This window comes from Luteibacter sp. 22Crub2.1, from assembly GCF_900167995.1.
Taxonomy (GTDB): Bacteria; Pseudomonadota; Gammaproteobacteria; order Xanthomonadales; family Rhodanobacteraceae; genus Luteibacter; species Luteibacter mycovicinus.
In genome coordinates, this window is record NZ_FUYT01000003.1 from 1 (window position 1) to 115,343 (window position 115,343).

The following is a 115,343-nucleotide window of genomic DNA, read 5'->3' on the forward strand; positions in this document are numbered from 1 at the left end:
TTCGCTTTCGGCGTCAGGACGTTTCGTCCTAGTGAGCCGCCCATTCTATATCGTTTTTCGTTTCCGTCAACACCCTCGTGAAACTTTTTTTCGAGATTGTTGGTGAAGCAGAAGAACTTAGGAACTGTCGCGTGGGCTGCTTTGTTCGCGACCAGAAGAGAAGTATAGGGTCGTATCGACGATCTGTGAAGGGGTTTTCGACATCTTTCTGAAAAAAAGTCACACGCTAGACTTAATCCATCTCCTCATACTTATAAGGTGTCTTTTGATGTTACGTCGCGCTGCCTTTATCGCATTGCTTTTCGTTACTCACGGCGCTTACGCCGTGACCGCCCCGTCGGTCACGCTCCATGGCAAGACGTTCTCCACCGAATTCGCCACCGACGACGCGTCGCGCGAGCTCGGATTGATGAATCGCACCGAGCTCGCGGCCGATCACAGCATGCTCTTCGTCTTCGTCGATGACGAACCACGCGCGTTCTGGATGAAGAACACCCTCATCCCGCTGGACATCCTCTACTTCAACAAGGATCGCCAGCTGGTCTCCATGCAGCTCAACGCGCAGCCCTGCAAGGCCGATCCCTGTGCGATCTATCCCAGCGGCGGTCAGTACGCGCGATACGTGCTTGAGCTCAAGGCGGGCACCGCGGGCAAGCTTGGGCTGAAGCTGGGCGAGACACTGACCATCGAGGGCGATCCCGGTACGGTGCGCTGATCGGACGACAGCCCGCGCTCACAGGGTACGTCGACGTGGTACGGCAACAGCCGCGATGGATCCAGAGCGGCCAGCTCGTCCCACTGATCTTCGAAAGGTATGAATCGCTGCATGAGTGCTTCCTCCACGTATAGGCACGCGTTGCGCGGCCGTGGAGCTATGGAAGCAGGGTTTCCTGCGTTATCGCAGGCGGAATGGGGCGAAACGATGTCAGCCCCATCGCCGGACGCTATCCGTCAAGCACGGCGGCGTCTGTCAGTCCAGCTCGACCATCTCGAAATCGTCCTTGGTCACGCCGCAGTCGGGGCAGGTCCAGGTATCCGGGATATCCTCCCAGCGCGTACCCGGCTCGATGCCTTCATCCGGCAGGCCCAGGGCTTCGTCGTAGATGAAGCCGCAAACGACGCACATCCATTTGCGAAGGGTGGTTTCAGTGCTCTGGCTCATGGCTTGCGTACTGTCGTCAAACGGGAAAGTCCCCCATTCTGTCACCCCCGGCGCGGCGACGGTAGCGCGCCGCCGTCACATTCCGAAGGACCTGTATGAGCACCCTCCTCCGACACCGCCCGCATGGCAAGGGCGTTTACGTGATTACCGACGGCCCTCGCGACGATCTTTTCGCCGCCGTCGAGGCCGCGCTGGCCGGCGGCGCCCGCATGCTTCAGTACCGCGACAAGTCCACCGACGCGGACCGCCGACGCAGAGAGGCCGACGAGATCTCCCGTCTGTGCGCCCTCCACGACGTGCCCTTTATCGTGAATGACGACGTCCCGCTCGCCCTGGCCACCGGCGGCGGGGTGCACCTGGGCCGCGAGGATGTGTCGATCGCCGAAGCCCGCGCGGAACTGGGCCCGGACGCCATCATCGGTGTCTCCTGTTACGGATCCCTCGAGCGGGCGAAGCAACTGGCGGGAGAGGGGGCGGACTACCTGGCTTTCGGCGCCATGTACCCGTCGACCACCAAGCCGCATGCCCCGGTCGCCCCGCACGACGTTTTGACGCAGGTCGCCCTCCTGGGCCTGCCGGTCGTGGCGATTGGCGGGATCACCCCCGACAATGGACGGGTCCTTATCGAAGCGGGTGCCGACTACCTTGCCGTGGTCTCCGCCGTTTTCGCCGCGACCGATATCCAGGCCGCGACGCGCCGCTTCGCCGATCTTTTCGACTCACGTCCCGGAATCATTCAATGACCAGCAACCAGGAACTCTTCGCCCGCGCCCGCAAACTGCTGCCCGGCGGCGTCAATTCGCCCGTGCGCGCCTTCCGGTCGGTCGGGGGCGAGCCGTTCTTCACCGCCCGGGCTGACGGTCCCTTCCTCTGGGACGTCGAGGGCAAGCGCTACATCGATTACGTCGGCTCCTGGGGTCCCATGGTCGTCGGCCATAACCATCCGGCCGTGCGCGAGGCTGTCGAGCGCGCCGTGAAGAACGGACTGTCGTTCGGCACGCCCTGCCCCGCCGAGGTCACCATGGCCGAGACCATCGTTGGCCTGGTGCCGTCGATCGACATGGTGCGCATGGTCAACTCGGGTACGGAAGCCACGATGTCCGCGATCCGCCTGGCGCGTGGTGCGACCGGCCGCTCGAAGATCGTCAAATTCGAAGGCTGCTACCACGGTCACGGCGACAGCTTTCTGGTGAAAGCCGGTTCGGGCGCACTGACCTTCGGCGTGCCGACCTCGCCGGGCGTGCCCAAGGCGTCGGCCGACCTGACGCTCACCCTCCCCTATAACGACATCGATGCCGCCCGCCTGCTCTTTACACAGGAAGGCAAGGAAATCGCCGCCCTGATCATCGAGCCGGTCGCCGGCAACATGAATTGCATTCCGCCGAAGGAAGGCTACCTCCAGGCCTTGCGCGACCTGTGCACCGAGCATGGCGTGCTGCTCATTTTCGACGAAGTCATGACCGGCTTTCGCGTGGCTCTCGGCGGCGCGCAAGCGCACTACGGCATCACGCCGGACCTGACCTGCTTCGGCAAGATCATCGGGGGCGGCATGCCGGTCGGTGCCTATGGTGGCCGCCGCGACCTGATGGAGCAGATCGCTCCGGCCGGCCCGATCTATCAGGCGGGCACCTTGTCGGGTAATCCGGTGGCGATGGCTGCCGGCCTGGCAATGCTTGAACTGATCCAGGCGCCGGGCTTCCATGACGATCTGGCGGCGCGCACCGTGAAGCTGACCGACGGCATCCTGGGCGCGGCGAAACGTGCCGGTGTGCCTTTCAGCGTCAATCGCGTGGGTGGGATGTTCGGGTTGTTCTTTACGGACGAAACCGTCGAGAGCTATGCGCAGGCGACCAAGGCGGATGTCGACGCATTCAACCGCTTCTTCCACGGGATGCTGGAGCGTGGGGTGTATCTGGCGCCGTCGGCGTTCGAGGCGGGGTTTGTGTCCAGCGCGCACGATGACGATGTCATCGCGGGGACGGTGGCGGTGGCAGGTGAGGTGTTTGCTTCGCTGTGATATCTGCGGAGCAACGCATGAGGAGGCCGTGTCTGGCGTTAAATGCGGGGCACGGCTTCACTCGTTTTTTGCCGGGGTGAGGGTTCGCCAGCGGGCTGGCTCCTGCCGGAGCAGAGCATCGTCGATCCGGGCGGCAAGGCCGGCCGGATCGACAGGATCGCTCACGCGACCTGCGCTTCTTTGGTGAAGGCGTGCAGTGCCGCGCTGAGGCGTTCGAGGCCTTCCGCGGTTTCTTCGTCGGTGATGGTCAACGGCGGGACGATGCGCAGCACATCCGGGCCGGCTTGCAGAATCAGCAAACCATGCGCGGCGGCAAGGTCGAGGATTTCACCCGCCCGGCCCTTATAGGCATCACCGAGCACCGCACCGATCATCAGGCCACGCCCACGGACTTCCGAGAAGAGGTGCAGGTCGTGGTTGAGCTTGTTGAGTCCGGCGCGGATGTCGTTGGCCTGGCGTTCGACGTTGAGCAGCACGGCGGGCGACGAGATCTTCTTCAGCGCGACGCGGGCCACCGCGGCGGCCATCGGATTGCCGCCGAACGTGGTGCCATGCGCACCGAACTGCATGATGTCGGCGACCTTGGGGCCGACCAGCATCGCACCGATCGGGAAGCCCGCGCCCAGCGCCTTGGCCAGCGTGACGATGTCGGGCGTGACATGGTCGTGCGCGTGGGCGAACAGCGTGCCCGTCCGACCCATGCCGGACTGGATTTCATCCAGCACCAGCAAGGCGTCGTGCTTGTCGCAGAGCTCGCGTACGGCCTTGAGGAAACCGGGTTCGGCCGGCATCACACCGCCCTCGCCCTGAATCGGCTCCAGCATCACCGCCGACACGCCACCCTGCGCAAACGCTTCTTCCAGTGCGGGCACGTCGTTGAAGGCCACATAGCGGAAACCACCGGGCAACGGCTCGTAACCTTCCTGGTATTTCGGCTGCGCCGTAGCCGTCACCGACGCGAGCGTGCGCCCGTGAAACGAGCCCTTGAAGGTGATGATGACGCGCTCTTCCGGCGGGCGGCCCTTCGACGTGGCCCACTTGCGCACCAGCTTGATGGCGGCCTCGTTGGCCTCCGTACCGGAGTTGCAGAGAAAGACCCGCTCGGCGAACGGGGCGTGCTCGATCAGTTCTTCGGCCAGGCGCAGCGGCGGCTCGGTCCAGAAGACATTGCTGGCGTGCCAGAGCTTGCCGGCCTGCGTAGTCAGCGCGGCGACGAGGTCCGGGTCCTGATGACCCAGCGCATTGACGGCGATGCCCGCACCGAAATCGAGGTAATCGCGGCCTTCGGTATCCCAGACGCGGGAGCCCTTCCCATGGTCGAGGACGACGTCGCGTGGACGATAAACGGACAGCCAGTAGCGCTTGCCGAGGCCGATGAGATCGGAGGAATCGACAGGATGCGAGGACATGGAACGAACTCCCGGGCCCGGCCGCAGCGCCGGAACCCTTACAGATACGGATGGAATCGCACGGTACGCTCTGCGGTCCGACATCGAACCCGCATCGTATGATCGGCTGTACCGCGCGTGCAACGACTCTGTGACACGGCGCTTCAGCGGCTGAACGGCCACGCGCCGCAGCTCGATGGGAAAGTCCTTGCGAATCAAAGCACCTGCCACGTGGCACGGCGTTTGCTGCCTGTGGGACAAGGCCCTGTGAAGCCCGCGATGTTCGTTCGCCCGACGACCCTGCCAAGCCGAGCGACGAATGGGAACTCCCGGTCCCCCAGAGGACCGGGAGTTTTCTTCACTCCGCTGACGGATCAACGCAGCTGGTCGAGCGCCAGCTGGTGCTTCTTGCACAGGCGATAGACGGTGACGCGGGAGACACGCAGACGGCGTGCGCATTCGCTGATGTTGAACGCACTGGCGCGCAGACAATCGACGATCGCCTCGCGCTCGGCCGAGGTCCGGGCGCTGCCGAGGCTGTCCCGGTCGCCGCCGGGCGCGTCCGGCGTCAGCTCGAGATCCTCGGGCGTAATGAGGGCGTCGTCGGCGATGACGGCGGCGCGCTGCACGCGGTTCATCAGCTCACGGACATTGCCCGGCCACGGGAAGCCGTTCATCGCCTTGCGCGCGGCGGTACTGAAGGCGCGTGCGCGCGTGCCATAGGTTTCGCGGAACGCGTCGAGGAAATGCTGGGCGAGCAGCTCGATATCGCCGGCGCGCTCCCGCAGGGGCGGCATTCGCAGCCGGAGCACGTTGAGCCGGTAGAACAGGTCCTCGCGGAAACGGCCCTGGGCGACGGCCTTTTCCAGGTCCACATGAGTGGCGGCCAGCACACGGACGTCGACATGCACGGACTGACAGCTGCCGACGCGATCGATCGTTCCTTCCTGAAGCACACGCAGCAGATTGGTCTGGGCATCCAGCGGAAGGTCGCCGATCTCATCGAGAAATACGGTGCCGCCGTCCGCCGCCTCGAAATGGCCGATACGCCGTGCCGTCGCGCCGGTGAAGGCACCGCGCTCGTGCCCGAACAATTCCGACTGGACCAGGTTGGCCGGCAGCGCACCGCAATTGATCGCGGCGAACGGCTTTCCGTGACGGCCGGAGAGTTGATGCAGGGCGCGGGCGGCCATTTCCTTGCCGGTGCCTGTCTCGCCCGTAATGAGGAGCGGGAGTTCGACCGGCGCGAATTTTCGAATGTTCTGTGACAGTGCGCGAATGGCCGGGCTGTCGCCGGTCATTACGGTGGGGCGCTCGTCCGGCGGATCGAGACCACCCTCATACGGCACCCTGAGCAGCGCCTGGCGCAGGGCGGCGAACGACGACGCACCGTCGATGAGTTCGAGCGCGCAGGGCAAGGCGAGCCGGACGGCAGGGTCGCTGGAGGGCGTGTGTGGACCGGTGAGCCCGATCCAGGGCATGCCGGGATGCGACCGCTGCAGTTCGCGCAGGAGTTTCAGGGCTTCAGGAGCCACCGAACGCAGGTCGACCACGGCGACGGCCGTCTCGCCGCATTCGGGCAGGTCGCCGCCCACACGACCGGGATCGGCCACCAACGTACGCCATCCCGCCCGGATCAGACCAAAGTGTTCCTCGACGCTCGGCCTGCCCACCCAGACGACACAGCGACCCGTCATTTCCCCGCGCGACATGCCTGCTCCTCACACGATACGTGGCCTGCTGCCGGCTCTCGCGGATTCATGACCGGACCCGCCGCCGGCACCCCCTGCTGGCCGACAAGCCCCACATCGCCACTCGGTTGTCAGCCGGCGGCGACAGGGAGAGACGGTACCGCCGCCTGCCGGAAGCGGCCATACGCCAAACGGGCTAGCTCTCGTGACGCCGCGGAATAGCTGTCGCGGTAGCTACAGAAACAAATCGGGCAGCAGCGGTTCGCCGGGCACCACGGCGTAGCGGTCGAAGTCGGTGACACCCTGCTCGCGAAGGATGTCTTCATCGATGACGAAGTGCCCGGTGTAATCACGGGAAGGCTGCGTCAGGATGGCATGCGCCGCATCTGCCACGATCGCGGGCGTGCGGCAGTTCTGCGGGCGGACGCCATCGATCATGGCGATGGCCGCCGTGGCGATCACCGTCCGGGGCCACAAGGCATTGACGGCGATACCCATCGGCGCGAACTCGGGCGCCATACCCAGGACACAAAGGCTCATGCCGAACTTGGCGATCGTGTAGGCCACATGCGGCGCGTACCACGTCGGGTCGATGCTAGGCGGAGGCGACAGCATCAGCACGTGCGGATTCGCGGCTTCTTTCAGGTACGGCAGGCAGGCCTGCGTCACCAGGAACGTGCCGCGGGTGTTCACCTCGTGCATCAGGTCGAAGCGTTTCATCGGCGTGTCTTCGACACCCTTGAGCCATATCGCGCTGGCGTTGTTCACCACGATGTCGATGCCGCCAAAGCGCTCGGCTGCCGTAGCCGCCGCCATGCGCACCTCGGATTCCTCACGGATGTCCACTTTCAGCGGCAGCGCCACGCCACCTTCCGCTTCGATCTCGGCGGCTGCGCTGTGGATGGTTCCCGGCAGCTTCGGATTGGCCACGCTGCTCTTGGCCGCGATGACGATGTTGGCGCCGTCACGGGCCGCGCGCTTCGCGATCGCCAGCCCGATACCGCGCGACGCGCCGGTGATGAACAGCGTCTTGCCCTTCAGCGATGTCATGGTGGTAACCCTTAGGGGCGCTGGAAGCGCGGGAGGATGTCACGCAATTCGGCCAGGCGTTGCAGCGGATCGTCGAGTTCGAGCATGTGCTGGCATTCGTTCGGATCCAGCGGCAACAGTTCGGAAAGGCGAAAACCGACCCAACTCGCGTCGTCGGCGCGCTCGGCCATGTCATGACGCCACGGCGGCATCATCTGATCGGCGAGCCGCTCCAGGATCGTCGCGAGCAAGCCGAATTCCGCCGGCAGTTCCATCTTCGGTTCGTCGACCCACGGGGCGATGTCCCCGCGCACCTGGCCATCCGAACGCACGCGCGTGCGGGTGACGCGAAAGCGCTGACCGCCCTGGGCGACGATGCCGAGCAGGCCGTCCTCACTGGTATGAAAGTCGGTGATGGTGGCCAGCGTGCCGACGGCGGCGGGCACCGCGGGCTGTCCCGCCTCACGGCCCTCGAGAATCATGCAGACGCCGAACGCGCGACCGGTCCGCGAGCATTCGCGTACGAGGTCGATGTAGCGCGGTTCGAAGATGCGCAGCTGCAGGTGACCGCCCGGAAAGAGGACGTTCGACAGAGGAAACAACGGCAGATCGGGTGCGGGCGTGGTGGCAGCCATGCCCCTGAGTCTAACCTGCGTCCAGCGCGTTGAAGAAGCGCCGGGGCGCTCCTTCGAAACCACCGTTGGACATGAAGACGACCTGGTCGCCGTCCGCCGCTTCGGCCACCAGTGCGTCGATCAGGGCATCCACGGTGGAGGCGGTGGTTCCGCGGCCACCGAGTGCGCCGGTCACCTTGCCCGCGTCCCAGGCCAGCTCGGGACGATGCAGGAACACCACACGATCCGCATCGGCGAGCGAGGGCGCCAGCGCATCGGCATGCGCGCCGAGACGCATCGAATTGGAGCGCGGTTCGAGTGCCACGACGATGCGACCCTTGCCGACTTTGGCACGAAGGCCGGCCAGCGTCGTGGCAATGGCGGTCGGGTGATGGGCGAAGTCGTCGTAAACGGTGACGCCCTTTGCCTGGCCGATCAGCTCCATCCGCCGCCGGGCACTGGCGAAATCGGCGAAGGCCGGCAGCAACGCCACGGGATCGGCACCGGCGGCGGTGGCTGCCGCCAGCGCGGCCAGCGCGTTCATCACGTTGTGACGCCCGAGCGAACCCCAGCGAATCTCGCCGAGCACGGTGTCACCACGGCGCACACGGAAGTGCGAGCCATCGGCGGCGATCAGCTGGGCGCGCCAGTCGCCCGCGTCGATACCGAAGGTTTCCACCGGCGTCCACGCACCCATGGCCAGCACCTCGGCCAGATACGGATCCTCGGCGTTGACGATCAGCCGGCCATTGCCGGGCACCGTCCGCACGAGATGGTGGAACTGGCGCTGGATGGCGGCCACGTCCGGGAAGATATCCGCGTGGTCGTATTCGAGGTTGTTGAGAATGGCGATGCGCGGGCGGTAATGGACGAACTTGGAGCGCTTGTCGAAGAACGCCGAGTCGTACTCGTCGGCTTCGATCACGAAGGGCTTACCGGTGCCACGCCGCGCGGACACGTCGAAGTTACCCGGTACACCGCCGATCAGGAACCCGGGCGACTGGCCCGCGGCTTCGAGCAGATGCGCCAGCAAGCTGGTGGTCGTGGTCTTGCCGTGGGTGCCGGCGACCGCCAGCACCTCACGTCCGCCCAGCAGCGTCTCGCCCAGCCATTGGGGGCCGGAGATGTAGCGCATACCCGTGTCGAGCATGTACTCGACGGCCGGGTTGCCGCGCGTCATCGCGTTGCCCACCACCACCAGATCGGGCGCGGGCTGCAGATGCTCCGCCCTGTAACCCTGCATCAGACCGATGCCGAGCTGCTCGAGCTGGGTGCTCATGGGCGGGTAGACGTTGGCGTCCGAACCCTCGACCGTCAGGCCGAGCTCACGCGCCAGCGCGGCGACCCCTCCCATGAAGGTGCCGCAGATACCGAGGATATGGACGCGCACGGGGGTCAGGCGCTGGCGGCCTTGACGCCACCGGGCAGCACATCCAGCACGCGCTGGGTGACCTCGTCGAGTTCGCCGACGCCGTCGACGACCTGCAGCTTGCCGCGCTGCTTGTAGAAGTCGGCTACCGGAGCGGTCTGGTCGGCATAGATGCCGAGACGCTTCTTGACCGTGTCCGGATTGTCGTCGGGACGGCCTTCCTTCTCGAAACGGACTTCGCAGCGGCCGATGATGGCCGCGTCGGGCACCTCGAGCTTGACCACCACGTCCAGCGGCTGGCCGATACGGGCCAGCACGGTGTCCAGCGCGTCGGCCTGGGCCAGGTTGCGCGGGTAGCCGTCGAGGATGAAGCCCGGCCCGGCGTCCGGCTCGCCCAGACGGTGCTCGATGATGCCGAGCATGATGTCGTCGGGCAGCAGCTGACCGGCGTCCATCAGGCCTTTGGCCTTGAGGCCGAGCTCGGTGCCTGCCTTGATCTCACCGCGCAGAAGATCGCCGGTGGAGATGTGCGGCACGCCGAGGCGCTCCTTGAGGCGGGTGGCCTGAGTACCTTTACCGGAGCCGGGGGCGCCGAATAGCACGAGTCGCATTGATACTCCGTTCGTCGGACATGCGGGGTAACCCCGCCGCCGGACACAAGAAAATGGGTCTCAAGGTAACGGGCGGGGCGCCACGCCGTCAAACAGGCGACATGTCGCAGGTGTAGGGCGGTTTGACGCGCATCGCGTTACCCTCCCTGCTCCGCTCCCGCAGAAGGACCCGAAGCATGGCCGCCGGCAAAATCCTCTACGCCCAGTCGGGCGGCGTCTCCGCCGTCATCAATGCCACCGCCGCCGGCGTCATCGAGACCGCCCGGGACAAGGGCATCCCCGTCTATGCCGCGCGCAACGGGATTCTCGGCGCGCTGCGCGAGGAGCTGATCGACACCACGAAGGAAGCCAAGGCGAACATCGCCGCCCTGAAGCACACCCCCGGTGGTGCCTTCGGCTCCTGCCGCTACAAGCTCAAGTCGCTGGAAGAGAACCGTGCCGAGTACGAGCGCCTGATCGAAGTGTTCAAGGCGCACGACATCCGCACCTTTCTCTATAACGGCGGCAACGACTCGGCCGACACGGCCAACAAGGTGTCGAAGATCGGCCAGGCGCTGGGCTACGAGGTCAACTGCATCGGCGTTCCGAAAACGATCGACAACGACCTGGTGGTGACCGATACCTGCCCCGGCTTCGGTTCCGTGGCCAAGTACACGGCCATCGCGGTACGCGAGGCGAGCCTGGACGTCGCCTCCATGGCCGACACCTCGACCAAGGTATTCATCATCGAGGTGATGGGCCGTCACGCGGGCTGGATCGCCGCCGCGGCGGGCCTTGCGGGATCGGGTCCCAACGATGCGCCGCACGTCATCCTGTTTCCGGAGAACGTGTTCGACCCCGAAGCGTTTCTGGCCAAGGTGCAGGCCACGGTCGAGAAAGTCGGCTACTGCACGGTCGTGGTATCCGAGGGGGTGAAGAACACGGAGGGCACATTCCTGGCCGAGTCCGGCGCGCGCGATGCGTTCGGCCATGCGCAGCTCGGCGGTGCGGCACCGGTGCTGGCGACTCTCGTTCGCGAGAAGCTGGGCTACAAGTATCACTGGGCGTTGCCCGACTACCTGCAGCGCTCGGCACGGCATGTCGCGTCCAAGACCGACGTCGATCAGGCGTACGCGGTGGGCAAGAAGGCGGTGGAGTACGCCGCCGAGGGGCTCAACGCGATCATGCCGGTGATCGTGCGTGTGTCCGATGAGCCGTATAAGTGGAAGATCGAAGCGGCACCGCTGGACAAGATCGCCAATCACGAGAAGAAGATGCCGAAGAACTTCATGTCGAAGGATGGCTTCGGGATCACCGCGGCGGCGCGACGGTATCTGGCGCCGCTGATCGTGGGCGAGGTGCCCCCGCCCTATGGCGACGATGGGCTGCCGATGTATGTGACGCTGAAGAATGCTTCGGTGCCGAAGAAGCTGAGGAAGTTCAAGCCTGGGTGACGTGTCGCGTCGGGCCGGCGGCGCGCGGGGCGCGCCGGCGGTCGTCGCGGTGTGGGTCGCGCGCAGGCGCGCTCCTACAAGATCACCGTGCACATGTAGGAGCGCGCCTGCGCGCGATGCTCCGACCGCGGGCATGCAGGTCACCGCGGGCATGTGGGTCACCGTGCACATGTAGGAGCGCGCCTGCGCGCGATGCTCGGACCTCAGCCCAACACCCCCCGCATCAACCCCAGATCCCGCACGAACTCCGCATACCCCGCCTCTCTCGCCTCGGCATCCGGCAAGCGCAGCAGATACGACGGGTGCACCGTGGCCATCGCCTTCCGTCCATCGGGCAGGTCGATCCACTCGCCACGTTGCGCCATCAGGCGGAACGACGAACCGAACACCGCCTGAGCCGCCATGGCGCCTAGGCAGACCAGGGCCTCGGGCTGGACACGATCAATCTCGGCCGCGAGCCAGGGCCGGCACGCGGCCTGCTCCTCCGCGTTGGCGCGCTTGTGCAGCCGCACCTTCCCGCGCGGCTCGAACTTGAAGTGCTTCACCGTATTGGTGACATACAGCAGGTCGCGCTCGATCCCCGCCTCTTCCAGCGCGCGGTCGAACAGCTTGCCCGCCGGCCCGACGAATGGCTTCCCGGCGAGATCTTCCTGATCGCCCGGCTGCTCGCCGATCACCACCACCTTCGCGTGCACCGGGCCTTCGCCGAAGACCGTCTGCGTCGCAGGCTTCCACAGGTCACAGGCGCGGCATTCGCGGGCCTGCGCGCGCAACGCCGTGATACTGCCTTCGGGCGCCGCCGCGACCGCTTTCTGCAGCGGCGTGATTTTCTTCTTCGGAATCGTCGGCTGTTTGTCGACCATCGCCTGCATCCTCGGTAACGCGTCGCGGACCAGGCCCGGAATGAGCTTCGCTTCCGGCAGATTCTTCCAGTACTTCACCGGCATCTCGCGACGCATCGCATCCACTTTCAAGCGGGCCGGATTGAAGATGCTCGCGTAGTACGTACGCCAGAGATCTTCGAGCGCATCGTCGGTGGGTGCATCCGCCCTGCTCGCACCCGGCCCGAACGACAGCGTCTCGCCATTCCAGTGCGCCGTGCGTGACGGCGTCAGCAGGGACCAGTGCATGCCGGTGAAGCGGCGCACGAAAAATGGCGCGACGCGTTTGACGATGTCGAACGACGGCTCGAACCAGGCGACGTAGACCGTGTCCTCCCCATGCCGGACTTCACGAAAGCGCACGAACGCCTTCATCTTGTGCATGTCGCGGCTGACCTGCTTCACGCAGGTGTGAGCCCAGGCGACATCGTCATCGGTCGCGATGCGCAGCAAGGCTTTCTCACCGTGCGCCAGCCGCCACAGCATGCGATAGAGCGTGGCGTGGCGACGCCTGTCGGTATGCGCCAGCACGGCGCTGGCGACATTCAGAAAGTCGCGGGGGACGGCGGGAACGCTCGTGCGCACCGGCGCGGGAATCGAATCGTCGCCGGCAAACAATCCGCCGGCGCCGCCGCCTTCCCAGTCCACTTCGGACGGTTCGATGTCGGCCAGCAACAGCGCCCGCGCCTTGGCGCGCCACTCGTCGAAGTCCGACGGATCGTCCAGCGTAACGACGCGCATGATCAGCCGAAAAGATCCGGCTGCGAGGGCTCGCGCAGATCGCGGCGAAGCGCGACGCTCTCGTGATCCCCGCGCGGGCGGTGATCGACCGTCTCGACGAAGGGTGCCACTTTCTTCACCGGCACGCGCAGGCGAATGAGATCGTCGTAGCGGATACGCCGGTGCCCGCGCATCGCGATCATCTTGTCGACCGTCTTGACGCCAAGGCCAGGCACGCGCAGCAAGGTCTCGCGTGGCGCGCGGTTCACATCGACGGGGAACTGATCGCGGTGGCGAAGCGCCCAGGCCAGCTTCGGATCGACGTCGAGCGACAGCATGCCGTCGTCGCCCGGCGGCGCGATCTCATCGGCGCCGAAGCCGTAGAAGCGCATCAGCCAGTCCGCCTGGTAGAGGCGATGCTCGCGTACCAGCGGCGGTGGCTTCAGCGGCAGGATCTTCGACGCGTCGGGGATCGGGCTGAAGGCCGAATAGTAGACGCGACGCAGCCGGTAATTCGTATACAGGTTGGTGCTGGCCGAGAGCACGTCGCGGTCGCTGGCATCGTCGGCACCGACGATCATCTGCGTGCTCTGCCCGGCGGGCGCGAAGCGAGGCGCCTTCTTCTCCGCCTTGGCTTCGTCGATGGACAGGCGCAGGCGACCCATCGCGCTGCGGATGTCACCCAGGTGTTTCTCCGGCGCCAGCGACTTCAAGCCGCCTTCGGTCGGCATCTCGACGTTGATGCTCAGGCGGTCCGCCCAGCGACCGGCGGCGTCGATGAGTTCAGGTGACGCGTCGGGAATGGTCTTGAGGTGGATGTAGCCGCCGAACTTGTGCTCGGTGCGCAGCGTACGTGCCACGCGGACCAGCTGCTCCATCGTGTAGTCGGGCGACTGGATGATGCCTGACGAGAGAAACAGGCCTTCGATGTAATTGCGCCGGTAGAACTCGAGGGTGAGATTGACCACTTCCTCGGCCGTGAAGCGCGCTCGGGGCACATTGCTGCTGCGCCGGTTGACGCAGTACACGCAGTCGTAGACGCAGAAATTGGTGAGCAGGATCTTCAGCAGCGATATACAGCGGCCGTCCGGCGCGTACGCATGACAGATGCCCATACCTTCGGTCGAGCCGATACCCCCGCTTTTCAGCGAGTTGCGGCCTTTGCCACCGCTGGATGAGCAGGACGCGTCGTACTTCGCGGCGTCGGCGAGGATGGCGAGTTTGTCGGAAAGCTTCATGGGGGAAGTGATGGTGCCAAAACCGGGCCGGGCCTGCGTGAAGGCGGCCGATCGAGCGATTACCCCGCCAGCGACCCGCCCGTTATCATCCCTGCTTTAAACACCGGCACCCACCATGGACCTCATCATCCGTCACGCCACGCTTCCCGACGGCCGCAAGGACGTCGACATCGGCATCGAGGGCGGACGATTCGCAGCGATCCAGCCGGCGCTTCCGGCAAAAGGCGTCGAAGAGATCGACGCGCAGGGCCGTCTGGTCAGCCCGCCGTTCGTCGACGCGCATTTCCACATGGATGCGACGCTGTCGCTGGGCCTGCCGCGCCTCAACGCCTCCGGCACCCTGCTCGAAGGCATCGCACTGTGGGGCGAACTCAAGCCCGACCTCACGCAGCAGGCGCTGGTCGACCGCGCCATGGCCTACTGCGACATGGCGGTGGCCCAGGGCCTGCTCGCCATCCGCAGCCACGTCGACATCTGTGACGACCGCCTGCTGGCGACCGAGGCCCTGCTGGAGGTGAAGCGCCGCGTCGCTCCCTACCTGCATCTCGAACTGGTCGCTTTCCCACAGGACGGGCTACTCCGTTCACCGACCGCGAAAGCCAACCTGGTCCGCGCCCTCGACATGGGTGTGGACGTGGTCGGCGGCATTCCGCACTTCGAACGCACGATGGCCGACGGCGCGGCATCCGTCCGCTGGCTGTGCGAACTCGCCGCCGAACGTGGCCTGCGGGTGGACATGCATTGCGACGAATCCGACGACCCGCTGTCACGGCATATCGAGACGCTTGCGGCGGAAACGGTGCGCACGGGCCTGCAGGATCGCGTCACCGGTTCGCATCTCACCTCGATGCATTCGATGGACAACTACTACGTGTCCAAGCTGCTGCCGCTGATCGCCGAGGCGGGCGTGCATGCCATCGCCAATCCGCTCATCAACATCACCCTGCAAGGCAGGCACGACACCTACCCGAAGCGTCGCGGCATGACGCGCGTCCCCGAGTTGCTCGATGCGGGCGTCAATGTCGCGTTCGGCCACGACTGCGTGATGGATCCCTGGTACGGCATGGGCTCCGGCGACATGCTGGAAGTGGCACACATGGGCCTGCATGTGGCGCAGATGACCTCGACCCGGGGCGTCGCCCATTGCTTCGACGCGGTGACGGTCAACGCCGCGCGCGTCCTCGGGCTGGAAGGCTACGGGATTCAGCCGGGCCACCGTGCGGACTTCGTTTTACTGCAGGCGGGGGACGCCTTCGAGGCCATCCGGCTGAAAGCGGCCCGTCTTCTGGTCGTTCGGGGCGGAAAAATCCTTGCCCGCGCACCTGAACGGCGTTCGTCGCTCTTCCTGACGGAACGCCCGTCAAATCTGACACTTGAGTTCCGGCCGGGATCGATTTCCTGAACCGACCGGTTCAATAGCTGTCGCGACAGTGAACGCTTTCGTGAACCTTTCAAAATGTAAGACTTTGCGTTCAGCTTTCCCTTCATAGCATCCGAATCGTCGATCGGCCGTAGCAAGTTACGGCGAGACGATCGTCCAGGAGACAGGCTATGAAAATGATGCTTCGTACCGCTTTTGCCGCGCTCGCCATGGTCGCCACGACTGCGGCGTTCGCCGACGACCACCGCGATCACGATCGCCACGGTGACTACCGTGGGCACGATCGCGGCCATGACCGTGGCGACTGGCATCATGACAACGGCTGGCACGGTCACCGTCCGCCGCCCCCGCCGCCGCCGCGCTACTACGGCGGGTATCACCACGGGCCGGATCACTACTACCGTCCGCCCCCGCCGCGGTACTACGGCCACTGGGAGCGCGGGCACCGCTACGCCGGTCGCAACGTCGTCGTGTACGACTACGGCAGCTACCGCCTGCGCCCGCCGCCGCGAGGCTACCACTGGGTCCGCGAGAACAACGATTTTCTGCTCGTCGCTGTGGCGACCGGCATCATCCTCGACATCGCCACTCGCTAAAGCGCGCTTACCGGAGACTCGCTCATGAAGATGCTCACCAGAATGGTGTTCTGCATCGCCGCTGCTGGCGCGATCGCACCGGCTTTCGCCTTTGCACCGGCACCGCAGGACTGGCACCGCGACGATCACGACAATCGCAACGATCATCATGACGACCACCGCGACGACCACCGCGACGATCATCGCGACCATCGGGACGACCGCCACGACGATCGTCGTGCCGACTGGCACCCGCGCCCGGGCGGTCACTGGGAGCGCGGTCACCGCTATGACGGTCGTGTGGTCGTCGTGAACGATTATCGCGAACGTCACCTGCGTGAGCCGCCACGTGGGTATCACTGGGTGCGCGCCGATAACAACGACCTGCTGCTGGTCGCCATCACGACGGGTGTGATCGCGGAGATTCTGTCGCAGTAAAGGGTGCACGCGTTGCTCACGGTTCGATAACGATCCAGGCGCGACACTGTCCCTGGGCCACGATGGCCCGGGGGTTTTCACATGGACGTCGGCAACTATCAGACAGATCCGTATGCCTGCCTGACTACCCCTGTAGTCGGGGGTGTGGATACGCCGCCGGAGGGCATTGACTGGTCCGTCTCGAGCACTGGGTCCTCGGTACTGAGGCTGCCTCTTCCTCTGTCGCGCTGGCGCGATGCCTCGCCCTCACTGGCCCTCTTTTACGGCAGCGATGCGGGCAACGGTGTGTTCGGTCTGGGCTTCCACGTCCCCGTTCCCTCCATTCGACGAGACACCACCGAGGGCGTGCCCCGGTTTGACGATTCGGATGGCTACGTCGGTCCGGATGGCGAGCGACTGGTCGCCACAGACTCGCGCACCGTCGACCAAATCGGCGGCATCGCGCTGCCGCATACCTGGAAAGCGGTCCGGTATCGACCGCAAGTCGACTCACGGTCGGACCGGATAGAACAGTGGAGTGCCGAAGGAAAGACACCGCTCTGGGTCGTACATGCCGCTGACGGCTCGATAGCCGTCTACGGCCACGACGACACGACAACACTCCGTAAGGCCGCCAGGCCGTCCGACATCGCCGTCTGGTTCCTTTGCGAGAGCGTCACGGCCCGCGGCGAGCATGCGGTCTACAGCTATCGCGCGGAGGACGGCCACGGCGTCGCCGACACTCGCGACACATGTGCCGCCCGATACCTCTCCCACATCCGCTACGGGCATCGGCGAGGCAGCCTCGCGCCATTCGCGTTCGTACCCCCCGTACAGCCGCTGACCTTCTATTTTGAAGCGATTTTCGATTACGGCCAACGCACGCTCGACCCGGACATCGGGCCACCCTATGCCGAGGACCGTCCATGGTCCACACGCCGGGATCCCTTTTGCGATGTCGACTATGGCTTCGAGCATCGCACTCTTCGTCTCTGCCGGCAGCTCCTGATATACCACCGACTGCCCGCCCTCGGCCCCGACCCCGTCCTGGTACGGCGCGTCCTGTTCGAATACGACGAACAGCCGTGGTTGACCCGTATGACTTCGCTGCAAACGCTGGCTTACGGCGCGCAGGGTGACGTCGAACGATCGCCCCGGGTGGATATCGCCTGGACGGATTTCGATTCTGCCGATGCGAGCGCACATCCCCTGGACAGTGCGTCCGGCGTCGACGATGGATACCGCGCAACACTGATCGACCTCTACGGCGACGGCATTCCCGGCATTCTCAACCGCGAGTGCGAGACATGGACCTACCGCGAGCCGGTTCGCGCAACAGGTGGCGAGGATGCCATCACCTACGGCACGCCGGTGGCACTGGCAATCCAGCCATCGATCAGAGGCTTCGATGCGAGTGTTCACCCAAGCCAGGGGGCTGTCTTCGTCGGTGCGCCGCCGGCCGTGCCCGCGCGGCGGATGCTGGCGGACGTGACCGCCGACGGGGCCTTGTCATGGATCGTCGCCGATCCCGCACTGCGCGGCTATTTCACACTGCGCTCCGATCGGACCTGGTCGGCCTTCCAACCGTTCCCATCGATTCCGATGGACTTCCGGCATCACGACGTTCAGTGGGCCGATCTTACCGGTGCGGGCCAGATGGACATGCTTCTGATCTCCAGCCATGCCGTCATCTGGTGGCCGCGGAATCGACATGGGTATGGCCGGGCAAGGAAAGTCGCACACGAGAGCGACGGGCTGCCACTCGCGGCCTCCCCGAATACCTACGTCGGCTTTGCACCGGTCCTTTGCAAAGGGACGGCTCAGCTCGTCCGCGTCAATGAAGATGGCATCGTGGAGTGCTGGCCTGGCCTGGGCTACGGCCATTTCGGGCAAGCCGTCCATGTCGGAACGATCAATCTGCCCGGCATTGCACTGGAGCGATCACGCCTGCATTTCGCGGACATCGAGGGCAAGGGCGTAGCCGACATCCTCTACTGCGACAGCAAGGCGCTTCTTTGGTATCGCAATCTTTCGGGACACGGTTTTGCACCCGCCATCGCGTACGCGTGGCCCGACGGCCAACGCTACGAGCGCACGTGGACCGTATCGTTCGCGCCTGCGCGCGGCGACGGCATCAGCGCGATCATCTCCCTGCCGCACGTCGGTAACCGCCTCAAGCCACGGCATTGGCGCATGGACTTCTTCCACGTGCCACCCCATCGCATCTGCGGCACCGACAATCATCGGGGGGCGTCCACCGCTGTCACTTACCGGGCGTCGGGACACACCACACTGGATGACAAGGCAGCGGGCAGGTGCGTGACGTCACACCTGCCGTTCCCGTTGCTCACCACAAGCATGATCGAAACGTTCGATGCCACGTTTCAAACCTCGCACCGCATCTCTTTCGAATGGAGGGACGGCTACTACGATCCGATCGATCGCCGCATGCGCGGCTTCGCCTTTCGCCAGGAGCGCCGTGAACAGCGTACCGCGATGCCGGGCCTAACATCCGACGTCCTGACGCGTCGCTGGAACTACGTCGGGAACGCGGATATCGACAGCCGTCGAGATGGCTTCGATGTATCGGATGCTCAAGCCATCGGTGTGGGACCGGACCTCTTCAGCCGCTGGACGGGAAACGGCGACGTGATCATGGATCCTGCGGACCCTTTCCCCGATGGGGATCGATGGCGCTCACTGGCAGGTCTCGAACGACGTTACGAAGTGTTTACCGTAAGCGACACCTCGGTGCGGAGCACGCCCCTGAAGGTAGTGGAATGGCGCTATCTCGTCAGGCAACTACGTCAGGAAGACGATGGATCCCCCGCCACCTCGTCGTGCCTGCCGATCGAAATACTGACCTACGACTATGAGGACAGCCCTGTCGACCCCCGTCGCCTGCACAGCTTCGCCCTCGACAACGACGTACACGGCTGCCCTGGCCTCGTTATCGAGATCGCGTGTTCACGACGCAACGCAGCTTCACCGTATAGCCAGCCGGAAAAACAGAGGCTTTGGGAAGACTCACACGACAGGAGCCAGGAGCGTCATCACGTCACCCTTACACGACGAACCTGGTGGCACCTCACCGATCCCGACGCGTACTGCCTCAGGGTGCCATCCGAAACGCGGGTGCATGCCTCGTTCGTCGCAAATGACAACCTGAGCGAACATGACATGCGTTACGAGACGTTCGCGCGGGACCCGACATTCGCGCCCAACGATGACGTCCGGCTGGTCACACTTACCCGGGTAGTTTACGCATCGGATCCGGCGGTACCGCCGGCCTTTCCCCCGCTTCCACGATCGATGCTTATCGCCGGCATGGATGAGGAGGCTCTGGCCGAATGCCGCCTGGTACTGGACCCGACTGCGCTGGACGAACATCTCGCGCGCGGTGGTTGGCGCCCCCTCGTCGCATCACTGCTCGGCGACAACGAGTCATTGCAGGCGACTGAGCACGACCTGTGCGACTACGCTTCAGAGGACGACTGCTTCGCCGTTATCCGCCATGCGGCCTGCGCGACGACAGATGCCGTCACATTCGTACGCGATGAGGCCGGCTTATTCGTAACGGGCTGGACCTGTCCCGGCGATTTGCACATGGAGGCAAGCTACGACTACCGGGCACTCCTGCCCCGGCGGGTCGTGGACGCGAATGACAACGTGCATGAGACGGCGTTCGATGCATCGGGTCGAGTGCTGGCCACCAGTTTTCACGGTAGCGAGCACGACAGCGGCGGGCGCAGCGTCGAGGTCGGATTTGAATCGCTCGAAGACTGGTCCGTCCCCTTGGACAGACGACCGTCTGCCGCACTCGCCGCGGCGAAAAGCACACTGGGGAACGTCGCGGAAGTGTTCCGTTACGCATCGGAAGCGCCGGCGCATGTCGTGAGACTTACCGCGGACCGTTATCCCGGGGATCCCGCCTCGCAGGTACAACAGACCGTCTGGCACCGGGACGGGCTGGGCCGGGTCGTCTGCACGGCGCAGCGCAGCGCGACGGACACCGCGGCTGACTGGGTGAAGCACACCCGCATACCGGCGCCGGGCTCCGGAGAAGCGCTGCAGATCTGCCGTGCGCACACATCCGCGGATTGGCGCTTCACGGCCGGAAACACCGGACCGGCTACCCACATCGGATACGACGCGCTCGATCGCATCATTCACGTAACCGATGGTGTCGGGCGAATCCGTCGGGTCAGCTATCACGCGTGGTACACCGTTGACGAAGACGAAAACGCCACCGCCGAAAGCGATATGTCGGTGCATCCGGGCTCCCCGTCACTGATCGCCATCGGCACAAACGGGCGGCCGATGAGGGAGTGTCGATATCTTCGCCGCAGCGTCACCGACGCGCCCGTTCTTCAGCTGACGAGGCGTGACGCGGACGCCGCCGGCCGCACCTTGCGTCACTACGACGCCCGCTCGGTGGGGCGCGACGAAGCTGTGCGCCGTGAGTCCGCACATCTCGGCGGCACGCGTTCGTGGAGCGCGGATGCCGGGGAATGGTGGCGGGTTGGCGCCGACACCGGTGATGATCTCTGGATCCGCGACGCTCTGGGCCACGAGCATGTCTTTCTTCGCGACCGGGCAGGCCGTCTCACGGACGTGCACTCGCGCAGCGGCGAAACCGGGGAGGTTCGCCGGGTGATGCGCGTCGATTACACGACGCCCTCCATCGCACGGCGCGAGGCCAATCTGGCGGGTTTTCCCGCCGCCACGTTCGATGCGGGAGGAAGCGAGGTGGTTTCGCGTGCGGCACTCACCGGTGAAGTCCAGGCGACGGAGCGCCGGATCATCGTTAGCGACGAGGCCGACTGGCCCGCAAGCGGAGACGGCGGCCAACTCGAAAGCACCGCCTATCTGACCACGGCGCAGTACGATGCCCTGGGGCAGCCTCTTGCGCTGATCGACGCGCAAGGCAACGCGAGGCAATTCGCGTACGACGTCGCAGGGCGGCTGGCTGCCGCATCCTTCGTCGCCAACGCGGCAGGTGGTGGCGATTACGACGTGGCGACGAGTCTCCGCTACGAAGCCGATGGCCTGCTCGCGTCCCGCGTCGGGCCGGGAGAAATCCTGTGCACACAAGACCACGATGCCAGAGATGGTCGCCTCACGAGAACTCGCGCGGTCATGCCCGACGGCCGGATCGTCGTGGACCGTACGTTTCGTTACGATCCTGCCGGGACGGTGATCCGCATCGACGACGCGAGCGCTCCTTTCGCCGGAAGTGAAACGACTCACCGGTCGTTCCGCTATGACAGCACGGGTCAACTTGTCGAAGCCACCGGCCGCGAGCAGGACGCTGCCGGACGCGGGCCCGATCTCCCACCTCCGCTGACACTGCCTCCCGATGCCGGCGAAACTCTTCCGCGCGCTTACTCGCGAGCCTTCGACTACGACGCCAACGGCAATATCACGAGCATCATGCATTCGGTGGAGGGAGACGAGAGTGCCAGCTATACGCAACGCATGACCATCGCCCCCCTTTCCAATCGCTCGGTGCCGGCTGAGCCCGGGCTATGTCCGGAGGATGTCGATGCGCGCTTCGACGGCGCGGGGCATATGCTGGCGCTCGCGCCCACTGGCCCAGCGTTGCTCTGGAACGTGCAGGGCCGTCTCCAGGAGGTCGTCGCACCGACGCCGGAACATTACACCTACGCAGCTGACGGCCGCAGGCTCCGAAAGCGGGAGGGGTCGGCGCGCGTGGTTTACCTGCCGGGTCTGGAGCTGCATTCGGGCGGCGGCAGCACGCGATCGGTGGCTACGATGTATGCGGCTGACAGCGTTGCCCGCTTCGCCTACCGCATCGGCGACGCATCTTCGCTGGAGATGCGATTTCATCTGGAGGCGCATCCCCTGCACGCATCGACCGTGCTCGATCAGGCCGGTGGCGTCACACTCTTCGAGGAATACTATCCCTTCGGCGGAACGTCGATCCATGCAGCACGCACGGCAAACGACGCGCAGCCGGACGACTGCCGGTATTCCGGTGAAACACGGGATTCCACCGGCCTCTACGACTACGGTGCGCGCTATTACATGCCCTGGCAGCACCGGTGGACCAGCCCTGACCCCGCCGGCGATATCGATGGCAGCAACCGCTATCGCATGGTTCGCAATGCGCCGCTCTCCCTCCGTGATGCCGACGGCCGGGTGCCGGTTCCGACGGGGCATGGTCGCGAAAACACCAGGCGGCCGGCGGAGACCCGCCCGGCGCGCGGACGAGTCGGGCGAGTCGGGCGGCCACCGAGGATGCTCAGACAGGTACCCACAGAAAGAGGCGAGCGTAACCCGGTCAGAGGCGTAGCGATCGACGGCACCTCACCCATTCAACAGGTCACCGGCGCCGCGACAATGTCATGGCCAGCAGCGCGGTCCACTTTTTCGTTCCGCAGCTGGAACGCGACTCCGCTGTCCAACATTGAGATGTTGCCATCTGGCGGTCGGCCGAGGATCCTGCACGCCTCGGGCGACGCTGGTATAGACAACTTCGTCATGGTGCAATCGACCGTCACGCGCGCGCCCGTCCCCCCCGAAATCACCGACCCGTCCACGCGCGCAGGCCTGGCCGAGACGAGTGTGCTGACAATCGCTCGATCGAGCGAGGTATTCGGATCCAATCCTCAACTCCAGAGCGGCGATCACTTACGGCTGGACCCTCGGCACAGCTTCCAGGCGTATTTCGTCGCACAGGGCGGCAGCACCGTTATACCCGCTCATCCGGACGGCACCCAGCCACGCGTGCTTCTCACCCCGGATTTCAGTGGCTGCTCACTCGTGGCATGGCAAACCGATGAGAGCACGTACCGGATCTTCCATGTGTCAGGCGGTCACGAATACGAGGAATTCAACCGGCACGTCCAGCCCGACGCGACGGAGCCGCTGCCAGGGTTCGGTGTCGCGGGCATGATGAGCTACGCGCACTATGCTTTCGAAGCAAGGCCCGACTACCGCGGAGGGGGTCGCCTCGCCCGGAACAATCTGGGCACGGAATATATTTCAGGCTTTGCGTTCATGGAATATACGGATCGCTGGCGCATCCACTACCAGCAGCATATGACCATGACGCGCGTGCCGCACCCGCATATTCGAGGACACATCGCCACCATCGGCAACACTAACCTGCGTGCAGCGAGAGAGGTCGAGCTACACGATCCCCGTGGCCGTCCGCCGACATCGACGGGGTCGGACGTCGATCCCATGTCTCCCAGCCTGATCATCGCGTCGACTCCGGCATCGAGGTATTCGCTTCGCAGTTCCCGATCGTCGCTGGGATCGATCGGCAGCGGCGGGAGCCCGATGTCACCGACGGACTCTGCCCGAACACGTCGAAGTTCATCACGCTTGTCATCCGCCAGCTCTGTATGGATGGCACCGGGCGATTCATGAGGAGCACGACATGACCCAGGGATGGGGAGTAGTGCGAGACCAGCCGCTTGGCGGCCCCATTGTCGAACCGCCTGTCGTGCTCGATTGGGCGGGCCCGGATAACAGCGGAACCGCAAGCATGACGCTGCCGCTGCCCGTCACCGATGCCCGAGGCGCGCCGGGCCTTTCCCTTGTCTATGGGGGCAGCCGGAGAAATGGCCTGTTCGGCGTGGGCTGGAACCTGGCGCTTTCGTGTTTCCGTATCGACCCCTCACACGGGTTGCCTCGCTTCGACGGATCCGACATCTGTCTTGGTCCCGACAACGAGCCGCTGTGTCCGGCCGGCATTCGCACGACCGGAACATTCAGGGGTCAGCCCCTGCCGACGACCTACACGGTGCGTCGCTACGTACCTCGTGTTGATCGAAGCCTCTGCCGGTTCGAACGCTGGTCGAGCGGCGACGACCCCGGTTTCTGGCTGCTGTTCGAGCCCGATGGCAGCGTCCATGTCTACGGCAAGCGGCCCGATGCGCGACTTTGCGACCCTGCCGCGCCCGATCACGTAGCCGAGTGGCACATTCAGGAATCACTCACGGCGCTCGGTGCGCGTACCACGTATGAGTATGCGCCTGAAGACGGCTTCGGCGTACCTGAGGACGACCGGGACCGCCATGCTGCCCGCTACCTTTCCCGCGTCCGTTACGGCAACCCGTCGGGAAGCGAGACGCTTCTTGCGTGGCGTGAAACCGGACCATCCGTGGAGCCGTCCTTCTTTGAACTGCTGTTCGACTATGGATCGAGATCCTTCGACGAAGCCTCGGTCCCATCGTACGAGGCGACGAAGCCGTGGCCCGTGCGTGACGACCCGGTCAGCGATACGACCTATGGCTTCGAGTGCCGGACGCATCGCCTCTGTCGTCAGGTATTGATGTTTCACCATATCCCCGAGCTGGGCCCCGCCCCCGTGCTCGTGCGGCGACTGCTGCTGACGTACGACGTATCGAAGCGTTTCTCGCTGCTCGTGCGATGTGGATGGACAGCGTACGCCAGGGGAGCCGCGCCTCAGTCGATCCCACCGGTCACGTTCAGCTGGACCGACTTCGATCCTGCACAGGGCTGCGTAGGCAACGTGGTTCTGCCGCCGATGGCGATCGCGGACGGCATGGCATACGTCGATATGGATGGTGGCGGTATCCCTGGCCTCCTCTGGCGGGCGACGACCGGATGGATTTACAGCGCTGCTCGCCGCGAGGCGGGTAGCGACGACGGCGTGGCGTACGACGCACCGAAGCCCCTCACCGTCCCGTCGACCAACCGCCCAGGCACCTCCGGCATCCGGTTTCACGGAGCCAGCCCCTGGCAGTTCGTCGACAGGGAGGACCCGCGATATCCCGCGTGGGGCCTGAACTTCGGACCGGTCATCGGCCGCTACGCGCTGACCAGCGGCGTACGTTGGTCGCCCTTTCAGCCCGCCCAGGCTTCACATACGGAGGTCCGGGGGCATCAGGGGCACTGGGTGGACATCGATCGCAACGGATACGCTGCCCTCGTTACGCTTCAACGGCACGGCGTCTACGTGTATCCCGACGCCGCGAGTCCCCGGCCGGGACGAGCCCGGTTCGTGGCCCATGGTGAAGACGCGCTTCCGCTGGACGGCGATCCCACGACATGGCTCGGCCTGGGCAGCGTCCTCGCCGTCGGGTCGAACGATGTGCTGACCGTCTCGTCGGGGGGCGAACTCACCGTGTGGGCCGACAGGGGAGCCGGTCGATTCGCTCGCGCCCTGTCACTGGGGCAGATAGACGTAGGCGAGCGAGTGGATCCGGATCGGTTGTTCGTCGTCGATATCGACGGGGACGGCCTTGTCGACATGCTGTATGCGGGTCGGTCGTCGCTACTGATCTTTCTCAACCGCTCGGGGCACGGCTTCGACGCTGCCATCGCTCGTTCGTGGCCGGACGGACGACGCCTGGATCCGCGCTGGCGCTTTCACGTCGGGGACATTCAGGGTCGTGGCAATACGACGCTCATCGTCGACCAGGGCGCTTCGCGACGTGCCTCCGCGCATTGGGCGATACAGCTGGGCGAGCCACATGCCTTGCGCATCCATGCGACTGACAATCATCGTGGCAGCCGAACCCGCATCGCCTGGCGTCAGGCCGCGCAGGAGTGGCTCGACGCGCCGCATTCGCCCGATACTGCCAACGACGCCCCGCCGCCAGGACTGACCGTCGCCAAACGGATTACGCGCATCGACGACATCGCAGGAAGCGAGGCGTGGCGCGAGATGTCCTACCGGCATTGGCACTATGACGCTGGTGAAGCCCGGCAACGTGGATTCCAGCAGGTCGAAACGACAGTCGACGCAACGGTGCGCGACGGCGAACTGCCCGCGCGGCGCCAGTGCGCATGGTTCGCCGTAGGCGATGCGGCCGTCGATGAAGCGGCCATCGTCAACGTCGGCACAAGGACCACCCGGTGGCTGGCCGATAGCGACCGCGATGAAATACTGGCACCCGACCATCCAGCCCGTACCACGATGCAGCGTGCACTGGCCGGTTCGCTTCTGCGGACGGACACCTACGTCATGGATGGACCGTCATTTCGACTGGATTCGCGGCGGGCGTTCCGCTACCTCATACGCGTTACCGACGCCGACACCGCCGACGGATCGGAAGGCAGCGCGAACGTCGGATCGATGGCTGTCATCCTCCTCGAACATGTCGATGAGAGCTTCGGCGATTCGCCTGCCGATCCGCGAAGGATGCAAGCGATCTTTCTGAATCACGATGCCTTCGGCTTCCCGCGTCGCTCGATAGCGATCGGCTGCGCCCGCGCCGATGGCGTCGCGCCCGACGATCCGGACGATGCGGCCTTTTGGCACGCCTCGCGAGATGAGCAACAGGCACACCATGCGGTGGACGAATCGCTCGACATGCGATGGCACCTGACGGGAAACGACATATGGTGCCTGAACATTCCCGGCGAGCACCGGTCGCAGCATTATGTCCTCGCCCGCGACGAACTTTCCTGCCAGGACATGCACGCCGAGTGGTTCGAAGCACCGGATCATGCGGAAACGGGATCGCCGCGGCGGCTGTTGTCACTCTCGTGCGCGCATTACGACGACTACGCTCACATCACCGAACCTCGCTTTCCACCGCTGCTTGCCTCCGCGACGCGCGCCGCCATGGAGACCGCGGCACTTGATGAGTTCGGGCAGGTTCTTTCCCTGGAGACACGTGATGCGATTCTGCAGGAAGGAGGATATGTACCGATGCACAGTCGGCTTCTTTCCGAGGGTGAATCCCTGCTGGCCTTTGTCACGTCCCGGACCGAATACGACGGCATCGAGCACTTCCACCGCGTCCTCCGGACGTCGCCAGGGCTCAGCGCAGGGTGGACGCAATACGACTACGACGCGCACGATCTCTTTGCGGTGGGCGAAACGGATGCGCTCGGCTGGCACGCTTCGGTCGAGATCGATTATCGCCGCATGCGCCCCTGGAAATCCGTCGATGCCAATGGCATCACCCGGAGTGTCGTGATGGACGCCTTCGGCGCGGTACGCGCCGACAGCATTCAGGGCAAGGAACGCGATGGGGCCGATGGCATCGTCGAACGTTCATTTGCTGCCATATCGCTCGATGACGCACCGCGGACGATGGACAGCGAAGCCTGCCTTGCCGACCCCGCCGCCGCGCTGGGTGGCATGGCGAACGTGTGGGTCGTGGACGACTCCGCATGGGACCGGCAAGAAACTATGCGCAGCCCGGTACCTATCGTGCACCTGATGGCTGACCGTTATCCCGCCGACCCCGACCAGCAAATTCTTCGCAAGGTGACGCATATCGACGGTCAGGGACGCATTCTGCAGGTAGCGGCCGCTACCGAGGCGATCGACGGTGCATCGTGGTGTATCACATCAACCGCATCGTGGCATCCCGATGGCGCGTTGCTCCGCATGTGGCGTCCCTGCGCCGCGGCAGACTGGCGCTTTTCCGCGCCGTCAGCGGGCCGGTCATTCGACAGGTACGTCTGGGATGGCCGGGGCCGACTGACGGAAACGATTACCGCTGCGAACACGTGCCACAGGACGCACTATCGCAACTGGTACCTGACAGAGGACGATGCCAACCGGACAGCCTCCGCAGGGGACACTCCCGCACTGGTGCCCTCGACACCCTGGATGCTGGCCGTGGCACCGGGCGGCGGCCTCATCCGCCGAGGGCGCTATCTCCGGGACGAAAGCACCGGAACATCCACTTTGCTGATGGATCGCGCCATCGTAGACGACAGCGGGCGGATCGCATCGGTGTGCGATGCCCGTTCCATGCCGGATGGCACGCCCGTCAGAATCTATCCGACGCGCCTGGGTGGCGGACGAAGCTGGAGCGCAGACGCGGGGGAGACCTGGCGCCTGCACGGCGACTGCGGGCAGATGCTCTGGCAGCGGGATGCGCGCGCGATATCGTACCGGACGACTTACGACAGCGGGCTTCGTCCCATCCGATGCGCGACAGGGGATGCCGCCCAGGGACGTGTCGTCGCCCGGGTCTTCTACACGACACCGGCGACATCGCGGGAAGGCGATAACCTCGCCATGGCGACACAGCGCGTGTATCAGACGGCGGGGCGTGAGGACACCGAGCATGTGTCCCTGCAGGGCGTAGCAACCCGACAGACGTCGCGGCTTATCGCCGCCGACATCGTGGACTGGCATGACGGTGGCAACTGGGACGCCCTGCTGGAACCGGAGGTGTCGACGGTATCGACCGAGGTCGATGCCCTGGGCTCGGTCACGTCGATTACCGATGCGTCCGGCCATTGCCGATCCTATCGGTACGGTCTCGACGGGAGGCTCACGACGGCGACCCTGCGGTGCTCGACGGGACCCGAGCAGCCCATCATTTCGTCGATCATGCGCGATGCATGGGGCAGAATGGTACGTGCTCGCCTGGGAGCGGACATGACGAAGTCATGGGCCTATGATGAGGCGTCCGGCGAATTGCTTTCGACGAGGACCGAGCGTGAAGCGGGAATCGTCGTCCATCAACGTCAGCGTGTCGTCGACCGGGTCGGCAATGTGCTTGCCTGCTCCAGCACACTGGGAGAGACGACCTTCGCCTACGACAGCCTGTATCGGCTGAGCCGCGCCACAGGTGACGCATACCCACTCGCCGTTAATGACGGCACGCTGCCGCCGCTGGGCACCTCAGGAGACCTGACGGACGGCCGCCCTTACGAACGCACGTACACCTACGACGCCAATGACAATCTCGTCGTTGTGCGACATACCGCGCAAGGGGCCAGCAGCGACGTGCTTCGCATGACGATCGCGAGGGTTTCGAACCGTGCCGTGGTGGACACGCTGACCGTCGATCCCGATCTCGTCGACATGTACTTCGACGAGGCCGGCCATCAGCAAGTCTCCGGTAGCGGCGGCCTCACGCTGACCTGGAATGACGAAGGGCGTCTTCACACGGCCGACGCCGCGGATGCACGCAACCGACATGAAGTGCACCTCTATGGCGGTAACGGCAGACGACGACGGACAAGATGGTCACAGGGGGACGCTTCAGGGGAAATCAGACGCGACGGCGCCCTCGAACGGCGACGTGGAAGTGGCGCGTCACGAGATATCGTCGATTGCTCGGTCGGTTCAATCGGTATCCACGCGATAGCGACACCGACGGGCGCGGCGATAAGCTGGGAACTGGATGACGAGCAGCTTGCCGAATCATTCATCGTCGACACGCACGGCACGCTGATTACGGCAGAACGCTACTACCCGTATGGAACCACCGCACAACGGTGGGCCGCCAGCAAAGAAGACGACGACCTCAAGCCACGACGTTACGCGGGCAATCCACGCGACGATACGGGTCTCTATGACTATGGCGCGCGCTCCCTCCTGCCCTGGCTCGGACGCTGGGCAAGTTCCGACCCCGCCGGCGACACCGGCGGCATGAATCGCTACACGCTGGTGCGCGGAAATCCTTCGACCCATACCGATCTCGACGGCATGGCTGGCGATGACGAACCCATGGATGTGGATCCAGCGTCGGGCGTCATTCCCCTGTTCGAACCGGTCATGAGCGATGCATCAAGAACGCTGCGGGACGACGCCGAGCAGAAAATCAACGCGCGTCCCGACGTGCGTGCCGCATATGAGGCGTTTTTGACCGCGTCAACCGGGTTCGTCAGCCCATTCACCTCGAAGGGAGGGCGGAAAGCGCTCAGTGGTCACGTCGCTTTGTCCGGATATTACGTACCCGGGGGACAGGCAGAGTTGCCCAGCAAGTCGCCCATCAAAAACCAGGTGGCGCCCAGTTCGCATTCGGGCAAACCATACACTTTCACCGTCCCGGCGATGGAACAGCCGCACCCGAGAAAGGCGGGCACAACCGCAGGCTACGGAGCGGGCTTCGGCCGCACCGGGTACGTCAATCTCCAGGCGCCCGTTTATTACAGGAACACCGCCTCGGCATTTCCCGGTTTGTCGCCGCTGATCCATGGCAGCGTCGAGAACGGATATACGCGGTTCGATCCCGAACACCAGACAAACCCGAATGTGGACATTTCGCTGGCTCGCCAGTTTTACGTCTCGGATCCGGAAGCGCTGAAGCGTGGCGTAGACGGCCGGGCAGCGGAAGCGCCGTCGATAAAGCCCTACGGCGATACGCCTCGCCCCGCCACGCCGCCCAGGATGCACGAGGATTTCGCTCAGCATATGGACAGACATCTTGCAGTACATGCGATACAACAGTCGGGAGACGTGACCTACGTACGGCCACTGATGAAACAGGATGGCGTGCCGGGAGCCCATGCGGAAACTCTCGCACACAGCGCTGCTCTGGCAGCGCTGGATGAAGCGGGTGGAGACGCCGACCACATCGTCCTCTTCACCAGTCAGCTCAGCAAAGTCAGCGAGCGGCTCAGCGGCCTCGACAAGCTGACTCCCGACGAACGTACGGCGCGCATCCGGTCCGCCATCGACGAGAACAAATTTGTCGCCTGCTACAACTGCGACGGGCTGCTGAGCGGCGACATGACTGCGGGTCCCGGCGCGATCATCCACACCGGGCGCATTTCGTCGGCAGCGGACGCGCCCCATACGGCGCCCCTGCGCGCACCCCAGGACGATTTCATGGCGGTTCGCACGCCGAGCAACAGCTCGCGAAGCAGCTTCAGCAGCCAGGGGAGTCTGAGCAGCGCGTCGTCGTGGCAGGGAAGTCAAGCTTCCTTGCATGATTCCCCGGGTTCGTTCTCGGATACCAGCCCGCGCAAGCTGTCTCACACAGGATCACGTCAGGGGCTGGATGTATTCACCAGCGCGGATCTTCCATTAGGTCGCGGTGCCGGCGGCACACCACCCGCATCAGGGTGGGATCTGACACCGCCTCGTCCATCATCCGCACAGCAGGCGCCTGGCCGGCCGACGAAGCCGGTACGCCCGTCGTCCCCCCGATCCGCCGCGAGAAAGCTGGACTTCGGACCGACATGACGTGGCGCAGCGCACAACACCTTCCGCCACCTCCCCTGCCTATACTCGGCCCGGGCCCTTGGCGGGCTCCTACAATTCGGGGAGGCTTCGATGCTGCAGCAGTACGGTTTATGGATCGCGCTGGCATGTGCGGTCGTTGCGATTCTGTATGGCGCATTTTCGGTCAGCTGGGTTCTGGCCAGATCGCCGGGCAACGAACGAATGCAGGAGATCGCCGCGGCGATCCAGGAAGGCGCCCGCGCCTACCTCAACCGCCAGTACGCCACCATCGGTGTCGTCGGCATCGTCCTTTTCCTGCTCATCGGCATCTTCCTCGACTGGGGAACCGCGATCGGCTTCGCGTTGGGGGCGCTTCTCTCGGGGGCGACCGGTTATATCGGCATGAACGTGTCCGTTCGGGCCAACGTGCGAACCGCCGAGGCCGCCAGAAGCGGCCTTTCTTCCGCCCTCGCAGTGGCTTTCCGGGGCGGCGCGGTCACCGGCATGCTGGTGGTGGGCCTCGGCCTGCTCGGGGTCGCTGGCTACTACGGCGTATTGCTGCACATGGGCTACGAGCGCACGCACGCGCTGCATGCTCTGGTCGGCTTCGCTTTCGGGTCCTCGCTGATCTCGATCTTCGCGCGTCTGGGCGGCGGCATCTTTACCAAGGGTGCCGACGTGGGCGCGGACCTGGTCGGCAAGGTCGAGGCCGGCATCCCCGAGGACGATCCGCGAAACCCCGCGGTCATCGCGGACAACGTCGGTGACAACGTCGGCGACTGCGCGGGCATGGCCGCCGACCTGTTCGAAACCTATGCGGTCACGCTGATCGCCACGATGCTGCTGGGCGGCGTCATGGCTACCGAGGTCGGACCATCCGGCGTGCTGTATCCGCTGGTGCTCGGCGGTGCGTCGATCGTCGCCTCGGTCATCGGCACGTTCTTCGTCAAGACCCGCGGTGGCAAGATCATGAATGCGCTGTACGCCGGCGTGTTCGTCTCGGCGCTGCTCGCGGCGATCGCGTTCTGGCCGATCACGCAGTCGCTGATGGCCGACTCCTCCTACGGTGCCAACCGGATCTTCGGCTGCGCGGTGATCGGGCTGGTGCTGACGGGCGCGATGGTAGTTATCACCGAGTACTACACGGCGACCGAATATCGCCCGGTGCGCCACGTGGCACAGTCGTCGACCACCGGCCATGCCACCAACATCATCGCCGGCCTGGGCGTGTCGATGAAATCGACGGCCTTGCCCGTGCTGGCGGTATGTGCGGCGATCTGGGGAGCGCACACACTGGCCGGTCTGTACGGCATCGCCATCGCGGCCACCGCGATGCTAAGCATGACCGGCATGATCGTGGCGCTGGATGCCTATGGCCCGATCACCGATAACGCCGGTGGCATCGCGGAGATGGCCGAACTGCCCGCCGAAGTACGCGGTGTCACCGACCCGCTGGACGCCGTGGGCAACACGACCAAGGCGGTGACCAAGGGTTACGCGATCGGCTCGGCCGGCCTCGCCGCGCTGGTGCTGTTCGCGGATTACACGCACAACCTCAACCTGCACTTCGGCGGTACAGAGGTGCGTTTCGACCTGTCCAACCACTACGTGATCATCGGCCTGCTCATTGGCGGCCTGATCCCTTACCTGTTCGCCGCCATGGCGATGGAGGCCGTGGGCCGGGCAGCGGGAGCGGTCGTCGAAGAAGTGCGGCGGCAGTTCCGCGAGATCGCGGGGATCATGGAAGGTACGACACGGCCCGACTATTCCCGGGCGGTGGACATGCTGACCCGTTCGGCCATCCGCGAGATGCTGGTGCCGTCGCTGTTGCCGGTACTGGTGCCGGTGGTGGTGATCTTTGGCTTCAAGTGGCTGGGCGGTCCCGAAGCCGGCGCACAGGCGCTGGGCGGTGTGCTGATCGGCACCATCGTGACCGGCCTGTTCGTCGCGATCTCGATGACGACGGGTGGCGGCGCCTGGGACAACGCGAAGAAGTACATCGAGGACGGGCACTTCGGCGGTAAGGGCTCCGATGCGCATAAAGCGGCGGTCACGGGGGACACCGTGGGCGATCCCTACAAGGACACGGCCGGGCCGGCGGTGAATCCGCTGATCAAGATCATCAATATCGTGGCTTTGTTGTTGATTCCCCTGTTGTAGGGCTTCCGGGCGAGGAGCATCGCCAGCAGGGCTGGCTCCTACCCGAGCAGGGATACCCAGCTCGCGTGGGGGCCAGAGCCAGGGGTACCCAGCTCCGGGGGGAGCCAGCCATGCTGGCGAAAGCCCGGCTGCCTCAGCGTCGGACTGGCACCCGCTAGCCCACAAGTCATGCCCCGGACCCCGCCTTCCGTAAGCTAATGTCAGGGAACCGCTAGCAAACGGACCCGACCCCATGCACCGACGCTGGATTGCGCTGGCCATCGCCCTTACTTTCAGTGGCATGACCCACGCCCACGACACTCCCAAGACTTCCTCCGCCGCCGCCACTCAGGCCGCCGGCGACGACGAAAACCTCTGGCTCGACGACATCGACGGCGCGAAGCCGCTCGCATGGGTCAGGCAGGAAAACGCGAAGACCGTCAGCCGCTACGCGGAAGGCGCGGACTTCAAGACGCTGGAGGCACGCATCCTCGAGGTGCTGGACTCCGATGCGAAGATCCCGATGGTCAGCAAGATCGGCGATCATTTCTACAATTTCTGGCGCGACAAGCAGCATCCCAAGGGCTTCTGGCGCCGCACCACCCTGGCGGAATACCGCAAGGACAAGCCGGCCTGGGAGACCGTGATCGATCTGGACGCCTTGTCGGCGGCCGAGAAGGAAAACTGGGTCTGGCACGGCGCGCAATGCCTGCGTCCGGCGAACCGCCGCTGCCTGGTGTCGCTGTCGCGCGGCGGTGCCGATGCCGACGTCGTCCGCGAATTCGACCTGTCGACCCGGACGTTCATCAAGGACGGCTTCACCCTTCCGGAGGCGAAGACGCTGGTCAGCTGGGTCGACGACGACCATCTCTTCGTCGCCACGGACTTCGGCCCCGGCTCCATGACCGAATCGAGCTACCCGCGCATCGTGAAGGAATGGAAGCGCGGCACCCCGCTGTCGTCGGCGACGGTGGTTTACGAGGGCACGCCCAAGGACATGTCCATCTCGGCGTACCGCGACCAGACGCCGGGATTCCAGCGCGATTTCGTACAGCGCTCGCTCGAGTTCTACAACTCGGAAGTGTTCCTGCGCGGCAAGGACGGCAAGCTGAGCAAGATCGATGTACCGAACGACGCCGAAACCGACATCGAACGCGAATGGCTGCTGATCGAGTTGCGTACGGCGTGGACGGTCGGAGGGAAAACGTACCCGTCCGGTGCGCTGCTCGCGTCGAAGTTCGATGACTTCATGGCCGGCAAGCGCGACCTCACCGTGCTGTTCACCCCCGATGAGCACAGCTCGCTGGCCGGCCACTCGTGGACGCGCCATCACCTGATCCTCAATGTGATGCGTGACGTGGTCAGCCAGATCCAGGTGCTGACGCCGGCCGACAAGGGCCCGTGGAAGAGCGAACCCCTGGGCGGAGCACCGGCGCTGAGCACGGTGCAGGCTGGCGGCATCGATGCGGATGAGAGCGACGAGTACTTCCTCACCGTGTCGGGCTATACCCAGCCCACGACGCTCTATTACGGCGTGATCGGTCAGGGCGAAGGCCAGGCGATCAAGCACAGCCCGGCCTTCTTCGACGGCTCGAAGTTCACCGTGAGCCAGCACTTCGCCACCTCGAAGGACGGCACGAAGGTGCCCTACTTCGAGATCGCGCCGAACGGGATGAAGGCCGACGGGAGCAACCCGACGCTGGTCTACGGTTACGGCGGTTTCGAGATTTCGCTGCAGCCGATGTACTCGGGCGGCGTCGGCCGCGCCTGGCTGGAAAAGGGTGGCGTCTACGTCGTGGCCAATATCCGTGGCGGCGGCGAATACGGCCCACGCTGGCATCAGGCGGCCGTCAAGGCCAATCGTCCCCGCGCCTATGAGGATTTCGCGGCGGTCTCGCAGGACCTGATCGACCGCAAGATCACCAGCCCGAAGCATCTGGGCATGATGGGCGGCAGCAACGGCGGCCTCCTGGCCGGCAATATGCTGACCCGTTACCCCCAGCTGTACGGCGCGGTAGTCAGCCAGGTCGCCCTGCTCGACATGAGGCGCTATACGCATATGTCGGCCGGCGCCTCGTGGATGGCGGAATACGGCGACCCGGACAAGCCGGAGGAGTGGAAGTACATCCAGACCTTCTCGCCGTACCACAACCTGCACAAGGGCACGCATTACCCGGCGGTGCTGTTCACCACGTCCACCCGCGACGACCGCGTGGGCCCCGTGCATGCCCGCAAGATGGCGGCCCGCATGCAGGCGATGGGTTTCGACGCGGCTTTGTACGAGAACCTCGAGGGTGGACACGGCGCGGCGGCGGACAACAAGCAGTCGGCCTTCATGAACGCACTGAGCTACACGTACCTCTGGGACCACCTGAAATAGGCCGCAAAAGGCTTTATGCTACCCGGCCGTTCTTCTACCCCACTGAATCGTCAAGGAATCCCATGGGTCTGCATCTCGTTCCCGCCGGCAAGAATGTGCCGGACGAAATCAACGTCATCATCGAAATCCCCAAGGACGCCGAGCCGGTCAAGTACGAAGTGGACAAGGAAAGCGGCGCGATCTTCGTCGACCGCATCCTCTCCACGCCGATGCGCTACCCGTGCAACTACGGCTATGTGCCGGGCACCCTGGGCGGAGACGGCGATCCGCTGGACGCCCTGGTGATCCTGCCGCTGTCGCTGGTCCCGGGCTCGGTGATCCGTTGCCACCCGGTCGGTATGCTGAAGATGACCGACGAAGCCGGCGCCGACGAGAAGCTCGTCGTGGTTCCGGTGGAGAAGGTGTTCGCGGGCTACGCGCACATCAAGGACATCGAACAGGTTTCCGGCCACTGGCTGGAGCGCATCGGCCACTTCTTCGAGCACTACAAGGATCTGGAGAAGGGCAAGTGGGTCAAGGTCGACGGCTGGGTCGGCGCCGCTGAGGCGAAGTCCGAGATCCTGGCGGGTATGGATCGGTACAAGGCCGACCACTAAGCACGACGGTCGGCAACATATGTAGGAGCGCGCCTTGCGCGCGATGTTTCAGATTCGCGCGCAAGGCGCGCTCCTGCATGGTTTTTGTTACCCGCGGTTCAACAGCCCGCGCAGATCGATAATCGCGGCATTCGCCCGCGAGATGTAATTCGCCATCACCAGCGAGTGGTTGGCGAAGAATCCGAACGGCGAACCATTGAGCACCACCGGGCTGCCGAGCGCCTTCTGCGACTCCTCCAGCTCACGAATCACCTGCTGCAGACTGGCATCCGCGTTCTTGCTGCGCAGGATCGGCGCGAAGTCGTGGCGGATGGCCTTGAGCTGCTCAAGCAACGCCCACGTATAACCGCGCGCTTCGTAGAAGTTGTCGTCGATCTTGTTCCAGGGCGTCTTGACGTACACCGCCCGTGCCGGGCCGGCGTTGCCGCTGACGTCGGCGTTGGGCGCCGCATCCACCTTGAGCTGTCCCGCCGCTGCGGACAGCCGCTGCGAGAGGGAGCCGAGGCGCGCCGACACTGTCTGCAGGTAGTCCGCGAGGTTATCCGCGCGTGCGTAGAAGTGCGCGTTGGCGTCTTCCGCATCGCTCAGACGACCCAGATACTTCTCCAGATCGTCCACCGCCTTCGAATACTGCGATTCCGAACTGGGCAGCAACCAGCGATCGTTGGGGCTGTTGAGCAGCGGGTCGGCCTCGCCCAGATCCTTGTCCTCGGTGGACTGCGTCTGCGAACGGCTGAGATCGTTGCGCAACGCGCGCGACAGGTCGCGCGACGCGGTCAGCGAACCGAATTCCCAGTTGGGCATGTTGTCCATGAACACGCCGGGCGGCATCTTGTCGTTGCTGAGGTAGCCGCCGCGCTTGTCCATCAGGGTGTCGACGGAGCGGATCAACGTATATGTGGTGACGGCACCGGTGCTCAGAGGCCTGCCGATGTCTTTCATGTGCGCCGTGGTGACGGTGACCGGGTCGAACTGTTCCGGCTCCTTGTCCCACCACCACATGAAGAACAGGATGACGAGGATCAGGATCGCGACCGGCACGGCGACCAGGAGTCCGACAGGGTTGCGCCGACGGGGAGCCGGGGCGGGTGGGGCGGTCGCATTCATGATGTCTTTCCTTATCGTCGCGAACGTGAGCGCCTAGCTTACCCAATCAGTGCGCGGAGGGGTTCGAGGGTTCCCAGGTCGTCGTCGGCTCGCCCTTGGCGCCGAGATTCTCCAGCAGCGTCGCCATGTCCTCGGCGTGCTCTTCTTCCTGCGCGAGGATGTCTTCCATGATGCGGCGCGTGGTCGGGTCGTCGTCGCCGATATACGTGACGATCTCACGGTAGCTGTCGATGGCGATGCGCTCGGCGATCAGGTCTTCCTTGATCATGTCGACCAGCGTGGTGCCTTCCACGTAATCCGCGTGGCTGCGGGAAAGCAGGCCTTCCGGATTGAAATTGGGCGTACCGTCGAGCTGGGTAATGCGCTCGGCGATGCGATCGGCGTGGGCCTGCTCCTCGTTGGCATGCTCCAGGAATTCCGACTTGACGCTCTGCGAGTGAATGCCCGGTGCCATGTAGTAATGGAACTTGTAGCGAAGCACGCAGACGATCTCCGTCGCGAGGGCTTCATTGAGCAGTTTGATCACCGTTTCGCGATCGGCGCGATAGCCGGCGGTCACCGCGCCGTCGTCGATGTGCTGACGCGCACGCTTACGGATGTTCTCAATATCGCTGATGAAAGGCTTCGTGCTGGCCATGGCCTGGTCTCCTGGGAGAGTGGGTTTAGGTATGGCCGGAGACGTTAAGGGCCCCGCCGGGAAGGCGGGGTGAAGGTTATGGGGTGCGCCATAGGCTCGGGGCCTGCCGGCGCAGGCTCCCGGCCATGCCGTCACGCCTTTCGGTACACCTCGGCGCCTTGCGCGACGAACTCCATGCTTTTTTCCGCCATGCCCTGCTCCGCGACAAAATCGCGCACGTCCTGGGTGATTTTCATCGAGCAGAACTTCGGACCGCACATCGAACAGAAATGTGCCGACTTGTGTGCGTCTTTCGGCATCGTCTCGTCGTGGAATTCGCGGGCCTTGTCCGGATCCAGCCCCAGGTTGAACTGATCGTCCCAGCGAAATTCGAAACGCGCCTTCGACAGCGCGTTGTCGCGCACCTGCGCCCCCGGATGCCCCTTGGCGAGATCGGCCGCGTGGGCGGCGATCTTGTAGGCGATGATGCCGTCGCGCACGTCCTGACGATTGGGCAGACCGAGGTGTTCCTTGGGCGTTACATAGCAGAGCATCGCCGTGCCGAACCAGCCGATCATCGCGGCGCCGATCGCACTGGTGATGTGGTCGTAGCCGGGCGCGATATCGGTGGTGAGCGGGCCCAGCGTGTAGAACGGCGCCTCGTGGCACTTCTCCAGCTGACGTTCCATGTTCTCCCTGATCAGCTGCATCGGTACGTGGCCGGGGCCTTCGATCATGGTCTGCACGTCGTGCTTCCAGGCCAGCTTCGTCAGTTCGCCCAGTGTGTCCAGCTCGCCGAACTGCGCCGCGTCATTGGCATCCGCGACGCAACCGGGACGCAGGCCATCGCCGAGACTGAAGGACACGTCGTACGCCTTCATGATTTCGCAGATGTCCTCGAAGTGCGTGTAGAGGAAGTTTTCGCGGTGATGGGCGAGGCACCACTTGGCCATGATCGACCCGCCCCGGGAAACGATGCCGGTGACGCGCTTCGCGGTGAGGGGCACGAAGCGGAGCAGGACGCCCGCGTGGATCGTGAAATAGTCGACGCCCTGCTCCGCCTGCTCGATCAGCGTGTCGCGGAAGATGTCCCACGTGAGTTCCTCGGCCACGCCGCCGACCTTTTCGAGCGCCTGGTAAATGGGCACGGTCCCGATGGGCACGGGCGAGTTGCGGATGATCCACTCGCGCGTCTCGTGGATGTGCTTCCCCGTGGAAAGGTCCATGACGTTGTCGGCTCCCCAGCGGATCGCCCAGACCAGCTTCTCGACTTCTTCCGCGATGCCGGAGCTGACCGCGCTGTTGCCGATGTTGGCGTTGATCTTGGTCAGGAAATGACGGCCGATGATCATCGGCTCGGCTTCGGGATGGTTGATGTTGGCCGGAATGATGGCGCGGCCGCGTGCGACTTCATCGCGCACGAACGCCGGCGTGATGTGCCCGGGCAAAGCGGCGCCGAACGCTTCCCCAGGATGCTGCGTGCGCAGGGCACTGTCGGCCAGCGCCTCGATGCGCTGGTTCTCGCGGATCGCGATGTATTCCATTTCCGGCGTGACGATCCCGCGGCGCGCGTAGTGCATCTGCGTGACGTTGGCGCCAGCCTTCGCCCGAAGCGGCAGACGCGTGCTGCCGAAGCGGAAGGCATCGAGCCGGGAGTCGTGCACGCGCGAGCGGCCGAACGCCGAGGACAGCCCATCGAGACGCTCGACGTCGCCCCGCTCCTCGATCCAGCCTGCCCTCAGCGCAGGCAACCCCGCGGCCAGGTCGACCGTGTGCGCCGGATCCGTATAAGGCCCCGAGGTGTCGTAGACGACGATGGGCGGATTCGCCTCTCCCCCGAACAGCGTGGGCGTGGCCGACTGTGCGATCTCACGCATGGCGACGCGAACGTCCGCCCGGCTGCCGCCGATGTGGATCTTGCGCGAGCCGACGATCGGCGTGGTGACGGAGGTGGAAAGCTCGCGCGCGGCGCGGGCAAGATCGGTGGGACTGGCATTCATCGGCTTCTCGTACCTTGCGGATAAGGGAGAAGCGGACGGCGCCGCCACGCCGTGCCCCGTGCATGGACGCACGTTGCCTGTCGTGGACGAAGCTTCCTACGCCGGTACGGACCGGATCAGGTTCGAAGGGACTCTCTCAGCCCGCGCAATTGCTTGGGCACCCCCGCTTCGAGGCCGATTCAACCACGAAGCGGGGCGGGAAGCGAGCGCTCAGCCCTTGGGCGAGCGCGGCTCATAGGCGCGGAGGAACATGTCGACGGCCGCCAGGGCATTGGCCTTGACCTCCTCGCCGAACTGCACGGCGCAGTCTTCGCAGCCAAACAGGCGCCGGATGAGCAGGTCGCCCTTGAGCAGCGCGAGGAACTGCGTGGTCGCACGGGAAATGTCGACGATATCGAGCTGACCGCGCGAGGTGGCGCCCTCGAGCAGGCGCATCACCAGCTTGTGCATACGTGCCGGCCCTTCCTCCCAGACCAGGCGACCGAAACGCGGATTACCGCCCGACTGGCAATCGGACAGAATCGCGCGGAACGTACCGACGGACTCGGTGTTGGTCTCCATCGCCGCATGCCGGCTGGCGATGTTGGTCAGCGTGACGCGGATGTCCGCGCCCGGGCTGAAGTCGAACAGGTCGTCCGGCAGGCGCTCCTGTACGTGCGCACGGATGACTTCACGGAAAAGGTTGTCCTTGTCGCCGAAGTGGCTGTACACGGTGAGCTTGGAAACGCCCGCGGATGCCGCGACCGCATCCATGCTGGTGCCCGCGAAGCCGCCCTGCGTGAAGAGCGCCTTGGCGGCATCCAGGATAGCCGCGCGCTTCTCCATGTCCTTGGGACGCCCCGGGCCCTGGCTCTTCATTTTCGGGCTGGCGTTCATGGCTGCACCTTCACAAACAGAAATTATGACTTTATTATACGCAGCGGTTCAGTTATTTCCACCACTCCTGCGGCATGAGCCTCAAGGTGGCGGTACGACGGAAGCGCTGCGCGGCGGATTACAATGAAGTGGGGCCACTGCCCGGGTAAACCCAAGGCGTTCAGGGGCTTGCACCATTCATCGTTCAGGCGCCAGCGAGTGAAGGCACGGTCGGGCATGACTTCCGTCAGCCCGGTCCGGTGACTTCCGGCACTTAGCTCGGGCGGTGGCGCACCCGCAGCCTTGGCACCATTGGGAAAACGGGCGCTAAGCGCTTATCCTTTCGAACCTTTTTCAGCTTTTCGTACGGGATCCAAAACCATGGCGATGAATTTCGAGCAGGCACGTCAGAACATGGTCGAGAACCAGGTTCGTCCCTGGGAAGTCCTCGATGCCGACGTCCTGGAGACGCTGAAGGGCGTCCGTCGCGAAGATTTCGTCGCGCCGTCCCACCGGAACGTCGCCTTCGCCGACCTGACCCTCCCGCTGGGCCACGGCGAAGTGATGATGAAGCCGGTCGTCGAGGGCCGCGTGTTACAGGCGCTGGAACTGAAGAAGACCGATGAGGTACTGGAAATCGGTACCGGCTCGGGCTTCCTGACCGCTTGCCTCGCCCGCCTCGCCGGCAAGGTCACCAGCATCGACATGCACGCCGACTTCGTCGACGCCGCCCGCGGGCGCCTGGCCGCCGCCTCTGTGGTCAACGCCACGGTGGAAACCGCCGAAGCCGTCAACGGCTACCAGCCGACGGGCGTTTTCGATGCCGTCGTGGTGACGGGCGCCGTCCATGCGGTTCCCGAAAAATTCGTGCGCTGGCTCAAGCCGGGCGGGCGCATGTTCGTCGTACGCGGCGATTCCCCCGCGCAGACGGCGGTCCTCCTCACCCACGAGGGTGAAGGCCGCTATCGCGAGGAATCGCTGTTTGAAACGGACCTTCCTTACCTGGCGCATGCCGCGCCGGTGAAGCGCTTCGTGCTTTGACCCAAAGATCTCCCATCACCCACGAGGCGAAACCATGCGCTTGAAGCTGCTCACCGTCGCGCTGGCACTGGCCGCGACGCCGTTCGCGAGCCACGCTGAAGACCTGCTCGACGCCTACCGTCAGGCCCGGGCCAACGACCCGGTGCTGTCGCAGGCCGATTCCACCCGTCTCGCCACGGGTGAAACCGTCGTACAGAGCCGTGCGTTGCTGCTCCCGCAGATCAGCGCGCAGCTGGGCATCACCCAGACGGATCAGAATGGTCCCGATCGCGACACGACCACGGGCACGGACCTCGGGCATACCCGGACGCGCAGCGAGTCGGCCACGGTCACCCAGAGCGTGCTCGACTTCAGCAAGTACTCCGATCTGAAGGCCGCCAAGTCGTCGTCGCAGGCACAGGACGCCACGTATGAAGCCGCCCTGCAGCAGCTCTCCACGCGCGTGGCCACGGCCTATTTTCAGGTCTTGACCAACGACGACGCACTGACCTTCGCCAAGGCCAACGAGCAGGCGCTCGCTCGTCAGCTCGAGCAGGCGCAGCAGCGTTTCGACGTCGGCCTGTCCGCGATCACCGACGTGCAGGACGCCAAGGCCCAGCACGACACCTCGGTCGCCGCCGTCATCACCGCCGAGAACACCCTGGCGGATTCGCGTGAGGCGCTGACCCAGATCACCGGCAAGCCGGCGGACAATCTGAAGAAGCTGCGCGAAGACCTGCCCATGGATGCCCCGTCGCCCAACGATCCGAAGGCCTGGGTCGCCGAAGCGGTCAAGAGCAACCCGACCATCCTCGCCTCGCAGTACAACGTCGACTCGGCGGAGCACAGCATTTCCTCCGCCCGCGCGGGTCATCTGCCGACCATCGACGCGAGTGCCGGTTACAGCAAGAGCACCTCCTGGACGCAGAATGCAGGCAGCCCGGCGACCGACGCCCTCAACCGTGTCTCGGGCAACGGCCGCGGCGGCACCAGCGTCGGCCTGACGCTCAGCGTGCCGATCTTCTCCGGCGGCGCCACGCAGTCGCGCGTTCGTCAGTCGATCTACCAGCGCGACGCCGCCCAGGACTCCCTGGAAAGCGCCCGCCGTCAGGTCGTCCGCGACACGCTGAACTACTACCGCTCGGTCGTCGCCGGTATCAGCAAGGTGGAGGCCACGAAGGCCGCCGTCGCCTCCTCGGAGAGCGCGCGCGACGCGACGCAGGCCGGTTTCGAAGTCGGCACGCGCACCATCGTGGACGTGCTGATCGCCCAGCAGAACCTGACCTCGTCGCTCAGCGACTACTCGCAGGCCCGTCATCAGTTCATCCTCGACAAGCTGCTGCTCAAGCAGACGGCCGGCACGGTGGACGTGAAGGATCTCGAGGCGATCAACGCGTTGCTGCAGTAACGGCTTTCCTTTCGGGGGAAGACTAAGAAACGGGCCCTCGCGGCCCGTTTTTTTTGCTCTTTGGCGGACACGCCCTACACGAACGCACGGGCGGCGCTGACTCCTACGAACCCGCCGCCCGACGAAGATGGCCGGGCCCAACCGGGCCTCGGAACCAAGGAAGAACCATGAAGGGATTGATCATCGTCGGTCTGCTGGCGACCACTGGCTTAGCCCATGCGTCACCGACCTCCCCGGCAGACCACAGGCTCAAGATCGTCGAATATGCGAGCGCCACGTCGTTCGAATACGACGTCCGGGCCAAAGGTGTTCTCGGCGATGTCGTTGCGCCGTATGCCACGGTCTGGACCAGCGCCATGCGCAACTGCGATGTGCGCGGCGGCTACGTCACCGAATACCACGACGGGTTCAAGCGCAGTTATTACGACACGCGCGAAGGCAGCGTACGGGTGAACGCCTATGCCACCTGCCGCGTTGCCGAGGATCCCTTCGCCCACCTGATCAAGGAGAGCCCGATGCCCGTGGCGTCCATCGTCACCGGCGATGGCCTGGGCCCGTCGACGGGGCTTGCCCAGGCCAGCGGCGAGCCGCACGCGGCCTATCGGGCCGTCCGCGACCTGGTATACAAGACGTGCCTGGACCAGGGTCGCCGCGTTCGCTTCATGAGCACCCACGTCGACAACCGGCCCAACGCGACGCCGCAGGTGGAAGGCCGGTTCGCCTGCAATTCCGGCCTCGACGCCGGGAACCAGAGGGACTGACCCCTCACTCCTGAAGCAGGGTATCCACCAGCGCCATCACCTTGCCCACGGATCCGCGCTCGCTGTCGAAGACGTGGCGAGCGCGGTTTCCCATGATCTCCCGGCGCTCCTTGTCCCGAAGCAGGGCGAGCACCTGCTCGCCGAGCTCGTCGCCGTCCTTCACCCGCTGACCGCCGCCTTCATCGAGCAGGGCCTGCGTGATTTCCTCGAAGTTGTACGTATAAGGCCCGACAAGCACCGGCTTGCTCAGTGCGGCGGGCTCCAGAACGTTGTGTCCACCGATGGATACCAGGCTGCCGCCGACGAAGGCGACATCGGCCGACGCGAAGAAGCGCAGCAGTTCGCCCATCGAATCGATGACGAAGCACTGCGTGGAATGACCGGGAATGTCATCGCCGCTGCGCGTTCCCACCTGGAAGCCCAGGCTGCGGACGGATGCCTCGACGGCCTTGAACCGCTCGGGATGACGGGGTGCGATCAGCAGCAGCGCATCCGGCAGACGGCGCATCACCGCGAGGTGAGCCTCGAGGACGCACATTTCCTCGCCTTCGTGCGTGCTGGCGGCGATCCAGACAGGACGCCCCGTGCCCCATGCCTCGCGCATGGCCAGGCCCGCCTGCAACGCCGTGTCCGGCACCGGCATGTCGAACTTGAGGTTGCCGCAGACCGTGAGCTGGCTGGGCTCCGCACCGAGCAGACGATAGCGCGCGGCATCGGTGCGGGACTGTGCGGCGATATGACTGACGCAGCGCAGGGCGCGGCGGACGAGGGAGCTCATGCGGGCGTAGCCGCGCAGCGATCGCTCGGACAACCGGGCATTGGCGATCAGCAGCGGAATGCCGTGCTTGCGGCAGGCGAAATACAGGTTCGGCCAGATTTCCGTTTCGACGATGATCGCCAGCCGCGGGCGCGTACTGCGCAGGAAGCGCTTCACGGCGAACGGCAGGTCGTACGGCAGGTACACGCTGTGGACGCTGCTGCCGAACAGCTGGCGCACGCGTTCGGAGCCGGTCGGGGTCACCGTGGTAACCAGCATCGGCGCCTGCGGGTAGGCTTCCATCAGCGCTTTCACCAGGGGCTCGGCGGCATTGACCTCACCTACCGACACCGCGTGCACCCAGAGGCAGCCGGCCAGGCGCGGTTCGCGGAAGCGACCGAAGCGCTCGCGCCAGCGCACGTGGTAGTCGCCGTAGCGCATGCCACGCGCCATCAGACGGAGCATCACCAGCGGCGTGAACAGGTACATCGCGAAGTTGTAGAGCAGGCGCAGCAGCACGCGATTCCCTGGGTTGACCCGTGACCGGTCAGTATAGCCGCGCCCATTCGCTACAATGGGCGGACATGCCCGGTATGACCCGCCCTACCCTGACGCGCCAGCTTCTTACGCCCCGCCACTGGCCGGCGTGGCTTGGCGTCGGCTTCATCTGGCTCATCGCCCACCTGCCCTTCCGCTGGCTGATGCGCCTCGGACGCATGGCGGGACGCCTGGCCCTGCACCTGAACCCCGAACGGCGGCGCATCGCCGCGACCAACATCGCCCTCTGCTTTCCGGAGCTGGATCCGGAGGCACAGAAAGCGCTGGTTCGCGCCAATCTGTGCGACGTCGGCATGATGCTGGCCGAATTCGCCCTGGGCTGGATGGGCTCGGACCGCGCGATCGCGAAGGTCCCCGTCACCGTCGACGGGCTGGAACACCTCGAAGCCGCACGCGCCGCCGGCCGTGGCGTACTCCTGGTCGGCGGACACTTCTCGCATCTCGAACTGAGCGCGCGCCTCGTCTCCTCGCGCATCCGCATCGCGGGCATGTACCGCCGCATGGATTCGGAGGTGTTCGAATTCGCGGTGCTGCGCTCGCGCCTGCACTACGCGGATGCGATGTTCGACAAGGACGATATCCGTGGCACCGTGCGCTACCTGAGGGCCGGCGGCACGCTCTGGTATGCGCCCGACCAGGACATGCGCAGCAAGGACAACGTCTTCGTGCCGTTCTTCGGCGTGCCGGCCGCGACCATCACGGCCACGCATCACCTGGCGCGACTCTCCAACGCGCTGGTGATTCCGTTCTACCACCGGCGCCTGCCGGGAGACGCGGGCTACGCCATGCGTCTTGGCGCGCCGCTTGAGGATTTTCCCAGCGACGATGCCGCACGCGACACCGAGCGGGTGAATGCGCAGATCGAACAGATGGCGCGTGAGGCACCTGAGCAATACCTGTGGGTGCATAAGCGGTTCAAGACGCGGCCGCCGGGTGAGCCGAAGATTTATTAGGCGGTAGCGACGGGGTGGTGCGGCTTCTTTGCTTCGTTGGCTTTTCGCGAACAGGGTTCGCTCCTACAGGTGCGCGGTGGGCCCAGACGGATAGCTGCCCTGGATACTTCTTTCATGGGAGTTTCTCCTACCTTTCTTGCGGTATACGCTGACGAAATGCCGAACCTTTCGTCATAAACAACGAAAGCTTCGCGAAAAAACACGCGCGTAGAACGTCCGTCGTCACCCCTCAAGACGGACCTTCCCATGCAGTCGATCTTTCGTTTCGCGCGTTCGTTGCGCGGCCGCAGCGCGTGGCACCGCAAGCGGTCGCACGTGGTCAATGCGGTACTCAACTATGTCGGCCGCAGTGTGGCGCACTGGCGGGAGCACGACGCATGGCTGGCCTTCCTGGAGACACCGCCGATGGCCGGCGTCTCGTCGATCGACACCATCCTCACCGAGCGCTACCAGCACCGCTATATCAGCAAGGCCTGGAATCGCGAGCGCCGGCTGAAGGTGCTGCGCGAGCATTACGAATTCGCCCTTGCCCGGTTCCCCCGGACGCTGTTCCACGTGCTGTACCGCGAGCGCCAGGTCTTGCTTGGCAAGGTGCTCCTGCGTAACGGTGAGGCTCTCTCGCTGATGCTCAAGGCGCCGTTCCGACGCGCCCGCGAGGGTGAGATGACGCTCTCGCTGGTCGATCACCAGGGCATGCAGATCTCCTATGCGGCGTTCTCCTTCGTCGACGGCGGCAAGGCCATCGCCATCGGCTGCCTGCAGGGCGCGCCCAACCACGCCGGGCTGGAAGCCGTGCGCGAACTCACGCGGCAGTGCCATGGCCTGCGTCCTAAGAACCTCCTGCTGTCGCTGATCCGTTCGCTCGCCGAGGCTTTCGAGGTGGAACGCGTCCTCGGGATATCGAATGAGGCTCACGTCTTCGCGGGCATCGCCGACAAGGTAAAGGCCGACTACAACGGCTTCTGGCGCGAGTCCGGTGGACAGGAGACCAGCGAGGGCTTCTACGCCATGGCCCCTCACGAGCCCGTGCGTTGCGAAACCGAGGTCGAAAGCAAGCGACGCAGTGAGTTCCGTCGGCGCGAAGCGCTGCGTCACGAAGCCTGCTATCTAGTCCTCAGGGCGTTCGGATTTGAACGCGCCGTGGTCCTGCCGCTGGCCGCCTGATACGCGGCGCTCGTACAGCTTGGCGTACTTCAGAAACGCATAGAAGGCGTGTACCCGGGCGGCGATGAAACCCGCCCAGCCGCCCCGCCAGTGACCACGCCAGAAGTAGTACCGGGCAAAAGCGATGGCGGGATAGACCACCATCCGCAGACGAAGCATCCGCGGCTCCCGCGTCTGCCGGTCGCGCACCTGCAACGTCGAATAACGGTTGGCCTTATCGACCCGCCCGTCGATATCGCGCTCGCCATAGTGATCGATGATGGCATCGAGGCGCCGCACCGGCCCGCGCACCAGGACACTCTCGTGTACCTCGTGACCGCTCATGCCGGCGCGCGTGCGGTCGAACAGACGCACATAGTGATTCAGGCGCGCGCGACCGGGCTGCCAGCGCCAGAACACCCACTCGCGACGGAGCATCTCGAAACCCGCGACATCGGGCGTGACGAGCGCCGCCCTCACCCGCTCGGCGGCGATGGCGGGCAGCGCCTCGTCCGAGTCCAGCAGCAATACCCAACGGTGGACGGCGAGATCGATCGCCGCCTGCTTCTGTGCGCTGTAGCCGGCGAACGGCTGAATGCTCACCCGTGCCCCATGCGACGCGGCAATGTCGCGCGTCTCATCGGTCGATCCGGAATCCAGCACGACGATGTCGTCGGCAAAACGGACGGAGGCGAGACAGGCGCCGATTGTCGCCGAGCTGTTGAACGTGGTCACGACGACCGACAGCGGCTCACGCGCCACGGGACGGTTCCAGGTCCGGCAGATCGACGAGCAGCGCCGCGCACCACACGGCGAACAGCCACGCGGTGAGCAGACCCCACCATGCCGAATAGAAGGCCATGTGCGTATTCAGGGGGAAGAAGATCGCAAACAGCGCCACGCTGGCGGGGAATGCACGCTCGCGCGCCACGGGACCGGCTTTCCACCAGACGCGGACGGCCAGCACGGTGGCCGCAAGCCACGCGAGGAGGCCGAGGGTTCCGGTCTCGGTGGCGGCCTCGAGCACGACCTGATGAGGATGGCAGGCACCCTCCCCATCGCCGCATTTCTCGATGGTCAGGAAGTGGTCTCCGGGCGACGCGACCGATGGATAGGCCACGCGGAAGCCGCGGACGCCCACGCCGTTGATGGGATGCGCCGCATAGAGGCGCAGCGATGTCGTCCAGATATCGAGACGCCCGGTCAGCGCGGCGTCCAGGCCCGCGCTGGTACCGGTGAGGGCGGGCAAGGTATGCGCCACCCGGTCGCGGAATCGCGGCGATACCTGCCATGCCAGTGCGCCGACCAGAAGCACGACCGCGCCCATGCCCAGACAGGCCACGGCGAAGCGACGGAACGTACCCGCCTCACGCCAGAGGAACGCCAGGGCGACGAGTGCATAGCAGATCCATGAGGCGCGCGAACCGGAAAGCAGCACCGGCCCGAGCGCCAGCAGGAACGTCAGGATCAGGCCCCGGCGCCCCCACCGCTCGCGCGCGGCCCAGAGAAGGAACGGCGCCAGCGCGGACAGCGCGGGACCGAGCTTCAGGTTGGTCGCCCCGAAGATGCCGGACAGTCGGGCGGGATCGGAGGCGCCCGCGAGGCCATAACCGGTCAGCGCCTGCACCCAGGCATCGGCGACCCAGAGCGCGACGACCGCTGCGGTGGCGAACCACATGGCGCGCACCTTCCCTGGCCGGCGCATGGCGAAACACGTGTACACACCCAGCGGAGCGAACCGGAGGATGCCCGCCAGCGTGCCCCAGCTCTTCGCGGGCGAGACGGCGTCGACGACGGAGACGAGCGCGGCGCCCGCGTAGGCGGCGAACAACCAGAGAAACAGCCGCGCACCGGGATGATGGCGAATCGCCGTCGGCTCGCGCACGACGAGCAGTATCGATCCGACGAGTGCGAGAAACACGCCCACCTCGGCACTGCGCCCCAGCGGCAGCAACGCGGGCACCAGCCAGATCGGCAGGAGCGGCGAGGCAAGCCCCGCTTTCAGCAGCGCACCGGGCCCGCGCGAGCTCACGCGGCCGGGGTGCCTTCGACCAGCTCGGCATACAAGGCGAGCGTGGCCGACTGCATGTCGACGAGGCGGTAGCTGCGCGGCGGCGGAATCGGAGGCGCGAAACGCAGGAGTTCAGCGGCGCGCTCGACCAGGCGTTCGCGATCGCCCAGCGGCACGCGGCCCGCGGGATAGAGCTCGGCCAGGAGTTCGCCGACGCCACCGTGCGCGTAACCCATGACGGGGCGGCACAAGGCCAGCGCCTCGACCACCGTACGGCCGAACGACTCCGGCCGCACCGACAGCTGCAGGACGAGATCGGACAGGGCGTAGACGTCGCGCACGTCCGATCGCGCCGGCGAGATCACCACACGGTCGTCGAGGCCGCGCGCATGAATGAGCTGACGCAGCTCGGCGACATACGCCTCTCGCCCCGGTTCGTCCGCGCCGAGCAGCAGCAGACGCGCATCGATGGCGCGCTGTTGAAGGTCCGCGATCAGTTCGATCGCGTCGGCATGACCTTTCAGGCGGGTGCCACGGCCCGGCAGGGTCAGCAGAGGCGCGCCGGCCAGTTGCGGGTATTGCTCGAAGAACGCCCGCTGCCAGCTGTCGTCGGGACGGTAACCGTAGGGAAACGCCTCGGTGTCGATGCCACGCGGCACCACGGCGATGCGCGCGGTCTCGATATCGTCGGGGTAGTGGCGCAGCACGTAGTCACGCAGGGTCTGCGAGACCACGATGACCCGCTCCCCGCGGAGCAGGATCGCGCTGTAACGACCCGGACTGTTCAGCCCGTGCACGGTCGTGACGAAGTGCGGACGGGGCTTGACCCCACGCATCGCCCACCAGCCGATCCATGCCGGCAGCCGCGAGCGGGCGTGCACGATGTCGGGCTTCAGTTCGCGCAGGATGCGGCGCAGCTTGCCTACCGTGAACAGGGTACCCAGGGATTTGCGACCGATGGGCAGGGCGATGTGCTCGCTGCCTTCGGCTTCCAGCTGCGCCACCAGGCGTCCGCCCGCCGAGACCACCACCGACCGATGCCCCGCAGCCACCAGCGCCCGCGCGATTTCCAGGGTCGAGCGTTCGGCCCCGCCCGAATGGAGCGAGGGGATCAGCTGTACGACGGTCATCGTCCGGTGCGGGGAGACGGTGGCCATGGGTGGTTCCGGTGAGTGTGATGACGCAGGCGAAGCACGAAACGTGCCCGCAGGGGGCCGTTCAGTCTTTCAGGACGTAGGTCGCGCCACAGTACATGCACTTCGAGGTGCCACCGTCGTCCTCGATGGACAGGTAGACCCGCGGGTGCGAGTTCCACAGGTACATGCCCGGCATCGGGCAGGACAGCGGAAGGTCGGCCCGCGTCACTTCGTAACGGTTTTCGGCGTTCGCCGGGATCAGCGGCGCTGCCGCGGGATTGGGTCGCATGGGGAAACTCCGGGCGAAACGGTAAACCGAGACCTGCGATGGTAACAAAAAAGAAAACCCGCGCCGTTGCCGGCGCGGGTTTTTCACGGCAGTTAAAGCCGGAACGATTACTTCTTGTCAGCCGAAGCGTCGTGGCCTTCGGTCGTGATGCGGATCTTGATTTCGTCCGACACGTTCGGGACGTACGCACCGACGCCGAAGTCCGAGCGCTTGATGGTGGCGGTGGCGTCGAAGCCGATCGACTGCACCTTCATCATCGGGTGCGGGCCGACCTTGTTCAGGGTGGCGTCGAGGGTGACCGGCTTGGTCACACCATGGACGGTGAGGTCACCGGTGACCTTGAGCTTGTCCTTGCCGGCCGAGACCACCTTGGTGCTCTTGAAGGTGACGTTCGGGAACTTGGCGGCATCGAGGAAATCCGCCGACTTCAGGTGCTCGTCGAGCTTGGGCACGAAGGTGTCCAGACCGGACAGCGGCAGGGTCACTTCGACGGTGGCCTTGGTCGGTGCGGCTTCGTCGTAGACAAGGGTGCCGTCGACCTGATTGAGGTCGGCGGTCGGATTGGAGAACCCGAAGTGATTCCAGCTGAACAGGACCATGGTGTGGGTCGGGTCGAGCTTGTAGGTCACCGGGGCGGCGGCGGCGGTGCCGGCGGTGGCGAGCAGGCCGGCGAGGGCAACGTAACGGAGGGCGCGCATGGTGTTTCTCCAGCAGTGAGGTGGGTACGGCGTGTGACGGCGGGACCGGAGGGTCACCGCGGGAAAGGGGTCAGGCGATCTGGGCGGCTTCGTCGAAGTCCAGACGCGGCAGGCGGCCGAACAGATTCTTGTCCGGATCGCCGTAGCCGATATTGATGAGGAAATTGGACTTGACGTGGGTACCGGCGAAGAACTCGGCATCCACGCCCGCCTGGTCGAAACCGGACATCGGACCGCAGTCGAGCCCGAGCGCGCGGGCCGCCATGATCAGGTAGGCGCCCTGCAGCGAACCGTTGCGCGAGCCGGAGGACTGGATCATGTCTTCGTTGCCGACGAACCAGCTGCGTGCGTCCGCATGCGGGAACAGCTTGGGCAGGTGCTCGTAGAACGCGAAGTCGGTCGCGACGATGGCCGTGACCGGGGCCGACATGGTCTTCTCGGCGTTGTTCTCGGCCAGGTACGGCTTCAGACGCGCCTTGGCGTCCTGCGACTTGATGAAGATGACGCGCATCGGCGAGGAGTTGGCGGCGGTGGGGCCGAACTTCGCCAGCTCGTACAGCCGGTGGATCTGCTCGTCGGTTACTTCCTTCGGCAGCCAGGCGTTGTAGGTGCGCGCGGTGAGGAAGAGCTGGTCAAGCGATGCATCGGACAACGGAGCGCTCATGGATATCCTTGTACAGTGATGGAACGCCGGAGGCCCGGCATCCCGACAGTGTAAGCGTCGCGACGCCCTGTGTGGACCGGTCGGACAAGGAACGAACTGTGCCGAATTCGACAACAATCATCGATCGTGACCTTTGCTGGGTCGTGACCGACGGCGCGGCCGGCAACCGCCGCCAGGCGCTGGCACTGGCCGAAGCCCTGACGCCGACGATCCGCGAGATCACCATCGAGCTGCGCGCCCCGTGGTCGTGGGCGGCCCCGCGCCTGCTGCCGGGCGCGCGTCTGGCGCTTGGGCCGACCAACCAGAACCTGCTGCCGCCATGGCCTTCGCTGGTCATCGGCTGCGGACGCACGGCCGCCTGGGCGACCCGGCAGATCCGCCGCTGGTCGGCAGGCCGCACGCTGTCGGTGCAGTTGCTCGATCCCCGGCTGGATCCGCGACACTGGGACCTGGTGATCGCGCCGAAGCACGATGAGCTGACCGGCGACAACGTGCTCCGTCCGATCGGGTCGCTGCATCCCATCGATGACGCCTGGCTCGCCGACGGGCGCGAGGCGTTTGCCGGCCTGGCCGACCTACCCGGCCCGCGTCTGGGGGTGCTGGTCGGCGGCGACCGGCGTGGCGCGCCGCTCGACGGCAAGGCGGCCGATGCCTTCGTCTCCGCCGTTCGCCGGCGACTTGCGACGGATGGCGGCTCGGTCATGGTCGCCGCCTCGCGACGCACGCCGCCTGCGCTCCTGCCGGTGCTTCGCGACGCCTTCGCCGACTGGCCGGGCGTGATCTGGACGGGCAGCGCCGACGGCCCCAATCCGTATCCCGGCATCCTGGCGTGGGCCGACCGTCTCGTGGTCACACCCGACTCGGTCAATATGTTGTGCGAGGCCTGCGCCACCGGGGCGCCGGTGCATACCGTCGTGACGACGCCGCTGGATGCGAAGCTGGGGCGGTTTCATGCCGAGCTGCGAGCGGCGGGACGGCTGCATGACATCGATGCGGTGACACCGGAGCGGCAGGCACCGCTGCGGGAGACGGCGACGATCGCGGACGAGGTACGCAAGCACCTCGGACTGCCTGCATCCCCGGCCCGATAGTCCCCGTCCTACGGCCTGGGTTTCAGCCGCGCCCGGAACCCTGCCTTCAGCTCGTCCGACATCGGCGCGGCGGCGAGTATCGCGTCGAGCTTCGCTACCCGGTTGCGGAAGGCCGCCACTTCGTCCCTGAACCGGTCGGGATGGTAGTCGATCAGCAGGTCCGCCTGCGCCGCCGCCGAAAGCTCGTCGGGGATACCGCCGAAGTCCTCCCAGTGCCCCTTCAGCCAGGCCACCGCATCGCGCACATCGCGCATCTGTCCGACCAGACCGTCGACATCGGGTGCATCGGTGGGCCACGTCACGTCGACCACCTGCGGATGGGCGAAGTCGTGCTCCGGCAGCGTCACATGCAGCGTCAGGTCGCGTCCGGTGAGCCGCCAGGTGCCGGGCTTGTCGTCATCCGCCCGCGGAAGCGCCACGCCGTCCACCGTCACCTTCGATGGCATCGCGACGGCGACGAAGGCCACGGACCACGTCCGTGACGTCGGCATGCCGGGATACGTACCGTTGCGCGCCGCGATTTTCAGGCGTACGCCCTGCTTCGTCCGCTCGGTCGCCAGAGCCGTGCGAGCGAACGCCGTGCCCCGGTAGGCTTCGTCGTCGCCCGCGTCTTCGTACAGCGTGGCCGACTGATTGCCGCCCGGGTAGACGAGCAAGGTCCGCGCACCCGTGTCGTGGGACACGCTCACCGTCGTATTCGTATTGGTCGGCACGATGGCGCCGGCACGCGCAAAGACCGGTACCTCATCGAGTCGGTAACGGCCCGCGAGCGCACGCTCACCATGCAACGAGCGACCGCGGGTCGTGTCGAACCAGTCGCCTCTCGGCAACCAGGTCTCCTGACTGGCGAAACCGTCGCTGCCCGCGGCGGCCGTTACCGGATCCACCAGCAGATCGTCGCCGAACATGTATTCGGCGCCGCTCGCGTAGGACCGGTCGTCTTCCGGCCATGCGTAGTACAGCGGCCTGACCAGCGACACGCCCGTGTCGAACGCCTTGCGACCCATCGTGTAGGTGTAAGGGAGCAAGCGGTAACGTGTCAGCACCGTGTCGCGCAGGGCGTCGAATTCCGCGGGCGCGAACCGCCAGGGCTCCTTGCGCAGGTTCGGGTTCTTCGTGGTGTGGGTGCGCATGATCGGGCTGTACGCACCGAACTGCATCCAGCGCACGTAGAGTTCCGGATCGACACGGCGCGTCTTCGGATCGCTTTCGTCTCGGAAGGTGTGACCGCCGAGGTCGTGGCTCCAGTAGCCATAAAGCACGTTGGACGCGGTCGACGTGAAGCGCGGCTGGAATGCCAGCGAACCCCACGAAATGATCGAGTCACCCGAGAAGCCGATCTGGTAGCGGTGGTTTCCCAGCCCGCCCCAGCGGTGATAGATCAACGCACGCTTGTCGCTGCTCTGCTGCATGTGGGTGAAGAACACATGGTTGAGCCACCAGGTGTTGCTCAGTCCCGGCATGGCTTTCGATTCGCGCCACTGCTGCCAGTCCAGCCACCAGAAGCTCACGCCCATCGCCTGCAGGGGATCGAGTACCGTGCTGAAGAGTGCCGCCATGTAGCTCGCATCCGCGGCTTCAAAAGGCAGCGGATGGGCGGGGTCGGCTTTCATCGCGTCCATGAAACGGCCGTACGCATCCTCGTGAGGAAGCATGCCCGAGGCGGGGTGCAGGTTCAGCGTGATCCTCAGGCCCTGGTCGCCTAGCCAGCGGAGCAACCGTTGCGGATCGGGAAACAGGCTGCGGTTCCAGGAGAAGCCCGTCCAGCCGGGCGTCTGACCCGCGATGTCCCGCTTGTCCGAACCGGAGGCGAGGCCTGGCGTCGTGTGCCAGTCCATATCGATCACGAGGACATCCAGCGGAATGCCGTAGCGCGCGAAGTCCGCCGCCACGTCGCGGATCTCGCTGTCACTGTAATTCCAGTAACGCGACCACCAGTAACCGAAGGCATAGCGCGGCGGCAACGGCTCGCGGCCGGCGATTTTCGTGAAATCACCCAGCGCGGCGACGTAGTCGTGGCCGTAGCCGAAGAACGTCCAGTCGGTGCATGCCTGGCAGGCGCGACGGTGCACCCACGGCAGCTTCTCATCGCCAAAGACGAAGCTTCCCGTGTCGTCGACGACGTGCCAGCCGTCGCGTGAGAGCAAGCCGTCGCCGAGATCCAGCGGCGTGTTGTCGGACGCATGACGGTCGCCATCGACCTGATCGAGCGTGCGCGCCGTACCGCCGAGATTTCGTGTTTCCTTCAGGCCGGGGTGCCAGGCGATGGCCGGCTTGAGCTGCTTCGATTCGACCGTCAGGTTGTCGGCACCGAACGGGCCGGAACCCTCTTTGTAGCGCAGCGTCAGCAAGTCGGTGCGAATGACGAGCCAGCCCTTTTCATGGGAGACCTTCGCGGGAACGTCGCCTGCGTTACCGCGTGTTGCGAAGACCAGCGAAGGCGCGTCCTCGAACTGTTTCGAGGGCGAATATTCCATGCGAATGACGCGGGGCGTCAGGACCGTGAAGCGAGCCTCGCCGCTGGTGACGGGATCGGCGTGCGCCGATGACGATGCGACGGCGACAACAAACGTCGCGAACGCGACGGCAGCCCGGATCACTCTCATGCACCCTGCCTCCCCTTAAAGGAAGCTCCGACTCTAGCATGAGTCCGTCAGGCGTCGACGTAACGCGCCGCGTCGCCGACCCAGCGTGCGATGAGCCTCTCACAACGCGCGGGATGATCTTTCATCATGGCTTCGGCGACCCGCTGCACTTCGGGCATGAGATGACCGTCACGGGTGAGGTCGGCTATGCGGAACTGCAGCTGGCCCGTCTGACGCGTGCCCAGTACTTCACCGGGGCCACGCAGTTCCAGATCCTTTTCGGCGATGCGAAACCCGTCGTTGGTCTCACGCATCACCTGTAGTCGCTCTTTCGCCAGACGCGACAGCGGTGTCTGATAGAGCAGCACGCAATTGGATGCGATGGCGCCACGACCCACGCGCCCGCGCAGCTGATGCAGCTGGGCGAGACCGAGGCGCTCACTGTTCTCGATGACCATGAGGCTGGCGTTGGGCACGTCGACGCCCACCTCGATGACGGTGGTGGCGACCAGCACGGCAAGTTCGCCGGCCTTGAACGCATCCATCACCGCCTGTTTCTCCTTCGGCTTCATGCGTCCATGAATCAGCCCCACGGCCAGATCGGGAAGGCCCGTCGTCAGCTCCGCGTGCGCCACCTCGGCGGCTTGCGCGTTCAGCTGCTCGGACTCTTCGATCAACGTGCAGACCCAGTAGACCTGCCTGCCCTGCATGCAGGCCGCATGGATCCGCTCCATGACCTCGTAGCGACGCTCGTTCGAGATGGCGACAGTCTGCACCGGCGTGCGTCCGGGTGGCAGTTCGTCGATGGACGAGACGTCGAGATCGGCGTACGCGCTCATCGCCAGCGTGCGCGGGATCGGTGTGGCGGTAAGTACGAGCTGGTGCGGAATGAGCGAGCCTTCGGCGCCCTTGTCGCGCAGAGCGAGCCGCTGATGCACACCGAAGCGGTGCTGCTCGTCGACGATCACCAGGCCGAGCTTCCTGAACGCGACGCCTTCCTGCATCAGCGCGTGCGTGCCGACCACGACATGCGCGTGACCCTCCGCCGCGCGTGACAGCGCGCTCTTGCGCGCCTTGCCCTGCACCTTGCCGGCCATCCATTCCACTTCGAGACCCAGGGGCTCCAGCCATGCACGAAAGTTACGCAGATGCTGCTCGGCAAGCAGTTCGGTCGGAGCCATCAAGGCGACCTGGTAACCGCTCTCGACAGCGGCGACCGCGGCCAGCGCGGCAACGACCGTCTTGCCGCTGCCGACATCGCCCTGCACGAGTCGCAGCATGGGATGGGCACGCGACAGGTCGCGTGCGACTTCCTTCGACACGCGCGTCTGCGCACGGGTCAGCGCGAACGGAAGCGCGGCGAGCAGACGATCCTTCAGTGTGCCGGCGCTTTTCAGCGCGGGCGCCTTGCGTTCTTTCACCGCCGCACGCATGCGGCGCAACGTCAGGTGCTGGGTCAGCAACTCCTCGAAGGCGAGCCGCTGTTGCGCCGGATGCCGCCCCTCCTCCAACTGCCGCAGATCGACATCCGTAGGCGGGCGATGCACGTAGGACAGCGCGTCGCGCAGCGACGTCAGCCCCGCCGGCCGGCCGATCTCCTCCGGAATCAGTTCCAGACGATCGTCGGTCGGCAGGTGCGCCAGCGCACGGGCGATGACGCTGGCGAGGCGACGCGGCCCGAGTCCTTCCGTCGTCGGATACACCGGGGTCAGCCGCTCGTCCATGAGGACGGGTTCGTCGGTCTCGATGCGCTGGTACTGCGGATGGACGATCTCCAGTCCTTGCGGGCCCTGGCGCACTTCACCGAAGCATAGCAGGCGCGCGCCTTTCGGCAGCTGATCGACCTGCGACTTGCGAAAGTGGAAGAAGCGCAGCAACAACGGACGACCGGAGTCGTCGCCGATGATCACCTTGAGTTGCGGACGAAAGCGAAAGCCGCGCTCGACATGCTCGACGACACCCTCGACCTGCGCGCGATCGCCCGGGCGCAGATCGGCGATCGGCACGACCGTGGTGCGGTCCTCGTAACGCAAAGGCAGATGGAACCAGAGATCCTGCACTTCGCGAAGGCCGAGCTTGCGCAAGGTCTCGGCAAGCGCCGGCCCGACGCCGCCGAGCGATGTCAGCGGTGCACGCCCGGGGTCCGCCACCGGAACGGCAGCGGTGATCGGCATTGCGCGACGGGCCACGGGAACGACAGCGCCCTTACGGCAGGACGAGGATCGCGTCGACTTCGACCGTTGCCGCCTTGGGCAGCGCCGAGACCTGGATCGTCGAACGCGCCGGGTACGGCTGCTGGAAGTATTCGGCCATGACGGCGTTCACCGCGGCGAAGTCGCCCAGATCGGTGACGTAGATGCCCACGCGGACGATGTCGGCCAGCTTGCCGCCCGCGGCTTCCGCCACCGCGACCAGGTTGTCGAAGACGCGACGCGTCTGCACGGTGATGTCGCCCTCGACGAGATTGCCGGTGGCCGGGTCGAGCGGAATCTGTCCTGAGAAATACACCGTGTTGCCGGCGCGCACGGCCTGCGAGTACGGGCCGATGGCCGACGGAGCCTTATCGGTGGCGATGGTGCTGCGGGTCATGGATACATCCTCGATGAATTCACAGCAGTCTATCTACGCCGCGCCACGCTAGCTACCTGAAGCCACGGGCAGGAGCGCGCAGCGTGCGAAAGCTCACCCACGGTGAGCCGATCGCGCGCAGGGCGCGCTCCTACAAGGGGTGGCGGTATACGCCGCTGACTACGCCCGTGCGCCTGACCCGACGCATCACGTCGGCAAGATGCTTGCGTCCCTTGACCTCGATGGCGAAGAGCAGCGTGGCGGCCGTGCTATCGCGCTCGATGTATTCGACGTTCTCGATGTTCGAGCTCGCGTCGGCGATGGCCGCGGCCACCGTGGCGAGGACGCCGGGACGATTGAGCACCTCGATGCGCAGTTCGGCACGGTAGTCGCCCGACACGTCGCGATCCCACTCGATGGCCACGATGCGCTCGGGCGTCTTGCGGAACTCCGGCACGTTCGGGCATTCCACCCGGTGCACGACGATACCCTTGCCCGAGGAAAGGAAACCGATGATTTCGTCGCCCGGCAAAGGATGACAGCAATTGCCGAAGCTGAGCACGCCGCGCTCGGCGCCGCTGATGCGGATCTTCTCCGCGCTGTGCTGCTGCTCCGACGACGCCGACGGCTCGCCCTTGCCCGGTCCGAGCAGAGCGACCAGCTGCGTGGCGACCTGGTCGGCAAACCGGTTACCCAGCGCGATCTCGGACAGGAGTTCTTCCAGGCGTTTGAGCTTGGCGTCTTCGAGGAAACGATCCAGCGTAGCGGCGGGCACCGAATCGAGGCTCATGCCGCGCGCGTCGAGCGCGCGATCCAGCATGCGGTGACCGAAGTCCACGGCATCCTCGTGCTGCAGATGCTTGAGGTACTGACGAATGGCCGTGCGCGCCTTGCCCGTGACCACCGCTTCCAGCCATGCGGGATTGGGTACCGCCGACGGCGCCGTGATGATCTCGACCTGCTGGCCGGAAATCAGGCGCGTGCGCAGCGGCACGAGTTTCTTGTCCACACGCGCCGCGACGGCATGGTCGCCCACGTCCGTATGCACGGCGTAAGCGAAATCCAGCGCGGTCGCGTTTCGCGGCAGCGAGAAAATCTCGCCGCGCGGGGTAAACAGGTAGACCTCGTCCGGGAACAGGTCGATCTTGACGTTTTCCAGGAACTCGGAGGCCGACGGGGTGTTGGCCTGGCTGTCCGCCAGCGCGGACAGCCACTCACGGGCGCGCGCCTGGGCACTGTTGGCCGGACCGGAATCGGACTTGTACGCCCAGTGGGCCGCGACGCCGCGCTCCGCGACCGATTCCATCTCCGAGGTACGGATCTGGATCTCGATCGGCGCCCCGAAGGGTCCGAGCAGCACGGTGTGCAACGACTGGTAGCCATTGCCCTTGGGAATGGCGATGAAGTCCTTGAAGCGACCGTCGACCGGCTTGTACAGCCCATGCACGGCACCCAGCGCCATGTAGCAGTGCATGGCGTTGTCGGTGATGACGCGGAAGCCGTAGACGTCCATCAGCTGCGCAAACGACTTGTGGTCGCCGCGCATCTTGGAATAGATGCTCCATGCCGACTTGATCCGGCTGACCGCACGACCGGGGATCTTCTCGGCGGCAAGCCGACCTTCGAGGGCCATCTCGATCTTGGCCATCGCTTCGCGACGATTACCGAGCGCGGCGCGGATGCGCTCGCCGATGATGCGGTGGCGATCCGGGTAGAGCGCCTTGAAGCCGAGGTCCTGCAGTTCGGCCTTGAACTTGTTCATGCCGAGGCGCTGCGCGATGGGCGCGTAGATCTCGAGCGTTTCGCGCGCGATACGGCGGCGCGAGGTCGCGTCCTTGGCGCCCAGCGTACGCATGTTGTGCAGGCGGTCAGACAGCTTGATCAGGATGACCCGCAGGTCGCGCGCCATGGCCAGGAGCATCTTGCGGAAGCTTTCCGCATCGGCTTCCTGGCGACTGGAAAAGCGCATCTTGTCGAGCTTGGTGACGCCGTCGACCAGCTCCGCCACGGTCTCGCCAAATTCGCCGGCGAGCTCTTCGCGGGCAAGCCGGGTGTCTTCGAGGGTGTCGTGCAGGATCGCGGCGATGATGGTCTCGGCGTCGAGACCCAGCTCCGCCAGGACGTGGGCCACGGCCACGGGGTGCGTGATGTACGGCTCACCCGACTTTCGCGTCTGGCCCTCGTGCGCGGCGGCGCCGATGAGAAACGCGCGGCGTATGCGCATGACCTGGTCGTGCGGCAGGTAAGCGCCCACGCGCTCTTCCAGCGCCTGCACATAGGGAGGCACCGGGCCATCATCGACCACGTCGGTCAGTTTTTTGGCGGGAATGACTTCCATGGGAGAACCTTACACCGTCAGCCGGTGCAGCCTCCCGCGCGCGGCGTCAGCAGCCGCGCGTCAACGTGCGCAACGTTCAGATGAGTGCTGGGCCGACAGCGACCCGGCATCATCAATCATCCCCACCCTTCGAGAGGTCGTCGTCCACTTCCGTGGCGGCCCACTCGAGGGCTTCGCGCTCGGCGCGCTCGCGGGCGGCGCGGTCGATCTCGTCGATCATTTCGTCGTTGACGCGACGATCGGCGATTTCACGCAGGGCGAGCACGGTCGGCTTGTCGTTGCCCGGATCGAGCGTGGGTTCGGCACCCTTGGACAGCTGGCGGGCGCGCTTGGTCGCCATGAGCACGAGCTCAAAGCGGTTGTCGACTACCTCGAGGCAGTCTTCGACAGTAATACGGGCCATTTCAAATCCTTGACAATAAAGACACTTCTGACTGTGCAGTTTAGCGGTCAGCCCCGTTGGCTGGCAATGAGGTGAGGGGTATCATGTGCGGTTCTGACCAGGACGGACGGGCATTAGTGCAAATAATAAAACCAGGCGGTACACTATCCCATCGCCCCACCCCCAAAGTCACTCCGATGCGCCCCATGAACCTCCCCCGGATCGTCCGTAATGCCGTCGGCCTGGCCGCGCTGGCGCTGTTGGCCGCGTGCCACATCGCCCCGCCGCGAAACGACGATCCGAATGAAAAGTTCAACCGGAAGGTCTACGCCTTCAACGACAAGCTGGACAAGGCCATCATCCGGCCGGTGGCTGTCGGCTATCGTAAGATCACCACCCCGCCGGTGCGGACGGCCGTCAGCGACTTCTACACGAACATCCGGCTGCCGATCACCATCGGCAACCAGCTGCTCCAGGCCCGTCCGAAGCAGGCGGTCATTACGACCGGCCGCTTCGTGGTCAACCTGACCATCGGCTTCCTGGGCTTCAAGGATCCGGCCAGCATGCTCGGCATGCCGCTGTACGACAGCGATTTTGGCGTGACCCTGGCCCGCTGGGGCGTCCCCGAGGGCGACTACCTGGTCGTGCCGTTCGTCGGTCCAAGCACGGTGCGCGACATCTGGCGTCTGCCGGTCGACAGTTACTTCTTCGATCCGCTGAGCTACCTGTCGCGTAACCACGACTTCAAGGCCGGCCAGTACTACGCCCCGTCGGTGCTCTATCTCATTACCCTGCGCGCCCGCGCCATCGACGCGGAAAGCTTCCTGGCCTCGGCCTACGATCCTTACGTGTTCCTGCGCGACGCGTACCGCCAGCAGCGGCTGAGCCAGATCTACGACGGCAACCCGCCGGCGGAAGCGATCGAACAGCTGCAGGGCCTCGACCAGGACAAGGACTTCGATCCCGAAAAGCTCCTGGACGAACAGCACAAGTGGGAAAACCAGAACGGGCAGCAGCCCAACTGATGAAAAGGGCCCCTCGGGGCCTTTTTTTTTGCCTGGACCCTTATGGAACGGGCGGGCCCGGCTACGAAAAAAGCCCCGAAGGGCCTGTCTCAGCTCGACATAACCACGACATCACAACAACTCGTCGACGCCCGACACCCGCGCCAGCGCCTGCAGCCCCTCGGGAACACGAGCGACCTTGATGGCCCTGCGCTGGGCCCGCGCATGCGCCAGCAACGCCAGCACCGTGGCCAGCCCGGCGCTGTCGGCGTGCGACAGGCCACCGAGATCCAGCACCGTCTGCTTGCCGCGGTCCAGCTCGGCGCGGGCCGAGTGGAGGGCGTCGGCGGCCGTGGCGAACGTAAGGTCACCGGACACCGCGAGGGTGTCCGGCGCCGGGGTCGTCAGCGAGAACGACGCGTCGCTCACTTGTTCGCGCCGCCCGTGTCCTGCTTCATTTCCTCGATCGCGCCGGCACCCTTCTGCTCCAGGTCGGCGGTCAGCTTGTCGAGACCTTCCTTCTTGATCTCGGCATCCACCTGATTGCGATAGTTGGTGATGTACGAGATGCCTTCGATGACAACATCGTAGGCCTTCCAGTCGCCGGTGGTCTTGCTCTGGCGGAACACGTAGTTGACCGAGACGGTCTTGCCGTCGTCGAGCACGACCTGGGTCTGGACCAGGGTGCGCGACTTGTTCAGGTCGCCGTTGAACGGCAGCACCTTGACCCGGCCGCGCGTGTAGTTGAGCAGGCCCTCGGCGTAACGGTGCGTGATCGAGTTGTAGAACGCCTTGGCGAAACGCTCGCGCTGCTGCGGCGAGGCTTCCTTGGCGTGCTGACCCAGCACCAGGATCGACGCGTAATCGATATCGAAATGCGGCAGGAAGGTGTCGTCGATGACGGCGATCAGCTTTTCCTTATCGTTCTTGAGCTCGGCCTGGTGCCCTTCGATGGCCTTGGCCAGGTCGTCGGAAATGGTCTGGACGACCTGCTGGGGACCCTGCTGCTGGCCGGCCGACGCCGGAGCGGCATCCTGGGCGAGCACGGGGGCGGCAACGACCGTACCGATGGCAAGGGCGATGGCGAGGGAAATCTGACGCAGCATGCGATATCTCCTGAGCCGGCCTTACTTCTTGCCGGCGTTGTCGGGTTGGTTGCCGCCCGGGGCGGAACCGTTCTTGTTGTCGCTCGGCGAACCGTTCACAAGGAACTTGCCGATCAGATCTTCCAGCTGGAGCGCCGACTGCGTGAGCACCAGCTCATCGCCGTCAGCCAGGTATTCCGGCGAGCCGCCGGGCTGGATCGCAACATACTGGCTACCGATCAAACCGCTTGTGAACACCGCGGCGGCCGAGTCGTCAGGTATCTGGGAGTAACGCTTGTCGATCGCAAGGGTCACGGTCGCTTCCGACGAACCGGGCTTGACCACCACCGATTCGACGCTGCCGATCGGCACACCGGCCAGCTTGACCGCGGCACCGGGCTGCAGGCCGCCGATGTTGGTGAAGTTGCCCGTCACGTGGAAGGTGCCACCCAGACGGTCGGGGGCGCTGCCGCCGCCGAAGAACTTGCCGATCATCTCTTCCAGCTGCTGAGCCGGACGGGTGAAGGCGAGCTCACCGCCCGCCTTGACCGGCGTCTTCGACTGGCCGAACTGCAGGCCGACGTACTGGTCGCCGAGCAGGCCGCTGGTGTAGATCGTGGCCACGGAGTCATCGGGAATGTCCTTGTGGCTGTCGTCGATCGACAGGGTGACTTTCGCCTCCTCCTTGCCCGGGACCAGGTCGATCGCGTCGACCGAGCCGACACGCACGCCGGCAACCTTCACCGGGGCGCGGACCTTGAGCTGTCCGACATTGACGAAGCGCGTGGTCACCTCATAGGCGGAACCGCGATGCGAATTGGCCACCGACGTGGTCTGCGTGGCGAGGTAGGCCAACGCGGCGAAACCGAGCACGATGAACAGGCCGGTGCCGACGGCATAGGAAGGTCTCTGGCTCACGGCACGATCCTCGAATGGGAGATAGGGGAAAGAATGGTCATGGCGGGTCTCCGGTGCCTCAGATCAGGAACGAGGTGAGGACGAAGTCCAGCGCCAGGATGGCGATGGACGAAGCGACCACCGTGCGCGTCGTCGCGTATGCGACGCCCTCGCTGGTGGGCGGCGTGGTGTAGCCCTGGAACACCGCGATCAGCGAGACCACGATGCCGAAGGCAAACGATTTGAGCAGGACGCCGTCGATGATGTCCTTGTGGACGTCGACCGACGCGGTCATGTTCGACCAGAAGGTGCCGTTGTCGATGCCCAGCCAGGTCACGCCGACCAGATGGCCGCCGAACACACCCATGGCGCAGAACACGACGGCCAGCAGCGGCAGCGCGACCACGCCTGCGAGGAAACGCGGCGCCACCACATAGGCGACCGGATCCACCGCCATCATTTCCATGGCGTCGAGCTGATCGGTCGCGCGCATCAGGCCGATCTCGGCGGTCACCGAGGTGCCGGCGCGACCGGCGAAGAGCAACGCGGTGACGACGGGACCGAGCTCGCGGTAGATCGCGATGGCGACGACCGTACCGGTGGCCGAGGTGCCTCCGAAGATCGACAGCACGTCGTACAGCTGCAGGCCGAGCACCATGCCGACGAACAGACCGCAGGTCATCACGATCGTCAGGCTCATCGCGCCGACGAACCAGATCTGCCGCAGCGTCTCACTGAAGTAGCGGAAGCTGCGCGGCACCGCACCGAGGATATTGATGAGGAACAGGCCACACGCGCCGATCTGCGCGAGGCTGCGGATGACGACATTGTCGTCCCGGGTGGTCATGCCTTGCCTCCGGGGAAACCGAGCGCGGTGGCGTAATCGCCCGCGGGATACTGGAAAGGAACGGGACCGTCGATCTCACCGCCGAAGAACTGCGCCGTCCACGGCGAGCCATCGGTGGCCAGACTGGCGGGATCACCCTGCGCCACGACCTTGCCGTTGGCGATCAGGTAGACGTGGTCGGCCACCTTCTGCACGGCGGCGAGCTCGTGCGCGACGAGCACGCTGGTGATACCTAGCGTCTGGTTGAGCGTGCGAATCAGCAGCAGCACCTGGTTGAGCGCGATCGGATCGAGGCCGACAAAGGGCTCGTCGTAGAGGATCAGCGCCGGATCGAACACGATGGCCCGGGCCAGCGCCACGCGACGGGCCATGCCGCCGGATAGCTCCGTCGGCTCGAGCTTCGCCGCACCGCGCAGGCCCACCGCCTCGAGCTTGTTCAGCACGATGTTGCGGATGAGTTCCTCGGGCAGCTTCGTGTGCTGGCGCAGCGGAAAAGCCACGTTCTCGAAGACGTCGAAGTCCGTGAGCAGCGCGGAATTCTGGAATAGATAACCGATGCGTTCGCGCAGCTCGAACAGCTTCTCGCGCGACAACGAGGGAACGTTGTTGCCATCGACCTCGACCGTACCGGCATCGCCACGCATCTGCCCAGTGATGTGTTTGAGCAGGGTGGTCTTGCCGGTACCGCTGGGCCCCATGATGGCGGTGACCTTGCCACGCGGAATATCGAGATCCAGGGAATCGAAAATCGTCTTGCCGTTGAGTACGGTCGTCAGTCCGCGAATGCGGACGATGGCGTCGTCGGTCATGGGGCCAGCAGCTCCTCGATCAGCGTTTCGTGGCGGCGCGCCGACATGGGCGTGCGCTGGCGGACGGCGCGGACGATCGCCTGAAGGTCCGCCAGGGCGTCCTCGAAACGATCGTTGACGATGATGTAGTCGAACTCGTGGGCATGAGCGATCTCCTCGCGCGAGTTGAACAGGCGGCGTTCAATCACCTCGGGCGCGTCCGAACCTCGACCGCGCAGGCGGCGTTCGAGTTCCGTGCGGGACGGAGGAAGGATGAAAACTGACACGCAATCGGGCTTGCCCTTACGCACCTGACGCGCGCCCTGCCAATCGATCTCGAGCAGGACGTCAGAGCCGACCTTCAGCTTCTCCTCGACCACGGTGCGCGAGGTGCCGTAGAGGTTGCCATGTACTTCGGCGTGCTCGAGGAAGATGCCCTCGGCTATCTCGTTCTCGAAGTCCGGACGCTCCACGAAGAAATAATGGCGGCCGTACTGCTCACCCACGCGCGGCGGACGCGTCGTGTGCGAAATCGACAGGGAGATATCCGGCTCGCGCTCGAGCAACGCGTTGACCAGCGTGGATTTACCCGCACCCGAAGGCGCGGCCACCACGAACAGGGTGCCTTCGATCATCCGCGGGCTTCTCGTAGGGGGTTCATGGACATTCCCTGCCGGGCAAAACGCAATTGTAGCGAAATTCTGCACGGACCCGGCTTTCGCGGGCACTTCAGCCCCCGTACCGGCTCGGCGAGATACCGACCACCCGCTTGAACGCGTGGCTGAAAGCGCTTTCGGAGGCGTAGCCCAGATCGCGTGCCAGCGCCGCGACCGGCACGCCGCCACGACGTAGCGCGTGCTCAGCCAGACGCATCCGCCAGCGGGTGAGGTAAGCGAGCGGCGCCACCCCCGCGACGACCTTGAACTGCGTCGCGAAGACGGTTCGGGACATGGCGGCGGCCCGGGCCAGCTGGTCGAGGCGCCAGGCGCGGCCCGGCTCGCCGTGCATCATCTTCAACACAGGCCCAAGGCGAGGATCCGCGGCGGCGCGCAGCCAGCCCGCGGGCAATTCGCCGCCCTTGTCCAGATGAGAACGCAACACGTGGACGAACAGCAGATAGGCCAGCTGCGTCGTTACCATCCCTGAGCCCGGGCGGTCTACGTCGCATTCCTCGACCAGACGATCGAGCACCCAGCGCATGACCTGGGCCTCATCGGAATCGCCGCGGACGTGGATCAGGGGCGGGAACGCCTCGTTGAGCATAGACGCGTAAGCGGGATTGATCCGCACATGGCCACCGAGATGCAGAGTCACGTCCTGGCCGCCCTCGCGGGGACTCCCGCCCAGCGCCCGGATCTCAGGGCGCGTCATGCCGGCGAAGAGGGATGACGCCTCGATCGGCGGCTGATCCGGATCGCTGGCCATGATGAAGCCTCGTGCCGCCGTCAGGAGGACGACATCGCCCTCCTCCATCCGCAGCGCGGCCTCTTCGCCATCCATGCGCAGCCAGCAGGCGCCGTGGACGGCGGCGAAGAACTTGATGCGGTCCGGCGGTGGAAAACGGACCGCCCACGCGCCGCTGGCGGAGAATCCGCCCGACATCAAGGATTCGACGTCGGCCAACCGAAGGACCTGGGAAATGGGATCGTCGTTCATTCCCGAACGATTGAGCATGCATGAGGGATTTTCAAGCATTCATCGTTCGACTTCGTACCCCTATCTTTGCTGGGAGACCCCACAGGATCCCATCCCATGTCGACCCCGCAGAGCCCCATGGCTACTGGATTTACCGCCGCCTCCACCGCCGACGACGTGCTGGCCGGCATCGACCTCACCGGCAAGACCGCCATCGTCACCGGCGGCTACTCCGGCATAGGCACCGAGACCAGCCGGGCCCTCCGTGCCGCCGGCGCCTGCGTTATCGTCCCCGCACGGGACCTCGCCAAGGCACGAAAGGCACTGGACGGCCTGGACATCGTCACCGAGCCCATGGACCTGGCCGATCCGGAGTCCATCGACGCTTTCGCCGCTCGCTTCGTCGCACGAGGCGAACCGCTGCATATCCTCATCGACAGCGCCGGCGTCATGGCCTGTCCACTGGAAAGGGATACGCGTGGCTACGAACGCCAGTTCGCGACCAATCACCTCGGTCATTTCCAGCTCGCCATGCGGCTATGGCCCGCACTCGCAGCGGCAGGCGGTGCGCGCGTGGTGTCACTGTCGTCTCGCGGCCATCGACTCGCGGGCATCGATCTCGACGACCCGCACTTTGAGCGCCGCGCGTACGATCCGTGGATCGCCTACGGTCAGTCAAAGACCGCCAACGCACTATTTGCGGTTGCACTCGACGCCCGTGGTAAAGCACATGGCGTCCGCGCCTTCTCGGTGCATCCGGGGGCAATCGTCACCGATCTTGCGCGCTACATGAGCGAAGACGATCTCCGCGCCCGTGGCGCCATCGACGAGGAAGGCCGGCCGGCCGTGGACCTTGCGCGTGGCATGAAAAATGTGGCGCAGGGCGCGGCGACCAGCGTGTGGTGCGCGACGTGTCCGCAACTCGACGGCATGGGTGGCGTCTACTGCGAGGACGTCAATGTGTCGCCCGTCATGCCGCCCGTCGATGACGAACTCGCCCTGGGCTTCCAGGCGGTTGGCGTGCGTCCCTGGGCGGTCGATGTTGAAGCCGCCGAACGACTGTGGACACTCAGCGAAACGCAGACGAACGTGAGATTTCCCGCGTACTGACAGGGCATTCAGTTGCGCCGGTGAAAGTATCCGGCGCAACTGTCAATTGCAGTTCGACACCGTGTATGTGCACGAGAGGGACGACGTGAGCCGCCATAACTGGTCGCCCGGTTATTACGCACGCAACGACGAGACCCTCTCGCACTACGCGCATTACCTCGATGAGATCGCCACCGGCATTCCCGAGCGCTTGTAAACCACCCCGCCCTTCATGACGAACGCCACGTTCGCCAGCGCGCCGATATCCGTCGTCGGGTCACCTTGTACCGCGATGATGTCGGCGTCCAGGCCGGGCTTGAGCTGACCGATGCGATCCTGCTGACGCAGCACGCGCGCATCGATGGAGGTTGGCGAGCGGTCGCTCGAACGCGTCGCTTTTGTAGGTTCCCAGCGCCAAGAGTTGAAGGTTTCGTCTCGACTACTCAAGAGTCTATTGTCTGGATCTTCGCCCCTCAGTACGTTTCACCACCGTACACGCACAGGGGAAAGAATGAAGTACCGAAGCCTCACAATCTATCTGGCCGAGATCGCGGTCGCAGGAGCGATTGTATCCCTCCCAGAAACCAGGGCGAGCGCTCCGATTGTCTTTGGCATCGCGTTCCACGTGAGCACGAGCCTACTCATCGCACCCCTGCTCGCGATTGTCGCGAGACACATCGCGATCGACCCCAAAGCGGAGTGCCTTCGAACCAAGTATCAAGCAGCCACCGCCGCAGTCGGCGGACTACTGGCTGTGTGTATTTCACTGAACTGCGCGAAGTGCACAACGCTAGTCACGGGGATCTTCATCGAATGCATCCATTGCACTTTGAGGCTCCCGCGAAAACACCGTCGTACGCAAAAAACGAATGAAATATGAGAAAAAGATGATCGATTTTGGCATATCAAGCAACGAATTCCGGTCCCAGTATCACGAAAAGAAGCCCTTTCTTGTTCGATCTGCGATTAAGACGATGCCAGACACAACCGCCGAGATTTGCCAAGCCCTTTGCGCGAGCGAACACTCCGACGGCAGGGTAAACGTCTTCCTCAAAGGCCTACTAATACCGTATGGAATGTTCACCGAGACATACCAAGACGTGTCCGAATGTAGAAGCATCGTATCTATCCAGCGGATCGAAGAATACCTCGAGCAGGGGGCGACAGTCGCAATCAATCGGATCGACCGAAATACTGAATACGCGAAGCAGCTGTGCGACCAGATCAAGATGTTCTCCAGGGAAGTCTCGACCGCCAATTGCTACGTAGCTACTTCGGGTGAAGGCTCCTTCGGTGCGCACTGGGACACACACGACGTAATCGCTGCGCAAATCGACGGAAGTAAACGATGGCAGCTTTGGTCGCCAACTCACCCGCTTCCTGCACCAAATCAACGCAGCAAGGCAAGACGAGGTGAAATTACCAACGCTCCGGAACTCGACATCGAACTTCATAAGGGGGACGCACTGTACGTGCCGAGAGGCTGGTGGCACTTCGCGAGTCCAATCGACGGAAAGAGAACAGTTCATTACGCGGTGGGCCTTCACACACCGATGGTTACCGACTACATCTCATGGCTCACAGAAACCGTGCTACTCGAACACGCCGAGCTTCGGAGCGCGTTCGCAAGAATGGCGCAAAAAGATGGACATCTAGGCGAGTGCCTCGAATTGACCAGATCAATCGCTATGAGAGCGGAGAACATTGAAGCGTTTAAGGATCGTCACGAAGCCTTGTTAAAAAAACGCGAGCGCACATTTCAAAAACCACTCTAGTCACGGAGTCACACATCTTGAGAATTCTCAGCCAGAACGAAATCCTGCGGGTAGCCGGCGCCGAAAATAGCCTGATAACGACCCACCTGGGCAACGGCAGTCTCCGGGTAGTTCCACTCGACAATGGAACCGTAAATATTGACATGACTGTGTTCGGCCATACGACAACTTGGAATAGTGGCGTCGCGGTCGCATGTCAGACATTTGGAGCGGGCTCGGGTCTAATGTCCCTTGCATTCACGGGAGGCAGCGGCGCGGGCCTCGCCTGGGTAGCATTCGCCGCAGCTGCAGGATGTCAGGCGACGGTCAAGTACTCTGGAAACATGCCTGTGAGTCCAACGGACGATGGCGACGCATAGGACAATGCTTCCTAGCAGCAACGACGATGATAAGGGCGCCCTATTCCGAAGTGGTCCAGGCGAGATCAGGCGTAGCCGCCTTACCTACTCCGACCCGTACATCGAACGGCCAAGGAAGCGCCTAACTGCCTCCGTAATCATATGCTTCACTGTGGTTTCGTTTGGCGGCTTCATAGCTATGTCCTCTTACACACAAACGACTAGCGTATACGGGCACGTCACCGGAAATGATGGAATAACGCGATTAAAGGCTCACCAAGCCGGCGTTGTCGCGAAAGTAAAAGTCAAAGAAGGCGAAAAGGTTTCAAAGGGGGATCTACTTTTCGAAATCACAGCTGACCGAGAACTTGGCAGCAAATCTTCACTGGCGTCGAAAATATCTGGAGAAATTGGCCGCCGACTAGCAGCTTCTGAAACCGAGATGCGAGCAAACGATGCACTTGCCGACCTTGCAGACCGCGAAATAAAAGCCAAATCAGTCTGGATGAAAAAGGACCTCAGTCGGCGGCGCGAGGAACTGGCGCTAATGCATGAATCCATCGGAGTAAGCGAAAATCTTCTCTCCAGACTCAGATCAGCAGCTGACGAACACCTGATTCCACGTGAGCAAGTCGATGCGAGAAAGCTTGACCTTAATGATCGTCACGCGAAGTACCTACTCGCTCGACGGGATGTGCTGCGCGCGGAACACGAGCTGAGCGTGACCGAAATCGAACTATCTCGACGGAGGCATCAAAGCGAAGCGGATAAAGCTGAGTCCGCTCGACTGGCCTCTACACTACGCCAGGAATCAGCCGAACAAAGTTCTAGAGCTGCTGACCTCATCACCGCGCCGCATGATGGCATCGTCACATCAATCACTGCTGCACTTGGCCAATCCGTCGATTCTTCGTCGACTCTGAGCCTGCTCTCACACCTGAGTGATCCGACCGTCCTCCATCTGTATGTTCCAGGCTCCGCCATCAACCACGTATCGGTGGGCGATACTGCGGTCATCGAATATGAATCAATGAACGCGCGAAAGTACGGAACGGCGACCGCGACAATAACGTCTGTTCCGAGGCTCCCTATGAGCGCGGGTGAACTTACGACCATTACGGGGGGAAGCCCGACAAGCGACCCGTCCCAAACCGGCAGCCTGTTCTTCGACGTCTCAGCAATACCAACGAATGTCGCGAAAGCGGCTGGAGGAATCGGATCGGTCCCCCATGGCGTGAAAATCAAAGGAATTCTCGCCATGAGGACGAGGAAGATCTACGAATGGATGCTCGAACCCCTGATCATTGCCAAAGGACGCCAGGAAGCGCATGGAAGCGAATGAAAATATAAGCTGGCGCAGACCAAAAAACCGACGAGTCAAGGCAATTCTCCAAGCCCAGGACGGCGAGTGCGGGTTAGCTTGCCTAGCGATGGTCGTCTCCTATTTGGGAATAGGATCCACGCTTTCCGAATTGCGCTCAAGATTTCGCACGTCAGCGCGCGGAAGCACGCTTCATCAGCTAATTAGCCACGCCGAGAAACTCGGATGCGAGACGAGAGCAGTACGCTTAGAGCCCGAAGAGCTGCACAGATTATCGCATCCTGCAATTCTTCACTGGGAGATGGGACACTACATAGTCCTCGAGTCCGTTCACAGCAACCATATCGTCGCTTGCGATCCCGCTCGGGGCAGACGAAAGATCTCTAGTACGCAAGTTTCCGCCAGCTTTACGGGAGTGGCGCTGGAGATATGGAGCAAGCCGCCTCTACAAGTTAGAGGCGACGGGTCAAAGTCAAAAATGAGCGCACTGCGTAGCCTGAGCGGGGCTTGGACGACGCTTAGTCAGCTGCTTGCTCTTACGGCAGTTCTTGAAATCCTTGGCCTGACCTCGCCGCTTCTAACTCAGTGGCTGGTCGACGAGACCGGCGGACCCGGCGGGATAGACCAAGTGTTCACCATGGGTTTAGCGTTTCTCGTACTTCAGATAGTGCAACACGGTGTTACGTATCTCCGCACCTCAATTGCTCACTACTTCGGATGCGATCTGGCGCTCACGCGAAAGACCGGATTTTTGGGCCAGATGCTGGCCTTACCTCAGTCGTTCTTTGAAATGCGGAGTGTCGGCGACGTAGCAGCCAAGTTCGCATCAGTTGACGCAATCCAGCAGTCGTTGCTGAGCGCTGTTGGAACCTTTGCTATTGACGGCGCCGTTGCAATCGCCTGCCTTGGCATCATGCTCTTCTACCACTCGGATCTTGCGGCAATATCTCTCTGCTCAATAGCGTGCATTGCCATCTTGCGCGCAGTCTTCTTCTTTCGACTTAGAGATCTCTCTTCCGATCAAATTGAGCACAGTGCGCGGTCGCAGACACACCTTATAGAGACCCTTCGTGGCGTGCGAGTGATTCAACTTTTTGGCAAGCAGAAGGATCGGAAGAAGGCTTGGCACAACCTACTTATCACACAATACAACTCAATGTACCGAGCAATGAGAATCCGGAGCAACGTAGCCCAACTGTGTGCACTAATAAGTAGCTTTGAGTGTATATCCGTCCTATGCTTCGGCGCCGCATCAGTAATATCCGGCGCATGGTCCACGGGTGCCCTTATGGCGTATGCCGCTTACAGGACAACCTTCTCCAGCAGAGCATCACTGCTTCTCGATAAAATCCTTGACCTGGTAATGCTCCGACTGCACTTTGACCGGCTAGAAGATGTCATCGATGGAACAAAGGGCGAATCGGTCGCGAAACGTCAAGAAGTCACTGTGTTTGATGCAAGCGAGGGAATACATCTCAATGCTTTGACGTTTCGCTACGCGCATGGCGAGAATACAATCTTGCGGGGTGCTAGTCTTTCGATTGGTGAAGGGGAGTGCATCGCTTTCGTCGGAGCATCTGGCTGCGGCAAGACCACCCTCATAAAGATACTTCTCGGCACGCTTCAGCCAACGCGAGGCGACGTCTACATCGGCGGCCAATCCGGGGATAGCCTAATGTCGCTATCGAGGCTGGGTTTGGTCGCCGCCGTTATGCAGGATGACAGTCTCTTCGCCGGAAGCATTGAAGAGAACATTCATTGTTTTGATTCCGATGCCGACCTATCACAGGTTACGGCTAGTGCCGTTGCAGCCAGAATTCATGACGAGATCATGGCAATGCCTATGGGGTACATGACGTTGGTTGGTGATATGGGGAGCACACTCTCCGGCGGCCAGCGTCAGCGCATTGCGTTAGCGCGAGCACTTTACAGGCGGCCAAAGCTTCTTATCCTCGACGAGGCCACCAGTCACCTTGACGTCGCCAATGAGAAACTGATTGGGGAGGCCATTCGCGAGCTTCGTATCACGCGCATCCTGGTTGCCCACCGACCCGAGACTATCGCGTCGGCTGACCGGGTCATTGAGATAAGGAATGGTGAGTTGATTGAGATACGACCGAAACAACTCTAGGGATTCAGACCTAGCGGCTCTACTCAGCGATTAGCAATTCCTACATCAGTAGCTGAGAGCATTCCCGAGCGCTTGTAAACCACCCCGCCCTTCATGACGAACGCCACGTTCGCCAGCACGCCGATATCCGTCGTCGGGTCACCCTGCACCGCGATGATGTCGGCGTCCAGGCCCGGCCTGAGCTGGCCGATGCGATCCTGCTGACGCAGCACGTTCGCGTCGATAGCGGTGGCGGCCAGCAATGCCTTCGCAGGTGACATACCGTCGCGCACCATCCACTCCAGTTCCTTGTAGTTCTGCCCATGGGTGAAGACACCCACGTCGCTGCCATTACCTATCGTCACACCCGCATCCATCGCCAGCTTGAATGCCCTCGCCGCCCTCTGCATCGATTCCGTCGGCGGGCGGCCCGGCTTCCAGCCACCGAAATATTCCGACGTCGCGGCGCTGGCCTCGAGCGTCGGCATGAAAGCGACACCGTGCTTCTTCATCAGCGCGAAGACTTCGGGCGTGCCTTCGTAGCCGTGCTCGATCGTATCGACGCCCGCCATGACGGAACGACGCATGCCTTCGGCCGTGGTCGAGTGGACGGCAACGGGCAGGCCCATGGCGTGAGCGGCATCCACGGCGGCCTTCAGCTCTTCTTCGGTGAACGTCGGCATCGAGCCCTTCGCCTTGCCGCAGTGATAGTCCGCGTAGAGCTTGATCCAGTCCGCTCCGTGGGCGGCCTGGTCGCGCACGGCATCGAGCATCTGCGCCGTGCCGCTGACCGGAATCGCGCCCTGCGGCAGGTCCATGTCGTCGCGAAAGCCCAGCGGGCCCGGGCCGTAGCAGTGCGCGGCGATCGTGGCTCGCGTGGCCACATACAGATGGGGGCCCGGGATAACGCCCTTATCGATCGCGTGCTGCACGTCGACATCGGCGTAGCCGGCGCCTTCGGTGCCGAGGTCTCGTAGCGCCGTGAAGCCGGCCATCAAGGTGTCGCGCGCGTGCTGCACAGCTTCGATCGTGCGGAAGGGCAAGGTTTCCTTGAGTACCTGGTCGTTCCAGGAGGTCTCGTTGTACGGGTGCAGGAAGATGTGCGAATGCGCGTCGATGAGTCCAGGCAGCAGCGTCGTGCCGGGTAGATCGATGGTCTGCGTGCCGACGGGGACGGTGACGTCGTTTGGTGCGCCGACCGCCAGGATGCGCTCGCCCTGCACCAGCACGACCCAGCCAGGGTGAGCAGACTCGCTGCGAGCGTCGAAAACGCGGTCGGCTTTAAGCAGCCATGTCGCCTGCGATTCGGTTTGCGCCGACGATGGCTTAGCTTCCTCGGCAACCGCCACCGCACCGATCAGCAAACCAGTCACACACGCGAGGCCCACTCGCGACCAGACAGACCGTGCCATAGATTCCCCCGTGTAAATCGATTATTCGCCAGGATGATAGGTGCGTTCGATGTGGCCCTGCAGATCCTCGGGCCAGAAATACACCTTACGCAGGTTGCCCGTGGTGTAACGCTCGGCCTCGTCATTGAAGTGCTTCGACGCAGGATCACCGCTCTCACCGCCCGCCGTGATCGCGCGGGCGCTCACTTTGTCACCGAACTCGACCACGGCGACAAAGCTATTGCCGCTGGTTCCGTAATAGCGTTTCGTACCCGGCCAGCGATGCGCGCCGAAGGAGGCAAGAGATCCCCAGCGCGACGAGGTGAATGGCACCGGGATGCTCGGTTTGCCGTCGTCGAAGTCCTGCTTGATCGCGCCGTCAACGCGCTGATAGCGGTTGATCTCGCCCCAGGGTACGCCCCAGCTACCGAAGTCCTTCTGCAGACGATCGACCGCTTCGGATAGCGCGGCGAGCCTCACGTCGGGCCCCGCCTTTTCCGCCATCCTGTCGTAAACGCTGAGCCCCTCTTCGGAGTCCAGTTTGCTCGCCTTGTCCCAGAGGATGTCGCCCCAGAACACCGCCAGTGACGTCGGCATCGACGTGACGCCCCAGCGATAGTCCCAGGTACGCAGGAGGCCGATCGGCCCGGTCAGGGCCTTCTTACGCGGATCGCTCGACGGCAATGCGTCGTAATCGGCGATAAGGATCGGCAACTGCCGGGCGAACGCCGGGAGATACGGGTCGAACGCCGCGTCGATCAACGACGCCTGGGTGAGATCGTGACGTCCCGTCAGCACGCGCGTCGCATGCAGGCCACGCGGATTCTCGCCAACCGCGTCCATGTAGCGCGGAAAGTCGGCCTGTTTCGGACTGTCGGGGCCCGCTGCTGAGTACGGCCAGTCGTTGGTGTTGAAGATCCAGCCCGTCGGCGGGTCGAGCAGATGTGGCGCCTTGTCGAGCGGCAACAGGCTCTTCCAGTCCGTCGCCGGATCGCTGCCGTCGACCGGCTTCGAATAATCGAAGCGGTTGTCACGGTTCGGGATGAACTGCGGATGCAGGTACGCGATGTGGCCCTTATCGTCTGCGTAGATCGTGTTGTTCGACGAATTGGCCTTGAAGTCCGCGACTTTCATATACGCGGCGTAATCGTTGGCCTTGGTGCGAAGCCAACTCTGCTGCAGCGCTTCGAGCGGCTTGTTCATCAGCGCAAGCGCAATCCACTTATCGCCCTCGGCACGCACGATGGGGCCGTGGTGCGTGGCGTACACCGTGAAGGTACGCGCGGCGCGCGAGCCATCCGCCATGCGATACGGCACGACGACGTCGCGCGACGTGACCGGACGAAGCTCACTACCGTAGCGGTAGAAGGACTTGCCGTCCTTTTGCACGATGGTCTCGGCGAATTCATCCACCACGTCGGCACCGGTCGACGTATGCATCCAGCCGATGTGCTTGTTAAAGCCCTGATAGATGAAGAACTGCCCCCAGGTCACCGCGCCATAGGCGTCGAGACCCTCGTCGCTGGACATCTGCAACTCGGAGCGGAAGAAAAACGAGGTATGCGGATTGATCAGCAGCAAGGCATGCCCGTTCGCCGTCAGTTTCGGCGCGATGGCGATGCCGTTGGAGCCCGTGGGCTCCCACCAGCTGGAGGGTGGGGTGAACTGTGCGAGGGCGCCTTCCGGGTCGTTGCCATAGAAGGCCTGCAGGCCCTTCGTCGACGCACGCTCGATGTCGCCGCCGATGCTGCCTTCGCTGAAGCTCAGCGCCATCCAGGGTTCGAAATGCGTAATGACCCGCGGATGCACGTCCGAATGGGTGGCCAGGTAGTCGTTCAGTCCGTCCGCCCAGGCATTCATCAGCGACTTGAGCCAGTCGGGGCTGCGCGTATAGAGCGCCTTGAGATCGTTCGGGTCGACGAAGAGCTTCTGGCGCAGGTCCTGCCACAGGGCCGACTCTCCTTCCGCTTCGGCCAGTCGACCGAGCGAGACGAGATAGTTGGTCTCGACGCGGTTGAAGTCGTCCTCGGCCTGGGCATACGCCATGCCGAAAACGGCATCGGCATCTGTCTTGCCATGCACATGGGCGATGCCCCAGTCATCGCGCTGGATGGTGACCGCGCCCGCCTCGTGTTTCCAGCGAACCGCATCGTCGGCGGCCTGGACGGACGATGCGGCCGTCAGCGCCAGAAGCAGGGGCAGACACAACGAGCGGCGACGTACGGACATACATTCCCCTTGCAACCATAAGAATATCTAATCAACACGATAACGGGATAGTCATTCCTATTATGGCGATGCGCTATTAGCTTCACACGGATATAAATCGAGGAAGCGCGCCATGTCGACCTATCCACGCAGTTTTTCCCATATCGGCCTCTCCGTCACCGACCTGGACGCCGCCGTCACCTTCTATACGGAGGTCATGGGCTGGTACCTCATCATGCCGCCGACCATGATCGAGGAAGACGACAGCGCCATCGGCGTGATGTGCACCGACGTATTCGGCGCCGGCTGGGGTTCGTTCCGCATCGCGCATATGTCCACGGGCGACCGCGTGGGCGTGGAGATCTTTCAGTTCCGTAACGCGCAGCGCCCGGACAACAACTTCGAATACTGGAAGACCAGCGTCTTTCATTTCTGCGTGCAGGATCCTGACGTCGAGGGTCTGGCGGCGAAGATCGTCGCCGCGGGCGGCAAGCAGCGCATGCCCGTGCGCGAATATTTTCCCGGCGAGAAGCCCTATCGCATGGTCTACATGGAAGACCCGTTCGGCAACATCCTCGAGATCTACAGCCACAGCTATGAGCTGACCTATTCCGCGGGCGCGTACGGCAAGGCAGCGGACGCATGAACACGATGAGGCTCTTCGACGCCTATCACCTCGCGGGCGTGCCGCTGAAGAATCGCGCGGTCATGGCACCCATGACGCGTGCGCGCGCCCCGGGCTATGTGCCCACGGACGATACCGTGCGTTATTACCGCCAGCGCTCCGGAGCCGGCCTGATCGTCACCGAAGGCACGCCGATCTCGCGGGAAGGCAATGGCTTCGTCGACTGCCCGGGCCTGTGGAACGACGAGCAGGTGACGGCCTGGCGCAAGGTGACCGACGCGGTGCACGATCTCGGGGGCGTCATCTTCACGCAGATCTGGCACGTCGGACGCATGTCGCACACGTCGCTCCAGGAAAACGGTGCGGCACCGGTAAGTTCCACTAAACGTCCGGCCGCCGGTTGCACGGCGTTCGGTTATGACGCGGACGGCAACCCGGCTTTCGTTGCCGCCAGCACGCCGCACGCGCTTGGCACCGACGAAGTGCCGCGCGTGGTCGCCGATTTCGCGCGCGCGGCGACCAACGCCGTCGCCGCCGGCTTCGACGGCGTGGAAATCCACGGTGCCAACGGCTACCTCGTCGAGCAGTTCATCAACGGCGCCGTCAACGACCGCACCGATGCCTATGGCGGCGACACGGTCGAACACCGCGCACGCTTCGCACTCGATGTCGTGGATGCGTGCATCGCCGCCATCGGCGCCGCGAAGGTGGGCATTCGACTCTCGCCATTCGGACGTCTGCATGACCTGGGCGACTTCGAAGGTGAAGAGGAGACCTTCCTCTATCTGGTACGTGAACTGGGCAAGCGCAACATCGCGTATGTCCACATCATGGATCAGGCCAGCCGTGGCGCACCCGCCATGCCGGATGGGTTCCTCGCGAGATTCCGGGCCGCCTATGGCGGCACGCTGATCCTTGCGGGCGGCCTCGACCTCGCAAAGGCCAACGCGATGATCGCGGACGGGCTGATCGATCTGGCCGCCTTCGGGGCGCCGTATATCGCCAATCCCGACCTCGTCGATCGTTATCGTCATGGCTGGCCGGTGGCCAAGGCGGACCAGGCGACATATTACGGCGGCAATGCGCGGGGTTATACGGACTACCCGTTCTACGGGGCCACAAACGCGGTCTAACGCACGAAGTAACCCGTGGCGGCCGGTAGAGCCGGTGGGAGCCAACCCTGTTACCGTGAGGCGTGGCTCAGTCGTTCGCGAGCGAGTGCCACGCCTTCGCGACTGAGATCACAATCGCGCATCCGTTGAATGATTCTGACGGAGGCATCGGCACTATCGAGGAAGACAAACCATTCCTGAAGCATGCTGTATAGCCCTTCGTCGACCCGAGCCAACATCGCACGCCACTCATCCCCAGGTCCAGCGCACAGCGCAAGAGTTTGGCTAAGTTGATCGAGGGAGTCCGCTAGCCCCGTTGCCATCATTCCCGGCGCTGCCTCCTCCTCAAGCTGAAAGCTCATCGAGCTTCTGTCAAAGCCCGTCACCATGAGCAGGGCGCTGTCTCGCATAGCACTACGGTCGCCTGCGCACTGGGCAAGCAATACCTGCTGGAAGAGCTCAAGAGCCTTACTCGCGAAGAGAATATCCACGCCTCTGGATCCGACAAGCGGACGGCCGCCGAAGAAAATTGTCGCGGTAGCGGTCTCACTTTTTTCGTTGAGCGCCGCTTCGAGGTCCGCCTCGATCGCCTCTATCCTGCATTTGTATTGCAAGATGGCTAGCGGGTCACGATAGGCGCGAGCAGACCGAAGCATGTCGCGTGCCGCTCCAAGGTCGGCGCGTAGCCACTCTATGTTTGAGAAGTTACTCACTATTTAATCCTTTCGTTGCTAAGGCGAGCTCACCAGAATCGACAAGATCGACCTGAAGCATGCCCTTCCATCGATTGCTTTCACGACGGTGTGAGAACAGTCCGTGCCAATAGGTTATCTGGCGCATGAGCCACAATGATCGTGCATCGAGGTCGATGCAATAGGCATCACATCGGAACATCAGCTTGGTCCGATGCGCCGCGAACAGGTCGCCGCGCTCATCCATCGCCGTCCACCAGGCTTCGTCTCGCCGGAGATGGCGCGGGCGACGCGCGAACGTGACGACATCGATGTCGCGCGGACAACGATTTTCGGTTCGCTCGACGTCTTCGACGAAGCTGCCGTCGAGCCACTGGAAACCGTCGACGATGCCGAAGCCTCGGAGGGCTTCGCGATAGCGCAAAAGGCCGTCGAATAGCTCTTTTCGGGCAGGAGACGTAGCCAGGCGCTCGTGAACTTCACGGAGGCTCACCGGATACGGAGAGCGCCCATCTATCGCCTGGGCGCTGCCTGTATAGGGCGGAAGGACGCCCGAGAAATCGAATGCCGGAATCATGGCCCCGCCGTCCGTGAAGTGATCGGCTGAGCATGCGTGTGAGTAAAGTTCTGAACGACCAGCGTCGGCCGATGCTGTGAGTAGGCTTTGCCCAGACCGGCGGCCCAGCTTGCTGCGCGGACAGCGCTGGTTTGCCCGATTCGCAGGTGTTTGCACGCCGATGCAGCGGTAAATTGTCGCCTTGGCACGGCAGAATGTAGCACCTCCAGCAGCTTCAGCACCTCTGCTACCTCGACCTCGGCAAGTTGACGACGTGGGCGTCGGGCTCGATGCACATCACGCTCAACGATCGACCGGGGCCATGCTGCCGCTGGAATTGGACATCCACTTCATCGCACCCGGTCGGCGCGAGGCGGATGAACTTAAGCTCAGCGGCTATCTGGATACGTCGCGGGTGGCGCGCGAAGGACAAGCGGGACGCGTGAGCGGCCGATCCGGGTTCTACGCGATCGGGTCTCAGAAGGTTTTCCACGAGCCAGGAGACACACGCCGCGAGCTGACCATGGCGGCCGAGTGGATGTGGGCCGACCGCCACAGCGCCCGGATCACCCGCTGGCGTTCGCTCGATGCGATGTATCGGGGCCCCGTCCCCGGCCTGCCGGCACGAGCCGGATGCGGTGGCTATCGGCCCGCAGCTGATGGCGACCTTCTGAGCGCCGAGTGCTTCAAGCCTGATGCGCCAGCGCGTAGTCGAAGGCCGCGCGCACCGCCGCCACCTGGGCATCGTTGCACTGCTGAGGCGTCGCGCGCGGGCTGTCCGGATAGACCTCGGTGGTCGTGACATAGCGGGCGTTGGTGATGCCTGCGCAGAGCCCGAGTTTTTTGACGTCGTATTCGATCACACCCGGCGCGACAACCGGCGAGCCGATGATTTCGCCCTGCGCATCGGCGGGCGCGATATGGGTGACCTTGGCGACGGCTTCGATCACGAACTTCTGAAATGCCGGCTGCGGGTTGCCCGAATCATCGACGAGATAAAACCCATCGGGAATCTCACCAGGCTCGTAATCGACGCCATCGCGCGCGGCCAGTGCCGGGCGGAATTCCGACTCGTCGGAGTCGGTGGTCTCGTGCAGATCGATGTGCACCAGCACGGCATCGACGAGCGGCGCCAGCAGTTCGACCAGCGCGGCCGACTCCGCCGCCGGGCTGTCGACGACGAAGTTGCGGTTGGGGTCGATCGCATCCGGATTCCAGCGCAGGATGCGCTCGTAGGCCCACGGGCTAACGCAGGGCACGACCAGGATGTTGGCGCGACCCGCGTAATCGCCGCCATGCTCACGCATGAACTGCAGCGCGCCTTCGACGCCACTGGTCTCGTATCCGTGTACGCCACCGGTGACAAGCAAGACGGGAAGCTGGTCGTCCCAGTCACGGCTACGGATCGCCAGCAGCGGATATTTGCCCTCCGCGTACGTGAGGCGGCCGTATTCGCTCACATCGAAACGTTCGCGCAGCGGCTCAATGGCACGTAGGACGTCGTCCGCATAGGTACGCGTCTTCACCTGGCGCGCGCGCCAGGCGGCAACGTCGGATGCATTCCAGGGCTGACCGGGTGTCCCGACGGGATAGGCAGGGGTATTCATGGTGGGGTGGCTCATTCGATGTTCTGCACCTGCTCACGCATCTGCTCGATCAACACCTTGAGCTCGACGGCGGCGTTCGTCGTACGCGAATCGACCGATTTCGACCCGAGCGTATTCGCCTCGCGGTTGAATTCCTGCATGAGGAAGTCGAGACGACGGCCGACCGGCTCTTTCAGCGCCAGCACGCGACGTGCCTCGGCGATATGGGTGGTCAGGCGATCCAGCTCTTCGTCCACGTCGACGCGGGTGATCTGCAGCACCAGTTCCTGCTCCAGACGGCCCGGCTCCACCGGCTGCCGGATGTCGGCAAGACGCCCTTCGAGGCGGGCACGCAGGGCGGCCTGGATTTCCGGGAGCCAGACGCGGACGTCGGCCACGATCTTCTCGATGCCGTCCAGACGTTCTTTCAGCATCTCGCCCAGCTTCTGGCCTTCACGGGCGCGGGTGTCATTGAGGGCAACCAGGGCTCGCTCGAGCACGTCCAGCAGGGCGACCTGCAGGGCGTCGGCGTCGGTTTCCGGCTGCTGGAGCACGCCCGGGAAGCGGAGCAGTTCCGTGAACTCGATCGTCATCCGCGGGAAGCGCTGCTCGAAGTCCAGCGCCAGCTCGGACAGGCGCGCCAGCACCGCGCCGTTGACCTGCGGGCCTTCCGCCGCACCGGCCTCGGCGCGCAGGCGCACCGTGATATCGACCTTGCCACGGGACAGCCGGGCGCCGATCCGCTCGCGCAGGGCGCTCTCGAAGCCGCGCATGTCCTCGGGCAGCCGGGGGCTGATCTCGAGGTACCGGTGGTTCACGGTACGCAGCTCGCAGGTGAGCGTGCCGGACGGGCCGGCGCGCTCGGCGGAGGCGTAAGCGGTCATGCTGCGGATCATCGAAGGCTCGCTTGCGCTGGAGGAAAGGGCGCAATGGTAAACTGACCCACCGCCCGCGCCCAAATCAGGCTCTCCATGACTTTCTCCCGCCCGAGCGGACGCGCAGCCGACCAGCTGCGCCCCGTCACCATCGAACGCCACTACACCCGCCACGCCGAGGGCTCCGTCCTCGTGTCCTTCGGCGACACCAAGGTGCTGTGCACCGCGTCGATCGAAGAGCGCGTCCCACCCTGGCTGCGCGGCAAGGGCGAGGGCTGGGTCACCGCCGAATACGGCATGCTGCCCCGCGCCACCACCGACCGCACACAGCGCGAAGCCGCGCGCGGCGGCCAGGGCGGCCGCACCATGGAAATCCAGCGCCTGATCGGCCGCTCGCTGCGTGCCTGCGTGGACCGCGCCGCCCTCGGCGAGCGCGTCATCACGCTGGACTGCGACGTGATCCAGGCCGACGGAGGCACGCGCACCGCCGCCATTACCGGTGCCTACGTGGCCCTGGTCGATGCGGTCGCGACGCTGACGAAGCGCAACGCGATCAAGCGCAACCCGATTCTCGGCGCCATCGCCGCCGTGTCGGTGGGCGTTTACAACGGTGTGCCGGTGCTGGATCTCGACTACCCCGAAGACTCCAACTGCGATACCGACATGAACGTCGTCATGAACGACGGTGGCGGCTTCATCGAGGTGCAGGGTACGGCCGAGGGCCACGCGTTCCGCCGTGACGAGATGAACGCGTTGCTCGACCTGGCCGCCAAGGGCATCGACGAACTGGTGGCCGCGCAGCGCGCCGCACTCGAGACCGCCCCGTGACCGAGGTCCGTGCCGCCACGGCCGCCGATCTCGACGCCATCGTCGCTATCCACCGCGCCGCCTTCGGGCGCGACGCGGAGGCGACGCTGGTCCGCAAACTGGTCGATGCCGGCCGCGCCACGGTGTCGCTGGTCGCCGTCGATGACGAGGACACGGTGATCGGTCACGTGCTGCTGTCGCCGGTAACGATCGAGGAAGGTGACGACGGCAAGTCGCTGGGCCTGGCCCCTGTGGCTGTGCACCCCGAACATCAGCGCCAGGGCATCGGCCATGCGCTGATCGAGGAAGGCATTGGCGCCTGCTTCGTGCAGGACGCGCGCGCGGTGTTCGTGCTTGGCTCGCCGGCGTATTACACCAAGTTCGGCTTCGGCAAGGCATCCGCGCATGGTCTGCACGACGCATCCGAAGGCGGCAACGCCTTTCAGGTGCTGCCGCTGACGATCGAGGGACTGACCGGCTATCGCGGACGCGTGGACTACGCACCCGAGTTCACGGCCGGAGACCTCTGAACCATGCGTTTCGTACTTGCATCCGGTAACGCCGGCAAGGTCGTGGAACTGGAACAGCTGCTCGCCGGCAGCGGTGTCGAGCTGGTCGCGCAGACCAGCCTCGGGGTCAGCGACGCGGACGAGACCGGCCTGACCTTCGTCGAGAATGCGCTGATCAAGGCGCGCCACGCGGCGCGTATCACCGGACTGCCCGCGCTGGCCGACGATTCGGGCATCTGCGTCGACGCGCTGGACGGTGCCCCGGGCCTGTACGCCGCACGCTATGCCGGCACGCACGGCGACAGCGCCGCCAACAACGCGAAGCTGCTGCGCGAGCTCGACGGCGTGCCGTCCGACAAGCGCACGGCGTATTTCATCGCCGTGCTGGTGGTGCTGCGTCATGCGGACGACCCCGCGCCGCTGATCGCCGAAGGCCGCTGGTATGGGCGCATTCTCGAGGCGCCACGCGGTGAGGGCGGTTTCGGCTACGACCCGCTGTTCCTGCCCGACGGCTACGACGTCAGTGCGGCGGAACTCGATGTCGCCCTGAAGAATCGCCTCAGCCATCGCGGCCAGGCGCTGGACGTGCTGAAGGCGCGCTTCGCCGAGCTCGCATGACGCTGATCCCGCCGCCGCTGTCGCTTTACGTCCACATGCCGTGGTGCGTGCGCAAATGCCCGTACTGCGATTTCAACTCGCACGGCGTGCGCGGCACACCCGAGTACGCGACGTATGTCGACGTGCTGCTGGCCGATCTCGACGCGGATCTGCAGGACATGGGCGAGGCGCTGCACGGCCGGTCGATCGGCACGGTGTTCTTCGGCGGCGGCACCCCCAGCCTGTTCTCACCCGAACTGGTCGGACGGTTTCTGGACGGCGCCAAAGAACGCTTCGCGTTCGCGCATGACGCCGAGATCACGCTGGAAACCAATCCGGGCACCGTCGAGCACGGCCGCTTCGACGGCTACCTCGCGGCGGGCGTGAACCGCATTTCCTTCGGCGTGCAGAGTTTCGACAACACCAAGCTGCACCGTCTGGGTCGCATCCACTCCGCGAGCGAGGCCGCCAACGCGGTGCGCAGCGCGCAGGACGCCGGCCTGGACAATATCAACATCGACCTGATGTACGCCCTTCCCGAGCAGGACCTGGCGGGCGCGCTTGACGATGTCGACAAGGCCATCGCGCTGGCACCGACGCATATTTCGCATTATCAGCTGACGCTGGAGCCGAATACGGCGTTCGCCGCCAACCCGCCGCCGCTGCCCGATGACGATGCCGCCTGGGCGATCCAGGAAGCCTGCGAGGTTCGCCTCGCGGAGGGCGGCTACGGACAGTACGAAGTGTCGGCTTATGCGCAGGGTGGCCGCCGTTGCGCGCATAACCTGAACTACTGGCGCTTCGGCGACTACCTAGGCATCGGTGCCGGGGCACACGGCAAGATCAGCGACGCCAGCGGCGTGCGCCGTCGCTGGAAAACCCGCCTGCCGGCCGCCTACCTCGCGTCCGCTGGTCAGCCGGCGCGTATCGGTGGCGACGGCTACGTCGGTGCGGACGACCTGCCCTTCGAATACATGTTGAATGCGTTGCGCCTGATCGACGGCGTGCCCATGGCCGATTTCACGCAACGGACCGGGCTGCCGCAGGAGACGATCGCTCAGGGTCTCGCGCTTTGCCTCCGGCGTGGCTGGCTGGTGGACGACCCGTCAGTCCTGCGCACCACCGCGCTCGGCCAGCGCTTTCTCAACGATGTGATCGAAGCGTTCATGGCGTAACGGCGCGCGCCCGTCTAGTCCATAAGTGGTAAGCCGTAAGCCCGCCATGGTTTCGCTGGCGTCGCACCCGTCCGCACACCTAAACTTCCTGCGAAGGTCGGGGAGGACCTTAAGTCATGACACCAGGCACGCCGCCGTACGGCCGGACGGGACCGCATCCCGTCGCCCTGTCGCCGCGCGCCGAGCGCGAAGCGCAGCAGGGTCTGTCGCTTTGCCTGACGTGGCTGGACATGCCCTTGCGGGAGTCGCTGCGCGATTTCGACCGGCGCCTGTTCGCGTCCGCCGAGAGCAGCCGCAACCACCTCGAGCAACAGGCATGCTTCGAGAGCCGCACCATCGTCGAACGCGATGGCCCGGCGTTCCGTAACCGTTTCGCGGCCTGCCTGTCGGAGCGCTTCCGCCATCTTGGCGAGAGCGCGGAGCACAAACCGTCTCTGGCCGGTCAGCTGACCACGGGGCTCAGCCTCGTCGATCCCGAAGAGCAGGAAATCGAGGACGCACTGGCCAGCATGGCCGCCCGCGGTGAAGCGCGCAGCGCCAGCAGCCTGTTCGAACTGGGTTACCGCCTCGCGGTGCTGGCGGGAACCCCGCCACTGGAGGGCGAGGCGCTGCCCGCCGGGCCGCGCGCACTGGCCGCCGCACTGAGCGCCGCGGTCAAGCCGATGCCGTTGACCACCGCCCATCGCCTGCTGCTGTTCCACGCGGTGGACGCACGCGTGCTGGCGCAGAGCGAATCGTTCTACGGAGCGCTCAACGAGCACTACCGTACACGCGGCATCCTGCCCGGATTCCGTGTCTACCCCAACGTGCGCGTCGCATCCACGCCGGCGACCGAGCGCCGGTCGAAACCCGGCGAGCCCGCGGCGACAACCGCGACGACGCACGATGCATCCGCCGCGCCCACGGCGACTGCCGAGGGCCACATCGGAGTGCTCGAAAGTCTGCGCAACCTGCTGACCACGCGCGTGCAGACGGGACGTGGCGCCGGTTTCGCTCCAGGCCGTCTGGCCTCCGACGACGAACTGCAGACCGCGCTGTTCGCCCTGCAAGGTCACGTGAGTGACGTCACCGACGCGGCGCAGCGGGAAATCCGTAGCGCCCAGGCCTTGCGCGACGAACTGCTCACCCAGCTCAACCGCAGCCGGCCGGCCGGCTCCCCGCTTGCCGAGCTGTCGCAGGAACAGGGCGACACGGTGGAACTCACCGCCCTCCTCTTCCAGAACCTGGGCCAGCAGGTCGCCACCGCCAGTCCGGCGCGCGCCGTCCTGGGCGGACTGCAATGGCCCATGCTGCGTGCCGCCGTCAACGATCGCGGCTTCTTCGACCAGCCCGAACATCCGGCGCGCCAGCTGCTCGACACGGTGAGCGAGGCCGCACACCACTGGCTCGATCCAACGGAAGGCGAGCCGGATGCGGCACTGGTCGACCGCCTCGAGCGACTCGTCGTGGAAGCCAGCCACGCGCAGGTAATCGACCCCGCGTGGCGCGCGGACATCGAGCAGCAGATCGCCATGCTGGCGCGCAAGGCGCATGTCGCCGAGCGTCGGCAGATCGAAGCGATGGAAGGTCGCGACCGTCTCGAGCGGGCGCGCCAGCGCGCCACCGAGATCATGGGTGAGCGCATGACCGGCGACGCGCCGCCACGCGGTGTCCTGCGCATCCTGCTGGAACGCACGTGGGCCGACGTGCTTGCGCTGCACATCCTGCGCGGTGGCGAGAACGGCGAAGCCTTTCTTCACTGCCTCGGTGTCACCGATCAGTTGCTCGGACGCCGGCCGATCGCCGATGTGCAGAAGCTGCGCGTGGAAGTCGAACGGGGACTGGAACATCTGGGCATGCATCCCGCGGAAGCGCTGCAGGTCGCTGGCGGACTGTTCGAGCCGTCGGGACGCGAAGCGACCGATGCCGATCTCACGCCGACCGACGTGGCCGTACGCCTGAAGCAGCGGCCGCGCCTTGGCGAAGGCACGGCGCACGGCGAACCGGTCCCCGCCGTCGAGCCGACGCCCATGGACGGCGCCGCGCGGCGCGTCTACGACGGTTTCGCCACGCTTCGCTTCGGTACCTGGTTCGAATTCACCCAGCCGGACGGCAGCCAGACCCGGCGCAAACTGGCGTGGTTCTCGCCAGCCACCGGCCGCTGCCTGTTCGTGAACCAGCGCGGCGGCCGTGCCGACGATATCGACCTTACCCGCCTGGCCCGCCTCGTCGCCACGAACGAAGCGCGTGAGTGGAGGGAGCAACGCGTGTCGCTGATCGATCGGGCCTGGCAGGCCATCGCGCGCAACCTGCGCCGCGACAGTGACGACACCCGGCGCAAGGCGGGCCACGCATGAACCGCGATTTCGAACAACGTCGCGCACCGCGCAAGCGGGCCACTTCACCCATACCGATCGTGGACGTCATGACCGAGCGCGTGATCGGCCAGCTCGGCAATCTCTCGGCCACGGGACTGATGCTGCTGGGCCCTCATGCGCCGCGCAGCGGTGCCGTCCACCAGGTGGCTTTCATGCTGCCGGGCGCCCAGCACGGCGAGCATCGCGTCGAGATCGGCCTCCAGGAACAGTGGCACGAACCGGCGGCCGCTGCCGGCCAGTTCTGGTCCGGCTACCGCATCGTGGCCGCGAGTGACGATGACGTTCGCGCCATCGACGAGTGGATCGGACCGCCACCGGACTGAACGGAGCCATTTGTCCATGCTTTACGACGCCCCGCGCGGAGAGTCAACATCGCTCCTTATGAGCGATGCCACCACGATCCTGGTCGATACCGAACTCGAACGCGACGATGCCGCGGCCGCCGCCGTCGAGCTGTATCGCCGCCTGGTCGGCGAAGGCAGTATCGCGCCGCTGCCATCGAACCCGTCCGACCCCTGTTTCCCCGTGCTCGACGATCCGCTGTTCGCCGAGAGCGGCGTGCGTGCGATCGGCCTGCATGCCAGCGGTCATCGCTGGCGTGAGGACGGCACGGGCGGCGCCGTACTGATCGACGGTGGCCGTGAGAATGGCATTTTCTGCCCCTATGACGGCAGCTTCTGCATCCGCTGCCCCGAATGCAATCAGCCGCTCGCGCCCGGCGACGATGGTAGCGAAGCCCTCGAGGAAGCCCTGGCGGTGTGGTGCGAAGCGCCCGATTCCGCCTACGTGGCCTGCCCCTCCTGCGCCAACTGGACCCCGCTGACCCAGTGGCGCTCCCCCGGTCACGACTTCGCGGTGGGCCATTTCGCCATCACCCTCTACGGCGCCCATGTGCGGTCCCTCACCGGCGCGGGCGCCGATCACGCGGCGACGCTGCTCCGCCACCGGCTCGGCGATCTGGCCAGCGACTACGCCGTGGTCTTCGGCCGGGGCTGATAGCGCTCCCCGGGGTTGGCTAGGTGCGCACGGAGGCGCACCATTGACGTTTGTCCCACTCCCCTTCCCCGGAGATCACGATGAACGACGCGCTTGCCGCGCTTTACCCCCAGCACCTCGCGACCCTGCGCGAGCGCACCGACACCGCCCTGGCGCGCGGCGGCTTCGAGCATCTGGTGGTGCCCGCCGGCCGGCCGATCACCAAGTTTCTGGACGACCAGGACTACCCGTTCATCGTCAATCCGCACTTCAAGCACTGGCTGCCACTGGTGGACGCGCCGGGTAGCTGGCTGGTCTACACCCCGGGCGAGAAACCGAAGCTGGTCTTCCTACAGCCGCGTGACTACTGGCACGTGGTGCCCGAAGCGCCGACCGGTTACTGGGTCGACCACTTCGACATCGTCGTCGTGCGTAAAGCGGCCGACGCCATCGCCGAACTGCCGGGACTCGCACGCAGCGCGGTGATCGGCGATCAGCATTGCGGCCTCCAGGACATCGTGGCGAACAACCCGCCCGAGGTCATCGACCACCTGCACTATCACCGCGCATTCAAGACGCCGTACGAACTCGAACTCATGCGCGAGGCCAGCCGTCGGGGCACGCGTGGTCACCGCGCCGCCGAGCGTGCCTTCCGGGAAGGCGCCAGCGAACTGGGCATCCATCAGGCCTATCTGGCCGCCGTCGGCCAGCTCGACGCGGAGCTGCCTTACGCCAGCATCGTCGGGCTCAACGAGCACGGCGCCGTTCTGCATTACACGAACTTCGACCGCAGTGCGCCGGCCGACAGCCGCTCGTTCCTGATCGACGCCGGTGCCAGCGCCTCCGGCTACGCCAGCGACATCACCCGCACGTATGCAGGCAAGAACGCGGGTGAATTCCAGGCACTGATCGATTCCGTCGATGCCGCCGAGCAATCGTTCGTCGCCAGGGTCCGTGCGGGGCAGAGCTATCCGGAGTTGCATGTCCATGCACACCACGTGCTCGCGGGCGTCTTGCGTGAGCACGGCTTCATTCGCATGAGCGCCGAGAGCGCCGTCGAATCGGGTGTATCGTCCGCCTTCTTCCCGCACGGGCTGGGTCACGGCATCGGCATGCAGGTGCACGACGTGGGCGGCTTCCAGGCGGCTGAGACGGGTGGCACGATCGCCAAGCCCGAAGGTCATCCGTACCTTCGTCTGACGCGCAAACTCGAAGCCGGCATGGTCGTCACCATCGAGCCGGGCATCTACTTCATCGACATGCTGCTGGCGGAATTGAAGGACAAGCCGTTCTCGGGCGACATCGACTGGGCCAGGGTCGACGCCTTCCGCAAATACGGCGGCATCCGCATCGAAGACGATGTGGTCTGCACCGCGAGCGAGCCGGAAAACCTGACCCGCGACGCCTTCGCCCTCCTGTAGGAGCGCGCCTGCGCGCGACCGCACGACGGTCGCGCGCTACACCTTCAGATAGATCGCACGCCGGTCCATCCAGCGCACGACACCCCACCAGATCGTCACGAATACCACACCCCACGCCGCCGAAGGAACATACGGACCGAACAGCGGCGTCATCCATGACGCGAAGGCGATGCGGTACAGGGGCGCCGTGACACCCAGGGCGATCAGCAGGTAAACCATCAGCCCGGAACCCGCATAAGCCGCGATGGCGTTCTTGCCAAAGGCTCGGCCTGGAAGGCGCCAGCCACGCCGATCCACCAGCACGTGAGCCAGGGACAACAGTGCGAACGACACCCCGGCCGTCCAGAGCACGTAGCTTGGTGTCCAGAGGTTCTTGTTAAACGGCCAGACCGCCTGTAGAAGCCAGCCCGCCACGGCGAATACGACCGCGGCCACAAGCAGCTTTCGCAGCGCGCCCGTGCGCAACCACGCCCCGGCGCGCATGCCGATCAACGTGGTCGCCAGCGACGGAAGCGTCGCAAGCAAGCCCTCCGGATCGTGACCACGCCCCGTCGCGGGATCGATGACGTAAACGAAGGGTCCGAATACCGTACTGTCGACCTGGCTCGCCCAGTTGGTCCATGGCGACATGCCACCGGCCAGCAACAGTCCCCCGTACAGAACGAGCAGTCCAACGCAGACGATGTCCCGAGTCACTGCCCGTGCGTAGATCGCTAGCAACGAAGCGAAAGCGAAACAGATACCGATCCGCTGCAGAACGCCCGGAAGACGCAGATGCGGCTCCGGAATGGCGAGCCACCCGATGAGGTTCAACGCCAGTCCCAGGCCGACGATACGCAGCGCACGGCGAAGGGCGGCATCGCGGATCGGCGCCTGCACGGCGCCAGCTTCGACACGCGGCACGATCGCCAGCGCGATCGATACGCCGACGATAAAGAGGAAGACCGGGAAGACGAGATCGGTGGGCGTGCAGCCGTTCCATTCGGCGTGTTCGAGCGGCCACCAGACGTGGCCCCAGTCGCCGGGATCGTTAACCAGAAGCATGGCCGCGACGGTGATGCCTCGAAGGACATCGACGGAACCGTAGCGCATGGTGTTCGGCGTCATTCGGAGCGTGTCATGTCGAGGGTCAGCGTTCCAGCGCATCAGGCGATTTCGGCACCATCGCCGTCATCACATCCGGCGACCCCTTCGTGACCGCCACGTCATCCTCGATGCGGACACCGATACCCCGCCATCGTCCATCGACTCGCTTGTCGTCAGGCGGCACGTAGATACCCGGCTCGACCGTGACGACCATGCCCTCTTCGAGAATGCGCGGCTCCCCATCGATGCGATAGTCGCCGACATCGTGGACATCGAGACCGAGCCAGTGCCCCGTCTTGCTCGGGAAGTACGGCTTATAGCTGCCTTCCGCAATCGCGCGGTCGGCGCCGCCCTTGAGTATCCCGACAGCGCAAAGACCCTCGGCGATAATGCGCACGGCCGCGTCGTGCGAGTCGGCAAAAGAACGCCCCGGGCGCACCGCATCGATCGCCGCCAGCTGCGCCTCATGCACGATCTCGTACAGCGCGCGCTGCTCCGTCGTAAAACGACCACCGACGGGGAACGTACGCGTGATGTCGGACGCATAGCAATCGACTTCCGCGCCGGCGTCGATCAGCAGCAGGTCGCCCTCGCGCAGAACCGCACGATTGGCCTGGTAATGCATGATGCAGGCGTTGGCGCCACCAGCCACCGTCGGAGGAAAGGCGGGAAACGCACCCTGGCCGCGAATCGTGCGAAGGATCTCACCTTCAATTTCGTATTCAGCGACACCGGGCCTTGCAATCGCCATGGCCGCAACGTGCGCCGCCCCAGCCACCTCCGCCGAGCGACGCATCAGCGCCAGTTCGTCTTTCGACTTGAACAGCCGCATGTCGTGCAGCAGGTGGCTGAGCGCGACGAGGTCTTTCGGCACCACCCCGCCGCCACGTGCGGTGCGTAAACGACGCATCCATGCGAGCAGCCGTGCGTCGAAGTCGGGCTCCTGACCGAAATGGCAGTAGACCCGTGCGCGCCCCTCGATCATCCCCGGAAGGATGTCGTCGATATCGTCGATGGGGAAGGCATCGTCCAGACGAAGTTCGCGCGCCGCACGATCGGTGCCCATGCGCTCGCCATCCCAGCGTTCGCGCTCGGCATCGCGCTCGCGGCAGAACAGCACGGTTTCGCCGTGCGCGCGCCCCGGCAGCAGGGCGAGCACGGCTTCCGGCTCATCGAAGCCGGTGAGGTAATGAAAGTCCGAGTCCTGTCGGTACGGCCACGGGGCGTCGGCATTGCGCATGCGCTCGGGAGCGGCGGCAAGGATCACCACCGCGTCCTCACCGGTCATACGCATCAGCTCCCGGCGCCGCCGGGCGTACTCGGCCGCGGCGATCAATGCAGGGTGTCGTTGGCCGGTCGGGAGGCGCGGCTGAGTTCGGCGTGCAGCAGCATGGCGCCAGCGCGAACGAATTCTTCGAGCTCGGTCAGGCTTTCGTCGTTGACGTCGTCGTCCGCGTCGAACTCGAACTCCGTGGTGGCGATGCCGGCCATGTCCTGCAGCACTTCCTTGGCGTCATCGCTCATGCCCCGGTTGACCTCGACCGAGCCGCCGAGGCCGAAACCGCCCAGGAAACCCTGGACCCAATCGGTCAGGCCCTCCGCGCGTTCCGGCACGGGTGCGTCGTCATCGGGAAGCCACGGCGAAAAGGTCAGCTCGGGGTCGGCCAGCCACTCTTCTGTCTGATGGCGAAGCCGGGTCAGCATGGCCTGCTCGTCCGGATTGGGTGCGGGATCGGGCTCGAGTTCGAGCGCGGACAGCACGGAGCCGTGAGGGAAACGACCGCCGGCACTTAAGTAACCCACGAGGGAGCCATGAAATTCACTGACCGATATGGACAGCTTGCAACGGGCGATGAGTTCGGCGATCTCTTCCGGATCGACGGTCTGGTTGGCCGACATGGCGGGTACTCCTGGGAAACTGAGCGGTCAGTCTAATGCAGCGGCCTTCACGCTGCGCCTGCCTTCCGCTTCACGGATTGCCGACAGCGCGAAAACGTCCTGTTATAGTCCGCGCATGACGAACCCGGACGCCTTCAAGACTGAACTGGAAGCCCTGAGCGCCACGCTCGACCGGCTCGTCGACACCGTTCGCCGTCTTACCGAGGAAAACCGCAGTCTGCGGCACAGCCAGGAACAGCTGGCGAACGAACGTGCGGGGCTGATGGCGCGCAATGAACAGGCGCGCAGCCGCGTGGAAGCGATGATCCAGCGCCTCAAGGCGCTCGAGAACACGGGCTGATACCTCTTTATGAATGCCACCGCCAGCGAACCGGTATCCCTGCGCCTGCTCGATCGCGAGTTTCACATCGCGTGCGCGCCGGAGGAACGTGACGGCCTGATCGACGCCGCCCGGTTCCTCGACGGCAAGATGCGTGAGCTGAAGTCGCATTCCAAGGCGCCTGGCTTCGATCGCCTGGCCGTCCTGGCCGCCGTCAGCATCGCCCACGAGCTGCTTTCGCTCAGAAAGGAGCACGGCTCGCAGGAACAGGTGCTGACCGACGGACTGGCCGCTTTGCGCAGAAAGCTTGATGGTCTGCTCGACGCACCGGTAAAATGACGGCAGGCGTTCCCTGCGGTGTTCGCCAGCGCACTTTACATTTGCCTTGTTCCTACATACGACCCCGGGTCGGCTTTTGGTGGCTGTTGTGCATGTCCGCCTTCGTGCGGAAAGCCTTGATGCCGCCTAGCTCTCCCACCTGATCCTTTGGATCAAGGTCGTTTGGTGCGCAGCGGCATCGCGGAGAACGCCTCTCCCTATTTAGCCGGTCGGTCCGCAGGGGCCGGTCAGCGCCCCCACCGCGGCTGATCGTCCCATGTCAAAGCTCCCCGAGAGACGCGAACTTCGAGCCGACCTCGTCCAGCGCCGACGCCAGCTGAAGCCGGCCGAGCGTGTCGCCGCGGCCCAGGGTCTGCGCCATTCGCTCGAACAGCTGCCGGAATTCCTCACCGACAAGCACGTCGCCGGCTACTGGGCCACGGGCGGCGAATTGCCGCTGAACCTGGCCATCGCCCCGCTCGCCGAGCGCGGGCAGACGTTCTACCTGCCCATCGTGACCAAGTCGGGTGGCAAGCGCCGTCTGACCTTCGCACCGTGGACCACGGGCGAGGATGTCGAGGCCAACGAAATGGGCATCCCCGAGCCGAAAGCCTCCGGGCACGTCGTCGAGGCCGCGAAACTGGACCTCGTGCTGGTGCCGCTGCTGGGCTTCGACCGCAAGGGCAACCGCCTCGGCTTTGGCGGCGGCTACTACGACCGCAGCTTCGAATTCCTGCGAGATCAGAAGCGCCCGGCACAGCCCCTGCTGGTCGGCGTGGCTTATGACTTCCAGGAACTCGACGGTATCGAGAGGGCCGAGTGGGATATCCCGCTCGACTACATCGCCACCGACAAGGAGCTCATCGACTGCACGGGCGCCGCCGAATGAAGTACTGGCTCATGAAGTCCGAGCCGGACACCTTCTCGATCGACGATCTGAAACGCAAGGGTGTCGAGCCCTGGGACGGGGTACGCAACTACCAGGCGCGCAACTTCATGCGCGACGGGATGAAGGTCGGCGACAAGATCTTCTTCTATCACTCCAATACCGACGTACCCGGCATCGTGGGCATCGCATCGGTGGCGTCGTCCGCGTATCCGGACGAGAGCCAGTTCAACGCCAAGTCCAAGTATTACGACGAGAAGAGCACGCGCGAAGAACCGCGCTGGATGCTGGTCGACGTGAAGTTCGAGCGCAAGCTCGCACGCACCATCTCGCTGGACGAACTGAAAATCCGTGACGAACTGGCGGACATGCCGCTGGTCCGCAAGGGCAACCGGCTGTCGGTGATGCCGGTGGCCAAAGGCGACTGGGATTTCATCCTCAAGCTGGAAAAAGCATGAGCCAGGACAACGAGAAGCGCCTTGCCGCCGAAACCGCCGCCTTCCGCTACGTGGGTGAAGGCCGTTTCAAGGGCGGCATCATCGGCGTGGGTACCGGTTCCACCGTGAACTTCTTCATCGACGAACTGGCCCAGTACCGCGACCGGATCAAAGCCGCCGTCTCCAGTTCCGAAGCCTCCAGCGATCGCCTGCGCAAGCTCGGTATCGACGTGCTGGACCTGAACGCCGCCGGCCGCCTCGACCTCTATGTCGACGGCGCCGACGAGTGCGATCCGCAGCGACGCCTGATCAAGGGTGGCGGTGCCGCGCTCACGCGCGAAAAGATCGTCGCCGCCGCCTCCGACAAATTCGTCTGCATCATCGATGCGAGCAAGCAGGTCGAAGTGCTGGGCAAGTTTCCGCTACCCATCGAAGTGATCCCGATGGCGCGTAGCCATGTGGCGCGCGAGATCGTCGCGCGTGGAGGTCAGCCGGTGTGGCGCGATGGCGTCGTGACCGACAACGGCAACTGGATCCTCGACGTGCACAACTGGCGCATCGCGAATCCCGTGGAACTGGAAGCGGATCTGAATCAGATCGTCGGCGTTGTCGCTGTGGGGTTGTTTGCGAAGCGGCCCGCCGATGTGGTGATCGTGGGCAATCGCGAGATCTGAGAAGGCCTGGCGATAGCCTGGCGCCTGCGGATCATCGCGAACACAGGTACCCTCTCGCCCCATGACCCTCGAATCCATTCTCCTCATCATCCTGCTGGTCGCCGTTCTGGCGTGCCTGGCGCTGCTTTTCGTCCTGATGTCCCGCAACGGCAGACAACAGGACGACGGCAGTGCCGCGAAACTGGACGCGCTGCGCGACGACACGCGCCGCCTCGAATCCGTGCTGCGCGACGAACAGCGCGCCGGCCGTGGTGAACTCGGCGAGAGTTTCGGCCAGTTCCGCGGTCATGTGCAGGAACAGCTGCAACTGGCCGCCGAGCGCCAGCACGAGCGCATCGAAGCCTTCGGCAAGCGACTCGACCAGCTCACCGAACGCACGGATCTCGGCCTGCAGTCGCTTCGCCAGGGCCTGGCCGACGACTCGCGCAAGACCCGCGAAGAATCCGCCGTTACCCTCAAACACTTCGGCGAACTGATCGACCAGCGCTTCGCCGCGCTTACCGTGGATAACGAGAAGCGCCTGACCGAAGTGCGCGCCACGCTGGAAACCCGTCTGGGCGCGATCCAGCAGGACAACGCGGCCAAGCTCGAGCAGATGCGCGCCACCGTGGATGAGAAGCTGCAATCCACGCTCGAAACCCGTCTCGGCCAGTCGTTTCAGCTGGTGTCCGAGCGCCTGGAAGCCGTCCAGCGCGGCCTCGGCGAAATGCAGGCCCTCGCCACGGGCGTCGGCGATCTCAAGCGCGTGCTGACCAACGTGAAAACCCGCGGCACGTTTGGCGAAGTCCAGCTGGGCGCCCTGCTCGAACAGATTCTCATCGCCGAGCAGTACGCGGCCAACGTGGCCACGGTGCCCGGTTCGGCCGAGCGCGTGGAATACGCCATCCGCCTGCCCGGCGCCGACGACGACGGCGCCCAGGTGTGGCTGCCGATCGACGCGAAATACCCGATCGAGGATTATCAGCGTCTGCTGGACGCCCAGGACGCGGCGGACGTCGAAGGCGCGCTCGTCGCCGGCAAGGCCCTGGAACTACGGGTGCGGGAAGAAGCCAAGCGGATTCGCACGAAGTACGTCGCTCCGCCGCATACCACGGACTTCGCTATTCTCTTCCTGCCCACCGAAGGCCTGTACGCCGAGGTCATCCGCCGGCCGGGGCTGTCCGACCAGTTGCAGCGCGACCATCGCGTTACCGTCGCCGGCCCGACCACGCTCACCGCCCTGCTCAACAGCCTGCAGATGGGCTTCCGCACGCTGGCCATCCAGAAGCGCTCGTCCGAGGTCTGGCAGGTGCTGGCGGCGGTCAAGAACGAGTTCGGCAAGTTCGCCACGGTCCTGGAACGCACCCAGAAACAGCTCGATTCGGCGACCAACAGCATCAAGAACGCGGGGGTCCGCACCCGCGCCATCGAGCGCAAGCTCCGCGGCGTCGAATCGCTGGGTGGCGAAGAGTCGCAGAAGCTGCTGGATCTGGCTGCGGCCGATGAGCCAGACGCGGCCGCGGACGACACCTCGGACTGAGCCGGGGCCTCCCGGGCCATCGCGAGCAGGCCCGCTCCCACGTTACAATCGTCGTTTGCACCGTTAAGGAACCTCCCCCGATGAGCGACGACGCCAAGTCCCGTCCGGTCAGCCGCGAACAGGCGGAAGAAGCCGTACGCACCCTGCTGCTCTGGGCAGGTGAGGATCCGAACCGCGAAGGCCTGCTCGACACGCCCAAGCGCGTGGTCAAGGCCTATGGCGACTGGTTCAAGGGCTACGACGAAGATCCCGCCGAGTACCTGCGCCGCACCTTCGAGGAAGTGGCCGGTTACGACGAAATGATCGTCCTGCGCGACATCGAGTTCGAAAGCCATTGCGAGCATCACATGGCGCCGATCATCGGCCGCGCGCACGTGGGTTACGTGCCGACCGACCGCGTCGTCGGCATCAGCAAGCTGGCCCGGGTGGTCGATGGTTTCGCCCGTCGCTTCCAGGTCCAGGAAAAGCTCACCGCCCAGATCGCGCATTGCATCGAAGACACGCTGCGTCCGCGCGGCGTCGGTGTGGTCATCGACGCCAGTCACGAATGCATGACCACCCGTGGTGTGCACAAGCGTGGCGTGTCGATGATCACCAGCCAGATGCTCGGCAGCTTCCGCGAAGATCCACGCACACGGGGTGAGTTCCTTCGCTTCGTCGGCGTCGACCGTCGCTGACCTTGAGCGGCACGCTCGATACCCACGTCCACGACGAACGCCTGCAGGATCTCTTCCGCGACGGCGTCGTCGCCGAGGACCTCCCCACCGTCTTTCCGCTCTTGCGCGGTCGCGGCTTGCTGCGCGCGTTTTCCGCGCTGTTTCATGGGAGCGAGGCGCAGGTGCTGTTGCGCCTGCTCGTGCTGCGCACGATCGGCGCACGCTCTCACGCGACGGAATGGACGCCCCAGGAAATCCGCGACAACCTGGCGTTCGTCGACACGGTAAAGCTCGAAACGGTGGTTCAGCGACTCAAGGACCACGAGCTGCTCGTCTACGACGCGGAGACCCAGCGTTATCGTGTCGGCCCACTCGGTCGTAAGGCGCTCGCCGCGCTGGCGGTGATGCTCGAGTTCGAGAACGACGACGATGACGGTCTCGGTTACCTCACCGCGCAGCTCGCTGCCGGTCAGGCGGTGGGCCGTGTGTCCGTCGACGAGCTCGGCCATCTGCTCTCGCGCCTCACGGAACTGAAGGAAGACTTCGACCGCGCGGTGCTGTCCGGCTCGGAGCACCGCATTCGCCGCGCCGCCGAACGTCTGGATTCCGTGTGGACCTGGGTCGAGAAAGGCACCGAGGTCGTCGCCGGCATCACCGAAAAGGACGAGCTCGAGCCAGCGGCGCACCGGCTGGCCCAGGCCGTGGGTCGCGCCCAGAGCGCGCTGCTGCGTCAGGCGGGCACGTTCCAGCGCGAACTGAACAAGATCGACCAGCATCGTGTGCACCTGGGACGCACCGGCCTGTCCTCGTCGGACCTGGTCGGCTGGCTGCGCGCCCAGGACATCGATGCACTGGCTTCCTTCGAAGACGGGCAGCTGCTGCTGCCGCTGCCTGCGCCGTTCATCCACGATCAGATCGCCCTCGACGTGGCGGAGTTCGAGCTGCTGGAGCGTGAGCGTCTTGCCGCCGAGGTCACCGCCCTGCCCGGCGCGGAAGAACCACCCGATGCCGCCGACCTGCCGATGGACGAGGAAGACCTGCGATTCCTCGAAGACTGGAGCATCGAACTGGCCGCCATCACCGAGCCGCGCGAACTGTCGGACACCCTGATCGGCGACGACTACGCCCTGTCCGCGTACCGGCTCTCGCTGCTCGGCCTGCTGGGCGATCCCGAGTCCGCCGCCCTCGAAGGCGGCACCGCCGATCTCGCGCGACTACCGCTCGCGCTCGAGATCGAGCCCCTGCTCATCGAAACCGACCTGCCCCAGATCGCGCTGGTCAGCGCGGGACGCCTGCGTCCACGCGACGCCGCCAAGGACACCGCCGATGCATGACGATACCGCCACCCTCGTAACCCGGCTGCTGTCACAGCGCTGGTTGCCACGCGACGACGTGCAGGCCCGCAAGGCACTGCTCGACGAGGGATACCGCGAAGAACTCGACCGCCGGCTCGAAGCGGTCGGCCTCGAACTGCGCGAACACCCTTATGCCGCGTACATCGGCCTTGCCGTGGCGCGCAAGAGCGAGCGCGTCGTCTTCGGCGGCAGCGACAGCTGGATCTCCAACACCCTGCAACTCGACCGCGACGGCGTCGCCCTGCTGGTCGTGATCTGGGCCCTGATCGTGCTGCCTAAGCGCCAGCGCCAGGTGGAGCGCCAGGAGGCCGAAGCCGCCGCCTCGCAGAGCCAGATGTTCGCGGAAGAGAAACCGATCCCGCGCGACCCCGCCGTGTCACCGGTCATCGCCGAGCGCACCCTCCTCGCCGATTTCGGTGACAAGCTGGGCGGCAAGACGCGCGTCGGTTTCAACCTCGGCACGCTGAACCGCCTGGGCTTCATCATCCGTCGCAAGGGCGAAGTGGCCGAGGGTCCGCTGCTGGATCTCGCCTTCGATTACGAACGCACCGCTCGCCGCATCCTCGACGGCGCACTGGGCGACCTCCTGTCCGATGCCGCGGCACGCGCGCCGGTCCGGTCGCACCATGACGACACCGACGATCCGGACGAGCCGGGCGACGACGACGTGATCGACGACACCGAGGAAAACACCGATGTTTGATTTCCGCAGCCTCGAAGTCGTCCACTGGGATTACTGGCAGCGCTTCAGCCTGCCGCTCGACACCAACATCGTCACCGTCGTGGGCCCGAATGGCTCCGGCAAGACGACCCTGCTCGACGCGCTGCGCACGTTGCTGACGATCGACTGCGCGGGCAATCGCGACTACAAGAGCTACCTCCGCCACAACGGCAAGCCGTTCGCGTGGCTGCGCGCCCGCGTCGGCAATATCCCCGGACCGAGCGGCGAGCGTCCGTTCTTCCCGCTGATGGACCGTGAGGTGACCCTCGCCTGCCGCATTCAGAAGAAGGGCGGCGAGTGGACGCGGCAGTACGCCGTGGTCGGCGGCGACGTGAGTGTCGAAGAGATCGAAGCGCGCAACGATTTTCTCGGCCTTCGCGAGTACCGCGTGCGTCTCGAAGGCGCCGGTCTTTCGCAGGCGATCCGCCGCGTGCTCACGCTCGAACAAGGCGCCACGGACAAGCTCTGCCAGATGCCGCCCAAGGCGCTGCTCGACCTGGTCTTCGACGTGTTCGGCGATAAGGCCGTCCTCGATGACTACCAGCGCGCACGCAACGAACAGATCGAAGCCGACCGCGAACAGCACGGTCTCGAACATCAGCTGTCGCTGATCGGCGTGAGCCTGCAGGACGCCGAAGGCCGCGCCCGCTCGTTCCAGGAATGGAACGCGCTCAAGAGCGAGCGCGTCGATCTGGTGGCAAGCATCCTTCCGCGCACCGAGCTGGCCGAGCTGGGCGGTGGCGTGCGCGGTGCACGTCCGCAACTCACCGGCGTCAAACGTCGCGTCGCCGAACTGGAGCAGCGCGATGCGGACCTCGCGAAACAGCTCGGGGATTTAGATGCCTCGGGCGAAGCGCTTCGCGGCGAACAGCACGAGGCCGACCTGGCGCGCCAGCAGACGCAGAAGAGCCTCGACGCGGCGCGTGCCGAGCTCGCCCAGAATGATCTGTTGATCAAGCAGGAAACGCGCCTGCGCGAGATGGTCGCCGCCCAGGGTGGCGCCGATCACGAACGTCTCGCCGATGTCGCACGCGATGCCCGCGCCCAGGCGAGCCTGTTGCAGACCGAGGAAGGCAAGCTGCGCCAGGAACTGGCGACGCTGACCGGTCAGCTGTCGGCGTGGCGCAGCGGCCGACGCTACACCCCGGATTTCGAAGCCTCGTTCCGTCGCGCCCTCGATGAGGCGGGCATTCGTCACAGCATGCTCAGCGAGATCGTCGAGATCGTCGAGCCACGCTGGCAGCCGGCCGTCGAAGCGGTACTCGCGGGCTATCGCCACGTGGTGCTGCTCGACGACCCGCGCGATCGCGAGAAAGCGTGGAAGCTGGGCGAGCAGCACCGCTACAAGCACTTCGTCGTCGCCGACCGCGCCCCCGCCGGGCGCGCCACACGCAGCTCGCTGCTCGAGGTGGTCGAGTTCTCCGCCGCACCGCCCGACTGGCTGCTGCGTAACCTCGACCGTATCCGCCGCGTCGAGGACATCGCCGACGGCGCGACCTTGGGCAAGGATCAGGACTGGATCACGCCGCAGGGCTACTTCCGCGAACGTCGCGGCGGTCGCCATCTCGGCGTGGATGACATGTACTTCGGTTCCGGCGCGCGCGAACGACAGCTGCGCGACGGTGAAGCGAAACTGCGTGACATCGAGGCACGACTGCGCGACATCGCGACCGAGCGAAAGGACGCCATGGCGCGCGCCAGCGACGCCGAAGGCATCCTGCGTGGCGCCAGCGCGAGCAGCCAGCTCGCCGATCGCGCGGATGAATTCGCCGAAGCGCACGCGCAACAGGCCGCCTTGCGCGAGGACGTGCAGCGGACGGCTGACAGCCACGTCGCTGCGGAGGCGCATTACGAAGCGGTGCGCGAAAAACGCCTCAGGACGTCGAACGCACGCGACAACGCCGCGCGCGAACAGCTTTCGACGCAGAAGCAGCTCGCCGAGACCGTTCGCCAGTACCACCAGCTGCGTGGTGAGCAGATCGACCGGCTGAAGGCATTCCGCGCGAAGCGTGCGCATGTGCCCCTGGCTTTGCGCAGCCGCGCCGCCGTCGCGGCACTACGCGAGCGTTACGAATCGCCCGCATCCGTGCGTCGCGAGATCGACCGCATCGAGCGTCGCCTCGAGGAGGGCCACTGGGAGGAGGATCCGAGCGTCGTCGCGCTGCGCGAAAAACTACTCGCCGATCACGAAGGCCTCAGACACGATCTCGAGAAACGCCGCATCCACCTCGAGCGCGCCTCGCGCATCACGCACGAGGCGCGTGGCGCCTATATTCAGGTCTTGCGCAACACGGTGCGTCGTTACGCCCGGAACCTGAAAGTGCTTGCCGAACTCGCGGGCATCGGCGTCGACGTCGATCTCCCGGAGCTCAGCAACGACGATCTGGCACTCGCGTCGGCAGCGCTGCATGTGCGCTTCGAGTTCGACAAGAAGGGCTGGATCGGGATGGACGATGGCGAAGCCTCGGGCGGCCAGCAGGTGATGAAGTCACTGCTCCTGCTCGTGGCGCTGATGCGCGATGAAGACCGGCCCGGCGGATTCGTGTTCATCGACGAGCCTTTCGCGCATCTGGACATTTTCAACATCGACAAGGTCGGTGCGTTTCTGAAGTCCACGCGCGCGCAGTACATCCTGACGACGCCGGCCACGCATAACGTCAACGTGTTCCAGCCATCGGAGCTGACGCTCGTCACCAGCAAACGCCGGCCGGGCGCAACTTGGGCACAGCCGTTGGCGGTGCTGCGGCGGCGCTCACACGCCGCCTGATGTAACGGCCCCGACAAGGGGCCGTTCGGTCGCTCAGTAACGGGCGGTGTTGCCCGACATGGGATTGTCTTCACCCGATCCGTCCAGCGCGTTGCCGCTGGCGTCTGTCGGACGCTGACGCGTCGGATTGTGCTCGTCTTCCTCGGGCCGCACGCGGGCATTGTGCCGCGCGATGAGCCACGCCGCCGCGATGGCGCCGACACCCAGACCCACGCCGATGGCGAGGCCCAACGGGCGACGGCGCGCGTGACGTCCCGCTTCCGCCAGCGCCTGCGAGGTCAGCGAGCCCGCGCGGCCGGCATACTCACGCGCCGTGCCGATGGCCTGATGTTTGCGGCTGCCGGTCATCGAACCGACGACGCGTTCGGCGCGGCCGAAAAGTTCCGCACGAAGGCTCTTGCTGCGCAGGAATGTCATGGCTGTCTCCTTGTTTCGAGACCGACACGATGACCGCCATGGCGTGATGATTTTGCGGTGGCGGCGTGGAGGCTGCCACGAGCCGCCACGTCCAGATCGCGCTCGGGGCACGTTCCTACAGGGTTTCCAGCCAGGCTTCGTCGGAGCCTTCTTCCACGCCCTCGAACAGGAAGGTGGAGAGATAGCGCTCGCCGGTGTCGGGGAGCATGGCGAGGATGACGCTGCCCTCCTCGACGCTCTCGGCGTATTTCAGGGCGGCGGCAAGCGTCGCGCCGGCGGAGATTCCGACGAAGAGGCCTTCCTCCCTGGCGAGTCGGCGTGCCGTATCGCGGGCCAGCACCTCGTCCACCGGGATATCGACGTCGAAGATCTTCCGGTTGAGTACCTCGGGCACGAAATCCGGCGTCCAGCCCTGGATCTTGTGCGGTGCCCAGGGCTGGTCGGCGAGCAACTGGGCCGCGGCCGGCTCGGTGGTGACAATCTTCACCTCGGGGCGCGCGACCTTGAGCACCTCGCCCACACCGGTCAGTGTGCCGCCGGTGCCCCAGCCGGTCACGAAGGCATCGAGGCGGCGGCCAGCGAAGTCCTGGAGGATCTCGGCGGCGGTGGTGCTCCGGTGATAGGCCGGGTTGGCCGGATTCTGGAACTGCCTGGGCAGGAACCAGCCGTGCTTCGCCGCGAGCTCCTCGGCACGTCGGACCATGCCGCTGCCGCGCTCGGCGGCGGGGGTCAGGATCACGCGGGCACCGTAGGCGCGCATCAGCTTGCGGCGCTCGACGGAGAAGCTGTCCGCCATGGTCGCCACGAACTTGTAACCCTTGGCCGCGCAGACCATGGCCAGCGCGACGCCCGTATTGCCCGAGGTGGCCTCGACCACGGTGTCGCCGGGTTTCAGGAGACCTTTGGCCTCGGCGTCGAGAATGACCGCGATGGCCAGGCGGTCCTTGACCGAGCCGCCGGGGTTGAAGAATTCGACCTTCGCGTACAGGGAAATGCCAGCCGGGGCGACGCGATGCAGGCGAACGATGGGCGTGCGGCCGATCGTGTCGAGAATGCTCTCGTGAATCATGGGGTAATCCTTGACGGGAAGTACGAGAACCCAGAAGGTACTCCCCGGACCACGGGGCGACAAACCCCACCGGATCACGCAGACTCCCGGTCCATGAATCGACGTCCATACGCCTTCGCCGCCACCCTGCTGCTGACCGTCGCCGCCCAGGCACAGGACTTTCCGCGGACGCCGGCCGAATACCTCCGACGCATGGACGCCAATGGCGACGGCAAGGTCGACGAGGCCGAGTACGTCCGCTACATGAGCCAGGGCTTCCTGCGCATGGACGTCAACGGCGACGGCGTGCTCGATGCCAACGATGGCCCGATGCGGCCCGGCGCCAGGCCCGTGAGGCTGGAAGAGTTCCAGCGCACCCTGATCCTCCAGTTCCACAAGCTGGACAGGAACAGGGACGGCTTCCTCAACGCGAAGGAACTGTCCCAGCCGCCGATGTGACATCGCGCCCGCAAGAGCCTGCGGTGCGCTACCCTCTGCCCCACTTTGGAGAGGACGGATGAATACGACGGAACTGTTCCTGATCGCGATGACGATCATTCTTGGCGTGCCTTATCTGATCTGGCGCGTCTTCCGCACCGACTACTGGGCACCGCTGGTGGTCGTGCAGATCCTTACCGGGATCCTGCTGGGGCCGGGCGTGCTGGGGAAGGTCTTCCCCGACTACTACACGACGGTGTTCGCACCGCCCGTCATCGGTGCCCTCAACGGCATCGCCTGGTGGGCCGTGATGGTCTTCGTCTGGATCGCCGGCATCGAGCTCGACCTGCGCGACGCCTGGAAGCAGCGCCGTGAATGCGGGACCACGGCGGCCCTCGCCCTCGGCGTGCCTCTTGCGACCGGCTGCCTCGCCGCGCTGGCCATGCTGGCCTGGCGTGGAGGATGGATGGGTGAAGCGGCGACGACGTGGCAATTCGTGCTGGGCATCGGCATGGCCTGCGCCGTGACCGCGCTACCGATCCTCATCCTGCTGATGGAGAAGATGGGTATTCTGCGCGCACCGCTGGGGCAGCGCGTGCTGCGTTATGCGAGCCTGGACGATCTCGCGATCTGGGCGGTGCTGGCGATCATCCTGCTCGACTGGAAACGTGTCGGTCATCAGGTGGCCTTCCTGGCCGTGTTCGCTGTCGCCTCGGCCGCATTCCGGCGGCTGATGGCACGGGTACCGGAGCCGGATCGCTATTTCATCGGTCTGATCTGGCTGGCCGCGTGTGGCTACGGTGCCGACTGGTGCGGCCTGCATTTCATGGTCGGAGCCTTCCTTGCGGGCGCCGTGATGGAGCGTGACTGGTTCACGCTCGAAAAGCTCGACGGCCTGCGTCACAACGTCCTGCTCGTCATCATGCCGGTGTTCTTCCTGTCCACCGGTCTGCGAACGAACTGGCAGGTCGGAGGCACGGCGGTGTTCGCCGCCGCCGCTCTGCTGCTGGTCGCTTCCGTCGTGGGCAAGCTTGCGGGCGTCGGCATCGCCGGTAAGCTGCTCGGCTGGGCACGTGGCGATGCCTGGACCATCGGCTGGCTGCTGCAGACCAAGGCGCTGATCATGATCATCTTCGTCAACGTACTGCTCGACCGTCACATCATCACCAGCGAGACGTTCACCGCGCTGCTGCTGATGGCGGTGGCCAGCACCATGCTGACCACCCCGATCGTCAAACCGCGGCTGAAGCACTTCACCCCATGAGTACGACGGAACCGAAAAGCGCGACGCACACACCGGTGCGCCGCGCCGCCGTGATCTTCATCTTCGTCACGGTGCTGATCGACATTCTGGCGTTCGGCATCATCATTCCGGTGTTGCCGCACCTCATCGAACAGATGACCGGCAATACCGTATCGAACGCGGCGTGGTGGGTCGGCGTGTTCGGTACGGTCTTCGCCGCGGTCCAGTTCATTTCGTCGCCGATCCAGGGGGCGTTGTCGGACCGCTTCGGGCGTCGCCCTGTCGTGTTGCTTTCCAATCTCGGGCTTGGGCTCGACTTCGTATTGATGGCTGTGGCGCCTTCGTTGTGGCTGCTGTTCGTCGGGCGCGTCATCTCGGGCATGACCGCCGCCAGCTTCACCACGGCCAATGCCTACATCGCCGATGTCACGCCGCCGGAAAAACGCGCGGCGGCCTTCGGCATGCTTGGCGGCGCGTTCGGTATCGGCTTCATCATCGGACCGGCGCTCGGGGGATTTCTTGGCGGGTTCGATCTGCGTCTGCCGTTCTGGGTCGCCGCGGGTCTGGCGTTGGCGAACTTCCTTTATGGGTATTTCATCCTGCCGGAGTCGCTACCGGTGGAGAAGCGCAGCGCACGCTTCGAACCGCGCAGCGCCAGTCCACTGGGCTCGCTGAAGATGCTTCGCCGGCATCGCGAGATTTTCGGTCTGTCGGTCGTGATGTTCCTGTTCTACCTCGGGCATTACGTTTTGCAGACGGTGTTCGTCCTCTATGCCGACTACCGTTATCACTGGGGTCCCCAGGCGGTGGGGTATGTGCTCGCGCTCGTGGGCGCCTGCGATGGATCGGTGCAGGCATTCCTCACCGGTCGACTGACTGCGCGCTTCGGGGAGCGACGGGTCATGGTCGCGGGGCTGTCGTTCGGTGTGGCGGCATTCGCCGTCATGGGTTTCGCCACGACCGGCTGGGTATTCCTGATCGGTATTCCGCTGCTGTCACTGTGGGGGCTGTCCGGGCCGCCGATCCAGTCGATCATGACGCGCCATGTGGCGCCCGATGAGCAGGGTCGTCTGCAAGGCGCCGTGACCAGCCTGGGTAGCTTCGCCGGGATCTTCGGGCCTTATCTGTTTGCGCAGATCTTCGCCTTCGCGATCGCGCCGGAGCGGAGCGTGCATATGCCGGGCGTCCCGTTCCTGCTGGCCGCTGCGCTGGTCGGGGCCGGGGCGGTCATCGCCGCGCGGGCCACCCGCCAGGAGAGCCCCGGCGTAACGAGCCGCTGACGCGTTCAGGCGGTCCATGACCGCCAGGACGTGCCCTTCGGCAACGTCAGGTGATGGACGTGCCGTCCCTGCGGCGCTACCCGCGAAAACGTGAGCTAATTCGCAATCCCCGTCGTATCATGGGCGGAATTTCGACCTATCACGCGACGGCTGGGGCGTGCGTTTGGACAACCAGTTGTGGGAAAGCAAATATCACGAGGCGGTCGACCGGCTGACCCGTGAGGAAACCCAGTGGAAGACCGCCGAGTCCCTGCTGCGCCAGCTGGTTGGCTGCCTTGGCCGTGCCGCGCACGGCTCGAACGACCAGCTCGATCCGCACATCGAGCAACTGTCCTCGGCCTTGCACGGCCCCGTGGACGCCATGCTGCTCGAGCCACTGGTCAACGACCTGAGCCAGGCGCTGGACAGGCTGGGCGAGCGCCCGCAGAACGCCGTCGAAGAACGCTCCATCCCGATCACCCGCCCCCAGCGCACCGAGCACGGATCGTCCGTGCAGTCGGCGCTGAGCCGGCTGGTCGATCGTATCGTCGTCCTGCCGAAGCTGGCTGACCGCGCCAACGACCTCCGTCACGATGTCGCGGACGCCGGCGACCTGGTCGCCCTGGCGGCGTGCGGTGACCGCCTCGCGGATCTGGTCAACGAGCAGCGGATCGGCCTTCAGCGGGAAATCGACGCGCTTCAGGCGGTGCTTCGCCATGTCACCAGCCGTCTCGACGAGATGAGCCAGTACATGTCGCGCGAGCTCGCCGACCAGTCGACGGGCGAGGCCAATGGTCAGGCGCTGGACGCCTCGGTAAGTCACGAGATGCGCCTGCTGGACGAAGCCGCCCTGGAACTGGACGACATTCACGACCTGCGCGAGCGCGTCGGGGAAAGCATCGAAAAGATTGCCGCGTGTTTCCGCGAGTTCCGCGATCGCGAAGGCAGCCGTCTTACGGCGTACCGTGACCGTGCCGAAAAGATGCGCCTGCGCATCGAACAGCTCGAAACCGAACGCAACGCCCTGCAGCGTTCGCTCGAACGCGAGCACGAGCTGGCCCAGACCGACACGATGATCGGCATGCCCAACCGCCTCGCTTACGAAAAGCGGATCGAGGTGGCGTTCGAGGCATGGAAGACGGCGTCGCGCCCGCTGTGCGTCGCGGCGATCGACATCGACCACTTCAAGAGCATCAACGACACCTACGGCCACACCGCCGGCGACGCCGTGCTGCGCATCATCGGCCAGGCCCTGGTGAAGCATGTGCGCCCGTGCGACTTCGTCGCCCGTTACGGTGGCGAGGAGTTCATCGTGGTGTTCGATGGCGCCGACGAGCACGAAGCGCTGCAGGTCTGCGAGCGCCTGCGCGGGAAGATCCAGCATCTGGCCTTCCACGCCAGCCGGCAGCCGGTGCGGGTCACCGCCTCCATCGGCCTGACACAGTTCCAGGCGGGCGATACCCCCCAGACGGTGTTCGATCGCGCCGATCTTGCGCTCTACACCGCCAAGAACGGCGGACGGAACCGCTGCGTCATCGGCTAGCCCGCTACGTCGCCACGCCGAAGATACGCCCGACCGTCGAGGACAGCACCATCGCGGCGGTGCCCCAGAACACGATGCGCACCATGCCGCGAAGCATGCCGGCGCCTGCCAGCCGTGCCGACATCGCCCCGAGCGCCGCGAGAGCGATCAACGAGACGACGATGATCGCGGGTGTCATTGCCACGCGTGGCACCAGCGCGGCAGCCACGATGGGCAGAATCGCGCCGACGGCAAAGCTGGCCGCCGACGCCGCGGCAGCCTGCAATGGCCGCGCAGCCGTCGCATCCGACATGCCGAGCTCGTCGCGCAGATGCGCACCCAACGCGTCGTGCGCCATCAGCTGATCGGCGACCTCACTGGCAAGCTTGCGGTCCAGACCGCGATGCACGTAGATCTCGGTCAGCTCGCGATGCTCGCCCACCGGATCTTCGGCCAGTTCGATCGATTCGAGCTGACGCTCGGCGTGCTCACTGTCGGCCTGCGAACGCACGGAGACATACTCACCCGCCGCCATCGACATCGCGCCGGCGACCAGCCCGGCGACACCGGCCAGCAGGACCTGGTTGCCGCCGGTCGCGGCGGATGCGACGCCGACCAGCAGGCTCGCGGTGGAAAGGATGCCGTCGTTGGCCCCGAGCACGGCGGCGCGGAGCCAGCCGATGCGGTCCAGGCGGTGATGCTCATGGTGTCGTATGCGATGCATCGTCTTCTTCCTTCTTCTTGTTCTCGTCAGCGCGCTCTTCCGCGAACGCCACGAGCCAGCCGATGCCCAGGGCGCACGCCGTACCCAGTAGGACTTCACCCAGTCGATAGAGCGCGGTTTCCCACAGCGGACCATCGCTGGGCACGAGGAGCAGGATGGCGGCCGTGATGCCACCCACGCGTGCCGCGGCACCCGCATTGGCGGTCCAGCAGGCGATAGTGACGACGCCCAGCCCGACGGCGAAGGACAGCAGGTCGCCACCGCCGCCGACCCAGAGGCCGAGCAGCCCGGCCACGCCACCGAAGGCGGTCCCGAGGATACGGTCGCGACCGGCGCCACGCGTATCGCCGAAATGCGGCTGAATGACCGCGATGGCGCTGATCGCGGCCCAGAAGGCCTGACCCGTGTGCAGCGCATGGCCGATGCCGTAAGCCACGCTGGCGGCAAGAACCGTCTTCAGCGCCATGAACGCGCCGGTGCGCACCCGTCCGCCCAGCGGCATGGTGCGGAACATGCGGTCCAGCATCGACTGCGCGCGACGCAGCCGGGTCGTCCGGCGCTCGGTCTCGGTTCGGGAGTCGGTCTCGCTCATGCCACCATCGTAACCGCAGGGTGTGTGGAGAAATCGCGCGCAGGGCGCGCTCCTACATGAGCGGGGGACTTCAGGACTTCAGTTTCCAGCCGGTACGGAAGATCCACCAGACCACGGCGAGGCAGACGACCAGAAAGCCCACCGTCGCTCCCACGCTCACCAGCACATTGACGTCGGCCTGGCCGTAGAAGCTCCAGCGAAACCCGTTGACCAGATAGACCACCGGGTTGAACAAGGTGATCTTCTGCCACATCGGCGGCAACATCGAGATGGAATAGAAGCTGCCGCCGAGGAAGGTCAGCGGCGTGATCACCATCAACGGGACCACCTGCAGTTTCTGAAAATCGTCCGCCCACAGACCAATGATGAAACCGAACAGGCTGAAGGTCACCGCGGTCAGCAGCAGGAAGCCGATCATCCACACGGGGTGCTGGATCTCGTAAGGCACGAACAGCCGCGCGGTCACGAGGATCAGCAGCCCGAGAATCACCGACTTGGTGGCCGCCGCACCGACGTAGCCGATGACGACTTCGACATAAGACACCGGCGCCGAAAGCAGTTCGTAGATCGTGCCCGCCCATTTCGGCATATAGATACCGAACGATGCATTGGAGACGCTCTCGTTGAGCAACGACAGCATGATCAGGCCGGGGATGATGAAAGCGCCATAGCTGACGCCTCCAATGGCGCCCATGCGCGAGCCGATGGCCGCGCCGAAGACGACGAAGTAGAGCGACGTGGACAGCACCGGTGAGGCGATGCTCTGGGTGAGCGTGCGGAACGTGCGGGCCATTTCGAAGCGGTAGATGGCACGGATCGCGTGGATATTCATACGCCACCCCTCACCAGGCTTACGAAAATGTCTTCGAGCGAACTCTCGCTCGAATGAAGATCCTTGAAATCGATGCCCATCTCGTTGAGCTTGCGCAGCAGCACGGCGATACCGGTATCGTCGCCCTGCGTATCGAACGTGTACGTCAGGGACTGGCCATCCGCGCTCAGTTCCAGCGGCCACTCGTTCAAGCCTTCGGGGATGGCGGTCAACGGGCTCTGCAGGGACAGCGTCAGCTGCTTCTTGCCCAGCTTGCGCATCAGGGTGTGCTTCTCTTCCACGATGACGATTTCACCGCGATTGATGACGCCGATGCGGTCGGCCATCTCCTGCGCTTCTTCGATGTAATGCGTGGTGAGGATGATGGTGACACCCGACTCGCGCAGGCGACGGACCATCTGCCACATGTCGTGGCGCAGTTCGACGTCGACACCGGCCGTGGGCTCGTCGAGGAACAACACGCGAGGCTCGTGCGCCAGCGCCTTGGCGATCAGCACGCGGCGCTTCATGCCGCCGGACAGCGCCATGATTTTCGAGTCGCGTTTTTCCCACAACGACAGATCGCGCAGGATGCGTTCCAGATGCACGGGGTTGGGCGCCTTGCCGAACAGGCCGCGGCTGAATTTCACCGTGGCCCAGACGGTTTCAAAGGCATCCGTGGACAGCTCCTGCGGCACCAGCCCGATCAGGCCGCGCGCGGCGCGGAAGTCCTTGCGGATGTCATGACCGTCGACGGTCACGCTGCCGCCGGTGCCGTTGACGATGCCGCAGACGATGCTGATCAGGGTGGTCTTGCCGGCGCCGTTCGGGCCGAGCAACGCGAAGATCTCGCCCCGTTTGATGTCGAGGTCCACGCCGTTCAGTGCGCGCAGCCCGCTTTTGTATTCTTTGGTCAATCCGCGGATCGCGACGATGGCGTCGGGCGCGGCGGTGGTGGCATCCATGAGGACCCGCGATGTCGATGGGTAAGACGGCCGATGGTAGACCCATGCGGAGCATGGGGCGAGACCTTGTGGATCGGCGCGGCGGCCCCAGATCGAACGCGATTGCCCACCCAAAGGCCCTGCCATGTCCATCTCGCTCTACGACGCCACGGTTCCCGTCTTCGTCCGCGGCTTCCGCGTCCTGTCCGACCTGCTCACCAAGGCGGAGGCCCAGGCCGACGCTTCCGTCCTGATCGATGCCCGTCTCGCGCCGGACATGCTCAGCCTCGCGGGCCAGATCCAGCGCGCCAGCGATACCGCCAAGTTCGCCGTGGCCCGCGTGGGTGAGGTGCAGCCGCCGTCGTTCGAGGACAACGAAACCTCCTTCGCCGACCTGCGCAAGCGCATCGATGCGACCGTCGCCTGGATCGAATCCGTGGACCGTGCCGCCATCGACGCGGGCGAATCGCGCACGATCACGCGCAAGTTCAAGGATAAGGAATACAACTTCTCGGCGCAGGAGTACCTGCTGACCTTCGGCATCCCCAACTTCTTCTTCCACGTGACCACCGCGTACGACATCCTCCGCCATAACGGCGTCGCCGTCGGCAAGCTGGATTACCTCGGCTTTGCCGGATGAGTGACGGCCTCTGCCGTTGCGCCTGGGGTGAAACCGACGACCTGCTGCGCGGCTATCACGACCGCGAATGGGGCGTGCCCGAGCGCGACGGCCGGCGGCTATGGGAGAAGCTGGTTCTGGACGGTTTCCAGGCGGGGCTGTCGTGGCGAACCATCCTGGCGCGTCGCGACGGCTTCCGGCGGGCGTTCGAAGGATTCGATCCGGACGTCGTCGCGGCCTACGGTCCACGCGATATCGAGCGGCTGTTGGCCGATCCGGGAGTCATCCGCTCGCGGTCCAAGATAGGCGCCGCCATCGGCAACGCGAAGGCCTACGTGGCCATGCGGGAAGCTGGCGAGGATTTCGCCGGTTTCTGCTGGAACTTCGTGGGGGGTGACCCCATGCTTTGGGAAGGGCCGGTGCCACCGAACAGTCCGCTGTCGGAGCAGGCATCCAAAGCCCTGAAGAAACGCGGTTTTACCTTCGTCGGACCGACCATCGTGTTCGCCTGGATGGAAGCCACCGGGATGATCAACAGCCACGCCCCGGACTGCTTCAGGCGCGCCGAGCTATCGCGTAAGCCCTTACCGGACAAGGGTTAACGCCTTTTTTAGCCGGGAAGGCGTAGGTTCGACTCAACGCCGCCACGCGGCGTTTTCCGTCTGGTCCACCCAACCGTCTGTGAGGGTCCCATGGCTTCGAGTTCCGCCCAGCTGTTCATTCCGCACTGCGAATCGACACAGGGACCGTGGATCGTCCGCCGTGCCTCGTCACCGCTTGGCCGCTACGCCAGCCAGGCCATGGCCATCGCCGCCGCGGAGGCACTCGCGCCGGGCCTCTCCGACAGCCTCGGCCTCCCCGTGGAAATCCACGTTCAGCAAGCCGATGGCACGTGGGAAGAACACACCTACGTGGTCGCCGGGCTGGTGGCCGGCCTCCCTGCGTCGCCCGCCGGGATCAACCGTCACGCCTGAGCGTCATGGGGTGAGACGTCGATGAGGTAACCTTGACCGGTTGCCTCTTCCTCTTTTGCGCCCATCGATGCTCACCGACGACACCAAAGCCGCCATCCGCGCTGCCTACACGCGGCTGAAGGACGGGCTTGCGGGTTTCCGCGGCCGTTCGGCGCAGCTGAAGATGATCGCCGAGGTCGCCAAGGCGCTGGCCGAACCGGCGGGCGCCGCCGTGATCGAGGCGCCGACCGGCACGGGTAAGTCCATGGCTTACCTCATCGCTGGCCTGGAAGTCGCCCGGGCCCAGAAGAAGAAGCTGGTCATCGCGACGGCCACCGTGGCGCTGCAGGAGCAGCTGGTTCAGCGCGACATTCCCCAATACCTCAGCTTGTGCGGCGTCGAGGCCAAGATTGCGCTGGCCAAGGGCCGTGGCCGTTACCTGTGCCCGCGCAATCTGCGCATGGCCGGTGCCGAACCCGCCGCCCAGACCGGTTTCGATTTCGACGCCGATCTCGCCTTGTGGTCACGGCCACCGGCGGAGCGCGACACCAAGGCGGTCGAGAAGCTCGGCAAGGCCTTCGAGTCGCGCGAGTGGAGCGGCGACATCGACACCAGCCCGGAGCCTCTGTCCGATCTGGTCCGCGGCATGATCACGACCAGCGCCGGCGGTTGCACGGGACGCAAATGCGGCGCCTTCGCGGTGTGCCCGTTCTTCGTCGCCCGCCGCGCCATCGGCGAGGCCGACATCGTGGTCGCCAACCAGGATCTGGTGCTGGCCGACCTGACCATGCCGCGCGACGAAGACACCTTCGGCGGCGTCATCCTGCCGAAGCCGGAAGACACCCTCTACATCTTCGACGAGGCGCACCACGTGCCTGCCAAGGCCATCGACCGTGGCGCGGCCGACGTGCACCTCG

General features: G+C 64.9%; 101 protein-coding genes, 1 other RNA gene and 1 riboswitch (1 of these 103 running past the window's edge). Of the genes, 52 read left to right on the top strand and 50 right to left on the bottom strand.

What is annotated here, in order from left to right:
• Window positions 1–325 precede the first annotated feature (325 nt).
• Window positions 326–715, top strand: coding sequence for a DUF192 domain-containing protein (locus B5X73_RS03205; protein ID WP_254857211.1), 390 nt, complete (start codon window positions 326–328; stop codon window positions 713–715).
• 255 nt (window positions 716–970) lie between these two features.
• Here the strand turns inward: B5X73_RS03205 and B5X73_RS03210 are convergent, their stop codons facing one another.
• Window positions 971–1,162 (bottom strand): rubredoxin, encoded by a 192-nt coding sequence (locus B5X73_RS03210; protein WP_036116149.1) that lies wholly within the window; start codon window positions 1,160–1,162, stop codon window positions 971–973.
• A gap of 95 nt (window positions 1,163–1,257) precedes the next feature.
• Here B5X73_RS03210 and thiE point away from each other — a divergent pair, with 95 nt between their 5' ends.
• Complete coding sequence (gene thiE, locus B5X73_RS03215) at window positions 1,258–1,905, top strand: thiamine phosphate synthase (protein WP_079520556.1); 648 nt, start codon at window positions 1,258–1,260, stop codon at window positions 1,903–1,905.
• Window positions 1,902–3,179: a glutamate-1-semialdehyde 2,1-aminomutase gene (gene hemL, locus B5X73_RS03220; protein ID WP_079520557.1), complete on the top strand. Its 1,278-nt coding sequence runs from the start codon at window positions 1,902–1,904 to the stop codon at window positions 3,177–3,179. The genes thiE and hemL overlap by 4 nt, the downstream gene beginning before the upstream one ends.
• Before the next feature lie 161 nt (window positions 3,180–3,340).
• Here the strand turns inward: hemL and B5X73_RS03225 are convergent, their stop codons facing one another.
• The 6 genes from B5X73_RS03225 to B5X73_RS03250 form a co-directional block, all read right to left on the bottom strand.
• Window positions 3,341–4,588, bottom strand: coding sequence for an acetylornithine/succinylornithine family transaminase (locus tag B5X73_RS03225; RefSeq protein WP_079520558.1), 1,248 nt, complete (start codon window positions 4,586–4,588; stop codon window positions 3,341–3,343).
• Window positions 4,589–4,941: 353 nt separating this feature from the next.
• Window positions 4,942–6,279, bottom strand: a complete 1,338-nt coding sequence (locus B5X73_RS03230; RefSeq protein ID WP_079520559.1) for a sigma-54 interaction domain-containing protein — start codon at window positions 6,277–6,279, stop codon at window positions 4,942–4,944.
• 213 nt (window positions 6,280–6,492) lie between these two features.
• Window positions 6,493–7,308 carry an SDR family oxidoreductase gene (locus B5X73_RS03235; protein ID WP_079520560.1) on the bottom strand — a complete coding sequence of 272 codons (816 nt, stop codon included), beginning with the start codon at window positions 7,306–7,308 and terminating at the stop codon, window positions 6,493–6,495.
• Window positions 7,309–7,319: 11 nt separating this feature from the next.
• Window positions 7,320–7,922, bottom strand: coding sequence for an LON peptidase substrate-binding domain-containing protein (locus B5X73_RS03240; RefSeq protein ID WP_079520561.1), 603 nt, complete (start codon window positions 7,920–7,922; stop codon window positions 7,320–7,322).
• A gap of 10 nt (window positions 7,923–7,932) precedes the next feature.
• Entirely contained in the window at window positions 7,933–9,291 is a 1,359-nt protein-coding gene (mpl, locus tag B5X73_RS03245) for a UDP-N-acetylmuramate:L-alanyl-gamma-D-glutamyl-meso-diaminopimelate ligase (RefSeq protein WP_079520562.1), read from the bottom strand.
• Window positions 9,292–9,296: 5 nt separating this feature from the next.
• Entirely contained in the window at window positions 9,297–9,881 is a 585-nt protein-coding gene (locus tag B5X73_RS03250; RefSeq protein WP_079520563.1) for an adenylate kinase, read from the bottom strand.
• A gap of 176 nt (window positions 9,882–10,057) precedes the next feature.
• Here B5X73_RS03250 and B5X73_RS03255 point away from each other — a divergent pair, with 176 nt between their 5' ends.
• The gene (locus B5X73_RS03255; protein WP_079520564.1) at window positions 10,058–11,314 is read left to right on the top strand and encodes a 6-phosphofructokinase; all 1,257 of its coding nucleotides are present in this window, start codon (window positions 10,058–10,060) and stop codon (window positions 11,312–11,314) included.
• A 203-nt stretch (window positions 11,315–11,517) separates the two neighbouring features.
• On the opposite strand, the gene B5X73_RS03260 is transcribed toward B5X73_RS03255, so the two are convergent.
• Together B5X73_RS03260 and B5X73_RS03265 are read right to left on the bottom strand one after the other, a co-directional pair.
• A complete protein-coding gene (locus B5X73_RS03260) occupies window positions 11,518–12,936 on the bottom strand; it encodes a UdgX family uracil-DNA binding protein (RefSeq protein ID WP_079520565.1) in 1,419 nt (472 codons plus the stop codon).
• 2 nt (window positions 12,937–12,938) lie between these two features.
• Entirely contained in the window at window positions 12,939–14,153 is a 1,215-nt protein-coding gene (locus B5X73_RS03265) for a putative DNA modification/repair radical SAM protein (protein ID WP_036116172.1), read from the bottom strand.
• Between the two features lie 115 nt (window positions 14,154–14,268).
• On the opposite strand from B5X73_RS03265, the gene B5X73_RS03270 reads away from it, so the two are divergent.
• From B5X73_RS03270 to B5X73_RS03280, 3 genes are all read left to right on the top strand, one after another.
• On the top strand, window positions 14,269–15,555 hold the full coding sequence (locus tag B5X73_RS03270) for an amidohydrolase family protein (RefSeq protein ID WP_079520566.1): 1,287 nt from the start codon (window positions 14,269–14,271) through the stop codon (window positions 15,553–15,555).
• 149 nt (window positions 15,556–15,704) lie between these two features.
• Window positions 15,705–16,130 (top strand): RcnB family protein, encoded by a 426-nt coding sequence (locus B5X73_RS03275; RefSeq protein ID WP_079520567.1) that lies wholly within the window; start codon window positions 15,705–15,707, stop codon window positions 16,128–16,130.
• 24 nt (window positions 16,131–16,154) lie between these two features.
• Window positions 16,155–16,547, top strand: coding sequence for an RcnB family protein (locus tag B5X73_RS03280; protein ID WP_079520568.1), 393 nt, complete (start codon window positions 16,155–16,157; stop codon window positions 16,545–16,547).
• Window positions 16,548–17,036: 489 nt separating this feature from the next.
• On the opposite strand, the gene B5X73_RS21245 is transcribed toward B5X73_RS03280, so the two are convergent.
• Entirely contained in the window at window positions 17,037–17,948 is a 912-nt protein-coding gene (locus B5X73_RS21245) for a hypothetical protein (RefSeq protein ID WP_254857230.1), read from the bottom strand.
• A 240-nt stretch (window positions 17,949–18,188) separates the two neighbouring features.
• Here B5X73_RS21245 and B5X73_RS03285 point away from each other — a divergent pair, with 240 nt between their 5' ends.
• The 5 genes from B5X73_RS03285 (at window position 18,189) to ppa (ending at window position 36,504) form a co-directional block, all read left to right on the top strand.
• Window positions 18,189–23,924: a toxin TcdB middle/C-terminal domain-containing protein gene (locus B5X73_RS03285; protein WP_254857224.1), complete on the top strand. Its 5,736-nt coding sequence runs from the start codon at window positions 18,189–18,191 to the stop codon at window positions 23,922–23,924.
• Between the two features lie 2,077 nt (window positions 23,925–26,001).
• Window positions 26,002–31,410 carry an RHS repeat-associated core domain-containing protein gene (locus B5X73_RS03290; RefSeq protein ID WP_254857212.1) on the top strand — a complete coding sequence of 1,803 codons (5,409 nt, stop codon included), beginning with the start codon at window positions 26,002–26,004 and terminating at the stop codon, window positions 31,408–31,410.
• A gap of 90 nt (window positions 31,411–31,500) precedes the next feature.
• Complete coding sequence (locus tag B5X73_RS03295) at window positions 31,501–33,549, top strand: sodium-translocating pyrophosphatase (RefSeq protein ID WP_079520571.1); 2,049 nt, start codon at window positions 31,501–31,503, stop codon at window positions 33,547–33,549.
• Window positions 33,550–33,781: 232 nt separating this feature from the next.
• Window positions 33,782–35,908 (top strand): prolyl oligopeptidase family serine peptidase, encoded by a 2,127-nt coding sequence (locus tag B5X73_RS03300; protein ID WP_079520572.1) that lies wholly within the window; start codon window positions 33,782–33,784, stop codon window positions 35,906–35,908.
• Between the two features lie 62 nt (window positions 35,909–35,970).
• Window positions 35,971–36,504, top strand: a complete 534-nt coding sequence (gene ppa / locus B5X73_RS03305; RefSeq protein ID WP_079520573.1) for an inorganic diphosphatase — start codon at window positions 35,971–35,973, stop codon at window positions 36,502–36,504.
• A gap of 87 nt (window positions 36,505–36,591) precedes the next feature.
• Here ppa and B5X73_RS03310 read toward each other — a convergent pair whose 3' ends face one another.
• From B5X73_RS03310 to B5X73_RS03325, 4 genes are all read right to left on the bottom strand, one after another.
• Window positions 36,592–37,611, bottom strand: a complete 1,020-nt coding sequence (locus B5X73_RS03310) for a DUF2333 family protein (protein WP_079520574.1) — start codon at window positions 37,609–37,611, stop codon at window positions 36,592–36,594.
• Between the two features lie 46 nt (window positions 37,612–37,657).
• Complete coding sequence (locus B5X73_RS03315) at window positions 37,658–38,248, bottom strand: ferritin-like domain-containing protein (protein WP_079520575.1); 591 nt, start codon at window positions 38,246–38,248, stop codon at window positions 37,658–37,660.
• Between the two features lie 131 nt (window positions 38,249–38,379).
• Window positions 38,380–40,227, bottom strand: coding sequence for a phosphomethylpyrimidine synthase ThiC (gene thiC / locus B5X73_RS03320; protein ID WP_079520576.1), 1,848 nt, complete (start codon window positions 40,225–40,227; stop codon window positions 38,380–38,382).
• A gap of 76 nt (window positions 40,228–40,303) precedes the next feature.
• Window positions 40,304–40,402: riboswitch (TPP riboswitch) on the bottom strand.
• Window positions 40,403–40,437: 35 nt separating this feature from the next.
• Entirely contained in the window at window positions 40,438–41,103 is a 666-nt protein-coding gene (locus tag B5X73_RS03325) for a TetR/AcrR family transcriptional regulator (protein WP_079520577.1), read from the bottom strand.
• A gap of 360 nt (window positions 41,104–41,463) precedes the next feature.
• On the opposite strand from B5X73_RS03325, the gene B5X73_RS03330 reads away from it, so the two are divergent.
• The 3 genes from B5X73_RS03330 to B5X73_RS03340 all read left to right on the top strand — a co-directional run bounded on the left by B5X73_RS03330 (window position 41,464) and on the right by B5X73_RS03340 (window position 44,271).
• Entirely contained in the window at window positions 41,464–42,123 is a 660-nt protein-coding gene (locus B5X73_RS03330; RefSeq protein WP_079520578.1) for a protein-L-isoaspartate O-methyltransferase family protein, read from the top strand.
• 34 nt (window positions 42,124–42,157) lie between these two features.
• Complete coding sequence (locus B5X73_RS03335) at window positions 42,158–43,510, top strand: TolC family outer membrane protein (RefSeq protein ID WP_079520579.1); 1,353 nt, start codon at window positions 42,158–42,160, stop codon at window positions 43,508–43,510.
• A 167-nt stretch (window positions 43,511–43,677) separates the two neighbouring features.
• Window positions 43,678–44,271: a hypothetical protein gene (locus tag B5X73_RS03340; RefSeq protein WP_079520580.1), complete on the top strand. Its 594-nt coding sequence runs from the start codon at window positions 43,678–43,680 to the stop codon at window positions 44,269–44,271.
• A gap of 4 nt (window positions 44,272–44,275) precedes the next feature.
• On the opposite strand, the gene waaA is transcribed toward B5X73_RS03340, so the two are convergent.
• On the bottom strand, window positions 44,276–45,541 hold the full coding sequence (gene waaA / locus B5X73_RS03345; protein WP_079520733.1) for a lipid IV(A) 3-deoxy-D-manno-octulosonic acid transferase: 1,266 nt from the start codon (window positions 45,539–45,541) through the stop codon (window positions 44,276–44,278).
• Window positions 45,542–45,621: 80 nt separating this feature from the next.
• Between waaA and lpxL the strand changes: the two genes are divergently transcribed.
• Both lpxL and B5X73_RS03355 read left to right on the top strand, forming a co-directional pair.
• Window positions 45,622–46,539, top strand: coding sequence for an LpxL/LpxP family Kdo(2)-lipid IV(A) lauroyl/palmitoleoyl acyltransferase (gene lpxL / locus B5X73_RS03350; protein WP_079520734.1), 918 nt, complete (start codon window positions 45,622–45,624; stop codon window positions 46,537–46,539).
• A gap of 246 nt (window positions 46,540–46,785) precedes the next feature.
• Window positions 46,786–47,703 (top strand): VirK/YbjX family protein, encoded by a 918-nt coding sequence (locus B5X73_RS03355; protein ID WP_079520581.1) that lies wholly within the window; start codon window positions 46,786–46,788, stop codon window positions 47,701–47,703.
• Here the strand turns inward: B5X73_RS03355 and B5X73_RS03360 are convergent.
• From B5X73_RS03360 to B5X73_RS03385, 6 genes are all read right to left on the bottom strand, one after another.
• Window positions 47,647–48,444 carry a glycosyltransferase family 2 protein gene (locus B5X73_RS03360; protein ID WP_079520582.1) on the bottom strand — a complete coding sequence of 266 codons (798 nt, stop codon included), beginning with the start codon at window positions 48,442–48,444 and terminating at the stop codon, window positions 47,647–47,649. The genes B5X73_RS03355 and B5X73_RS03360 overlap by 57 nt on opposite strands.
• Window positions 48,434–49,714, bottom strand: coding sequence for an O-antigen ligase family protein (locus B5X73_RS03365; RefSeq protein WP_176167705.1), 1,281 nt, complete (start codon window positions 49,712–49,714; stop codon window positions 48,434–48,436). The genes B5X73_RS03360 and B5X73_RS03365 overlap by 11 nt, the downstream gene beginning before the upstream one ends.
• A complete protein-coding gene (locus B5X73_RS03370; protein ID WP_036116201.1) occupies window positions 49,711–50,850 on the bottom strand; it encodes a glycosyltransferase in 1,140 nt (379 codons plus the stop codon). Before B5X73_RS03370 ends, B5X73_RS03365 begins: the two co-directional genes overlap by 4 nt.
• A gap of 61 nt (window positions 50,851–50,911) precedes the next feature.
• On the bottom strand, window positions 50,912–51,118 hold the full coding sequence (locus B5X73_RS03375) for a zinc-finger domain-containing protein (RefSeq protein ID WP_036116202.1): 207 nt from the start codon (window positions 51,116–51,118) through the stop codon (window positions 50,912–50,914).
• Between the two features lie 107 nt (window positions 51,119–51,225).
• Complete coding sequence (locus B5X73_RS03380) at window positions 51,226–51,816, bottom strand: YceI family protein (protein ID WP_079520583.1); 591 nt, start codon at window positions 51,814–51,816, stop codon at window positions 51,226–51,228.
• Between the two features lie 70 nt (window positions 51,817–51,886).
• On the bottom strand, window positions 51,887–52,480 hold the full coding sequence (locus B5X73_RS03385; protein ID WP_079520584.1) for a malonic semialdehyde reductase: 594 nt from the start codon (window positions 52,478–52,480) through the stop codon (window positions 51,887–51,889).
• 98 nt (window positions 52,481–52,578) lie between these two features.
• On the opposite strand from B5X73_RS03385, the gene B5X73_RS03390 reads away from it, so the two are divergent.
• Window positions 52,579–53,571 carry a mitochondrial fission ELM1 family protein gene (locus B5X73_RS03390; protein WP_254857213.1) on the top strand — a complete coding sequence of 331 codons (993 nt, stop codon included), beginning with the start codon at window positions 52,579–52,581 and terminating at the stop codon, window positions 53,569–53,571.
• Window positions 53,572–53,579: 8 nt separating this feature from the next.
• Here the strand turns inward: B5X73_RS03390 and B5X73_RS03395 are convergent, their stop codons facing one another.
• The 5 genes from B5X73_RS03395 to rpoZ all read right to left on the bottom strand — a co-directional run bounded on the left by B5X73_RS03395 (window position 53,580) and on the right by rpoZ (window position 61,465).
• Window positions 53,580–56,177, bottom strand: coding sequence for a glycoside hydrolase family 31 protein (locus B5X73_RS03395; RefSeq protein WP_079520585.1), 2,598 nt, complete (start codon window positions 56,175–56,177; stop codon window positions 53,580–53,582).
• A 47-nt stretch (window positions 56,178–56,224) separates the two neighbouring features.
• A complete protein-coding gene (gene recG / locus B5X73_RS03400) occupies window positions 56,225–58,330 on the bottom strand; it encodes an ATP-dependent DNA helicase RecG (RefSeq protein ID WP_079520586.1) in 2,106 nt (701 codons plus the stop codon).
• Window positions 58,331–58,361: 31 nt separating this feature from the next.
• Entirely contained in the window at window positions 58,362–58,745 is a 384-nt protein-coding gene (locus B5X73_RS03405; RefSeq protein ID WP_036116206.1) for a RidA family protein, read from the bottom strand.
• A 130-nt stretch (window positions 58,746–58,875) separates the two neighbouring features.
• A complete protein-coding gene (locus tag B5X73_RS03410) occupies window positions 58,876–61,062 on the bottom strand; it encodes a RelA/SpoT family protein (RefSeq protein WP_051944027.1) in 2,187 nt (728 codons plus the stop codon).
• Window positions 61,063–61,174: 112 nt separating this feature from the next.
• Window positions 61,175–61,465, bottom strand: coding sequence for a DNA-directed RNA polymerase subunit omega (gene rpoZ, locus B5X73_RS03415; RefSeq protein WP_036116209.1), 291 nt, complete (start codon window positions 61,463–61,465; stop codon window positions 61,175–61,177).
• 185 nt (window positions 61,466–61,650) lie between these two features.
• Here rpoZ and B5X73_RS03420 point away from each other — a divergent pair, with 185 nt between their 5' ends.
• A complete protein-coding gene (locus tag B5X73_RS03420; protein WP_036116210.1) occupies window positions 61,651–62,469 on the top strand; it encodes an MlaA family lipoprotein in 819 nt (272 codons plus the stop codon).
• Window positions 62,470–62,580: 111 nt separating this feature from the next.
• Here the strand turns inward: B5X73_RS03420 and B5X73_RS03425 are convergent, their stop codons facing one another.
• From B5X73_RS03425 to B5X73_RS03455, 7 genes are all read right to left on the bottom strand, one after another.
• Window positions 62,581–62,826: an STAS domain-containing protein gene (locus B5X73_RS03425; RefSeq protein ID WP_176167706.1), complete on the bottom strand. Its 246-nt coding sequence runs from the start codon at window positions 62,824–62,826 to the stop codon at window positions 62,581–62,583.
• 47 nt (window positions 62,827–62,873) lie between these two features.
• On the bottom strand, window positions 62,874–63,554 hold the full coding sequence (locus tag B5X73_RS03430) for an MlaC/ttg2D family ABC transporter substrate-binding protein (protein WP_036116214.1): 681 nt from the start codon (window positions 63,552–63,554) through the stop codon (window positions 62,874–62,876).
• A gap of 21 nt (window positions 63,555–63,575) precedes the next feature.
• Window positions 63,576–64,451 (bottom strand): outer membrane lipid asymmetry maintenance protein MlaD, encoded by an 876-nt coding sequence (mlaD, locus tag B5X73_RS03435; RefSeq protein WP_036116215.1) that lies wholly within the window; start codon window positions 64,449–64,451, stop codon window positions 63,576–63,578.
• Window positions 64,452–64,509: 58 nt separating this feature from the next.
• Window positions 64,510–65,277, bottom strand: coding sequence for a lipid asymmetry maintenance ABC transporter permease subunit MlaE (mlaE, locus tag B5X73_RS03440; protein ID WP_036116216.1), 768 nt, complete (start codon window positions 65,275–65,277; stop codon window positions 64,510–64,512).
• Entirely contained in the window at window positions 65,274–66,086 is an 813-nt protein-coding gene (locus B5X73_RS03445) for an ABC transporter ATP-binding protein (RefSeq protein WP_036116217.1), read from the bottom strand. Before B5X73_RS03445 ends, mlaE begins: the two co-directional genes overlap by 4 nt.
• A complete protein-coding gene (gene gmk / locus B5X73_RS03450) occupies window positions 66,083–66,700 on the bottom strand; it encodes a guanylate kinase (RefSeq protein WP_036116218.1) in 618 nt (205 codons plus the stop codon). Before gmk ends, B5X73_RS03445 begins: the two co-directional genes overlap by 4 nt.
• A 94-nt stretch (window positions 66,701–66,794) precedes the next feature.
• Window positions 66,795–67,721, bottom strand: coding sequence for an AraC family transcriptional regulator (locus tag B5X73_RS03455; RefSeq protein ID WP_079520737.1), 927 nt, complete (start codon window positions 67,719–67,721; stop codon window positions 66,795–66,797).
• 96 nt (window positions 67,722–67,817) lie between these two features.
• Here B5X73_RS03455 and B5X73_RS03460 point away from each other — a divergent pair, with 96 nt between their 5' ends.
• A complete protein-coding gene (locus B5X73_RS03460; RefSeq protein WP_079520587.1) occupies window positions 67,818–68,810 on the top strand; it encodes an oxidoreductase in 993 nt (330 codons plus the stop codon).
• A gap of 153 nt (window positions 68,811–68,963) precedes the next feature.
• Here B5X73_RS03460 and B5X73_RS20880 read toward each other — a convergent pair whose 3' ends face one another.
• Window positions 68,964–69,140: a hypothetical protein gene (locus B5X73_RS20880; protein ID WP_176167707.1), complete on the bottom strand. Its 177-nt coding sequence runs from the start codon at window positions 69,138–69,140 to the stop codon at window positions 68,964–68,966.
• A gap of 518 nt (window positions 69,141–69,658) precedes the next feature.
• Between B5X73_RS20880 and B5X73_RS03470 the strand changes: the two genes are divergently transcribed.
• Window positions 69,659–70,564 (top strand): JmjC domain-containing protein, encoded by a 906-nt coding sequence (locus B5X73_RS03470; protein ID WP_079520589.1) that lies wholly within the window; start codon window positions 69,659–69,661, stop codon window positions 70,562–70,564.
• A gap of 8 nt (window positions 70,565–70,572) precedes the next feature.
• On the opposite strand, the gene B5X73_RS20885 is transcribed toward B5X73_RS03470, so the two are convergent.
• The gene (locus tag B5X73_RS20885) at window positions 70,573–70,725 is read right to left on the bottom strand and encodes a hypothetical protein (RefSeq protein ID WP_176167708.1); all 153 of its coding nucleotides are present in this window, start codon (window positions 70,723–70,725) and stop codon (window positions 70,573–70,575) included.
• A gap of 376 nt (window positions 70,726–71,101) precedes the next feature.
• Here B5X73_RS20885 and B5X73_RS03475 point away from each other — a divergent pair, with 376 nt between their 5' ends.
• Both B5X73_RS03475 and B5X73_RS03480 read left to right on the top strand, forming a co-directional pair.
• Window positions 71,102–72,244 (top strand): HlyD family secretion protein, encoded by a 1,143-nt coding sequence (locus tag B5X73_RS03475; protein ID WP_176167709.1) that lies wholly within the window; start codon window positions 71,102–71,104, stop codon window positions 72,242–72,244.
• Window positions 72,245–72,701: 457 nt separating this feature from the next.
• Window positions 72,702–74,354, top strand: coding sequence for a peptidase domain-containing ABC transporter (locus B5X73_RS03480; RefSeq protein WP_254857214.1), 1,653 nt, complete (start codon window positions 72,702–72,704; stop codon window positions 74,352–74,354).
• 23 nt (window positions 74,355–74,377) lie between these two features.
• Here the strand turns inward: B5X73_RS03480 and B5X73_RS03485 are convergent, their stop codons facing one another.
• Together B5X73_RS03485 and B5X73_RS03490 are read right to left on the bottom strand one after the other, a co-directional pair.
• Window positions 74,378–75,706 carry an amidohydrolase family protein gene (locus tag B5X73_RS03485; RefSeq protein ID WP_217699736.1) on the bottom strand — a complete coding sequence of 443 codons (1,329 nt, stop codon included), beginning with the start codon at window positions 75,704–75,706 and terminating at the stop codon, window positions 74,378–74,380.
• Between the two features lie 60 nt (window positions 75,707–75,766).
• On the bottom strand, window positions 75,767–77,953 hold the full coding sequence (locus tag B5X73_RS03490) for a penicillin acylase family protein (RefSeq protein ID WP_079520593.1): 2,187 nt from the start codon (window positions 77,951–77,953) through the stop codon (window positions 75,767–75,769).
• A gap of 112 nt (window positions 77,954–78,065) precedes the next feature.
• On the opposite strand from B5X73_RS03490, the gene B5X73_RS03495 reads away from it, so the two are divergent.
• A complete protein-coding gene (locus B5X73_RS03495; RefSeq protein ID WP_079520594.1) occupies window positions 78,066–78,578 on the top strand; it encodes a lactoylglutathione lyase family protein in 513 nt (170 codons plus the stop codon).
• The gene (locus B5X73_RS03500) at window positions 78,575–79,690 is read left to right on the top strand and encodes an alkene reductase (RefSeq protein ID WP_079520595.1); all 1,116 of its coding nucleotides are present in this window, start codon (window positions 78,575–78,577) and stop codon (window positions 79,688–79,690) included. The genes B5X73_RS03495 and B5X73_RS03500 overlap by 4 nt, the downstream gene beginning before the upstream one ends.
• A gap of 50 nt (window positions 79,691–79,740) precedes the next feature.
• On the opposite strand, the gene B5X73_RS03505 is transcribed toward B5X73_RS03500, so the two are convergent.
• From B5X73_RS03505 to B5X73_RS03520, 4 genes are all read right to left on the bottom strand, one after another.
• Complete coding sequence (locus B5X73_RS03505) at window positions 79,741–80,382, bottom strand: hypothetical protein (protein ID WP_036116232.1); 642 nt, start codon at window positions 80,380–80,382, stop codon at window positions 79,741–79,743.
• Window positions 80,375–80,938 (bottom strand): DUF6932 family protein, encoded by a 564-nt coding sequence (locus B5X73_RS20555; RefSeq protein ID WP_139382642.1) that lies wholly within the window; start codon window positions 80,936–80,938, stop codon window positions 80,375–80,377. Before B5X73_RS20555 ends, B5X73_RS03505 begins: the two co-directional genes overlap by 8 nt.
• A gap of 665 nt (window positions 80,939–81,603) precedes the next feature.
• Window positions 81,604–82,524 carry a M14 family metallopeptidase gene (locus tag B5X73_RS03515; RefSeq protein WP_079520596.1) on the bottom strand — a complete coding sequence of 307 codons (921 nt, stop codon included), beginning with the start codon at window positions 82,522–82,524 and terminating at the stop codon, window positions 81,604–81,606.
• Between the two features lie 11 nt (window positions 82,525–82,535).
• Entirely contained in the window at window positions 82,536–83,399 is an 864-nt protein-coding gene (locus tag B5X73_RS03520) for a YicC/YloC family endoribonuclease (RefSeq protein ID WP_036116235.1), read from the bottom strand.
• A 75-nt stretch (window positions 83,400–83,474) separates the two neighbouring features.
• Between B5X73_RS03520 and rph the strand changes: the two genes are divergently transcribed.
• The 8 genes from rph to pepQ all read left to right on the top strand — a co-directional run bounded on the left by rph (window position 83,475) and on the right by pepQ (window position 91,219).
• Window positions 83,475–84,206: a ribonuclease PH gene (rph, locus tag B5X73_RS03525; RefSeq protein WP_036116236.1), complete on the top strand. Its 732-nt coding sequence runs from the start codon at window positions 83,475–83,477 to the stop codon at window positions 84,204–84,206.
• Window positions 84,203–84,715, top strand: a complete 513-nt coding sequence (locus B5X73_RS03530) for a GNAT family N-acetyltransferase (RefSeq protein WP_079520597.1) — start codon at window positions 84,203–84,205, stop codon at window positions 84,713–84,715. Before rph ends, B5X73_RS03530 begins: the two co-directional genes overlap by 4 nt.
• A 3-nt stretch (window positions 84,716–84,718) precedes the next feature.
• Window positions 84,719–85,312, top strand: a complete 594-nt coding sequence (rdgB, locus tag B5X73_RS03535; protein WP_036116240.1) for an RdgB/HAM1 family non-canonical purine NTP pyrophosphatase — start codon at window positions 84,719–84,721, stop codon at window positions 85,310–85,312.
• Window positions 85,309–86,466: a radical SAM family heme chaperone HemW gene (hemW, locus tag B5X73_RS03540; RefSeq protein ID WP_079520598.1), complete on the top strand. Its 1,158-nt coding sequence runs from the start codon at window positions 85,309–85,311 to the stop codon at window positions 86,464–86,466. Before rdgB ends, hemW begins: the two co-directional genes overlap by 4 nt.
• A gap of 116 nt (window positions 86,467–86,582) precedes the next feature.
• Complete coding sequence (locus tag B5X73_RS03545) at window positions 86,583–88,802, top strand: DUF1631 family protein (RefSeq protein ID WP_079520599.1); 2,220 nt, start codon at window positions 86,583–86,585, stop codon at window positions 88,800–88,802.
• On the top strand, window positions 88,799–89,146 hold the full coding sequence (locus B5X73_RS03550) for a PilZ domain-containing protein (RefSeq protein WP_036116246.1): 348 nt from the start codon (window positions 88,799–88,801) through the stop codon (window positions 89,144–89,146). Before B5X73_RS03545 ends, B5X73_RS03550 begins: the two co-directional genes overlap by 4 nt.
• Before the next feature lie 16 nt (window positions 89,147–89,162).
• Window positions 89,163–89,819: a hypothetical protein gene (locus B5X73_RS03555; protein ID WP_139382643.1), complete on the top strand. Its 657-nt coding sequence runs from the start codon at window positions 89,163–89,165 to the stop codon at window positions 89,817–89,819.
• Window positions 89,820–89,899: 80 nt separating this feature from the next.
• A complete protein-coding gene (gene pepQ, locus B5X73_RS03560; protein ID WP_079520601.1) occupies window positions 89,900–91,219 on the top strand; it encodes a Xaa-Pro dipeptidase in 1,320 nt (439 codons plus the stop codon).
• A gap of 36 nt (window positions 91,220–91,255) precedes the next feature.
• Here the strand turns inward: pepQ and B5X73_RS03565 are convergent, their stop codons facing one another.
• The 3 genes from B5X73_RS03565 to B5X73_RS03575 are packed head-to-tail and all read right to left on the bottom strand — an operon-like array spanning window position 91,256 to window position 94,204.
• Window positions 91,256–92,326, bottom strand: a complete 1,071-nt coding sequence (locus tag B5X73_RS03565) for an acyltransferase family protein (RefSeq protein WP_079520602.1) — start codon at window positions 92,324–92,326, stop codon at window positions 91,256–91,258.
• A 22-nt stretch (window positions 92,327–92,348) separates the two neighbouring features.
• Window positions 92,349–93,641 (bottom strand): aminopeptidase P N-terminal domain-containing protein, encoded by a 1,293-nt coding sequence (locus tag B5X73_RS03570; protein ID WP_139382644.1) that lies wholly within the window; start codon window positions 93,639–93,641, stop codon window positions 92,349–92,351.
• Window positions 93,638–94,204, bottom strand: a complete 567-nt coding sequence (locus tag B5X73_RS03575; RefSeq protein ID WP_079520603.1) for a UPF0149 family protein — start codon at window positions 94,202–94,204, stop codon at window positions 93,638–93,640. The genes B5X73_RS03570 and B5X73_RS03575 overlap by 4 nt, the downstream gene beginning before the upstream one ends.
• A gap of 115 nt (window positions 94,205–94,319) precedes the next feature.
• Between B5X73_RS03575 and B5X73_RS03580 the strand changes: the two genes are divergently transcribed.
• The 11 genes from B5X73_RS03580 (at window position 94,320) to B5X73_RS03630 (ending at window position 103,856) form a co-directional block, all read left to right on the top strand.
• Window positions 94,320–94,544 (top strand): TIGR02449 family protein, encoded by a 225-nt coding sequence (locus B5X73_RS03580; protein ID WP_036116258.1) that lies wholly within the window; start codon window positions 94,320–94,322, stop codon window positions 94,542–94,544.
• Between the two features lie 9 nt (window positions 94,545–94,553).
• The gene (locus B5X73_RS03585) at window positions 94,554–94,862 is read left to right on the top strand and encodes a cell division protein ZapA (protein ID WP_036116260.1); all 309 of its coding nucleotides are present in this window, start codon (window positions 94,554–94,556) and stop codon (window positions 94,860–94,862) included.
• A 7-nt stretch (window positions 94,863–94,869) separates the two neighbouring features.
• Window positions 94,870–95,053, top strand: a non-coding RNA gene (ssrS, locus tag B5X73_RS03590) — 6S RNA.
• 65 nt (window positions 95,054–95,118) lie between these two features.
• The gene (locus B5X73_RS03595; protein WP_036116261.1) at window positions 95,119–95,730 is read left to right on the top strand and encodes a 5-formyltetrahydrofolate cyclo-ligase; all 612 of its coding nucleotides are present in this window, start codon (window positions 95,119–95,121) and stop codon (window positions 95,728–95,730) included.
• Window positions 95,727–96,185: an EVE domain-containing protein gene (locus B5X73_RS03600; protein ID WP_079520604.1), complete on the top strand. Its 459-nt coding sequence runs from the start codon at window positions 95,727–95,729 to the stop codon at window positions 96,183–96,185. Before B5X73_RS03595 ends, B5X73_RS03600 begins: the two co-directional genes overlap by 4 nt.
• Window positions 96,182–96,838 carry a ribose-5-phosphate isomerase RpiA gene (gene rpiA / locus B5X73_RS03605; protein ID WP_079520605.1) on the top strand — a complete coding sequence of 219 codons (657 nt, stop codon included), beginning with the start codon at window positions 96,182–96,184 and terminating at the stop codon, window positions 96,836–96,838. Before B5X73_RS03600 ends, rpiA begins: the two co-directional genes overlap by 4 nt.
• 61 nt (window positions 96,839–96,899) lie before the next feature.
• The gene (gene rmuC / locus B5X73_RS03610) at window positions 96,900–98,357 is read left to right on the top strand and encodes a DNA recombination protein RmuC (RefSeq protein WP_079520606.1); all 1,458 of its coding nucleotides are present in this window, start codon (window positions 96,900–96,902) and stop codon (window positions 98,355–98,357) included.
• Between the two features lie 80 nt (window positions 98,358–98,437).
• Window positions 98,438–99,034 carry a GTP cyclohydrolase I FolE gene (gene folE / locus B5X73_RS03615; protein WP_043692025.1) on the top strand — a complete coding sequence of 199 codons (597 nt, stop codon included), beginning with the start codon at window positions 98,438–98,440 and terminating at the stop codon, window positions 99,032–99,034.
• A 2-nt stretch (window positions 99,035–99,036) separates the two neighbouring features.
• Entirely contained in the window at window positions 99,037–100,347 is a 1,311-nt protein-coding gene (locus tag B5X73_RS03620; protein WP_079520607.1) for a hypothetical protein, read from the top strand.
• A complete protein-coding gene (locus tag B5X73_RS03625) occupies window positions 100,340–101,071 on the top strand; it encodes a hypothetical protein (protein WP_079520608.1) in 732 nt (243 codons plus the stop codon). Before B5X73_RS03620 ends, B5X73_RS03625 begins: the two co-directional genes overlap by 8 nt.
• Window positions 101,064–103,856, top strand: a complete 2,793-nt coding sequence (locus B5X73_RS03630) for an AAA family ATPase (protein WP_079520609.1) — start codon at window positions 101,064–101,066, stop codon at window positions 103,854–103,856. The genes B5X73_RS03625 and B5X73_RS03630 overlap by 8 nt, the downstream gene beginning before the upstream one ends.
• Window positions 103,857–103,889: 33 nt before the next feature.
• Here B5X73_RS03630 and B5X73_RS03635 read toward each other — a convergent pair whose 3' ends face one another.
• Window positions 103,890–104,273, bottom strand: a complete 384-nt coding sequence (locus B5X73_RS03635; protein ID WP_079520610.1) for a hypothetical protein — start codon at window positions 104,271–104,273, stop codon at window positions 103,890–103,892.
• Window positions 104,274–104,388: 115 nt separating this feature from the next.
• On the bottom strand, window positions 104,389–105,342 hold the full coding sequence (gene cysK, locus B5X73_RS03640; RefSeq protein ID WP_079520611.1) for a cysteine synthase A: 954 nt from the start codon (window positions 105,340–105,342) through the stop codon (window positions 104,389–104,391).
• Window positions 105,343–105,435: 93 nt separating this feature from the next.
• Here cysK and B5X73_RS03645 point away from each other — a divergent pair, with 93 nt between their 5' ends.
• The 4 genes from B5X73_RS03645 (at window position 105,436) to B5X73_RS03660 (ending at window position 109,804) form a co-directional block, all read left to right on the top strand.
• The gene (locus B5X73_RS03645; protein WP_079520612.1) at window positions 105,436–105,780 is read left to right on the top strand and encodes an EF-hand domain-containing protein; all 345 of its coding nucleotides are present in this window, start codon (window positions 105,436–105,438) and stop codon (window positions 105,778–105,780) included.
• 58 nt (window positions 105,781–105,838) lie between these two features.
• Window positions 105,839–107,023 carry a cation:proton antiporter gene (locus tag B5X73_RS03650; RefSeq protein ID WP_036116279.1) on the top strand — a complete coding sequence of 395 codons (1,185 nt, stop codon included), beginning with the start codon at window positions 105,839–105,841 and terminating at the stop codon, window positions 107,021–107,023.
• Window positions 107,020–108,282 carry a TCR/Tet family MFS transporter gene (locus tag B5X73_RS03655; protein ID WP_079520613.1) on the top strand — a complete coding sequence of 421 codons (1,263 nt, stop codon included), beginning with the start codon at window positions 107,020–107,022 and terminating at the stop codon, window positions 108,280–108,282. The genes B5X73_RS03650 and B5X73_RS03655 overlap by 4 nt, the downstream gene beginning before the upstream one ends.
• 157 nt (window positions 108,283–108,439) lie before the next feature.
• The gene (locus B5X73_RS03660; RefSeq protein WP_079520614.1) at window positions 108,440–109,804 is read left to right on the top strand and encodes a GGDEF domain-containing protein; all 1,365 of its coding nucleotides are present in this window, start codon (window positions 108,440–108,442) and stop codon (window positions 109,802–109,804) included.
• Window positions 109,805–109,808: 4 nt separating this feature from the next.
• On the opposite strand, the gene B5X73_RS03665 is transcribed toward B5X73_RS03660, so the two are convergent.
• The 4 genes from B5X73_RS03665 to B5X73_RS03680 all read right to left on the bottom strand — a co-directional run bounded on the left by B5X73_RS03665 (window position 109,809) and on the right by B5X73_RS03680 (window position 112,875).
• The gene (locus B5X73_RS03665; RefSeq protein WP_079520615.1) at window positions 109,809–110,507 is read right to left on the bottom strand and encodes a VIT1/CCC1 transporter family protein; all 699 of its coding nucleotides are present in this window, start codon (window positions 110,505–110,507) and stop codon (window positions 109,809–109,811) included.
• Window positions 110,485–111,099, bottom strand: a complete 615-nt coding sequence (locus B5X73_RS03670) for an FUSC family protein (RefSeq protein ID WP_079520616.1) — start codon at window positions 111,097–111,099, stop codon at window positions 110,485–110,487. Before B5X73_RS03670 ends, B5X73_RS03665 begins: the two co-directional genes overlap by 23 nt.
• 70 nt (window positions 111,100–111,169) lie before the next feature.
• Window positions 111,170–111,931, bottom strand: a complete 762-nt coding sequence (locus tag B5X73_RS03675) for an ABC transporter permease (RefSeq protein WP_043692011.1) — start codon at window positions 111,929–111,931, stop codon at window positions 111,170–111,172.
• Window positions 111,928–112,875 (bottom strand): ABC transporter ATP-binding protein, encoded by a 948-nt coding sequence (locus tag B5X73_RS03680; protein WP_079520617.1) that lies wholly within the window; start codon window positions 112,873–112,875, stop codon window positions 111,928–111,930. Before B5X73_RS03680 ends, B5X73_RS03675 begins: the two co-directional genes overlap by 4 nt.
• Window positions 112,876–112,999: 124 nt before the next feature.
• On the opposite strand from B5X73_RS03680, the gene B5X73_RS03685 reads away from it, so the two are divergent.
• The 4 genes from B5X73_RS03685 to dinG all read left to right on the top strand — a co-directional run.
• The gene (locus tag B5X73_RS03685) at window positions 113,000–113,494 is read left to right on the top strand and encodes a DUF1993 domain-containing protein (protein ID WP_079520618.1); all 495 of its coding nucleotides are present in this window, start codon (window positions 113,000–113,002) and stop codon (window positions 113,492–113,494) included.
• Window positions 113,491–114,075: a DNA-3-methyladenine glycosylase I gene (locus B5X73_RS03690; RefSeq protein ID WP_079520619.1), complete on the top strand. Its 585-nt coding sequence runs from the start codon at window positions 113,491–113,493 to the stop codon at window positions 114,073–114,075. The genes B5X73_RS03685 and B5X73_RS03690 overlap by 4 nt, the downstream gene beginning before the upstream one ends.
• Window positions 114,076–114,165: 90 nt before the next feature.
• The gene (locus B5X73_RS03695) at window positions 114,166–114,447 is read left to right on the top strand and encodes a DUF2188 domain-containing protein (RefSeq protein WP_036116289.1); all 282 of its coding nucleotides are present in this window, start codon (window positions 114,166–114,168) and stop codon (window positions 114,445–114,447) included.
• A 67-nt stretch (window positions 114,448–114,514) separates the two neighbouring features.
• Window positions 114,515–115,343, top strand: the 5' end (the start) of a protein-coding gene (dinG, locus tag B5X73_RS03700; protein WP_079520620.1) for an ATP-dependent DNA helicase DinG. It continues 1,268 nt past the right edge of the window; the window shows 829 of its 2,097 coding nt (coding positions 1–829); it begins with the start codon at window positions 114,515–114,517; the stop codon falls past the right edge of the window.

Excerpts from the sequence above, each read along its gene's own strand:
- B5X73_RS03210 (WP_036116149.1), bottom strand. The coding sequence starts at position 1,162 with ATGAGCCAGAGCACTGAAACCACCCTTCGCAAATGGATGTGCGTCGTT.
- thiE (WP_079520556.1), top strand. The coding sequence starts at position 1,258 with ATGAGCACCCTCCTCCGACACCGCCCGCATGGCAAGGGCGTTTACGTG.
- hemL (WP_079520557.1), top strand. The coding sequence starts at position 1,902 with ATGACCAGCAACCAGGAACTCTTCGCCCGCGCCCGCAAACTGCTGCCC.
- B5X73_RS03225 (WP_079520558.1), bottom strand. The coding sequence starts at position 4,588 with ATGTCCTCGCATCCTGTCGATTCCTCCGATCTCATCGGCCTCGGCAAG.
- B5X73_RS03230 (WP_079520559.1), bottom strand. The coding sequence starts at position 6,279 with ATGTCGCGCGGGGAAATGACGGGTCGCTGTGTCGTCTGGGTGGGCAGG.
- B5X73_RS03235 (WP_079520560.1), bottom strand. The coding sequence starts at position 7,308 with ATGACATCGCTGAAGGGCAAGACGCTGTTCATCACCGGCGCGTCGCGC.
- B5X73_RS03240 (WP_079520561.1), bottom strand. The coding sequence starts at position 7,922 with ATGGCTGCCACCACGCCCGCACCCGATCTGCCGTTGTTTCCTCTGTCG.
- B5X73_RS03250 (WP_079520563.1), bottom strand. The coding sequence starts at position 9,881 with ATGCGACTCGTGCTATTCGGCGCCCCCGGCTCCGGTAAAGGTACTCAG.
- B5X73_RS03255 (WP_079520564.1), top strand. The coding sequence starts at position 10,058 with ATGGCCGCCGGCAAAATCCTCTACGCCCAGTCGGGCGGCGTCTCCGCC.
- B5X73_RS03260 (WP_079520565.1), bottom strand. The coding sequence starts at position 12,936 with ATGCGCGTCGTTACGCTGGACGATCCGTCGGACTTCGACGAGTGGCGC.
- B5X73_RS03265 (WP_036116172.1), bottom strand. The coding sequence starts at position 14,153 with ATGAAGCTTTCCGACAAACTCGCCATCCTCGCCGACGCCGCGAAGTAC.
- B5X73_RS03270 (WP_079520566.1), top strand. The coding sequence starts at position 14,269 with ATGGACCTCATCATCCGTCACGCCACGCTTCCCGACGGCCGCAAGGAC.
- B5X73_RS03275 (WP_079520567.1), top strand. The coding sequence starts at position 15,705 with ATGAAAATGATGCTTCGTACCGCTTTTGCCGCGCTCGCCATGGTCGCC.
- B5X73_RS03280 (WP_079520568.1), top strand. The coding sequence starts at position 16,155 with ATGAAGATGCTCACCAGAATGGTGTTCTGCATCGCCGCTGCTGGCGCG.
- B5X73_RS03285 (WP_254857224.1), top strand. The coding sequence starts at position 18,189 with ATGCTTCTGATCTCCAGCCATGCCGTCATCTGGTGGCCGCGGAATCGA.
- B5X73_RS03295 (WP_079520571.1), top strand. The coding sequence starts at position 31,501 with ATGCTGCAGCAGTACGGTTTATGGATCGCGCTGGCATGTGCGGTCGTT.
- B5X73_RS03300 (WP_079520572.1), top strand. The coding sequence starts at position 33,782 with ATGCACCGACGCTGGATTGCGCTGGCCATCGCCCTTACTTTCAGTGGC.
- ppa (WP_079520573.1), top strand. The coding sequence starts at position 35,971 with ATGGGTCTGCATCTCGTTCCCGCCGGCAAGAATGTGCCGGACGAAATC.
- B5X73_RS03310 (WP_079520574.1), bottom strand. The coding sequence starts at position 37,611 with ATGAATGCGACCGCCCCACCCGCCCCGGCTCCCCGTCGGCGCAACCCT.
- B5X73_RS03315 (WP_079520575.1), bottom strand. The coding sequence starts at position 38,248 with ATGGCCAGCACGAAGCCTTTCATCAGCGATATTGAGAACATCCGTAAG.
- thiC (WP_079520576.1), bottom strand. The coding sequence starts at position 40,227 with ATGAATGCCAGTCCCACCGATCTTGCCCGCGCCGCGCGCGAGCTTTCC.
- B5X73_RS03325 (WP_079520577.1), bottom strand. The coding sequence starts at position 41,103 with ATGAACGCCAGCCCGAAAATGAAGAGCCAGGGCCCGGGGCGTCCCAAG.
- B5X73_RS03330 (WP_079520578.1), top strand. The coding sequence starts at position 41,464 with ATGGCGATGAATTTCGAGCAGGCACGTCAGAACATGGTCGAGAACCAG.
- B5X73_RS03335 (WP_079520579.1), top strand. The coding sequence starts at position 42,158 with ATGCGCTTGAAGCTGCTCACCGTCGCGCTGGCACTGGCCGCGACGCCG.
- B5X73_RS03340 (WP_079520580.1), top strand. The coding sequence starts at position 43,678 with ATGAAGGGATTGATCATCGTCGGTCTGCTGGCGACCACTGGCTTAGCC.
- lpxL (WP_079520734.1), top strand. The coding sequence starts at position 45,622 with ATGACCCGCCCTACCCTGACGCGCCAGCTTCTTACGCCCCGCCACTGG.
- B5X73_RS03355 (WP_079520581.1), top strand. The coding sequence starts at position 46,786 with ATGCAGTCGATCTTTCGTTTCGCGCGTTCGTTGCGCGGCCGCAGCGCG.
- B5X73_RS03370 (WP_036116201.1), bottom strand. The coding sequence starts at position 50,850 with ATGGCCACCGTCTCCCCGCACCGGACGATGACCGTCGTACAGCTGATC.
- B5X73_RS03375 (WP_036116202.1), bottom strand. The coding sequence starts at position 51,118 with ATGCGACCCAATCCCGCGGCAGCGCCGCTGATCCCGGCGAACGCCGAA.
- B5X73_RS03380 (WP_079520583.1), bottom strand. The coding sequence starts at position 51,816 with ATGCGCGCCCTCCGTTACGTTGCCCTCGCCGGCCTGCTCGCCACCGCC.
- B5X73_RS03385 (WP_079520584.1), bottom strand. The coding sequence starts at position 52,480 with ATGAGCGCTCCGTTGTCCGATGCATCGCTTGACCAGCTCTTCCTCACC.
- B5X73_RS03395 (WP_079520585.1), bottom strand. The coding sequence starts at position 56,177 with ATGAGAGTGATCCGGGCTGCCGTCGCGTTCGCGACGTTTGTTGTCGCC.
- recG (WP_079520586.1), bottom strand. The coding sequence starts at position 58,330 with ATGCCGATCACCGCTGCCGTTCCGGTGGCGGACCCCGGGCGTGCACCG.
- B5X73_RS03405 (WP_036116206.1), bottom strand. The coding sequence starts at position 58,745 with ATGACCCGCAGCACCATCGCCACCGATAAGGCTCCGTCGGCCATCGGC.
- B5X73_RS03410 (WP_051944027.1), bottom strand. The coding sequence starts at position 61,062 with ATGGAAGTCATTCCCGCCAAAAAACTGACCGACGTGGTCGATGATGGC.
- rpoZ (WP_036116209.1), bottom strand. The coding sequence starts at position 61,465 with ATGGCCCGTATTACTGTCGAAGACTGCCTCGAGGTAGTCGACAACCGC.
- B5X73_RS03420 (WP_036116210.1), top strand. The coding sequence starts at position 61,651 with ATGAACCTCCCCCGGATCGTCCGTAATGCCGTCGGCCTGGCCGCGCTG.
- B5X73_RS03430 (WP_036116214.1), bottom strand. The coding sequence starts at position 63,554 with ATGCTGCGTCAGATTTCCCTCGCCATCGCCCTTGCCATCGGTACGGTC.
- mlaE (WP_036116216.1), bottom strand. The coding sequence starts at position 65,277 with ATGACCACCCGGGACGACAATGTCGTCATCCGCAGCCTCGCGCAGATC.
- B5X73_RS03445 (WP_036116217.1), bottom strand. The coding sequence starts at position 66,086 with ATGACCGACGACGCCATCGTCCGCATTCGCGGACTGACGACCGTACTC.
- gmk (WP_036116218.1), bottom strand. The coding sequence starts at position 66,700 with ATGATCGAAGGCACCCTGTTCGTGGTGGCCGCGCCTTCGGGTGCGGGT.
- B5X73_RS03455 (WP_079520737.1), bottom strand. The coding sequence starts at position 67,721 with ATGAACGACGATCCCATTTCCCAGGTCCTTCGGTTGGCCGACGTCGAA.
- B5X73_RS03460 (WP_079520587.1), top strand. The coding sequence starts at position 67,818 with ATGTCGACCCCGCAGAGCCCCATGGCTACTGGATTTACCGCCGCCTCC.
- B5X73_RS03470 (WP_079520589.1), top strand. The coding sequence starts at position 69,659 with ATGAAATATGAGAAAAAGATGATCGATTTTGGCATATCAAGCAACGAA.
- B5X73_RS20885 (WP_176167708.1), bottom strand. The coding sequence starts at position 70,725 with ATGGCCGAACACAGTCATGTCAATATTTACGGTTCCATTGTCGAGTGG.
- B5X73_RS03475 (WP_176167709.1), top strand. The coding sequence starts at position 71,102 with ATGTCCTCTTACACACAAACGACTAGCGTATACGGGCACGTCACCGGA.
- B5X73_RS03480 (WP_254857214.1), top strand. The coding sequence starts at position 72,702 with ATGAGCGCACTGCGTAGCCTGAGCGGGGCTTGGACGACGCTTAGTCAG.
- B5X73_RS03490 (WP_079520593.1), bottom strand. The coding sequence starts at position 77,953 with ATGTCCGTACGTCGCCGCTCGTTGTGTCTGCCCCTGCTTCTGGCGCTG.
- B5X73_RS03495 (WP_079520594.1), top strand. The coding sequence starts at position 78,066 with ATGTCGACCTATCCACGCAGTTTTTCCCATATCGGCCTCTCCGTCACC.
- B5X73_RS03500 (WP_079520595.1), top strand. The coding sequence starts at position 78,575 with ATGAACACGATGAGGCTCTTCGACGCCTATCACCTCGCGGGCGTGCCG.
- B5X73_RS20555 (WP_139382642.1), bottom strand. The coding sequence starts at position 80,938 with ATGATTCCGGCATTCGATTTCTCGGGCGTCCTTCCGCCCTATACAGGC.
- B5X73_RS03515 (WP_079520596.1), bottom strand. The coding sequence starts at position 82,524 with ATGAATACCCCTGCCTATCCCGTCGGGACACCCGGTCAGCCCTGGAAT.
- B5X73_RS03520 (WP_036116235.1), bottom strand. The coding sequence starts at position 83,399 with ATGATCCGCAGCATGACCGCTTACGCCTCCGCCGAGCGCGCCGGCCCG.
- rph (WP_036116236.1), top strand. The coding sequence starts at position 83,475 with ATGACTTTCTCCCGCCCGAGCGGACGCGCAGCCGACCAGCTGCGCCCC.
- rdgB (WP_036116240.1), top strand. The coding sequence starts at position 84,719 with ATGCGTTTCGTACTTGCATCCGGTAACGCCGGCAAGGTCGTGGAACTG.
- hemW (WP_079520598.1), top strand. The coding sequence starts at position 85,309 with ATGACGCTGATCCCGCCGCCGCTGTCGCTTTACGTCCACATGCCGTGG.
- B5X73_RS03545 (WP_079520599.1), top strand. The coding sequence starts at position 86,583 with ATGACACCAGGCACGCCGCCGTACGGCCGGACGGGACCGCATCCCGTC.
- B5X73_RS03550 (WP_036116246.1), top strand. The coding sequence starts at position 88,799 with ATGAACCGCGATTTCGAACAACGTCGCGCACCGCGCAAGCGGGCCACT.
- B5X73_RS03555 (WP_139382643.1), top strand. The coding sequence starts at position 89,163 with ATGCTTTACGACGCCCCGCGCGGAGAGTCAACATCGCTCCTTATGAGC.
- pepQ (WP_079520601.1), top strand. The coding sequence starts at position 89,900 with ATGAACGACGCGCTTGCCGCGCTTTACCCCCAGCACCTCGCGACCCTG.
- B5X73_RS03565 (WP_079520602.1), bottom strand. The coding sequence starts at position 92,326 with ATGACGCCGAACACCATGCGCTACGGTTCCGTCGATGTCCTTCGAGGC.
- B5X73_RS03575 (WP_079520603.1), bottom strand. The coding sequence starts at position 94,204 with ATGTCGGCCAACCAGACCGTCGATCCGGAAGAGATCGCCGAACTCATC.
- B5X73_RS03580 (WP_036116258.1), top strand. The coding sequence starts at position 94,320 with ATGACGAACCCGGACGCCTTCAAGACTGAACTGGAAGCCCTGAGCGCC.
- B5X73_RS03585 (WP_036116260.1), top strand. The coding sequence starts at position 94,554 with ATGAATGCCACCGCCAGCGAACCGGTATCCCTGCGCCTGCTCGATCGC.
- B5X73_RS03595 (WP_036116261.1), top strand. The coding sequence starts at position 95,119 with ATGTCAAAGCTCCCCGAGAGACGCGAACTTCGAGCCGACCTCGTCCAG.
- B5X73_RS03600 (WP_079520604.1), top strand. The coding sequence starts at position 95,727 with ATGAAGTACTGGCTCATGAAGTCCGAGCCGGACACCTTCTCGATCGAC.
- rpiA (WP_079520605.1), top strand. The coding sequence starts at position 96,182 with ATGAGCCAGGACAACGAGAAGCGCCTTGCCGCCGAAACCGCCGCCTTC.
- rmuC (WP_079520606.1), top strand. The coding sequence starts at position 96,900 with ATGACCCTCGAATCCATTCTCCTCATCATCCTGCTGGTCGCCGTTCTG.
- folE (WP_043692025.1), top strand. The coding sequence starts at position 98,438 with ATGAGCGACGACGCCAAGTCCCGTCCGGTCAGCCGCGAACAGGCGGAA.
- B5X73_RS03625 (WP_079520608.1), top strand. The coding sequence starts at position 100,340 with ATGCATGACGATACCGCCACCCTCGTAACCCGGCTGCTGTCACAGCGC.
- B5X73_RS03630 (WP_079520609.1), top strand. The coding sequence starts at position 101,064 with ATGTTTGATTTCCGCAGCCTCGAAGTCGTCCACTGGGATTACTGGCAG.
- B5X73_RS03635 (WP_079520610.1), bottom strand. The coding sequence starts at position 104,273 with ATGACATTCCTGCGCAGCAAGAGCCTTCGTGCGGAACTTTTCGGCCGC.
- cysK (WP_079520611.1), bottom strand. The coding sequence starts at position 105,342 with ATGATTCACGAGAGCATTCTCGACACGATCGGCCGCACGCCCATCGTT.
- B5X73_RS03645 (WP_079520612.1), top strand. The coding sequence starts at position 105,436 with ATGAATCGACGTCCATACGCCTTCGCCGCCACCCTGCTGCTGACCGTC.
- B5X73_RS03650 (WP_036116279.1), top strand. The coding sequence starts at position 105,839 with ATGAATACGACGGAACTGTTCCTGATCGCGATGACGATCATTCTTGGC.
- B5X73_RS03655 (WP_079520613.1), top strand. The coding sequence starts at position 107,020 with ATGAGTACGACGGAACCGAAAAGCGCGACGCACACACCGGTGCGCCGC.
- B5X73_RS03665 (WP_079520615.1), bottom strand. The coding sequence starts at position 110,507 with ATGCATCGCATACGACACCATGAGCATCACCGCCTGGACCGCATCGGC.
- B5X73_RS03670 (WP_079520616.1), bottom strand. The coding sequence starts at position 111,099 with ATGAGCGAGACCGACTCCCGAACCGAGACCGAGCGCCGGACGACCCGG.
- B5X73_RS03675 (WP_043692011.1), bottom strand. The coding sequence starts at position 111,931 with ATGAATATCCACGCGATCCGTGCCATCTACCGCTTCGAAATGGCCCGC.
- B5X73_RS03680 (WP_079520617.1), bottom strand. The coding sequence starts at position 112,875 with ATGGATGCCACCACCGCCGCGCCCGACGCCATCGTCGCGATCCGCGGA.
- B5X73_RS03685 (WP_079520618.1), top strand. The coding sequence starts at position 113,000 with ATGTCCATCTCGCTCTACGACGCCACGGTTCCCGTCTTCGTCCGCGGC.
- B5X73_RS03690 (WP_079520619.1), top strand. The coding sequence starts at position 113,491 with ATGAGTGACGGCCTCTGCCGTTGCGCCTGGGGTGAAACCGACGACCTG.
- B5X73_RS03695 (WP_036116289.1), top strand. The coding sequence starts at position 114,166 with ATGGCTTCGAGTTCCGCCCAGCTGTTCATTCCGCACTGCGAATCGACA.